The organism is Pseudomonas sp. HD6515 (assembly GCF_024971855.1).
Taxonomy (GTDB): domain Bacteria; phylum Pseudomonadota; class Gammaproteobacteria; order Pseudomonadales; family Pseudomonadaceae; genus Aquipseudomonas; species Aquipseudomonas alloputida.
Map to the genome: position 1 here is coordinate 772439 of NZ_CP079827.1, position 110035 is coordinate 882473.

Annotated in this window: 111 protein-coding genes, 2 tRNA genes and 2 pseudogenes (2 of these 115 cut by a window edge); 36 read left to right on the forward strand and 79 right to left on the reverse strand. The window is 63.5% G+C overall.

Annotation, left to right across the window (positions count from 1 at the left end; genetic code table 11):
* The 3 genes from cgtA to KW568_RS03650 all read left to right on the forward strand — a co-directional run.
* On the forward strand, positions 1 to 489 hold the end of the coding sequence (gene cgtA, locus KW568_RS03640) for an Obg family GTPase CgtA (RefSeq protein ID WP_003247460.1). 738 nt of this gene lie to the left of the window's left edge; 489 of the gene's 1227 nt are visible here — the last part of the coding sequence; its start codon lies off the left edge, out of view; its stop codon occupies positions 487 to 489.
* A gap of 85 nt (positions 490 to 574) precedes the next feature.
* Complete coding sequence (gene proB, locus KW568_RS03645; RefSeq protein ID WP_003247458.1) at positions 575 to 1693, forward strand: glutamate 5-kinase; 1119 nt, start codon at positions 575 to 577, stop codon at positions 1691 to 1693.
* On the forward strand, positions 1690 to 2151 hold the full coding sequence (locus KW568_RS03650) for a CreA family protein (RefSeq protein WP_003247456.1): 462 nt from the start codon (positions 1690 to 1692) through the stop codon (positions 2149 to 2151). Before proB ends, KW568_RS03650 begins: the two co-directional genes overlap by 4 nt.
* A 92-nt stretch (positions 2152 to 2243) precedes the next feature.
* Here KW568_RS03650 and mksF read toward each other — a convergent pair whose 3' ends face one another.
* The 3 genes from mksF to mksB are packed head-to-tail and all read right to left on the reverse strand — an operon-like array spanning position 2244 to position 7058.
* The gene (gene mksF, locus KW568_RS03655; RefSeq protein ID WP_003247454.1) at positions 2244 to 5075 is read right to left on the reverse strand and encodes an Mks condensin complex protein MksF; all 2832 of its coding nucleotides are present in this window, start codon (positions 5073 to 5075) and stop codon (positions 2244 to 2246) included.
* A complete protein-coding gene (gene mksE, locus KW568_RS03660; protein WP_003247452.1) occupies positions 5072 to 5779 on the reverse strand; it encodes an Mks condensin complex protein MksE in 708 nt (235 codons plus the stop codon). Before mksE ends, mksF begins: the two co-directional genes overlap by 4 nt.
* Positions 5769 to 7058, reverse strand: a complete 1290-nt coding sequence (gene mksB, locus KW568_RS03665) for an Mks condensin complex protein MksB (RefSeq protein WP_003247449.1) — start codon at positions 7056 to 7058, stop codon at positions 5769 to 5771. The genes mksE and mksB overlap by 11 nt, the downstream gene beginning before the upstream one ends.
* Positions 7059 to 7296: 238 nt before the next feature.
* Here mksB and KW568_RS03670 point away from each other — a divergent pair, with 238 nt between their 5' ends.
* The 3 genes from KW568_RS03670 to KW568_RS03680 all read left to right on the forward strand — a co-directional run bounded on the left by KW568_RS03670 (position 7297) and on the right by KW568_RS03680 (position 9248).
* On the forward strand, positions 7297 to 8082 hold the full coding sequence (locus KW568_RS03670; protein ID WP_004575709.1) for a hypothetical protein: 786 nt from the start codon (positions 7297 to 7299) through the stop codon (positions 8080 to 8082).
* Positions 8079 to 8534, forward strand: coding sequence for a ribosomal protein S18-alanine N-acetyltransferase (gene rimI, locus KW568_RS03675; RefSeq protein WP_004575708.1), 456 nt, complete (start codon positions 8079 to 8081; stop codon positions 8532 to 8534). The genes KW568_RS03670 and rimI overlap by 4 nt, the downstream gene beginning before the upstream one ends.
* 138 nt (positions 8535 to 8672) lie before the next feature.
* On the forward strand, positions 8673 to 9248 hold the full coding sequence (locus tag KW568_RS03680) for a D-Ala-D-Ala carboxypeptidase family metallohydrolase (RefSeq protein ID WP_033725220.1): 576 nt from the start codon (positions 8673 to 8675) through the stop codon (positions 9246 to 9248).
* Here the strand turns inward: KW568_RS03680 and KW568_RS03685 are convergent.
* Positions 9188 to 10105, reverse strand: a complete 918-nt coding sequence (locus KW568_RS03685; protein ID WP_004575707.1) for a LysR substrate-binding domain-containing protein — start codon at positions 10103 to 10105, stop codon at positions 9188 to 9190. The genes KW568_RS03680 and KW568_RS03685 overlap by 61 nt on opposite strands.
* 227 nt (positions 10106 to 10332) lie before the next feature.
* Here KW568_RS03685 and KW568_RS03690 point away from each other — a divergent pair, with 227 nt between their 5' ends.
* Positions 10333 to 10947, forward strand: coding sequence for a LysE family translocator (locus KW568_RS03690; RefSeq protein WP_004575706.1), 615 nt, complete (start codon positions 10333 to 10335; stop codon positions 10945 to 10947).
* A gap of 130 nt (positions 10948 to 11077) precedes the next feature.
* Here the strand turns inward: KW568_RS03690 and KW568_RS03695 are convergent.
* Positions 11078 to 11154 (reverse strand) — tRNA-Met (locus tag KW568_RS03695).
* A gap of 95 nt (positions 11155 to 11249) precedes the next feature.
* Positions 11250 to 12173, reverse strand: coding sequence for a FecR domain-containing protein (locus tag KW568_RS03700; protein ID WP_033726482.1), 924 nt, complete (start codon positions 12171 to 12173; stop codon positions 11250 to 11252).
* A 193-nt stretch (positions 12174 to 12366) separates the two neighbouring features.
* On the opposite strand from KW568_RS03700, the gene KW568_RS03705 reads away from it, so the two are divergent.
* The 3 genes from KW568_RS03705 (at position 12367) to KW568_RS03715 (ending at position 15063) form a co-directional block, all read left to right on the forward strand.
* Positions 12367 to 13581, forward strand: a complete 1215-nt coding sequence (locus tag KW568_RS03705; RefSeq protein ID WP_003247436.1) for an MFS transporter — start codon at positions 12367 to 12369, stop codon at positions 13579 to 13581.
* 103 nt (positions 13582 to 13684) lie between these two features.
* Positions 13685 to 13822, forward strand: coding sequence for a hypothetical protein (locus KW568_RS03710; protein WP_003247435.1), 138 nt, complete (start codon positions 13685 to 13687; stop codon positions 13820 to 13822).
* Between the two features lie 83 nt (positions 13823 to 13905).
* The gene (locus tag KW568_RS03715; RefSeq protein WP_004575704.1) at positions 13906 to 15063 is read left to right on the forward strand and encodes an MFS transporter; all 1158 of its coding nucleotides are present in this window, start codon (positions 13906 to 13908) and stop codon (positions 15061 to 15063) included.
* A 7-nt stretch (positions 15064 to 15070) separates the two neighbouring features.
* On the opposite strand, the gene KW568_RS03720 is transcribed toward KW568_RS03715, so the two are convergent.
* Both KW568_RS03720 and KW568_RS03725 read right to left on the reverse strand, forming a co-directional pair.
* The gene (locus KW568_RS03720; RefSeq protein ID WP_004575703.1) at positions 15071 to 16021 is read right to left on the reverse strand and encodes a FecR domain-containing protein; all 951 of its coding nucleotides are present in this window, start codon (positions 16019 to 16021) and stop codon (positions 15071 to 15073) included.
* Entirely contained in the window at positions 16014 to 16529 is a 516-nt protein-coding gene (locus KW568_RS03725; RefSeq protein WP_004575702.1) for a sigma-70 family RNA polymerase sigma factor, read from the reverse strand. Before KW568_RS03725 ends, KW568_RS03720 begins: the two co-directional genes overlap by 8 nt.
* Positions 16530 to 16700: 171 nt before the next feature.
* On the opposite strand from KW568_RS03725, the gene KW568_RS03730 reads away from it, so the two are divergent.
* From KW568_RS03730 to KW568_RS03740, 3 genes are read left to right on the forward strand one after another with little or no spacing between them, the layout of a single operon-like run.
* Complete coding sequence (locus tag KW568_RS03730) at positions 16701 to 17327, forward strand: DNA-3-methyladenine glycosylase (RefSeq protein ID WP_004575701.1); 627 nt, start codon at positions 16701 to 16703, stop codon at positions 17325 to 17327.
* A 47-nt stretch (positions 17328 to 17374) separates the two neighbouring features.
* Entirely contained in the window at positions 17375 to 18427 is a 1053-nt protein-coding gene (gene ada / locus KW568_RS03735; protein ID WP_004575700.1) for a bifunctional DNA-binding transcriptional regulator/O6-methylguanine-DNA methyltransferase Ada, read from the forward strand.
* A gap of 56 nt (positions 18428 to 18483) precedes the next feature.
* Positions 18484 to 20895: a DUF3772 domain-containing protein gene (locus tag KW568_RS03740; RefSeq protein WP_003247429.1), complete on the forward strand. Its 2412-nt coding sequence runs from the start codon at positions 18484 to 18486 to the stop codon at positions 20893 to 20895.
* A 25-nt stretch (positions 20896 to 20920) separates the two neighbouring features.
* Here KW568_RS03740 and KW568_RS03745 read toward each other — a convergent pair whose 3' ends face one another.
* The 5 genes from KW568_RS03745 to KW568_RS03765 all read right to left on the reverse strand — a co-directional run bounded on the left by KW568_RS03745 (position 20921) and on the right by KW568_RS03765 (position 26140).
* Positions 20921 to 22138: a DUF3422 domain-containing protein gene (locus KW568_RS03745; RefSeq protein WP_003247428.1), complete on the reverse strand. Its 1218-nt coding sequence runs from the start codon at positions 22136 to 22138 to the stop codon at positions 20921 to 20923.
* 397 nt (positions 22139 to 22535) lie between these two features.
* The gene (locus KW568_RS03750; protein WP_156336270.1) at positions 22536 to 22697 is read right to left on the reverse strand and encodes a hypothetical protein; all 162 of its coding nucleotides are present in this window, start codon (positions 22695 to 22697) and stop codon (positions 22536 to 22538) included.
* Between the two features lie 17 nt (positions 22698 to 22714).
* Positions 22715 to 24145 (reverse strand): aldehyde dehydrogenase family protein, encoded by a 1431-nt coding sequence (locus tag KW568_RS03755; RefSeq protein ID WP_004575699.1) that lies wholly within the window; start codon positions 24143 to 24145, stop codon positions 22715 to 22717.
* Between the two features lie 13 nt (positions 24146 to 24158).
* On the reverse strand, positions 24159 to 25658 hold the full coding sequence (locus KW568_RS03760; protein ID WP_004575698.1) for a cytosine permease: 1500 nt from the start codon (positions 25656 to 25658) through the stop codon (positions 24159 to 24161).
* A 92-nt stretch (positions 25659 to 25750) separates the two neighbouring features.
* The gene (locus tag KW568_RS03765) at positions 25751 to 26140 is read right to left on the reverse strand and encodes a nuclear transport factor 2 family protein (RefSeq protein ID WP_004575697.1); all 390 of its coding nucleotides are present in this window, start codon (positions 26138 to 26140) and stop codon (positions 25751 to 25753) included.
* 207 nt (positions 26141 to 26347) lie between these two features.
* Here KW568_RS03765 and ycaC point away from each other — a divergent pair, with 207 nt between their 5' ends.
* The 7 genes from ycaC (at position 26348) to KW568_RS03800 (ending at position 33884) form a co-directional block, all read left to right on the forward strand.
* Positions 26348 to 26968, forward strand: coding sequence for an isochorismate family cysteine hydrolase YcaC (gene ycaC / locus KW568_RS03770; RefSeq protein ID WP_003247424.1), 621 nt, complete (start codon positions 26348 to 26350; stop codon positions 26966 to 26968).
* A 107-nt stretch (positions 26969 to 27075) separates the two neighbouring features.
* Positions 27076 to 27891 carry a polyphosphate kinase 2 gene (gene ppk2, locus KW568_RS03775; protein WP_004575696.1) on the forward strand — a complete coding sequence of 272 codons (816 nt, stop codon included), beginning with the start codon at positions 27076 to 27078 and terminating at the stop codon, positions 27889 to 27891.
* A 34-nt stretch (positions 27892 to 27925) separates the two neighbouring features.
* The gene (locus KW568_RS03780; RefSeq protein WP_004575695.1) at positions 27926 to 29122 is read left to right on the forward strand and encodes a monovalent cation:proton antiporter-2 (CPA2) family protein; all 1197 of its coding nucleotides are present in this window, start codon (positions 27926 to 27928) and stop codon (positions 29120 to 29122) included.
* A 40-nt stretch (positions 29123 to 29162) separates the two neighbouring features.
* A complete protein-coding gene (locus KW568_RS03785; protein ID WP_004575694.1) occupies positions 29163 to 30260 on the forward strand; it encodes an AI-2E family transporter in 1098 nt (365 codons plus the stop codon).
* Positions 30261 to 30263: 3 nt separating this feature from the next.
* Positions 30264 to 31778 carry an efflux transporter outer membrane subunit gene (locus KW568_RS03790; RefSeq protein ID WP_004575693.1) on the forward strand — a complete coding sequence of 505 codons (1515 nt, stop codon included), beginning with the start codon at positions 30264 to 30266 and terminating at the stop codon, positions 31776 to 31778.
* Positions 31775 to 32872, forward strand: a complete 1098-nt coding sequence (locus KW568_RS03795) for an HlyD family secretion protein (RefSeq protein WP_003247419.1) — start codon at positions 31775 to 31777, stop codon at positions 32870 to 32872. Before KW568_RS03790 ends, KW568_RS03795 begins: the two co-directional genes overlap by 4 nt.
* Positions 32862 to 33884, forward strand: a complete 1023-nt coding sequence (locus KW568_RS03800) for a DUF2955 domain-containing protein (RefSeq protein ID WP_004575692.1) — start codon at positions 32862 to 32864, stop codon at positions 33882 to 33884. The genes KW568_RS03795 and KW568_RS03800 overlap by 11 nt, the downstream gene beginning before the upstream one ends.
* A gap of 20 nt (positions 33885 to 33904) precedes the next feature.
* On the opposite strand, the gene KW568_RS03805 is transcribed toward KW568_RS03800, so the two are convergent.
* Positions 33905 to 35617 carry a SulP family inorganic anion transporter gene (locus KW568_RS03805; protein ID WP_004575691.1) on the reverse strand — a complete coding sequence of 571 codons (1713 nt, stop codon included), beginning with the start codon at positions 35615 to 35617 and terminating at the stop codon, positions 33905 to 33907.
* Positions 35618 to 35655: 38 nt separating this feature from the next.
* A complete protein-coding gene (locus KW568_RS03810) occupies positions 35656 to 36579 on the reverse strand; it encodes a LysR family transcriptional regulator (protein WP_004575690.1) in 924 nt (307 codons plus the stop codon).
* A gap of 116 nt (positions 36580 to 36695) precedes the next feature.
* Here KW568_RS03810 and KW568_RS03815 point away from each other — a divergent pair, with 116 nt between their 5' ends.
* Both KW568_RS03815 and KW568_RS03820 read left to right on the forward strand, forming a co-directional pair.
* The gene (locus KW568_RS03815; protein WP_004575689.1) at positions 36696 to 37544 is read left to right on the forward strand and encodes a type 1 glutamine amidotransferase domain-containing protein; all 849 of its coding nucleotides are present in this window, start codon (positions 36696 to 36698) and stop codon (positions 37542 to 37544) included.
* Positions 37545 to 37559: 15 nt separating this feature from the next.
* Positions 37560 to 38282, forward strand: coding sequence for an SDR family oxidoreductase (locus KW568_RS03820; RefSeq protein WP_004575688.1), 723 nt, complete (start codon positions 37560 to 37562; stop codon positions 38280 to 38282).
* Between the two features lie 123 nt (positions 38283 to 38405).
* Here KW568_RS03820 and ychF read toward each other — a convergent pair whose 3' ends face one another.
* From ychF to KW568_RS03875, 11 genes and pseudogenes are all read right to left on the reverse strand, one after another.
* Positions 38406 to 39506, reverse strand: coding sequence for a redox-regulated ATPase YchF (gene ychF / locus KW568_RS03825; RefSeq protein WP_259537699.1), 1101 nt, complete (start codon positions 39504 to 39506; stop codon positions 38406 to 38408).
* A gap of 24 nt (positions 39507 to 39530) precedes the next feature.
* Entirely contained in the window at positions 39531 to 40115 is a 585-nt protein-coding gene (pth, locus tag KW568_RS03830) for an aminoacyl-tRNA hydrolase (RefSeq protein WP_003247413.1), read from the reverse strand.
* 79 nt (positions 40116 to 40194) lie between these two features.
* The gene (locus tag KW568_RS03835) at positions 40195 to 40788 is read right to left on the reverse strand and encodes a 50S ribosomal protein L25/general stress protein Ctc (RefSeq protein ID WP_003247411.1); all 594 of its coding nucleotides are present in this window, start codon (positions 40786 to 40788) and stop codon (positions 40195 to 40197) included.
* 118 nt (positions 40789 to 40906) lie between these two features.
* Positions 40907 to 41848 carry a ribose-phosphate pyrophosphokinase gene (locus KW568_RS03840; RefSeq protein ID WP_003247410.1) on the reverse strand — a complete coding sequence of 314 codons (942 nt, stop codon included), beginning with the start codon at positions 41846 to 41848 and terminating at the stop codon, positions 40907 to 40909.
* 48 nt (positions 41849 to 41896) lie between these two features.
* Positions 41897 to 41971 (reverse strand) — tRNA-Gln (locus tag KW568_RS03845).
* 20 nt (positions 41972 to 41991) lie between these two features.
* Positions 41992 to 42852 carry a 4-(cytidine 5'-diphospho)-2-C-methyl-D-erythritol kinase gene (gene ispE, locus KW568_RS03850; protein ID WP_004575687.1) on the reverse strand — a complete coding sequence of 287 codons (861 nt, stop codon included), beginning with the start codon at positions 42850 to 42852 and terminating at the stop codon, positions 41992 to 41994.
* Positions 42853 to 42856: 4 nt separating this feature from the next.
* Positions 42857 to 43474: a lipoprotein insertase outer membrane protein LolB gene (gene lolB, locus KW568_RS03855; protein ID WP_003247402.1), complete on the reverse strand. Its 618-nt coding sequence runs from the start codon at positions 43472 to 43474 to the stop codon at positions 42857 to 42859.
* 4 nt (positions 43475 to 43478) lie between these two features.
* Entirely contained in the window at positions 43479 to 45200 is a 1722-nt protein-coding gene (locus KW568_RS03860) for a tetratricopeptide repeat protein (RefSeq protein WP_003247399.1), read from the reverse strand.
* 681 nt (positions 45201 to 45881) lie between these two features.
* Complete coding sequence (locus KW568_RS03865) at positions 45882 to 46745, reverse strand: IS3 family transposase (protein ID WP_004577668.1); 864 nt, start codon at positions 46743 to 46745, stop codon at positions 45882 to 45884.
* Positions 46723 to 47034, reverse strand: coding sequence for a transposase (locus KW568_RS03870; protein WP_259537709.1), 312 nt, complete (start codon positions 47032 to 47034; stop codon positions 46723 to 46725). The genes KW568_RS03865 and KW568_RS03870 overlap by 23 nt, the downstream gene beginning before the upstream one ends.
* 298 nt (positions 47035 to 47332) lie before the next feature.
* Positions 47333 to 47440 (reverse strand): annotated as a pseudogene (locus tag KW568_RS03875) (3-deoxy-7-phosphoheptulonate synthase); the annotation flags it as partial.
* A gap of 704 nt (positions 47441 to 48144) precedes the next feature.
* Here KW568_RS03875 and hemA point away from each other — a divergent pair.
* From hemA to KW568_RS03905, 6 genes are all read left to right on the forward strand, one after another.
* A complete protein-coding gene (hemA, locus tag KW568_RS03880) occupies positions 48145 to 49422 on the forward strand; it encodes a glutamyl-tRNA reductase (protein ID WP_003247394.1) in 1278 nt (425 codons plus the stop codon).
* Positions 49419 to 50501, forward strand: a complete 1083-nt coding sequence (prfA, locus tag KW568_RS03885) for a peptide chain release factor 1 (protein ID WP_003247392.1) — start codon at positions 49419 to 49421, stop codon at positions 50499 to 50501. Before hemA ends, prfA begins: the two co-directional genes overlap by 4 nt.
* On the forward strand, positions 50501 to 51331 hold the full coding sequence (gene prmC, locus KW568_RS03890; RefSeq protein WP_004575885.1) for a peptide chain release factor N(5)-glutamine methyltransferase: 831 nt from the start codon (positions 50501 to 50503) through the stop codon (positions 51329 to 51331). Before prfA ends, prmC begins: the two co-directional genes overlap by 1 nt.
* Positions 51325 to 52080, forward strand: coding sequence for a molybdopterin-synthase adenylyltransferase MoeB (locus KW568_RS03895; protein ID WP_003247388.1), 756 nt, complete (start codon positions 51325 to 51327; stop codon positions 52078 to 52080). Before prmC ends, KW568_RS03895 begins: the two co-directional genes overlap by 7 nt.
* Positions 52073 to 52870 (forward strand): glutamate racemase, encoded by a 798-nt coding sequence (gene murI, locus KW568_RS03900; RefSeq protein ID WP_003247387.1) that lies wholly within the window; start codon positions 52073 to 52075, stop codon positions 52868 to 52870. Before KW568_RS03895 ends, murI begins: the two co-directional genes overlap by 8 nt.
* Positions 52871 to 52976: 106 nt before the next feature.
* Complete coding sequence (locus tag KW568_RS03905; RefSeq protein ID WP_004575884.1) at positions 52977 to 53495, forward strand: acyloxyacyl hydrolase; 519 nt, start codon at positions 52977 to 52979, stop codon at positions 53493 to 53495.
* Between the two features lie 123 nt (positions 53496 to 53618).
* Here the strand turns inward: KW568_RS03905 and KW568_RS03910 are convergent, their stop codons facing one another.
* From KW568_RS03910 to KW568_RS03930, 5 genes are all read right to left on the reverse strand, one after another.
* On the reverse strand, positions 53619 to 54317 hold the full coding sequence (locus KW568_RS03910) for an SDR family oxidoreductase (protein ID WP_033725213.1): 699 nt from the start codon (positions 54315 to 54317) through the stop codon (positions 53619 to 53621).
* A gap of 11 nt (positions 54318 to 54328) precedes the next feature.
* On the reverse strand, positions 54329 to 55756 hold the full coding sequence (gene phrB, locus KW568_RS03915) for a deoxyribodipyrimidine photo-lyase (protein WP_004575883.1): 1428 nt from the start codon (positions 55754 to 55756) through the stop codon (positions 54329 to 54331).
* The gene (locus KW568_RS03920; RefSeq protein ID WP_003247379.1) at positions 55747 to 56646 is read right to left on the reverse strand and encodes a MerR family transcriptional regulator; all 900 of its coding nucleotides are present in this window, start codon (positions 56644 to 56646) and stop codon (positions 55747 to 55749) included. Before KW568_RS03920 ends, phrB begins: the two co-directional genes overlap by 10 nt.
* On the reverse strand, positions 56636 to 57604 hold the full coding sequence (locus KW568_RS03925) for a DUF523 and DUF1722 domain-containing protein (protein ID WP_003247377.1): 969 nt from the start codon (positions 57602 to 57604) through the stop codon (positions 56636 to 56638). The genes KW568_RS03920 and KW568_RS03925 overlap by 11 nt, the downstream gene beginning before the upstream one ends.
* Before the next feature lie 103 nt (positions 57605 to 57707).
* A complete protein-coding gene (locus KW568_RS03930; protein WP_003247375.1) occupies positions 57708 to 58694 on the reverse strand; it encodes an NAD(P)/FAD-dependent oxidoreductase in 987 nt (328 codons plus the stop codon).
* A gap of 187 nt (positions 58695 to 58881) precedes the next feature.
* Between KW568_RS03930 and KW568_RS03935 the strand changes: the two genes are divergently transcribed.
* Both KW568_RS03935 and hemH read left to right on the forward strand, forming a co-directional pair.
* Positions 58882 to 59787 carry a TIGR01777 family oxidoreductase gene (locus tag KW568_RS03935; RefSeq protein ID WP_004575882.1) on the forward strand — a complete coding sequence of 302 codons (906 nt, stop codon included), beginning with the start codon at positions 58882 to 58884 and terminating at the stop codon, positions 59785 to 59787.
* A gap of 13 nt (positions 59788 to 59800) precedes the next feature.
* Complete coding sequence (hemH, locus tag KW568_RS03940) at positions 59801 to 60817, forward strand: ferrochelatase (protein ID WP_003247370.1); 1017 nt, start codon at positions 59801 to 59803, stop codon at positions 60815 to 60817.
* Between the two features lie 35 nt (positions 60818 to 60852).
* On the opposite strand, the gene KW568_RS03945 is transcribed toward hemH, so the two are convergent.
* The 34 genes from KW568_RS03945 to KW568_RS04110 form a co-directional block, all read right to left on the reverse strand.
* Entirely contained in the window at positions 60853 to 62118 is a 1266-nt protein-coding gene (locus KW568_RS03945; RefSeq protein ID WP_003247369.1) for a uracil-xanthine permease family protein, read from the reverse strand.
* 2 nt (positions 62119 to 62120) lie between these two features.
* A complete protein-coding gene (gene upp, locus KW568_RS03950) occupies positions 62121 to 62759 on the reverse strand; it encodes a uracil phosphoribosyltransferase (RefSeq protein ID WP_003247366.1) in 639 nt (212 codons plus the stop codon).
* A 315-nt stretch (positions 62760 to 63074) separates the two neighbouring features.
* Complete coding sequence (locus KW568_RS03955; RefSeq protein WP_031636880.1) at positions 63075 to 63320, reverse strand: DUF2274 domain-containing protein; 246 nt, start codon at positions 63318 to 63320, stop codon at positions 63075 to 63077.
* Positions 63317 to 64591, reverse strand: coding sequence for a TrbI/VirB10 family protein (locus tag KW568_RS03960; RefSeq protein WP_034023500.1), 1275 nt, complete (start codon positions 64589 to 64591; stop codon positions 63317 to 63319). Before KW568_RS03960 ends, KW568_RS03955 begins: the two co-directional genes overlap by 4 nt.
* 2 nt (positions 64592 to 64593) lie before the next feature.
* Positions 64594 to 65589, reverse strand: a complete 996-nt coding sequence (gene trbG / locus KW568_RS03965) for a P-type conjugative transfer protein TrbG (protein WP_034023498.1) — start codon at positions 65587 to 65589, stop codon at positions 64594 to 64596.
* Positions 65586 to 66290, reverse strand: a complete 705-nt coding sequence (trbF, locus tag KW568_RS03970; protein ID WP_005304512.1) for a conjugal transfer protein TrbF — start codon at positions 66288 to 66290, stop codon at positions 65586 to 65588. The genes trbG and trbF overlap by 4 nt, the downstream gene beginning before the upstream one ends.
* Before the next feature lie 12 nt (positions 66291 to 66302).
* Positions 66303 to 67688: a P-type conjugative transfer protein TrbL gene (gene trbL / locus KW568_RS03975; RefSeq protein WP_034023495.1), complete on the reverse strand. Its 1386-nt coding sequence runs from the start codon at positions 67686 to 67688 to the stop codon at positions 66303 to 66305.
* Positions 67685 to 68005 (reverse strand): hypothetical protein, encoded by a 321-nt coding sequence (locus KW568_RS03980; protein ID WP_031636888.1) that lies wholly within the window; start codon positions 68003 to 68005, stop codon positions 67685 to 67687. Before KW568_RS03980 ends, trbL begins: the two co-directional genes overlap by 4 nt.
* A gap of 12 nt (positions 68006 to 68017) precedes the next feature.
* Positions 68018 to 68743: a P-type conjugative transfer protein TrbJ gene (gene trbJ, locus KW568_RS03985; protein WP_017677040.1), complete on the reverse strand. Its 726-nt coding sequence runs from the start codon at positions 68741 to 68743 to the stop codon at positions 68018 to 68020.
* Entirely contained in the window at positions 68740 to 71193 is a 2454-nt protein-coding gene (gene trbE, locus KW568_RS03990) for a conjugal transfer protein TrbE (protein ID WP_034023493.1), read from the reverse strand. Before trbE ends, trbJ begins: the two co-directional genes overlap by 4 nt.
* Before the next feature lie 15 nt (positions 71194 to 71208).
* Complete coding sequence (locus KW568_RS03995; RefSeq protein ID WP_003103993.1) at positions 71209 to 71481, reverse strand: VirB3 family type IV secretion system protein; 273 nt, start codon at positions 71479 to 71481, stop codon at positions 71209 to 71211.
* Entirely contained in the window at positions 71478 to 71861 is a 384-nt protein-coding gene (locus KW568_RS04000) for a TrbC/VirB2 family protein (protein WP_031636907.1), read from the reverse strand. Before KW568_RS04000 ends, KW568_RS03995 begins: the two co-directional genes overlap by 4 nt.
* Positions 71858 to 72910 (reverse strand): P-type conjugative transfer ATPase TrbB, encoded by a 1053-nt coding sequence (gene trbB / locus KW568_RS04005; protein WP_031636909.1) that lies wholly within the window; start codon positions 72908 to 72910, stop codon positions 71858 to 71860. The genes KW568_RS04000 and trbB overlap by 4 nt, the downstream gene beginning before the upstream one ends.
* Positions 72907 to 73371: a ribbon-helix-helix protein, CopG family gene (locus tag KW568_RS04010; RefSeq protein ID WP_003111089.1), complete on the reverse strand. Its 465-nt coding sequence runs from the start codon at positions 73369 to 73371 to the stop codon at positions 72907 to 72909. Before KW568_RS04010 ends, trbB begins: the two co-directional genes overlap by 4 nt.
* Positions 73368 to 75377: a conjugal transfer protein TraG gene (locus tag KW568_RS04015; protein ID WP_031636910.1), complete on the reverse strand. Its 2010-nt coding sequence runs from the start codon at positions 75375 to 75377 to the stop codon at positions 73368 to 73370. Before KW568_RS04015 ends, KW568_RS04010 begins: the two co-directional genes overlap by 4 nt.
* A gap of 236 nt (positions 75378 to 75613) precedes the next feature.
* Positions 75614 to 75892 carry a lipoprotein gene (locus KW568_RS04020; protein ID WP_031636913.1) on the reverse strand — a complete coding sequence of 93 codons (279 nt, stop codon included), beginning with the start codon at positions 75890 to 75892 and terminating at the stop codon, positions 75614 to 75616.
* A complete protein-coding gene (locus tag KW568_RS04025) occupies positions 75889 to 76833 on the reverse strand; it encodes a LysR family transcriptional regulator (protein WP_023114186.1) in 945 nt (314 codons plus the stop codon). The genes KW568_RS04020 and KW568_RS04025 overlap by 4 nt, the downstream gene beginning before the upstream one ends.
* A gap of 74 nt (positions 76834 to 76907) precedes the next feature.
* Positions 76908 to 77171, reverse strand: a complete 264-nt coding sequence (locus tag KW568_RS04030; protein ID WP_023114185.1) for a hypothetical protein — start codon at positions 77169 to 77171, stop codon at positions 76908 to 76910.
* Between the two features lie 129 nt (positions 77172 to 77300).
* Positions 77301 to 77933: a hypothetical protein gene (locus KW568_RS04035; RefSeq protein WP_023114184.1), complete on the reverse strand. Its 633-nt coding sequence runs from the start codon at positions 77931 to 77933 to the stop codon at positions 77301 to 77303.
* Between the two features lie 21 nt (positions 77934 to 77954).
* Complete coding sequence (locus KW568_RS04040) at positions 77955 to 78620, reverse strand: HupE/UreJ family protein (protein ID WP_049879081.1); 666 nt, start codon at positions 78618 to 78620, stop codon at positions 77955 to 77957.
* Between the two features lie 177 nt (positions 78621 to 78797).
* Complete coding sequence (locus KW568_RS04045; protein ID WP_033880256.1) at positions 78798 to 81938, reverse strand: efflux RND transporter permease subunit; 3141 nt, start codon at positions 81936 to 81938, stop codon at positions 78798 to 78800.
* Between the two features lie 10 nt (positions 81939 to 81948).
* The gene (locus tag KW568_RS04050; protein WP_031636927.1) at positions 81949 to 83178 is read right to left on the reverse strand and encodes an efflux RND transporter periplasmic adaptor subunit; all 1230 of its coding nucleotides are present in this window, start codon (positions 83176 to 83178) and stop codon (positions 81949 to 81951) included.
* Positions 83175 to 84422, reverse strand: a complete 1248-nt coding sequence (locus tag KW568_RS04055; protein ID WP_031636928.1) for a TolC family protein — start codon at positions 84420 to 84422, stop codon at positions 83175 to 83177. The genes KW568_RS04050 and KW568_RS04055 overlap by 4 nt, the downstream gene beginning before the upstream one ends.
* Before the next feature lie 140 nt (positions 84423 to 84562).
* Positions 84563 to 85558, reverse strand: coding sequence for a M56 family metallopeptidase (locus tag KW568_RS04060; protein ID WP_031636929.1), 996 nt, complete (start codon positions 85556 to 85558; stop codon positions 84563 to 84565).
* On the reverse strand, positions 85558 to 85956 hold the full coding sequence (locus KW568_RS04065; protein WP_023114178.1) for a BlaI/MecI/CopY family transcriptional regulator: 399 nt from the start codon (positions 85954 to 85956) through the stop codon (positions 85558 to 85560). Before KW568_RS04065 ends, KW568_RS04060 begins: the two co-directional genes overlap by 1 nt.
* Positions 85957 to 86065: 109 nt before the next feature.
* Positions 86066 to 88051: a relaxase/mobilization nuclease and DUF3363 domain-containing protein gene (locus tag KW568_RS04070; protein ID WP_034023490.1), complete on the reverse strand. Its 1986-nt coding sequence runs from the start codon at positions 88049 to 88051 to the stop codon at positions 86066 to 86068.
* 447 nt (positions 88052 to 88498) lie between these two features.
* Positions 88499 to 89098: a S26 family signal peptidase gene (locus KW568_RS04075; protein WP_023114176.1), complete on the reverse strand. Its 600-nt coding sequence runs from the start codon at positions 89096 to 89098 to the stop codon at positions 88499 to 88501.
* Positions 89095 to 89619: a DUF2840 domain-containing protein gene (locus tag KW568_RS04080; protein WP_023103957.1), complete on the reverse strand. Its 525-nt coding sequence runs from the start codon at positions 89617 to 89619 to the stop codon at positions 89095 to 89097. Before KW568_RS04080 ends, KW568_RS04075 begins: the two co-directional genes overlap by 4 nt.
* Positions 89616 to 89900: a hypothetical protein gene (locus KW568_RS04085; protein ID WP_023114175.1), complete on the reverse strand. Its 285-nt coding sequence runs from the start codon at positions 89898 to 89900 to the stop codon at positions 89616 to 89618. The genes KW568_RS04080 and KW568_RS04085 overlap by 4 nt, the downstream gene beginning before the upstream one ends.
* Positions 89897 to 90535, reverse strand: a complete 639-nt coding sequence (gene parA, locus KW568_RS04090) for a ParA family partition ATPase (protein ID WP_031636931.1) — start codon at positions 90533 to 90535, stop codon at positions 89897 to 89899. Before parA ends, KW568_RS04085 begins: the two co-directional genes overlap by 4 nt.
* Positions 90536 to 90788: 253 nt before the next feature.
* Positions 90789 to 91646: a replication initiator protein A gene (locus KW568_RS04095; protein ID WP_023103960.1), complete on the reverse strand. Its 858-nt coding sequence runs from the start codon at positions 91644 to 91646 to the stop codon at positions 90789 to 90791.
* A gap of 26 nt (positions 91647 to 91672) precedes the next feature.
* Positions 91673 to 91954: an AlpA family transcriptional regulator gene (locus KW568_RS04100; protein WP_003107109.1), complete on the reverse strand. Its 282-nt coding sequence runs from the start codon at positions 91952 to 91954 to the stop codon at positions 91673 to 91675.
* Between the two features lie 83 nt (positions 91955 to 92037).
* Positions 92038 to 92808 (reverse strand): DUF2285 domain-containing protein, encoded by a 771-nt coding sequence (locus KW568_RS04105; protein ID WP_033878703.1) that lies wholly within the window; start codon positions 92806 to 92808, stop codon positions 92038 to 92040.
* A 309-nt stretch (positions 92809 to 93117) separates the two neighbouring features.
* On the reverse strand, positions 93118 to 93468 hold the full coding sequence (locus tag KW568_RS04110; RefSeq protein WP_023103962.1) for a DUF2958 domain-containing protein: 351 nt from the start codon (positions 93466 to 93468) through the stop codon (positions 93118 to 93120).
* 240 nt (positions 93469 to 93708) lie between these two features.
* Between KW568_RS04110 and KW568_RS04115 the strand changes: the two genes are divergently transcribed.
* On the forward strand, positions 93709 to 94014 hold the full coding sequence (locus KW568_RS04115) for a helix-turn-helix domain-containing protein (protein WP_023103963.1): 306 nt from the start codon (positions 93709 to 93711) through the stop codon (positions 94012 to 94014).
* A gap of 63 nt (positions 94015 to 94077) precedes the next feature.
* Here the strand turns inward: KW568_RS04115 and KW568_RS04120 are convergent, their stop codons facing one another.
* The 11 genes and pseudogenes from KW568_RS04120 to KW568_RS04170 form a co-directional block, all read right to left on the reverse strand.
* A complete protein-coding gene (locus tag KW568_RS04120; RefSeq protein WP_023103964.1) occupies positions 94078 to 94392 on the reverse strand; it encodes a DUF736 domain-containing protein in 315 nt (104 codons plus the stop codon).
* 1069 nt (positions 94393 to 95461) lie between these two features.
* Positions 95462 to 95671 (reverse strand): hypothetical protein, encoded by a 210-nt coding sequence (locus KW568_RS04125; protein ID WP_031636935.1) that lies wholly within the window; start codon positions 95669 to 95671, stop codon positions 95462 to 95464.
* A 197-nt stretch (positions 95672 to 95868) separates the two neighbouring features.
* A pseudogene (locus KW568_RS04130) lies at positions 95869 to 97203 on the reverse strand (ParB/RepB/Spo0J family partition protein); the annotation flags it as partial.
* A gap of 79 nt (positions 97204 to 97282) precedes the next feature.
* Positions 97283 to 98107, reverse strand: coding sequence for a DUF932 domain-containing protein (locus tag KW568_RS04135; RefSeq protein WP_019396530.1), 825 nt, complete (start codon positions 98105 to 98107; stop codon positions 97283 to 97285).
* Between the two features lie 708 nt (positions 98108 to 98815).
* Positions 98816 to 99094, reverse strand: coding sequence for a hypothetical protein (locus KW568_RS04140; RefSeq protein ID WP_031637040.1), 279 nt, complete (start codon positions 99092 to 99094; stop codon positions 98816 to 98818).
* A 38-nt stretch (positions 99095 to 99132) separates the two neighbouring features.
* Positions 99133 to 99483 carry a DUF2958 domain-containing protein gene (locus tag KW568_RS04145; protein WP_031637043.1) on the reverse strand — a complete coding sequence of 117 codons (351 nt, stop codon included), beginning with the start codon at positions 99481 to 99483 and terminating at the stop codon, positions 99133 to 99135.
* A gap of 268 nt (positions 99484 to 99751) precedes the next feature.
* Entirely contained in the window at positions 99752 to 101062 is a 1311-nt protein-coding gene (locus tag KW568_RS04150) for an MFS transporter (RefSeq protein WP_031637045.1), read from the reverse strand.
* Positions 101063 to 101071: 9 nt separating this feature from the next.
* The gene (locus KW568_RS04155) at positions 101072 to 101329 is read right to left on the reverse strand and encodes a metal-sensing transcriptional repressor (protein ID WP_003111693.1); all 258 of its coding nucleotides are present in this window, start codon (positions 101327 to 101329) and stop codon (positions 101072 to 101074) included.
* An 83-nt stretch (positions 101330 to 101412) separates the two neighbouring features.
* Positions 101413 to 101805 (reverse strand): hypothetical protein, encoded by a 393-nt coding sequence (locus tag KW568_RS04160; RefSeq protein WP_031637048.1) that lies wholly within the window; start codon positions 101803 to 101805, stop codon positions 101413 to 101415.
* 352 nt (positions 101806 to 102157) lie between these two features.
* Complete coding sequence (locus KW568_RS04165) at positions 102158 to 103222, reverse strand: YhcG family protein (RefSeq protein WP_031637050.1); 1065 nt, start codon at positions 103220 to 103222, stop codon at positions 102158 to 102160.
* Positions 103219 to 104418: a site-specific integrase gene (locus KW568_RS04170; protein ID WP_259537733.1), complete on the reverse strand. Its 1200-nt coding sequence runs from the start codon at positions 104416 to 104418 to the stop codon at positions 103219 to 103221. Before KW568_RS04170 ends, KW568_RS04165 begins: the two co-directional genes overlap by 4 nt.
* A gap of 316 nt (positions 104419 to 104734) precedes the next feature.
* Here KW568_RS04170 and KW568_RS04175 point away from each other — a divergent pair, with 316 nt between their 5' ends.
* The 4 genes from KW568_RS04175 to KW568_RS04190 all read left to right on the forward strand — a co-directional run bounded on the left by KW568_RS04175 (position 104735) and on the right by KW568_RS04190 (position 106649).
* Entirely contained in the window at positions 104735 to 105292 is a 558-nt protein-coding gene (locus KW568_RS04175) for a hypoxanthine-guanine phosphoribosyltransferase (RefSeq protein ID WP_003247364.1), read from the forward strand.
* A gap of 2 nt (positions 105293 to 105294) precedes the next feature.
* A complete protein-coding gene (locus tag KW568_RS04180; RefSeq protein ID WP_004575881.1) occupies positions 105295 to 105768 on the forward strand; it encodes a WbuC family cupin fold metalloprotein in 474 nt (157 codons plus the stop codon).
* A 51-nt stretch (positions 105769 to 105819) separates the two neighbouring features.
* Positions 105820 to 106290: a hypothetical protein gene (locus KW568_RS04185; protein ID WP_003247361.1), complete on the forward strand. Its 471-nt coding sequence runs from the start codon at positions 105820 to 105822 to the stop codon at positions 106288 to 106290.
* Between the two features lie 68 nt (positions 106291 to 106358).
* Positions 106359 to 106649, forward strand: a complete 291-nt coding sequence (locus KW568_RS04190) for a PA4642 family protein (RefSeq protein ID WP_003247360.1) — start codon at positions 106359 to 106361, stop codon at positions 106647 to 106649.
* 178 nt (positions 106650 to 106827) lie between these two features.
* On the opposite strand, the gene mqo is transcribed toward KW568_RS04190, so the two are convergent.
* Both mqo and KW568_RS04200 read right to left on the reverse strand, forming a co-directional pair.
* Positions 106828 to 108336 carry a malate dehydrogenase (quinone) gene (mqo, locus tag KW568_RS04195; protein WP_003247357.1) on the reverse strand — a complete coding sequence of 503 codons (1509 nt, stop codon included), beginning with the start codon at positions 108334 to 108336 and terminating at the stop codon, positions 106828 to 106830.
* Positions 108337 to 108937: 601 nt separating this feature from the next.
* Positions 108938 to 109171 carry a hypothetical protein gene (locus tag KW568_RS04200; protein WP_003247356.1) on the reverse strand — a complete coding sequence of 78 codons (234 nt, stop codon included), beginning with the start codon at positions 109169 to 109171 and terminating at the stop codon, positions 108938 to 108940.
* A 145-nt stretch (positions 109172 to 109316) separates the two neighbouring features.
* Between KW568_RS04200 and KW568_RS04205 the strand changes: the two genes are divergently transcribed.
* Positions 109317 to 109901 carry a YajG family lipoprotein gene (locus tag KW568_RS04205; RefSeq protein WP_003247354.1) on the forward strand — a complete coding sequence of 195 codons (585 nt, stop codon included), beginning with the start codon at positions 109317 to 109319 and terminating at the stop codon, positions 109899 to 109901.
* 74 nt (positions 109902 to 109975) lie between these two features.
* Here KW568_RS04205 and KW568_RS04210 read toward each other — a convergent pair whose 3' ends face one another.
* Positions 109976 to 110035, reverse strand: the 3' end of a protein-coding gene (locus tag KW568_RS04210; protein WP_003247353.1) for a hypothetical protein. It continues 147 nt past the right edge of the window; 60 of the gene's 207 nt are visible here — the last part of the coding sequence; the start codon falls outside the window, past its right edge; it ends in the stop codon at positions 109976 to 109978.

Genomic DNA, 110035 nt, shown 5'->3' on the forward strand with positions numbered 1-110035 from the left:
ATCGCGCCGCTGGACGAAAGCAGCCCGGCCGATGCCGCCGAAGTCATCGTCAACGAGCTGACCCGCTTCAGCCCGTCGCTGGCCGAGCGTGAGCGCTGGCTGGTGCTGAACAAGGCCGATATGGTCATGGACGACGAGCGTGACGAGCGTGTGCAGGAAGTGATCGATCGTCTGGAGTGGGAAGGCCCGGTCTACGTGATCTCGGCTATTTCCAAGCAGGGCACCGACAAGCTCAGCCACGACCTGATGCGCTACCTCGAAGACCGCGCCGACCGCCTGGCCAACGACCCGGCCTACGCCGAAGAGCTGGCCGACCTCGACCAGCGCATTGAAGACGAAGCCCGTGCCCAGTTGCAGGCCCTGGACGACGCCCGTACCTTGCGCCGTACCGGCGTCAAGAGCGTGCACGACATTGGCGACGATGACGGTTGGGACGATGATTTCGAGGACGACGAAGACGGTCCGGAAATCATTTACGTGCGCGACTGATCGGTTGCAGTACACTAAACGCCGCTCTCTGGAGCGGCGTTTTTGTATCCACGGTATCTACAGATTCGACATAGGTTGGAAGAAGATGCGAAGCAAGGTGACGGGCGCCAAGCGCTGGGTCGTTAAGATTGGCAGTGCTCTGCTGACCGCCGATGGCAAGGGCCTCGACCGCGGTGCAATGGCCGTTTGGGTCGAGCAGATGGTCGCGCTGCGTGAGGCAGGCGTGGAGTTGGTACTGGTCTCCTCCGGGGCCGTGGCTGCCGGCATGAGCCAGCTGGGCTGGACCAAGCGACCGAGTGCGATGAACGAGCTGCAGGCGGCTGCCTCGCTCGGCCAGATGCGCCTGGTGCAGGCCTGGGAGTCGAGCTTCGGGGAGCACGGGAAGCACACCGCGCAGATCCTGCTGACCCATGACGACCTGTCCGACCGCAAGCGTTACCTGAATGCCCGCAGCACCCTGCGCACCTTGGTCGATCTGGGTGTGGTGCCGGTGATCAACGAAAACGACACCGTGGTCACCGACGAGATCCGCTTTGGCGACAACGACACCCTGGCGGCGCTGGTGGCCAACCTGGTCGAGGCCGACCTGCTGGTGATCCTCACCGACCGCGATGGTATGTTCGATGCCGACCCGCGCAACAACCCCGAGGCGCAGTTGATCTACGAAGCCCGTGCCGACGACCCCTCGCTGGATGCCGTGGCCGGTGGTACCGGTGGTGCCCTGGGCCGTGGCGGCATGCAGACCAAGCTGCGTGCGGCGCGCCTGGCTGCCCGTTCCGGTGCCCACACCATCATTATCGGTGGCCGCATCGAGCGCGTGCTGGACCGTCTGAAGGCGGGCGAGCGCCTGGGCACCTTGCTGTCCCCTGAGCGTGGCATGCTCGCTGCGCGCAAGCAGTGGTTGGCCGGTCACCTGCAAACCCGTGGCACCCTGGTGCTGGATGCCGGTGCCGTGCAAGCGCTGCGTCAGGCCAACAAGAGCTTGCTGCCGGTTGGCGTGAAGACAGTGCAGGGCAGCTTCCGTCGTGGCGAGATGGTGGTGTGCGTCGGCCCGGACGGTGTTGAAGTGGCTCGCGGCCTGGCCAACTACAGCGCCCTGGAGGCGCAGAAGATCATTGGTCAGTCGTCCGAAGCCATCGAGTCGATCCTTGGCTATAGCGCCGAGCCGGAACTTGTACACCGCGACAACCTGGTGCTGGTATGAGCCTGCTGAAGAGCGTAATCGCGGTGGCAGCGTGCGTGCTGCCGATGTTGGCTGGCGCCGAAGAGATCGGCCAGGTGTCCACCGTGTTCAAGTTCCTCGGGCCGAACGATCGCATTGTGGTCGAGGCGTTCGATGACCCTAAGGTTGAGGGCGTGACGTGCTACCTGTCACGTGCCAAGACTGGCGGAGTGAAGGGGGGCTTGGGGCTGGCCGAGGACCGGGCGGAGGCATCGATTGCCTGTCGTCAGGTCGGGCCGATCAACTTCAAGGGTGAGCTCAAGGATGGCGAGGAAGTGTTCAAGGAGCGCACCTCGCTGGTGTTCAAGACCATGCAGGTGGTGCGTTTTCTCGACAAGAAGCGCAATACGCTGGTGTACCTGGTGTACAGCGACCGCATGATCGAAGGCAGCCCGCAGAATGCGGTGACTGCCATTCCGATCCTGCCTTGGGCTCATTGATAGCCCGCGCCTACATACGCTCGGTGGTTGGACGCAGGCCGGCGTAGGAGCGGGTTCACCCGCGAAAGGGCCGCAACGCGGCCCCGGCTATCTCAGGCCAGCTCCTCGGCCTGATCCTCACGCACAACCGCCTTCACTTCATCCAGCCGGCTGATGAACTTCCAGTCCGCCTCGTCGATGTAGATGCCGTTCGGCCCGCTGCCACCTTCCAGGTCGATCGCAACGTGCGCCGAGACCTGTGGTTTCACACTCGCCAGGATCGGTACGAAGCCCAGTTGCTGGCTGGTTTCCAGCAGTGCCGCCTGGTTGCGTTCGTCGATGTCTGCCGCTTCGTCCAGGTAGTACGGCAGGCGAATGCGCCCGGCCAGATCACGGTCCATCAGGTGCAGCAACAGGTACATGTTGGTCAGCGCCTTGATGGTCATGGTGGTGCCGTTGGACGCCGCACCGTCGATGTCGGCGTGGATGATCGGCTGGCCATTGACCTTGGTGATCTCGAACGCCAGCTCGAACAGGTCCTTCAGGCCCAGCTGGTTGTGGTTGGCCGCCACCAGCCGTGCCAGGTACTCCTTGGCCTCTTCGTTCTTGTTGTCCTGATCGGCACTCTGGGTCAGATCGAAGACCGACAGGGTTTCGCCTTCTTCGTACTGGCCGGCACTGTGGATAATCTGGTCGATGTGCTTGAGCGCTTCCTTGTTCGGCGCCAGTACCACGCGGAAGCTTTCCAGGTTGGACACCTGGCGCTTGTTGATCTCGCGGTTGAACAGGGCCAGCTGGTGCTCAAGGCTGTCGTAGTCGCTGCGGATGTTGCGCAGGGTTCGGGCGATGTCGGTGACCGCAGCGCGGCGTGCCTTGGCCAAGGTCAGGGCTTCGTCGGTACGGTGCGCGTAGGCGTTCACCAGCAGTTGCAGGCGGCGTTCCATGTCGTCTTCGCTGTCGAACTTGGCCACGCCTTTGAGGCGCACCTGGGCGTACAGCGCCTCGATCTGGTTGTCCACCCGCTGCAGGCCTTGCCAGCTGTCCTGGTAGTCATTGAGCAGCGGCAGCAGGTTGTCCATCGAGTCGTCGATGGCTTCCATGTATGGCGTGCCGTAGGGCAGGTCGGCCGGCAGCAGCTGGCGACGGCGCAGGGCATCTTCCAGGGTGCGCTGCTTGGACTCGAGGTCGCCGAGCTGACGGCCGACCAGTTGCAACTTGGCTGACAGCTGCTGGACGCGCTCGGTGAAGGCGTCGCTGGAGCGCTTGAGTTCGTCCTGGGCCGCTTCCAGCTGCGAGAGCTGTTCCAGCTTCTCGGGCTCTTCGGCGGTGAGGGTTTGGCTACGGCGGAAGTCTTCCAGCGCCTTCTGCGCGTCCAGCACTTCCTGGTACAGGGTTTCAGTCTGCGCTTTGGACGCGGAGCGGTCGGCGGCCACGGCCTGCTGGGTCTTGAGCTGCTTGAGTTCTTTTTCCAGGCGCTCTTTCTGGTCGCGCAGGGCGGCGCGGTCGGCCAGGGCCTGCAGGGCCGGTGGGTCGATGTGGGTCAGGTCGATGGCCAGGCCTGGGGCCTCGAAGCGCTCGCCCTTGAAGCCGTCCAGCACCGCTTCCAGCGATTTTACCCACAGGTCGCTGTCGTCCAGCTCGATGCCGCGGTCGCCCAGCGGCAGGCTGAACAGCGCACCGTTGAACAGGCGCATCAGGCGGTCGACGTCCTGCTGCGAGAACTCCTCGCGCAGGCGGGCATAGCTGTTGTTGTCAGCGTGATCCAGCTGCTGCTTGACCTGCTTCAGGCGTTTTTCCAGGTCGCGTACGCGCTCGTCGAGGTCTTCGGCACTGAACTGCCGTGACTGGGCCAGGGCGCCGGCCAGCTCGTCGTGGGCGTCTTTGGCTGCCAGCAGTTGCTGCTCCAGCACCTTGACGTCATCGACCAGCGCAAAGCGGTGCTTGAGCACCGACAGCTCGCCTAGCCAGCGCTGGATACCGGTAATTTCACGCTCTAGGCGCATCAGCTCCTGGGTGCCGCCGCGCTGGTCGTTCTGCAGGCGGTCCTGCTCGCCACGGTAGTGCTCGGACTGGATGACCAGCTCTTCCTTGCGCGCCATGGCGTATTCCTGCCAGGTGCCCAGCAGGGTGTCGAGCACAGGCGAAATGCGGTGCAGCTTGCCACGCAGGATGTCGCGCTGGGCCACGCCACCGGCCAGGGCCTCGACCAACGGGCCGGCAGCCACCAGGGCGTTGTAGTCCTGCTCCATGCGGCGTACGTCGCGGAAGGCTTCCTCGCACGCAGCGATGTAGTCGACGCTGCCCGAGCGCAGGCTGTGCTCGAAGGCGTCGAGGAACAGCTGCTTGAGCTTGGCGGCGGTGATCTCACGCATGTGCAGCAGGTTGATGAACAGCGCGCGGAAGGTTTTCAGGCTTTGCTCGCTGGTGGAGCGCAGCGGGATCATGGTCAGGTCCAGCGGCACCGAAGTGTGTCCGCCCACCAGCAGCCGGCGCAGTTCGTCCGGCTTCAGTTCGTAAGCCTTGATCCCCAGGCGTTCAAGGTTGGTGAACAGCTCTTTCTGACGCAGGCAGGTGTCGTTCTTCTGGTAGTGGGCCAGGTCCAGTTCGCCCTTGTAGGCGAAGAACTGGTGGCCGAAACCGCCACCCGGGCCGCGCCCGACCACACCAATCACGTGCGTGCCGTGGGGCAGGCTCAGTTCGCAAAGAATGTACGACGTGTCGCTGGCGAAGTAGAAGCGGCGCGATTGCTCAAGGCTGTACTTGCCGAAACTCATGTCCGACATACGTGCCAGGATCGGGAACTGCAGGGCATTGATCGAAGCCGATTTACCCAGGTTGTTGGCGCCGTATACCGACAGCGGGTGCTCCAGCGGGAACAGGCCAAGGCTGTAGCCGGCGGTGTTGAGCAATGCGAAGCGGCGGATGCCGTAGCGTTCCTGGCTCATGCGTCAATCTCCTGTTGCTCTTCGCGGATGGCCCGGGCCAGGGCGTCCTCTTCGCTTTCCTCGCCCTGGAAAGGCGTGAGGTCGAGCGGGTCGTCGGTACGGTTGAGTTCTTCGGCGCTTTCTTCCTCGACCAGTACCGGGGTCGGCAGCGGCAGGGCGCTGTGCAGGGTGGCGGCCAGGTCGCGGTCCTGCTGCACCGAAAGGCACACATCGAGGAAGCGGTGCATGGGCGGCAGGAAGCGGTAGATGCCGCCTTCCTCATGGGCGAAGCCGAGCTGGGTCATGCGCCGCAGGATTTTTTCTTCCAGCTCGTCCACGGTCTGCACTTCGGCCTGCAGGAACAGGTCGCGGTACTTGTCCAGCAGCGAGGGCAGTTCGTCGCGACCGATGCTGCCGCCATCGAGCACGGCCATCGGGTCGCGGCCCTGGTCAGCAAGGTGCTCGACCAGGATGAAGGTGAACAGCGACAGGCGCTGCGCGGTCTTGTTGACCTGCGCGGCGGTCATGTCGGGCACGAAGTAATAGAAGCCACGGGTATCGCACACCAGCTCGAAGCCCAGGGCCTTGAACAGGGTGCGGTACTGGTCCTGGAAGTTCGACAGCTGGGCGTACAGCTCAGGGTCGCGCCGGCTGACGTGGAAGCCTTTGAACAGCTCGCGGAAGATCGGCGCGAGCTGGGACAGTTCGGAAAGATCAAGATGCATGGGCTGGGCTCGCGTTGGGTTCGGTAGGCGCGCTAGGGGCGTCTTCGCGGCTGGAGGTCAGGGCGAACGAATGCAGGCTGACCAAATGTTCCTGAGTGGTGTATTCGCGGCGGTCGAGGCGTTCGCGCTTGAAGCGCTTTTCCCGCGACAGGCGCGAGAACCAGTACAGCAGCTCGTCGGTGGCGCCTTCGGGCTCCTGCTCCAGCAGCCAGACCATCAAGTCGGGCAGTGGCAGGGCCTGTTCGCAGCGTTCGGCCATTTCCTTGACCGTGCGCGGGGCACGGGGCAGGGCGCCGGACTGGGTCTTGTGGGCTTTGGGGAAGCGCGCCGGTTTGGGCTCGAAGCGGGCCAGTGCGTAAACGTAGGCCTCGACCTGGCTGGCACTGCCAAGGAAGGTGCTTTGCGGGCGGGTGAACATCGGCATGGCCGCCTGCGGCACGGCATCGATGCCCTTGCGCCGGATCACCGACAGGGCCAGTGCAGCGCCGCGGGTCACGGCGTTGTGGCGGCGGGCTTCTTCGCGCAGCGGCAGCAGCAGTTCGCGGGCGTGGCGCAGGGTCAACTGGGCGCTGGTCTGCATTTCCAGAATGCGCGCGTGGGTGCGCAGCAGCATGTCGTCGTCGACCAAGTGGCCCAGGCGCGCCTGTTCGCCCAGCAGTTTCAGCAGCACGGTCTCGACCTTGCGTACACCCTGTTCGAAGGCGCCGTCGGCGTTGACCAGCTGGATCATCGGCTCGACGTATTCGTCCCAGGTGGCCAGCACTTCGGCATAACGCTGGCGCAGCGGAATCTGGCGGTTGCTAGTCTTGGCCCGTTCGGCCACGGCCACCAGTGCCTGCTCGTCGTTGTCGAGCTTTTTCAGCACATCGCGCACACGCATGTCGAGCAGGCGCAACTGGCGTGCCAGGTCGTCGCTGTCGCGGTTGTCGAAGGCATCCTGGATGTGCCCGGCCAGGCGCTCCAGGTGGCGCAAGTAGGCTTCGATCTCCAGACACAGGCCCAGCCGGTGTTCGCGGCGCAGGTAGGCGAGGAAGTCGTGGATCTGCGCGTTGAGCTCGAAACGGTTCGGGCTCTTGGCCACTGGGACCAGGATATCCAGGCGGATCCACACGTCGAGTAGCTGGGTGATGTCCTGCGGGGTGCTTTCGAGCTGCTGGCGGGCCACATGCTGGCGCAGTTCGACCAGGCTCAGGGTGCCCTGGTCGAAACGCTCGCACAGCGGCTCGATCAGGGCCCAGTGTTCGGCTAGGGCGCGCAGGACGCGCTTGGGTTCGATCATTGGCTTCGACTCGTTGCCAAGAAAAAGGGGGCGATTGTACTGCATTCGCGGGGGTGGTTTTTACCCCTTGGTCTGTAATGAGAGATAACCTTTAGGTTTGTGGGTATATGTCGTTGTTCTAGTGGCACTCGTGAGATCGAGCGCCGCCCGCGCGGCGCTCGATCTGATAGGCGCTGCAAAAACCACGGCGTACACGTTAGAATGCCCAATTGCCTTCACCCCCTCGGATATCCGCCCCTTGCTGACCGAACCCCGTCGCCGCGCCTACCTTTCCGCCATGCAAGTGGTGCACTGGCTGCCGCGCGCCGAGCTGCCGTTCGCCGCACCGTCGCGGCCCGAGCTGCTGCTGCCGGTTGTGCCAGTCGAGGACATCGATTTCGAGGTCAGGCCGGCATCGGTAACCAACGAAGCGCCTGTCACCCCCCAGGCCCGCTCCGGCGAGCGGCCGAAAATCGAGATCCCACGCCCGGGCAGTGTGGCAAAACCCGCCGTCAAGCCTGCCGAGGCACAAGAGCAGCCCGCTGCTCCGCGCCCGGCACCGGTGCCGCCACCGCGCTTCTCGCTGCAGTTGTTGCGCGCCGGCAGTTGCCTGCTGCTGGTTGAACTGGCCACCGGTCAGCCCTTCCAGAGCCGCGATCCCTCCTATCTGCTGCTCAAGGACATGCTGCGCGCCGCCGGCCTGCCCGACGCCCCGCAGATCATCGGCGAGCCGGTACGCTGGCCACTGTTGGTGCGCGGCAACATGGACCAGGGGCCGGAGGCTGCGCGCGATTTCGTCCAGGGCTTCGTTCAGGCGCGCCTGGAAGACGCCCCGTCTACCTGTCTGTGGCTGGTCGGCCTGCCGGCACTGCGTTTTGCCGCCAATGTCGACGCCGACGCCTATTACCAAACCCTGACGCTCGACAGCCTGGGCGACGCCTGGGCATTGCCGGGCCTTGAACTGTTGATGGACGAGCCGCAACGCAAGGCGGACGTCTGGAAAGCCATGCGCCAGCTGATGGCGCGCTGGAAGAGCGTTGAATGAGTGACTCGATCAGCTTCCGCCCGATGACCGAGGCGGATCTGGATGCCGTACTTAAGATCGAATATGCCGCATTCAGTCATCCCTGGACCCGTGGAATCTTTCAGGATGCGCTCAAGTCGTACGAAGTCTGGCTGATGTTCGATGGCCAGCAGCAAGTGGGCCATGGTGTGATCAATGTGATCATCGATGAAGCGCACCTGCTCAACATCACCGTAAAACCGGAAAACCAAGGCTGCGGCCTGGGCCTGCGCCTGCTCGAACACCTGATGGCCCGGGCCTATCAGCTCAATGGCCGCGAATGCTTCCTGGAAGTACGCGCCAGCAACCAGTCGGCCTATCGTTTATACGAACGTTACGGCTTCAACGAAATTGGCCGCCGCCGCGACTATTATCCGATCGCCGGCGGCCGTGAAGACGCCCTGGTGATGGCCTGTACCCTGTTCGAAGACTGACTTTCCAGCGGCTTACCCCGTCACGCAGGCACCCCTCTGCTTCGGCCACCCGCTGACGCTGCAGTAACGGTTGCACGTTGAACTAGTATGAGTTCCGGTGGGAGTGCAGGCTTTGTTCTCAGCAGGGACGGATAAAGAATGAGAAAACTGCTTTTGGCAGCGGGCCTGTGTTTAGCGAGCGTTGCCCACGCTGACGAGCGCGACGTGTGGATGTTCGCCCAGTGGGCGGGTGATCATCAAACCCGCCCTTTCCGCGAAATGCTGGTAGATGCCCGGCTTTACGGTGTAGTGCCAATTCACCAGTTGCTGCGCTCGGCTTCGGACTGGAAACTGTGCCACGCATCGCCTTTCGCTGTACCGCCCCCCGGCAATTGGGCGGCTGTACGCTCGACCCTCGCGTTGATCAGGGCACTCGACGATCAAGGCATCCTGCGCCAGTTCGAGGTGGTTTCGGCTTACCGTGAGCCGCGCCTGAACGCCTGTGCGGGCGGGGCAGCCAACAGTGCGCATACCCGCGCGTTCGCCGTCGATATACTGCTGCCGGCCTGGGCCGACCCCAATCCGCTGTGCCGTTTCTGGCAGCAGCACGGCCAAGCCTGGAACATGGGCCTGGGCCGCTACCCATCAGGCCGCATTCATGTGGATACCGCCGGCTATCGCACCTGGGGCGGCGATGGCAGTGCGGGGTCGTCGTTCTGCGTCAAACCCAAATGAGCCAGGCAACCCCGGCATTCGTCCATTAGCCACTCTGCGAAGCGCTGGCACTTGCTGCTGTCGGCCAGAGGCTGTGGGCTAAGCAGGTGGTAGGCCGAGCCATCGCGCACAAAACCGTACGGCGCCTGCAACTGCCCGCTGTCGAGTTCGTCGCACACCATCAGGGCTGAGGCCATGGCCAGGCCCAGGCCGGCGTTGGCGGCCTGGATCGACAGGTAGAAATGCTCGTAGTCGCTGCGTTCGCAGTGCCGCGCCTGTTGGCCGCTCAGGCGCAGCCAGGTGGGCCAGGCAGCAGGGCGTGTGGTGCTGTGCAGCAGCCGTTGGCCATCGAGTCTGGCGCTGGCGGCGGGGTGGCACACCGGGCCGATCCATTCATCGCAGACCTTCTGGTTGAACAGCTGGTTATTCCAGTGGAAGTCGTCACGGCGGATGGCCATGTCGACCCCACTGCGGGCGAAGTCCAGCGGCCCGCCGGCAGCCACCAGGTGTAACTGCAGGTCGGGATGGGTGGCATGGAAGCGCAGCAGGCGCGGGATCAGCCAGCGCATGGCGATGGTCGGTTCGCAGGACAGCACAAGCACATTGTCGCGGACCTGGTGCTGCAAACGCTGCACGGCGCCTTCCAGCTGCTCGAAGATCGCCTGGGTGGTGCCATGCAGGGCGCGCCCGGCAGGGGTGAGGAAAATGGCCCTGTTGCGCCGTTCGAACAGTTCCACGCCAAGGCTTTCTTCCAGCAGGCGTATTTGGCGGCTGACCGCGCCGTGAGTGACGTGCAAGTGCTCGGCGGCGCGCACGAAGCTCTCGGTCTGGGCGGCAATGTCGAAGTAGCGGAAGGCGTTGAGTGGCGGCAGTTTCATGATTTCCCTGCTCAGCTGTGCCGGCCTCTTCGCGGGTAAACCCGCTGCTACATGGCCACATAGTTCCCTGTAGGAGCGGGTTTAGCCGCGAAGAGGCCAAGGCAGGTTGTACGTATCTGTGAGCAAAACTATCAGATTCATCTCAGCATAAATCGATTTTTCCGCATCTGTAAGCGCTCGATAATCGGCGGTCTGTGCATTTCCATCGCCTATCGAGAGCCATCAGCATGACCGAACTCATCGCCGTCGCCCTGTTTACCCTGCTCGCCGTCATCAGCCCTGGCGCCGATTTCGCCATGGTCACCCGCAGCAGTTATGCGCAGGGCCGCAAGGCCGGGCTGGCGGCCGCCATAGGTATCGCACTGGGGGTGCAGGTGCATGTGTTGTACACAGTGTTGGGCATTGCCGTGATCATCAGCCAGAGCCCGGCGCTGTTCCTCGTCATGAAAGTGCTGGGTGCGGGCTACCTGATCTACCTCGGGTACAAGTCATTGACCAACACCCGACGCATCAGCCTGGACGGGGTTGGCCAGTCTGCTGCCAGCGTACTGCAAGCGCTGCGCACCGGCTTTTTGACCAACGCCCTCAACCCCAAGACCCTCTTGTTTGTCATCAGTGCCTTCACCCAGGTGGTACAGCCTGGCAGCCCGCTGACGCTGAACTTCGCCTACGGTGCGTTCATGTCCGTTGCCCATTGGCTATGGTTCAGCCTGGTGGCGGTATTTTTTTCCAGCACGGCATTGCGCAAGGCGATGATCGAACGGCAAGTGCTGGTGGACCGGGCCATTGGTTTGGCATTGATCGGGCTTGGCCTGGCTGTGGCGGTGACCGGAATACGTTGAGGCGACGATAGCAGCGCCGAACCCTGTGGTTCGGCGCCCGGCTGCTGCTGGATGGGTTCGCGCGGGCACCAGCAACTTTTTCGCAGGCAAAGAAAAAGGGCTTACCTTGCGGTAAGCCCTTCGTCTTGTTTGGTGGCTACACAGGGACTTGAACCCCGGACCCCAGCATTATGAATGCTATGCTCTAACCAACTGAGCTATGTAGCCGATGGCGCGCATTATTCTCTTGAACGCCCCCTCTGTCAACACTCATTTCAAAAAAAATTTGCACGCTTTCAAAAACTTAGCGGCCAGCCCCGGTTTCAGCGCACCACAAGCCAGTGCCCGAGCACACCCAGCAACTGCAGCTGCTGGGCTGTAGCCAGGGATTGCAGGCTTTGGCCAGGCCGGTCGAGGTTGAAATCGCCGCTCACACGGCGATGAGCCACGTGTTCATCCATCATCCACAGACGCTGCCCTTGGTAACCGGCAAGGCGCTCCAGCACCTGCCTCAATGGCATGTCTGTGGCTTTAAGGCGGCCGTTGCGCCAACTGTCAGCGTTTTTCAGATCAGCCTTCCGCACCGGATCGATGCGTGTGTCATCGAAGGTTACCCGCTCACCTGCCGAGACCATTCGCTGCTCACCCCCCTGGGTGACCATGGCCTTGCCACTGAATACCACGAGTTCGTGACGCCCTGCATGGCGGGCTATCTGCAAGCGAGTGCCGTATACCTGGATGCGTGCGTTGCCCACTTCCACGTCCATGGCCCGCCCGTCGAGCACGACTTCCATATGCACCTGGCCCTGCACCAGGTGCAGTTGGCGGGTGCGGCCGCGCAGGTCGACGTTCATCGCGCTGGCGCTGTCCAGGTTCAATGTCGTGCCATCCGCCAAGCGTATGCTGCGGCGCTCTCCCACATCGGTGTGCAGCTCGCTGGCCAGACGCTGTATCAGCGGCCAGTACAGGTAAGCAGCAGCGCCTAACCCTAGCAAGAACACAAGCGCCAACCCTTTACCCAGGTGACTGCGACGGACAGTGACATGCCGTGGGTGAGGGCGGGCAGGTGCGGGTTGCAGCTGTTGCCAGAACGTCTCCAGCTCGGCGTAGGCGTGGGCGTTCTCTTGTACCTGGCACCAGGCTGCAAATGCCTGGCGCTGGGTTTCGTCGCAACCGGGCTGGCGCAGCAACGAAAACCACGCCAACGCTTCCTGTTGTGGGTCGGGCTGCAGCTGCTTGGCGGACATCGGGCTCATGGGGGCGGTCTGCTCACGATAGGGGCCGTTTGGCCTAACGATGACAGGAGTCATTGGCAGAGGATGCTAATTATATTGAGAACCATTTTCAAGTGCGTGGCGACAGGGGGATAAAAAAGGTAGCTATGTATCTATTTGATTCCTGATAATCGGATCCCAAACCAGAGGACGGAGATTCAGGCAAATGGCCACCAGTAGTGCCTCCACCGCATCCACCCCGGCAGCGGCAAGCCAAGCCTCGCCGATGGTGATGCGCATCATCGGTTTCTGCGCCTTGGCGCATTTGATCAACGACCTGATCCAGTCGGTGCTGCCGGCGATCTACCCGATGCTCAAGGCCAACTACGACCTGAGCTTCGCCCAGATCGGCATGATCACGCTCACGTTCCAGATCACCGCCTCGCTGTTGCAGCCTTGGGTCGGCTTCTTCACCGACCGCCGGCCCACGCCAAATCTGTTGCCGCTAGGCACCCTGTGCACGTTGGTGGGGATCGTGATGCTGGCCTTCGTTGGCAGTTTCCCGATGATCCTGCTGGCGTCGGCGCTGGTGGGCATTGGCTCGTCGACCTTCCACCCGGAAACCTCGCGTATTGCACGGCTGGCCTCGGGCGGGCGCTTCGGCCTGGCCCAGTCGACCTTCCAGGTCGGTGGCAACACCGGCTCCGCTCTGGGCCCGCTGCTGGCAGCGGCCATCGTCATTCCGTTCGGCCAGACCCATGTGGCCTGGTTCGGCCTGGCCGGGCTGTTCTTCCTCGGCGTTACCCTGATGCTGCGCGGCTGGTACAAGGAGCACCTCAATCAGGCCAAGGCGCGCAAGACGGTTCAGGCCACCCACGGCATTTCGCGCAATCGGGTAATTGCGGCGCTGATCGTGCTGGGCTTGCTGGTGTTCTCCAAGTACTTCTACATGGCCAGCTTCACCAGCTACTTCACCTTTTACCTGATCGAGAAGTTCGGTGTGTCGGTGGCCAGCTCGCAGCTGCATCTGTTCCTGTTCCTCGGCGCGGTGGCGGCGGGCACCTTCTTCGGCGGGCCGATCGGTGACCGTATCGGGCGCAAGGCAGTCATCTGGTTTTCAATATTGGGCGTGGCGCCGTTCACGCTGGCGCTGCCGTATGCCGACTTGTTCTGGACCACGGTGCTGAGCGTGGTGATCGGCTTTATCCTGGCTTCGGCGTTTTCCGCGATCGTGGTGTATGCGCAGGAACTGGTGCCGGGCAGCGTGGGCATGATTGCCGGGATCTTCTTTGGCCTGATGTTCGGTTTTGGCGGCATTGGTGCTGCGCTGTTGGGGTACGTAGCGGACCTGCGTGGTATCGAATACGTGTATGGGTTGTGCTCGTTCCTGCCATTGTTCGGGTTGTTGGCGGTGTTTCTGCCAAGTACAGGTAAACGCTGAACGCGCCGGGGGCCTGGCAGAGGCCCCTGGGCAATTGACGAGCCCCCCGGAGGTGGCTAGAGTGCCGCCTCTTTTTTCAATCACCTGCGTAGTAGCCAAAGCAATGCGCCGTACCCAGTCCCTCCCACACGCCCGCCAGCCTGCCTTCCAGGCACTGCGTCGTGCATGGCCGAGTGACACGGTGCTCAAGCGCCGCCGCAGCGTGCTGTTTGCCTTCACCTTCTCGCCACACCTCGCCTGAACTGATCTGCGCTTTCGCGTCGCTCGCCGTTCCGGCGTGCGCGCCTGTTTCTGCACGTCTTTTCGGTTTGCCAGGAGTGGTACATGAACATGCGTTTATTGGCGGGCTTGTTGTTCGCCGTTTCTGTCGTGGGTTTCAGTTTGGGGGCCAGTTTGCCGCTGGTGTCGTTGCGCCTGCATGAAGCGGGGGCGAGCACCCTGGAAATCGGCATCATCTCGGCCATCCCTGCCGCCGGCATGATGCTCTCGGCTTTTCTGGTCGACATCTGCTGCCGCCATCTCACCCGGCGCACTATCTATCTGCTGTGTTTCAGCCTGTGCACGGTCAGCATCGCCTTGCTCGAGTCCGCGTTCGGCTCGTTGTGGCTGCTGGCGTTGCTGCGCCTGGGCCTGGGGCTTGGCATGGGGATCGCCATCATCCTCGGCGAGTCGTGGGTCAACGAACTGTGCCCCGAACATAACCGCGGCAAGATCATGGCCCTGTACGCCACCAGCTTTACGGGCTTTCAGGTGCTGGGCCCGGCCATGCTGGCAGTGTTGGGCGCCGATAGCCCGTGGATCACGGGTGTCGTCACGGCCTGTTATGGGCTGGCGTTGCTGTGCATTGTGCTGACGGTGCCCAACGACCATGTCGAGCACGAAGAGGGCGAAAAAAGCTTCGGCCTGGCCGGGTTCTTCCGTGTGGCACCGGCGTTGTGCATGGCGGTGCTGTTCTTCTCGTTCTTCGATGCCGTGGTGCTGTCGCTGCTGCCGGTGTACGCCACCAGCCATGGCTTTGCCGTTGGCGTGGCAGCGTTGATGGTGACGGTGGTGTTTGCCGGCGACATGCTGTTCCAGCTGCCGCTGGGCTGGCTGGCCGATCGGGTTGAGCGCACGGGGCTGCACCTGGCGTGCGGGCTGGTGGCGATGGTGATCGGCATCGGTTTGCCTTGGCTGCTGAATCTGACCTGGCTGCTGTGGCCGCTGCTGGTGGTGCTGGGCGCGGTGGCGGGGGGCATCTATACCTTGGCGCTGGTGCTGATCGGGCAGCGCTTCAAGGGCCAGGACCTGGTCACTGCCAACGCCAGTGTGGGCTTGCTCTGGGGCGTAGGCAGCCTGGTCGGGCCGCTGGTCAGTGGGGCGGCCATGAATGTCGCGCCCCACGGTTTGCCCATGGCGCTGGCCCTGATGGCCGGGCTGTTCGTGTGCTTTGCCAGGCAGTCATACCGGCGCCGTGGGCGGATGCGGGCTGTGGCGCAGTGATACCCCTTTACGCCGCGCCGATGCTGACCCAATAGCGCGTTCGGTACTCGACCCGCACGGGCAGGCTGCGGGTGAGCAGTTGCAGGATTTGCCCGGTGTCAGCCAACTGATAGGTGCCGGAAACCTTCAAGCCCGCCACTTCTGGAGCGCAGCGCAACAGGCCCGGTCGGTAGCGGCCGAGTTCGCTGGCAAACTCGGCAAGCGGCATCTGCTGCACGCTGAGTACACCTTCGGTCCAACCCCAGGGGTCGTTGTGCAGTGTTCTGGCCTGAATGCTGCCGTTGGCGCTGACTTGCAAGGTTTCACCGGGCAGCACCTGCCTCGCTGAGGCCGAGGCAGGGAACAGCGTGACTTCACCACGCCGCACCGACAGCAGCAGGCCCTGGCTGTTTTCGCGCAGCAACAGCTGGCCATCGAAGGTGGTCAGCGGGCCGACAGGGGTGGCGACGTGGAATGGGCGGTTGTCGTTGGGGTTGCTGTCCAGGCTGACCTCGCCATGGATCAGTTTCAGCTGGCGTTGGTCTGCACTGTAGTGCAAGTCGATGGCACTGGCAGTGTTGAGCTGGATGCGGCTGCCGTCACTGCCTTGCCATTGGCGCCGTTCACCGGTGGCGGTGCTGGTGTCGGCCAGCAGCTGTGGCAGGCCTAGCGGTTCGCGCGCGGCCCAGCCCAGGCTGCCGCCCACGGCCAACAGCCCCAGTAACTTCAGGTGGTCCCTGCGGCTGGCTTTGGGGTGCTGGCTAGCGTCCAGGGTGCGCCGGCTCAGGTCCTTGGGCAGCCCGGCCAGTTCATCGCCCAGATGACTGACCCGCTGCCAGGCCAGGCGGTTGTGTGGGTGGCTGGCCAGCCAGTGTTGAAACTGCTGCTCGGTGCGCGGGCTGGGGGTGTCGAAACGCAGCTTTACCAGCCAGTCGATGGCCTGATCGACTTGCGTTTGAGCGGGCGTACCATCAGGCATCGGTATAGCGCAACCGGTAGCAGACGCCCAGGGCCTTGGCCAGATCGCGCTCAACGGTGGCCCTGGACACCTCCAGACGTTGGGCAACCTGCACGATGCTCAAACCGTCTAGCTGGGCCAGCAGGAACGCTTGGCGGACGCGCGGTTTCAACTGGTGCAAGGCGCGGTCGAGGCGTTCCAGGCTATCGAGGATGACAAGCTTATCCTCTTCGCTGGGCACTTCTGCTTCGGGCAGGTGAGCCAGGCTCTCCTGGTAGGCCCGCTCCAGCGCGCGGCGGCGGAACTGGTCGATCATCAAACCACGGGCGATGCTGCTGAGGTAGGCGCGCGGTTCTTTGAGCGGCGACACGTGGCGGGCGCGCAACAACCGCACGAAGGTATCCTGGGCCAGGTCTGCGGCATGTTCACTGCAACCGACCCGGCTGCGTAACCAGCCACGCAACCAGGCATGGTGAGACTGGTAGAGCAGAGCGACCTCGGTGGGCTTGAGCGTGTCGTTGATCTGCATCGTAGAGAAGGCCCAGTCCAGTGATGTGTGCGATTGTGAATAGTTCTCAATTCTATGCGGGGAAGATGGCGCCGAGCAATGGCATGCCAAAGATTAGCTGCGCAAGAACCGGCGTTTGCCCGATGAACGGCTGCGCTAAGCTGGACCTGCAATCGACTTGATGGAGGTGCCATGATGCTGGCCGACCTTTCGCCTGAGGCCTATCACGAGGCCACGCAACACCTGGCGGCACTTGACCCGGACTGGTCGCGGCATATCGCAGCGATCGGGCCCTGCCTGCACCAGGCTACGCCGGGACGTGAGCCTTATGAGGCATTGGTGCGGGCGATTGCCTACCAGCAACTGCACGCCCGCGCCGCCGAGGCGATCCTGGGGCGTTTGCTGGCGCTGTTCCCGGCAGATGATTTTCCGCAGCCAGAGCAGTTGCTGGCGGTATCCCCGGAAACCCTGCGTGCCTGCGGCTTTTCGGCGAGCAAGCTGGTGACGGTCCAGGGCATTGCTCAAGCCACCCTGGAGGGCTTGGTACCGACGCGGGAGCAGGCGTTAACCATGGCTGACGAGGCGTTGATCGAACGCCTGGTGGCGCTGCGTGGGGTAGGGCGGTGGACGGTGGAGATGCTGCTGATCTATAGCCTGGGCCGTTCTGACATTTTGCCGGTGGACGATTTTGGCGTGCGCGAGGGGTATCGGCGGCTCAAAGGGCTGGAGACGGCGCCGACACCGGCGCAAATGCGTTCGCTGGGCGGCGCCTGGCGGCCGTTTCGTACCGTGGCGGCCTGGTACCTGTGGCGGGCCTGAGTTTTTTGCATCGCCCGTACAGGCAACAACATATCCGGGAAACAAAGATGAACCCCTACACCACCCCCGACCAACGCTGGCAAGCCGTAGAGAGCCGCGACACTGCCGCCACAGGCCACTTTGTCTACGCCGTACGTACCACTGGCGTCTACTGCCACCCCGGCTGCAAATCACGCCAGGCCAAGCGCGTGAACGTCGAGTTCTACGACACTGCCGCGGCTGCCGAGGCTGCCGGCTACCGTGCTTGCAAACGCTGTATCAGCAAGGCCAGCGCCACCCGCCATAGCCAGCTGGTTACCCACGCCTGCCGCTTGATCGAAACCAGCGACCCCGCGCCAAGCCTCGACCAACTCAGTGCACAGCTGGCCGTCAGCCCCTTCCACCTGCATCGGCTGTTCAAGGCCGAAACTGGGGTCACCCCCAAGGCCTACGCCACAGCCTTCCGGGCCCGGCGCCTGCGTGCGCATCTGGAAGACGGCCAGCACTCTGTCACCGATGCTATTTACAACGCCGGCTACAACTCCAACAGCCGCTTCTACGAAAGCGCCGACCAGCGCCTGGGCATGCGCCCCCGGCAATACCGCGCCGGCGGTGCCGGGGCAACCATTCACTTCGCCCTTGGGCAGTGCTCGCTGGGTGCAATATTGGTCGCCCAGAGCGACAAGGGTATCTGCGCGATTCTGCTGGGCGACGACCCCGAGGGCTTGTTGCACGAGTTGCAGGATCAGTTCCCCAAGGCCCACCTGATTGGCGGCGACAGCGCCTACGAACAGAGGGTGGCCGAAGTGATCGGTTTCGTCGAAGCGCCCGCCTTGGGCCTGGCCCTGCCGCTGGATGTACAAGGCACCGCGTTTCAGGAGCGGGTGTGGCAGGCGCTGCGTGAGGTGCCGGCCGGCAGCCGGGTCAGCTACACCGACATCGCCGAGCGCATTGGCGCCCCCAAGGCCGTGCGGGCGGTAGCCATGGCCTGCGCGGCCAACCGTATTGCCGTGGCCATCCCTTGCCACCGCGTAGTGCGCCGGGATGGCGACATCAGCGGTTACCGCTGGGGCGTGGAGCGCAAACAGCAATTGCTGAAGCGAGAAACGGCACTCTCCTGACGGCCCGAAGCCGCGTAGAATCCCCCGCCAAATCGAATTGCAAAGAGGAATATTCGATGAGGCGTGTCAGCCTTGCCCGTTATTGCCCAGGTCTGATTGCCCTGCTGGCCCTGATGCTGTTGCTTGTCAGCCCGGCCTGGTCGGCCCCGGCCACGCCATTGTCCAACTTGGCGGCTGCCGAAGCGCCCGCACTGGACGAAAACGCCAGCCTCGAACAGCTGAGTGACCGCTTGGACCTGATCCGCCAAGGCGTCACCAGCGAGGCCAACGACGACGTGCTGTCGCAACTGCGCCTGGGCGCGATGCAGGTTCAGCGTCAAGCTGATGCACTGAGTACACAGCGCACTGCCGATGTGGGAAAACTCGACGACCAGCTGAAGGTCATCGGCCCGGCCCAGCCGGACGAGGCTGCTACCCTGACACAGCAGCGCAAAGCGCTGGAGGCCGAGAAAAAGGCGCTGGTAGCCCAGCAGGATCAGGCCACCAAGCTGACCCAGTCGGCCCGTGACCTGTCCACGCAAATCGTCAACCTGCGCCGCAGCCAGTTCAACTCGCAAATCACCAGCCGTGCAGCCTCGCCGCTGAGCCCAGCCTTCTGGCAGAGCATCATCCGCCCCACCCAGGACGACGTGGCGCGCCTGCGTGACCTGCGCAGCGAGGCGGCCGATGCCATCAGCAGCGCCTTCAGCGCCGAAAACCGCTGGCTGTTCGTTGCCAGCCTGGTGGCGGCGATTCTGGTGTGGACGTTGGTGCGGCGCGTGCTTGAACGCTTGCTGGCCAGTGCCATGGTTCACTGGCTGCCGGAGGGCCGCCTGCGCCGCAGCGCCTTGGCTCTGGGCGTTAGCCTGGCAACCCTGGGCACCATCGCCGGCTCGGTGTCGTTGCTACGCTGGGGGCTGGAAAGCAATGCACGCTTGGGTTCGGATATCGCCAGCCTGACCAATCACATTCTCACCCTGGTGGTGTTCAGTGCCTTCATCACAGGCCTGGGCCGCGCCATGCTGATGCTGCAGCGTCCGTCCTGGCGGTTGCCGGCGATTCACGACGAAGTCGCCAGTGCGCTGGGCTGGTTCCCGAAGGTGCTGGCACTGGCACTGATGGTCATGATGACCATGGAGCGCATGAACAGCGTGATCGGCGCCAGCCTGGCGCTGACGGTGGCCGTCAACGGGCTGACCGCGCTGGTGGTGGCGCTCACCTTTGCAGGCGCGCTGCTGTGTTACCGCCGCACCCTGCGCAAGCATGGCCTGGAGCGCCCGACGGGCCTGGCCGGGCTGATCCCGTTCGTGATGGTCATCTGGCTGACGTTGATCCTGCTGGCACTGCTCACCGGCTACCTGACACTCGCCTATTTCCTCACCGCCAAGCTGTTGTGGGTCAGCCTGGTGATCACCTGTGCCTACTTGCTGACCACCTTCTTCGGCGACCTGTGCGAAACCCTGCTGTCACCCCGCCAGCCCGGTGGCCTGGCACTGGCGTCGACCCTGGGCCTGGCGCCTCGCCACCAGGCCCAGGCCAGTACCATACTGGCCGGCATTGGCCGCACGGTCGTGCTGTTCCTGGCACTGTTGCTGGTGTTGATGCCGTCGGGCACCAGCCCTAGCGAATTGCTGTTGAGTCTGGGCGACTGGGATGGGACCGGCGGCAAGCTGCTCGGTAACCTGAACATCGTGCCGCAGGACATCCTGCTGGCCTTGGCCATCTTCCTCGGCGGCCTGTTCGCCATCCGTGTGGTCAAGCGCTGGCTGAGCGACCGCCTGCTGCCGGAAACCGAGATGGACGCCGGCATGCGGGCCTCGCTGGTAACCCTGGTGGGTTACCTGGGTTTCCTGTTCCTGGCCATGCTGGTGATGTCGACCTTGCGTATCAACCTCACCAGCCTGACCTGGGTGGTCAGTGCCCTGTCGGTCGGTATCGGTTTCGGTTTGCAGCAGATCGTGCAGAACTTCATTTCCGGCCTGATCCTGCTGACCGAGCGCCCGGTGAAGGTCGGCGACTGGGTCAGCCTGGCGGGTGTCGAGGGGGATATCCGCCGCATCAATGTCCGCGCCACCGAGATCCAGATGTCTGACCGTTCCACGGTGATCGTGCCCAACTCGCAGTTCATCTCGCAGAACGTGCGCAACGTGACCATGGGCAACGCGCTGGGCGTGGTCAGCATTACCCTGACACTGCCGCTGGAGACCGATGCCAACCGTGTGCGTGAGCTGCTGCTGGCGGCTTACCATGAGCATGAGGCGATTCTGGATGCGCCAGCTACCTCGGTGTCGTTCAAGGACCTGACGGCCAGCGGTATGGTGATCGGTGTGAGTGGCTATGTGGCTGGGCCGCGGCAGGTATCGGGCACCCGCAGCGACCTGCTGTTCACCATTCTTGGCCGTTTGCGTGATGAAGGCATTCCACTGTCTTCGCCGCAGAGCATGGTGCTGGTGCAGGAAGGTACGCGGCCGGCTGACGAGTCGGTGTAGGCATCGGGGGGCAAGGCCCCCCAACTCAATGCTGTTTGGCCTGCCTGATACGCAGCAGTATCACCAGCAGCACCAGCAGGACTGGCGGCGCCATGGCCATCAAGCCATCGCGCGCCGTCAGTCCCAACCCCAGTACATTCAGCCCGCCATACAAAAGCTTGAACAGATTCAGCAGGTAATAGGTGATGGCGATGATCGACAGCCCCTCCACCGCTCGCTGGATTTTCACCTGGGCATCTGCCCGGGCATTGAGGCTGCGCAAGATCTCGGCGTTCTGCTCCTCCATCTCAACTTGCACCCGCGCCTGCAGCAAGTCGCCCAGGTTGGCCACGTTCTTCGCCAACTGCTCCAGCCGTTGCTCGGTGGCTGCGCAGTAGCGCACGGTCGGCTTGAACCGGCGCTCGATGAATACCCCAAGGCGCTGGCAGTCACCCACATGGCTTTCCCGCAACTCCCCCAGGCGTTCGAACACCAGCTGTGCGTAGGCCTGGGTGGCGCCAAAGCGGTGACGGGTTTTTACTGTGCGGCTTACAACCTGACGTGACAGGTGGGCAATGGCTTCCAAGAGCCCCTTGGAATCATGGCCATCGACCCCGGCACTGCGCTCGGAGAGGCAGACCAGGGTCTTGTCGAAGGCATCCAGTTCCTGGCTCAGTTGCTTGGCCGTGCTCAGGGTCAGCGAAGCCATCATGCGGTACGTCTCGATTTCCAGCAGGCGGCGGATCATGCGGCCCTGGCGGTAGGCATTGAGGCGCCTGTTGATGAACAGGAAGCGGTTGGTGCCATCCTCGGTCAGGCGGAAGTCGCTCCACACCACCGCATCGCCACCACCCACGCACGAGCCGCACGGGTCTTTGAAACCGTAGTGGGCCAGGTTCAGGTCCTGTTCGTGACGTACCAGCACCTGCACTGCATTGATCACCTGCGCCGCCTGCGGCGCAATCGCCTCGGCCAGCACCGGCGGTAGGGTTTGCCATGTGGTATCGGCTGTGGTGCATGGCACAACCAGCGTCAACGTGAAGAACTCGGTGTGCCGCTCCCATTTGAACGGGTGGCCATCCATGTCAGTGATGCCTTGTGCGGCACCGGTGTCCGAAACATCAGGGCAGCAGCGTTGTAGCAATGCTGTACAGGCAGCATCGCCGCCGAGCAAGGCCAGGTGGAAGACATGCGCCGGGCCGTCGAAATAGAGTGACGGACGGGCGTGCAGTTCATTGTGCAAGGCGGTGCGTTGAGGGTGCATGGGTGGTCCGGCCTGGTGTTGTGATTATGGGGGTACCAGGAAGTGGGACTTTGCGGGCACTGGAGAAAGTCACGCGGGGGGAATGTTTGTATGGCCTGTACCGGCCTCTTCGCGGGTGAACTGCTCGTGGGCGCTCAACAGTTGAAAAGCCTTTGCGGTCGCCTGTAGGCGCGGGTTTACCCGCGAAAGGGCCGGCCCTGCTGGCCAATTTCCACCGGCCGCTCACCGTCGCAGCCGCCACCGTATTCGGGGGTAAACCCGCTCCTACACACGCACAGGTCGTTGTAGGCGCGGGTTTACCCCCGAACACCGGCAGAGCCGGTGCCATCCACCGCGTTGGTTTCTTCGCGGGCATGCCCGCTCCCACAAGATGACCACAGGCCTGAGGTGTTGTGGATTACCTGTGGGGGTTTACCCGCGAGGAGGCCGGAAAACCATAGATTTCGCCTTGCCCCACGGTTTGATGATTAATCACCTCTATTTCAAAGCCTTTCCAGGCATTGCCGCCGTTGAAGCTGCAGGTTGCTGCCTGTCGACTGACACCGGTGAGAAGTTTCAAGGCGGCCCCTTGCGATATCAGCCCAGACAGCGGGTTACATGCTTGACCGACTGATAGGCTGACAACCCCCAAGGCCCCAGCTCACGCCCGATCCCGCTGCCCTTGGTGCCCCCCCAGGACGTTTCGACGAACACCGCCTGCACCGAGTTGATCCACACATGGCCAACCTCCAGCGCATCGGCCACGCGCTCGGCGCGTTCCAGGTCGGCGGAGCACACCGTGGCGACCAGCCCGAAGCGGCTGTCATTGGCTTCGGCAATGGCCTGTTCCTCGGTGGCAAAGCGCCGTGCGCAGAGCACCGGGCCAAAGATTTCCTCGGTCCACAGGCGGCTGTCTTTCGGCACATCGGTATACAGCGTCGGGCTGACGAACCAGCCTTCACGGTCCAGTGCATGGCCGCCAGCCAGGCACTGCAAACCTTCTCCCCGCGCCGTGGCAAAGTAGCTGGCCACCTTCAGCCATTGCGCCTGGCTGGTCAGCGGCCCCATGTCGACCTCTTCGGTCAAAGGATTACCCACCCGCAGGTTTTCCAGTGCCGCCTGCAAGCGCGGCAGTAGTGCATCGGCAATGCCGTCCTGCACCAGCAGCCGCGATGTGGCTGAACACATCTGGCCGGCGTTCCAGCTGATGCCGGCAACAATCCATTCCACCGCCTGGTCGACATCGCAATCATCGAACACCACGATGGCCGACTTGCCGCCCAGTTCCAGCGTCACCGGCCGGCACTGCGCCGACGCGCTGCGCATCACCTGGCTGCCGACGCTGTTGCTACCCGTGAAGGACAACTTGTCCAGGCCGTTGTGGTTGCTCAGTGCGGCGCCGGTCTCGGCCTTGCCGTTGACGATGTTCAGCACCCCGGCGGGCAGGCCCAGGGCGTCGGCGATCTGGCCGTAGGCCTGCTCGATCAGCGGGGTGACCTCTGAAGGCTTGAGCACCACGGTGCAACCGGCGGCCAAGGCCGGAGCAAGTTTCCAGGCGCTGGTCACCAACGGGAAGTTCCACGGCACGATCAGGCCGACCACGCCCACCGGTTCAAGGCGGGTGCGGGCGGTGAAACCCGGCGCAGCCAGGGGCACAGTGCGGTTTTTCGATGGCAGTTGCTCGGCCAGCTCGGCGTAATAGCCAAAGGTGGCGATGGCGTCATCCAGGTCGATTTCCGCTTCGTGACGCGGTTTGCCGTTATTGCGCATCTGCAGGGCGACAAGCGCTTCACGGCGTTGCCCGAGCTGTTCGGCAAAACCACGCAGGAAGGCGGCACGTTCACTGGCGCAGGTGCTTTTCCAGGCGGGCAGGGCGCTGCGGGCAGCGGCGACGGCCTGGTCGACCTGGCTCACGCTGGCGGCCATCAGCTCGGCGAACGGTTGCCCCAGTGCAGGGTCGTTGACACTGATGCAGTCGCTGCCTTGGCCTTCGACCCAATGGCCGGCGATATAGTGGGAAGTGGTCATGGTCGGTTTCCAGTCAGGCCATTTCGGCAGTGGTCACAGGCGTATGCGCGGTGCTTTTGCAACGCACCCATCGCGGGCCCAAGGGGCCATACACGCCAGCAGGTTCAGGGAACAGGTTGAGCAACAGCAGGTACAGCACGCCAGCCAGCCCCAGCGTGACCGGCAGGCTCAGGTCGATGCCGCCAGCCAGGTCACCCAGTGGGCCGACGAACTGCCCCGGCAGGTTGACGAAGCACAGGCCAACCGCCGCGCTGGGGATCCACGCCCCCATGCCGCGCCAGTTCCAACCGTGCAGGAACCAGTAGTGGCCACCACGCTGGCCGCGGGTGAATACCTGCAGGTCGTCGGCGTGGTAGAAGCCGCGGCGGGTAATCAGGCCAAGGATCATGATCACCATCCACGGGCTGGTGCAGGTAATGATCAGCACGGCAAAGGTCGATACGCTCTGCACGAGGTTGAAGGTGAAGCGGCCAATGAAGATGAAGCCGATCGCCAGCACGCCGATCAGCAGGGTGGCGCCGGCTCGGCTGAGCAAGCGTGGGAACACGCTGGACATGTCCAGGCCGGTGCCATACAGCGCGGTGGTGCCGGTGGACATGCCGCCGATCACCGCAATCAGGCACACCGGCAGGAAGAACCAGCTTGGCGCTACCGCCAGCAGTCCGCCCACATAATTGTTGGCGGCGATGTAGTCTGGAGCCTGGGTGGCGACCAGGGTGGCCGTACACAGGCCGAACAGGAACGGAATCAGCGTCGCCCCCTGTGCCGCGATCACTGCCAGCATGATGCGTGCCTTGGGGGTTTCGCGTGGAATGTAGCGCGACCAGTCACCCAGGAAGGCGCCAAACGACACCGGGTTGCTCATGGCCAGGATCGCCGCGCCGACGAACGCAGCCCAGAAGCCTGCCTGGCCAAGGTTGACGCTGCCTGCGTAGCCGGCATCGAAGGGCCCGGCAAAGGCGACGATGCCCAGCAGGAACAGCAGGCTCGAGGCCCAAACGGCAATCTTGTTGACCCACAGCATGAAGCGGAAGCCAAAGATGCAGACCACCAGGACCAGCACCGCGAACACACCGTAGGCCAGCCCCAGGGTCAGGTCGGTCTCTGGCAGACCGGCCAGGCGCTTGGCACCACCGACCAATGCATCGCCCGAGCTCCACACCGAGAGGGAGAAAAACGCCACCGCCGTGAGCAGCGACAGGAACGAGCCGACGATACGCCCGTGTACGCCAAAGTGCGCGCCCGATGAAACGGCGTTGTTGGTGCCGTTAAGCGCGCCGAACAGCCCCATCGGTGCAAGGATCAGCGCGCCGATGCCAACGCCAAGCAGAATCGCCCACACACCCGCCTGGAATGACAACCCGAAAAGCACCGGGAAGCTGCCCAGTACGGCGGTAGCGAAGGTATTGGCACCGCCGAAGATCAGGCGGAACAGGTCCAGCGGGGAGGCGTCGCGTTGATCGGCGGGGATCTGTTCGACGCCGTTGGTCTCGATACCGGTCGAGTGGCTCATGGTGGTGCTCCAGCGCGGTTGTTGTAGCCAGCGCAGTGCGCGGGCCTTTTTGTGGGTGCGATGGCAGGGCGGCAGCGCCGCGTAAAGGGTGATCAGGCCGGTGTTACGACCGACAGGTGCTCGTGGCAGGCCAGCCACTGGTCACCATGGCGGCGGAAGACAATGGTCTCGCGCTCGCTCAACGGGTGCTCTTCACCGCCGATGCGGATACGCGTGGCCACATCGTGCATGAAAACAGCCACGTCGCCTTGCAGGCTTACATGGGCGTTGCCCGATTCGCAGGCAAGCACGGTAAAGCCCTCGGCCTGCCACTGGGCCCAGAGCTCTTCATAGGCGCGACGCGACAGCAGCGGATACGGCAAGGTGTGGAACAGAAAGGTGGCGTCTTCGCTGAAGCAAGCGAAATAGCGTGCGGTGTCGTTGCTGGCGAACGCCGCGACGAGGTCGGCGGCAGCTTGCCGCACTTGGAGTGTCTGGTCCACGGGAGTGGCCTCACGGTTTTTTGTGATTGTGGTGAAGCGATTCTGGTGGCGGTTGGCGAGGGGAAAAATCGCTGGCGGCAAATAATCAGTTCAGGAATTTGTGAAGTGATGGGGCACATGGCAGTACAGGCAAGCCGACTGACGGTCTCTCCCACCCTCCATCCTTGCCTACGCTGATACTCCCAACCCGAAGCAAGGAGATCCACTGTGACCTTCCAATACAAGCGACTGGACAAGAACAACGCAGCCGTACTGCTGGTCGACCACCAGACCGGCTTGCTCTCGCTGGTAAGGGACATCGACCCCGACCGCTTCAAGAACAACGTCTTGGCCCTGTCTGACCTGGCCAAATACTTCAAGCTGCCGACCATCCTCACCACCAGTTTCGAGACGGGGCCCAACGGCCCGCTGGTGCCAGAGCTGAAAGAGCAGTTCCCTGATGCCCCCTACATTGCACGCCCGGGCAACATCAACGCCTGGGACAACGAAGATTTCGTCAAAGCGGTAAAAGCCACCGGCAAGAAGCAGCTGCTGATTGCTGGTGTGGTTACTGAAGTATGCGTGGCCTTCCCGGCCCTGTCGGCATTGGAGGAGGGCTTCGAGGTATTCGTCGTCACCGACGCCTCTGGCACGTTCAACGAACTGACCCGTGATTCGGCCTGGCGACGCATGGAGGCTGCCGGGGCGCAGCTGATGACCTGGTTCGGCGTGGCCTGCGAACTGCACCGTGACTGGCGCAACGACATCGAAGGGCTGGGTACTCTGTTCTCCAACCATATCCCGGACTACCGCAACCTGATGACCAGTTACAACAAGCTGGCCAAATAGTGCCTCCCGGGGGCTGCACGACAGCCCCCCACATCAATCTGCAAGCGAAGCGGCAAACTGGCATTAATCGACCATACTCACTCTTCATTCGCCTTCAGGAGCGTGTCATGTCGAAGCCGTCCAGGAAGCCCCCCAAAAAACAGCCAGAAAAGCTGGGCGGCAAGGCCTACGAAAAAGCGCTCAAGAACCTGCATGTAGAGTTGGTCAAGCTACAGGAGTGGGTGGTCGCCAAGGGCCTGAAGGTATGCATTGTCTTCGAAGGCCGCGATGGCGCCGGCAAGGGCGGCACCATCAAGGCCATTACCGAGCGTGTCAGCCCGCGGGTGTTTCGTGTAGTGGCGCTGCCCGCACCGACCGAGCGGGAAAAGACCCAGATGTACCTGCAGCGTTACCTGGGCCATCTGCCTGCGGCGGGTGAAGTGGTGATCTTCGATCGCAGCTGGTACAACCGTGCGGGCGTTGAGCGGGTAATGGGCTTTTGCTCTGGCGAGCAAGCGGACAAGTTTCTGACCGGAGTACCCGGGTTCGAAAGGGTCATAGTCGATTCAGGGATCATCCTCATCAAGTACTGGCTTGAAGTCAGCGCCGATGAGCAGACTCGGCGCCTGCAGGATCGCATCAACGACGGCCGCAAGCTGTGGAAGTTATCGCCAATGGACGTCAAGTCGTATAGCCGCTGGGATGAATACACCCAAGCGCGTGATGACATGTTCCAGGCGTCGGATACCGCTTGGGCGCCGTGGTTCATGGCCAACTCCAACGACAAACGTCGCGCCCGGCTGAATATCATCAGCCATCTGCTCAGCCGTATTCCCTACAAGGATATAACCCGCGACCAGCACGTGAAGCTGCCCAAACGCGGCAAGATCGGCAAGTACAAGGCTGTCGCCTACCCGTTCAAGTTCGTCGAAGAACGTTTCTGAACCCCTCCCTGCAGGGAGCTGAAGGTACGAGCTCATGCCACATGACGGCAGCCTGTTGCAGGCGACGGTGGTATTCCTTTTGGCTGTGGTGCTTCTGGTACCGCTGGCGCAGCGTCTGAAAATGGGCGCAGTACCGGGATACCTCTTGGCGGGTATCTTGATTGGTCCGTCGGTGTTTGGCCTGCTCGGCAACCCGGACAACGTGGCGCGGCTGTCGGAAATGGGCGTGGTCATGCTGCTGTTCGTGATTGGCCTGGAGTTGTCCCCAAGGCGCCTGTGGACCATGCGCCGGGCGCTATTTGGCGTCGGCAGTTTGCAAGTGGGGCTGACCGCCGTGCTGCTTGGGCTACTGGCATTCTGGTTGTTCGACCAATCGAAACCCGCCGCCATCGTGCTGGGGCTGGGCCTGGCGCTGTCGTCCACCGCCTTTGGCTTGCAGGTACTGGCCGAGCGCAAGGACCTGGGCAAACCTCATGGCCGCCTGGCCGTGGCCATCCTGCTGTTCCAGGACATTGCCGCCATTCCCTTGATTGCCGTGGTGCCGCTGCTCGGTGGCGATGTCAGCACTGCTGACGAAGGTGCCTGGCCTTTGTTGGCTGTAGTTGTCGGCATTGGTGTGCTGATTGTTTTTGGCCGTTATCTGCTGACCCCGATATTCAAGTGGACGGTGGGTTCGGGCCTGCCTGAGCTGTCGACCGCCACGGCCTTGCTGGTCGTGCTGGGCACCGCTTGGTTGATGGAGCATGTGGGTGTGTCGATGGCGCTGGGGGCGTTTCTGGCCGGTGTGCTGATGGCCGAGTCGCCGTTCCGCCACGAACTGGAAACCCAGATCGAGCCGATCAAAGGCCTGCTGCTTGGATTGTTCTTCGTTGGCGTAGGTATGAGCGCCGACCTGCGTCTGCTGTTCGGCATGCCGCTGATGGTGCTGGGCCTGACCGTGCTGCTGGTGGCCATCAAGCTGCCCTTGCTGTATGGCCTGGGGCATACGGCCGGAGGGCTCAACCAGGCCCAGGCGTTATGCCTGGGCGTGGTGTTGGCTTCGGGTGGCGAGTTTGCCTTCGTGGTGTTCAAGCTGGCGCTGGAGCACCAGGTACTCACCCAGCAGGTACACGACCTGCTGGTGCTGGCCATCACCTTGTCGATGGCGGTGGTGCCCTTGGTCATGATGGCCCTGGCGCGGCAGCTACGCGATGACAGCCCTTTACAGGCATCCCCTGAAACGGGCCAGTGAATTGCGCCTTGCTGGCGCATTGGGTATCGGGAGGTGAGTCATGCAGTCGAGTTTCAAGCTGGACAGCGCCCTTTCGCGGGGCTTGCTCGATGTGCTCATCAAGGCCGGTCTGGTGGCAGCCTTGGTGATCTTCGCCTTCCAGGTGTTTCAGCCGTTCCTGGAGTTGATGATGTGGGCGGTGATCCTGGCGGTTACGTTGTACCCATTGCATTGCCGTATCCAGCGCCGCACCGGGCTCAAGCAAGGCTATGTGGCGACGCTGGTGGTGCTATTGGTTCTGGTGCTGCTGTTGGTGCCTATCTACCTGGTGATGATGTCGATTGGCGAATCGGTAAACAGCCTGGTGACGCTGCTCAAGAGCGGCGCCTGGAGCGTGCCGGTCCCGCCTGATTCCGTGGCGACCTGGCCACTGATCGGGCCGAAGGTGCATGCGCTGTGGTTGGCGGCCTCCGAAAACATGGCCAGTGTGTTGAATCAGTGGATGCCCCAGATGAAGGGGGCCGGGCTAACGGTGCTGGGCGCTGCGGCCAGCGCCGGTGGGGCCTTTCTTCTGTTCATCGGCGCAATCATCATTTCCGGGGTCATCATGGCCTTCGGTGAACGCGGTGAAATCGCTGCCCAGCGCATCGCCATGCGGGTTTCAGGCGCAGAGCGCGGTAAACCCCTGGCCACGCTGTGTACGGCTACCATTCGCGCGGTGGCACAAGGGGTGATCGGCATTGCCTTCATCCAGATGCTGCTGATCGGTGTTGGTTTTATCGTCAAAGGGGTTCCCGGTGCCGGGATGCTGGCCATCGTCATCCTCATGCTGGGCATTGCACAGGCCCCGGCGACGCTGGTGACCTTGCCGGTGATCATCTATGTGTTCAACGCCGAAGGCTTCACGGTGGCAACCATCATTTTTGCCGTCTACACCTTTGTCGCCGGCCTTGCCGACAACGTGCTCAAGCCGCTGCTGCTGGGACGCGGGGTCGATGTACCAATGCCGGTGGTACTGATCGGCGCATTGGGCGGGATGGTGGTCAAAGGCATCATCGGCTTGTTCATCGGCCCGGTAATCCTTGGCGTGGCCTACGTATTGTTCTGGCAATGGGTTGCGCTGCAGGTGCCGGAGCAACCGGCGCCACCTGCCGCCTGAGCCATGCCCAACCGCTGCTGTGGCCTGGGGCTGCTGATCGTGCTGGCCGGTTGCACCCAAGTCGGCCCGGATTATGAAAAGCCCCAAACGCCGTGGTTGGGCGGCTGGAGCACGCCAATGCTGGAGCAGGCCGAGCGCAGCGCGGCGGCGCCCGACCTGCGCCAGTGGTGGGCGGTGTTTGCCGACCCGACGCTGGATACGCTGATAGCTGAGGCCGATGCCAACAACACCAACCTGCGCGTGGCTGGCCTGCGTATCGCTGAAGCCCGTGCCCAGTTGGCCATCGTGCAAACCGGGCGTTATCCACAGCTGCAGCAACTGAGCGCGCAGAGCCTGTACCTGAAGCAGCACCAGTCCGGTACGCCCTCCGCCCGTGATTCGGTGTTCTGGCAATCCAGCGTGGGCTTCGGCATCGGCTGGGAAATTGACTTCTGGGGCCGCTTCAGTCGCGCCATCGAAAGCGCCGATGCCGTCTATTTCGCCTCCCAGGCCAACTACGCCGATGCCATGCTGCTGCTACGTGCGCAGGTGGCCGACACCTACTTTGCCCTGCGCACTGCCGAAGCGCGGCTGGCTATTGCACAAGAGAACGCCAAGCGCCAGGCGCGTAGCCTGGAGATCACCGAGCGGTTGTTCCGCCACGGTGAAAATGACGAACTCGACTGGCAGCAGGCGCGTACTCAATACCTGGCGACCCAGGCCACCATTCCCGAGTTCGAGAACCAGCTCAATGCCCTGCGCAATGTGCTGTGTTCGCTGCTCGGCCGCCCGCCAGGGCCGCTGCCGCAGCTGGCGGCCGGCCATGGCCAACTGCCCTTGCCAGACCGGGCAGTGTTGCAGGATGTACCGGCCAGCCTGCTGCAGCGCCGCCCGGACATCCGTGCCGCCGAGCAGGCAGTGGCGGCGCAGTCGGCGCTGGTCGGGGTGGCCGAGGCCGATCTTTATCCACAGCTGAGCTTGCTTGGCAGTATCGGCTGGACCTTTTTATCGGCCAATCATCTGCCCGACACCTTCGGCCTGGCGGCTGGCCCAAGCCTGATCTGGAACCCGTTCGACTATGGCCGGCGCAAGAACACCGTACGCGTGGAATATGCCCGCTTGCAGCAACTGATCGAGTTGTACCAGCAGGGCGTGCGCGAAGCCGCCCGTGAGGCCGACGATGCTGCCAGCGGGCTGGTGCGCTCGCTGCAGAGTGCAACCATTCGCGACCAGGCCTCTCAGGCTGCGCAGCGCTCGCTGAATCTGGCCAGCTCGCAATACCGCGAAGGCTTCGCTGATTTTCAACGGGTGCTCGATGCTCAGCAACTGCTGTTGCAGCAACAGGACGGTTACCTGGTCAGCCGTGGCAACGCGGTCAGCAGCCTGGTGACGTTGTACAAGGCCCTGGGTGGTGGTTGGGACGCCAGCCGCGCGCCGATCGACCCGGCGACCCGCCAGCAAATGCAGCAACGCACCGACTGGGGCGAATTGCTCGACGAGCCAGCCCCCTCCGCACATGCACAAGGTGAAACCGAATGAGCGACGCCACGCCCACGCCGCCCCCGTCAGCCCCGGATCGCGGCATGCGCTGGGTGCTGCTGCTGATTGCCGTCAGCCTGCTCTGGTACTTGCTGGCTGACCGCTATACGCCGTACACCCAGCAAGCTCGCCTGCAGGCTTACGTGGTCCCGGTGGCCGCCGAAGTGGCCGGGCAGATCAAGCGTGTGGCCGTAGGCAACAACCAGGAGGTGCGCCAGGGCGATGTGCTGTTCGAACTCGATCAGGAGCAGTACCGCATTGCCTTGGCCCGTGCCGAAGCCGACCTCGATACCGTGCGCCGGCAGATCGGCGCCAGTACCGCCGGCATCGATTCGGCGCAGGCAGCGCTGGTGGCCGCCCAGGCCAACGAACGTAAGGCGCGGCAGGACGCCGAGCGCCTCAAACGGCTGATTGACGAGGACCCCGGTACGGTGTCGGTGCGCCGCCTGGAAGGCGCCCAGGCCACCCGCGACCAGGCCATCAGCCAAGTGGCGGCAGCCCGCGCAGAGGTAGAGCGCGCCCGTGAGCAGCAGGGCGGGGCACAGGAAGACAACGCCCAGCTGCGCAGTGCTGCGGCCAATGTGGAAAAGGCCCGCCTGGACCTTGCCCGTACCGTCGTGCGTGCCGACGCGAACGGGTTGATCACCGACCTGCGCACAGACGTTGGCCACTATGTCGGGGCAGGCAGCCCGATGATGACCCTGATCAGTATCCATGATGTGTGGATAAGTGCCGACATGACCGAGAACAACCTCGGTCGCTTGCGCCCTGAAACCCCGGTGCTGGTGGTGCTCGATGCGCTGCCGGGCACCGTGTTGAAAGGGCGTATACGCAGCATTGGCTATGGCGTGAGCGTGGGCCAGAGCACGCCGCCGGGTACGCTGCCGACCGTGCAGAATAGCCGCGAGTGGCTGCGTTCGGCGCAGCGCTTTCCGGTGATTGTCCAGCTGGAGCGCGACCAGCTTCAGGACAAGACCGTGCTGCGGGTCGGTGGTCAGGCCGAGGTCATGGCCCTGCCCAGCGAAGGCAACCCACTGAACCTGCTGGGCCGGTTGTTCATGTGGCTGATGAGCTGGCTGTCGTATGCCTATTGAATGGCGCCGCTTGCGGGCGCTGCGCCTGGCCTGGGGTGTGGCGTTGTGCCTGGCGGTGAGCTTTGGTATCGGCTTGCCGGTGCCGATCCTGGCGCCGGTGTTTGCGGTGCTGTTACTGGCCATGCGCAGTCAGCCATTGCCCCTGCGTGCGGCACCGGCCCTGGCGTTACTGGTGCTGCTCGCTTGCGGCAGCGGGTTGCTGCTGATTCCGCTGTTGCGCCATGCTCCGTTGGCCGGGGTGTTACTGGTCGGGGTGGGTGTTTTCCTGACCTTGCGCTATGCACTGAAGGGCGGCAACGGCCTGCTGGCCAACCTCCTGGTGGTCGGCCTGACCATGATCGCCGCTGCCGGCACCAGTGACTTCACCCTGGCATTGTCGGTGGTCGAAGCGCTGGCCAAAGGCATGCTGCTGGCAGTGCTGGGCACGTCAGTGGCGCACAGGTTGTTCCCCGAACCTGCCAATGCGCCAGCACCGCCGGTGCCGCCGCTGCTGGGCAGCGAGCATGTCAGCTGGGTGGCGCTGCGTGCCACGTTGATCGTGATGCCGGCTTTTCTGCTGGCATTGATCGCCCCTGACCAGTACATGCCGTTGATCATGAAGGCCGTGAGCGTGGGGCAACAAGCCGGTGAAACGCGCGCGCGGCACGCCAGCCGGGAGCTGATCGGTTCAACCTTGCTTGCCGGGGTGTTGGCGATAGCGCTGTGGGTAGCGCTGAGCCTGTTCGTTCACCTGTGGATGTTCTTTTTGTGGGTACTGCTGTTCGCCCTCTGGCAGGCTCGGCGCCTGTACCAGGCGGTGCCGAGCCGGCAGAGCCCGGCGTACTGGGTCAGTTGCCTGACGACCATGTTGATCTTGCTGGGGCAGTCGGTGCAGGACAGTGCAGGTGGGCAAGATGTGTACAAGGCATTTGCGGTGCGTATGGCGCTGTTTCTGGCGGTGTCGGTGTATGCCAGCGCCATGTTGATCTGGATTGACCGGCTTCGGAGTCGGCGCGGGCTTCTTCGCAGTTAAGCCCGCTCCCCCCAGGCCATTCAGGGCTGCCAATCAACCCCACTCTCCTCCAGATAGGCATCCACCGCGGCGCCCACCGTCGGATGAAAAGCCTTCTCCCCCATATGCTCGAACAACTCGAACTGCCGCATCTTGTCCTTCACCGGGTCCTTCATTTCGGCAAACTGCAACTCCACCCCCCGCGCCTCCAATGCCCGGTCCAGTTCGGCCAGCATGTCCGCCGAAGTGATATCGATACTGGTCACAGGCTCAGCGGCAATTACCACCCGCTGCACCGGCGTTGGCGACGCGTCTACCGCCGCCATCACTGTGTTCTGGAACTGCTCGGCGTTGGCAAAGAACAACGGCGCGTCCCAGCGCAGCAGCACCAGCCCTGGAATACGCCGGGCCTGTGGATAACGCTGCATGTCATGGTAACCGCGCAGCCCATCCGCCCGGCCAAGCACCGCGTGGTGCGGCCGCCAGCCGTCCCACAGGAACTCGATCACCGACACCACCACGGCAATGCAGATACCGGGAATGGCGCCGAACACTGCCACGCCGACAAAGCAGGTGAACGACAGCCAGAACTCCCACTGCTGCATGCGGAAGATACGCTTGAGGTCGGCAAACTCGAACAGCCCCAGTGCAGCGGCAATCACCACCGCAGCCAAAGCGCTGTTGGGCAGGTGCTGCATCAGATTGGGCGCTACCAGCAGCAACAGGGTTACCGCCAGGGCGCCGATGATGCCGGTGAGCTGGGTCTGCGAGCCGGCAGCTTCGGCCACTGGGGTGCGCGACGAACTGCTGCTGATCGGTATGCCCTGGAACAGCCCCGAGGCCAGGTTGGCCACGCCCAGGCCGAACATTTCCTGGTTGGGGTTTACCCGCATCTTGAGGCGCGCGGCATAGGAGCGTGACAGTACACTGGTGTCGGCGAACGACACCAGCGCCACTGCGATCCCGCCCAGTAGCACCTCGACCAGGTCAATGCCGCTGACCCAGGGGAAGACGAAGCCGGGCAGGCCCTGGGGCAATTGCCCGAGTACCTTGACGCCCATCTGATCGAGGTTGAACACGCTCACTGCCAGCGTCGCCAGTACCACGGCGATCAGGATGCCCGGCAGGCGCTTGAACGGTTTGAGCAGCAGAATCAGCGCCAGGCTACCGGCACCCACGACAAAGCTTGGCCAGTGCCCTTGGCCGGCGTATAGCGCCTGGCCCAAGGACCAAAGGTCGCGCAAGGGCCCTTCGCTGTCGACTTTGATGCCGAACAGCTTGGGCAACTGGCTGATCAATACGGTCAGGGCGATGCCGTTCATGTACCCATAGCGGATGGGCTTGGACAGCAACTCGGTGATAAAGCCCAGGCGCAGCAGCCCGGCAATCACACAGAACGCCCCGGCGACCAAGGCCATCATGCTGGCGATGGCGATCGCCCGCTGCGGGTCGCTGGCCGCGTATTGCACCACCACCGCCAGGATAGGCGCGGCCAGCGCCGAGTCCGGGCCCAGCACCAGAATACGGCTGGGACCGAACAGGGCATAGGCCAGCAGAGGGATGATGGTGGCGTACAGGCCATAGATGCCGGGGACGCCGGAAGCCTCGGCGTAGGCGATGCCCACAGGCACCAGCATGGTGGTGAGTACCAGGCCGGCGGCGATGTCCTTGGGTAGCCAGGCTGCCTTGTAGTGGAGCAGGGTGACCAGGCCGGGTAACCAGCGTTGCCAGTCGAAACGAGTGGGGTGGGGCATGGTGTCGGCTCTGGGCGAGAAGGGCGCTGAACCTCAGCTTAGATGCTGGGATCGAGTGCCGCTTTGCGGCCCGTTGTCATCAAAGAATCGATCAATGCCCTGCTGGCCCCCGACAGCTGGCGATGTGGCGGATAGATGACCGAGAAGGGCCGTCGGGCCCCCTCGTAATCCTCCAGCAAGCGCACCAACCGGCCCCGCTGCAGGCGTTCTGCGACTATGAACTCGTAGGTCTGGCAGATCCCGACACCTTGCTCGGCCAGTGAGATGCACCCCAGCACATCGTCCGCCACCACCGGATTTCCCTGCGGAACGAAGAGCAGTTCCTCCTCTCCTTGACGGAACTGCCAAACGCCTGGCCTGCCATTGCTGGGCATGATGAAAGGCAGGCAGTTGTGTCCGGCCAGTTCCGCCAGTGATTGCGGCCTGCCGGCACGCGCGAGGTAAGCTGGCGCGGCGACCAGGCATAGTCGAGCCTCCTCTAGCCGACGCGCCACCAGGCTACTGTCCGGCAGGTCGCCAAGGCGAATAGCCAGGTCATACCCTTCGGCCACCAGGTCGACATTACGATTGGTGATGTTCAACTCGACCTGCACTTTCGGATAGCGCAGGGCGAAGGCTGCCAGCATGGCCGGCAACCGGTGATGCCCATAAGTGGTTGGTGCGCTCAGGCGCACACGGCCCTGTACTTCGCCATGGCCGCTCAGGGCTTGCTCTGCGCTGGCGATCTGCTGGAACGCAGCGCGCGCCTGCTCGACGTATTCCAGGCCACTGTCGGTGAGGCTCAAGCGACGCGTGGTACGGCGTAGTAACTGCACCCCCAGGTGCAACTCAAGCCGCGAAATGGCCCGACTAACCACCGACGGGGTGGTCGCCAAGGCCACCGCTGCCGCACTGAGCGAGCCACGTTCGACCACTTCCAGCAGCGCCTCGACATCCCCCAGGTGACCAAACCGTCGCGCCATTTTGTTCTCCAAAGCAAAAATGCTTTTCTACAGGCCCAATTTATCGCTTGTCTGATCGCCAATAAAGTGTCGGTCAGTGCACGGCATCCCGCCTGTGCCTGAATGGAGGGAATGCTATGCGCACTTACCAACGACTGGCCCTGGCTGCTGTCATAGGCAGCGCGAGTCTGGGCGCTCATGCGGCGAACGTCCTTGTGGTACTGTCTGACGAGAGCCACCTGGAGCTTCGCGACGGCAAGGCATTTGCAACCGGTTTCTACCTCAACGAACTGCTGGAGCCGACCAAAACGCTGCTGGACGCAGGCCATCAAGTTACCTTCGCTACTCCCCTCGGTCGCGCGCCGACGTTGGACCGCAGCTCGGCCGCGGCCCAGTACTTCGGCAACGATCCGAAGCAACTGGAGCAATATCAGGCGCTGCTGGATCAGCTGCAGCTTACTTCTGCGAAGCATTCGCCAGTGATCAGCCTGTCCCGCGTGGAGCAGATTGGTTATGGCAACTTCGATGCAGTCTATGTGCCTGGCGGCCACGCCCCGATGCAAGACCTGCTCGCCGACCCGGCGCTGGGGCGTCTGCTTCGCGCTTTCCACGCCGAGGGTAAAACCACCGCGCTGGTTTGCCACGGTCCCATTGCTCTGCTCTCGGCGCTGGAACGGCCGCAGAAGCTGATCCAGGCACTGGAGAGCAGGAACCGGACAGCAACGCCCGAAGACTGGATTTATGCCGGCTATCGCATGACAGTCATCAGCAATCAGGAAGAAGAACAGGCCAAGGGCCTGCTCGGCGGAGGGCAGATGAAGTTCTATCCGCAGACCGCCCTGGAGCGCGCCGGCGGGCAGTATCAGAGCAACCCATCGCCGTGGGCGCCTAATGTTGTCATCGACCGCGAATTGATCACTGGGCAGAACCCGGCGTCAGCGGCCCAGGTGGGCCAAGCCATATTGCATCGTCTGCAGAAACACTAACGGTAGAGACATACCATGACGCAACGTACTTTTCTTGTTACAGGAGCCAGCAAAGGCATCGGCCGGGCAATCTCCGAGCAACTGGTGGAGGAGGGCCATCAAGTCGTTGGTATCGCCCGCCAGGCTGCGGATGCCAGCTTCCCCGGCGAACTGATCGCCACCGACTTGAGCGACTCAGAGCGTTTGATTGCGACACTGGCCGACTTGACCAACCGCTATGCATTCGACGGCCTGGTAAACAATGTGGGCCTGGTCCGTCCCCAGCCACTGGGCGAAATTGACCTGGCAAGCTTCGATGAAGTAATGCGGGTTAACTTGCACCCCGCGCTGCAGGCGACCCAAGCGCTGCTGCCAGGGATGCGCGAGCGCTGCTGGGGCCGTGTGGTGAATATCTCCAGCCTGACCGTGCTCGGCATTCGCCAGCGCACTTCTTACGCCGCTGCAAAGGCAGCGCTGGTCAGTTTCACTCGCAGTTGGGCGCTGGAACTGGCCCAGACAGGAATCACGGTTAATGCAGTTGCTCCAGGGCCGATCGAGACCGAACTGTTCCGCAGTGGTAACCCGGTAGGCAGTGCTGGCGAAGCCGCCTATATCGACGGCGTGCCGATGGGGCGGCTCGGGCAGCCACACGAGGTCGCTTCGGCAGTCACCTTCCTGCTCGGGGATCGCAGTGCTTTCATTACCGGGCAGACAATCTACGTAGATGGTGGCGCCTCTATCGGTCGCAGCGGTCTTTGATGACTGGGGGCAGGCGGCTACCCATGGGAATACGGTAGAACGAATGTTCCCACCCTGCATCCCAGAAAAACAAAACCCCTGAGGTGCAGACCTCAAGGGTTTGTAGTTACAGCAGGCTAACGCTTAGACGTTGAAGCGGAAGTGCATCACGTCGCCGTCTTTGACGATGTAATCCTTGCCTTCCAGACGCCACTTACCGGCTTCCTTGGCACCGGCTTCACCCTTGAACTGGATGAAGTCGTCATAGGCCACCACTTCAGCGCGGATGAAGCCTTTTTCGAAGTCGGTGTGGATAACGCCGGCTGCCTGCGGGGCAGTGGCTCCGACGCGAACGGTCCAGGCGCGTACTTCCTGCACGCCGGCAGTGAAGTAGGTCTGCAGGTTCAGCAGCTCGTAACCGGCGCGGATCACGCGGTTCAGGCCAGGCTCTTCCAGGCCCAGGGCCTCGAGGAACATGTCCTTCTCTTCACCGTCTTCCAGCTCGGCGATTTCCGCTTCGATCTTGTTGCACACCGGCACCACGACCGCGCCTTCTTCCTCGGCAATGGCCTTGACCACGTCCAGGTGCGGGTTGTTGTCGAAGCCGTCTTCGACCACGTTGGCGATGTACATCACCGGTTTGCTGGTCAGCAAGTGGAAGCCACGGATGACGGCCTTTTCGTCGTCAGCCATGTGCTTCATCAGGCTGCGCGCAGGCTTGCCTTCGGTAAAGTGCGGGATCAGCTTTTCCAGAATGGCCTTTTGCGCCAAGGCATCCTTGTCGCCGCCCTTGGCGTTGCGGGCTACCTTCTGCAGTTGCTTTTCGCAGCTGTCGAGGTCGGCGAAGATCAGTTCGAGGTCGATGATCTCGATGTCACGCTTGGGGTCGACGCTGTTGGAAACGTGGATCACGTTCTCGTCTTCGAAGCAGCGCACCACGTGGGCAATGGCGTCGGTCTCGCGGATGTTGGCGAGGAACTTGTTGCCCAGGCCTTCGCCTTTCGAGGCACCGGCAACCAGGCCGGCGATGTCGACGAATTCCATGGTGGTCGGCAGGATGCGGTTTGGCTTGACGATTTCAGCCAGCGCAGCCAGGCGAGCGTCGGGCATAGGCACGATGCCGCTGTTCGGCTCGATGGTGCAGAAAGGGAAATTCTCCGCCGCGATGCCAGACTTGGTCAGGGCGTTGAACAGGGTGGACTTGCCGACGTTGGGCAGGCCGACGATGCCGCAATTGAAACCCATGGGTATTCCCCTCTCTAAAGGAAATCAGGCCTTCTGGCTGTGCAGCTCGCGCATCGCCTTGGCGAAATCGCCGGCAAGCACGTCCGGCAGCACGCCGAGGGCAAAATCGATGCTGGCGTCGAGCTTCTCCTGCTCGGCGCGCGGCGCGCGGCCCAGGACGAAGTTGGATACCAGTTTGGCGTCACCCGGGTGGCCGATGCCAAGCCGCAGGCGGTGGAAGTCGTTCTGGTTACCGAGCTGCGCGATGATGTCGCGCAGGCCGTTGTGCCCACCATGGCCGCCGCCGCGCTTGAGCTTGGCAACGCCCGGGGGCAGATCGAGTTCGTCGTGTGCCACCAGTATCGCTTCCGGCTTGATGCGGAAGAAATTGGCCAAGGCCGCTACGGACTGGCCGCTGCGGTTCATGTAGGTGGTGGGGATCAACAAACGAACGTCGTTGCCCTGATGGCTGAATTTAGCCGTCAGGCCGAAATACTTTTTGTCAGCGGTCAGCGAAACACGCTGGGCGCTGGCAAGGCGTTCAACGAAAAGAGCCCCTGCGTTATGCCGGGTCTGTTCGTATTCGGGGCCGGGGTTACCCAGGCCAACGATCAACTGGATGGCGGTCACGTCAGGGGCTCTTCCTTGGAGTTGGTGGGTTACAGTGCGCGCGGCACTGTAACCCGATCAACGCCGGCGTGCGAGTGGATTACTCGGCAGCGCCTTCTGCTTCTGGAGCAACGCGTGGAGCGTGAACGTTGGCAACAGCTTTGTCATCACCGTGGGCCAGAGCGACGAACTCTACGCCTTTCGGAGCTTTCAGGTCCGACAGGTGGATGATGGTGCCGATTTCGGCGTTGCCCAGGTCAACTTCGATGAACTCAGGCAGGTCTTTGGCTTCGCAGGAAACTTCGATCTCGGACTCAACGTGGGAGATCTCGCCGCCTTTCTTGACCGGGGCTTCTTCGTTGATGAAGTGAACCGGAACCTTGGCGGTCAGCTTCTGGCCAGCAACGACGCGAACGAAGTCAGCGTGCATGATGAACTGCTTGGCTGGGTGGCGCTGCATGGCCTTGATGATGACGTTCTGCTTAACACCGTCAACGTTCAGTTCGATAACGTGGCTGAAGGCAGCTTCGTTTTCGAACAGCTTGGTGATTTCCTTGGCCAGGATGGTCAGGGATTGAGCTTCTTTATCACCACCGTAGACAACGGCTGGGATGCTCAGCGAGTGACGCAGGCGGCGGCTCGCACCTTTCCCCAGGTCAGTACGCGCTTGGGCGTTCAGAATAAAATCAGTCATTTTGTTTCTCCAAAATAGCCCCCCGAGGGCGTTTGCGACCAGCGCCAACGGGGATGGCAAAAAAGCCCCGCCCCAACACAGGTTGGGGCGGGGCGCTTCACATCAACACGTGTCCCGCTTAGCGGAACATCGCGCTGATCGATTCTTCGTTGCTGATGCGGCGTACCGCTTCAGCGACAACCGGTGCGATATCCAGCTGGCGGATACGATCACAGGCTTGAGCAGCGGCGGACAGCGGAACGGTGTTGGTCACCACCAGCTCGTCCAGTACCGACTTCTCGATGTTCTCGATGGCGCGGCCCGACAGGACAGGGTGCGTGCAATAGGCGTAAACCTTGGCAGCGCCGTGCTCTTTCAGGGCTTTGGCCGCGTGGCACAGGGTGCCGGCGGTGTCGACCATGTCGTCTACCAGGATGCAGGTGCGCCCTTCGACGTCGCCGATGATGTGCATAACCTCGGAGTGGTTAGCCTTTTCGCGGCGTTTGTCGATGATACCCAGATCGACGCCCAGGGACTTGGCGACAGCGCGTGCGCGCACGACACCACCGATGTCCGGGGAGACGATCATCAGGTTCTCGAAACGCTGGTCTTCGATGTCGTCAACCAGTACGGGCGAGCCGTAGATGTTGTCGACGGGGATATCGAAGAAGCCTTGGATCTGGTCAGCGTGCAGGTCGACGGTGAGTACACGGTCGATACCTACGACAGTGAGCATGTCAGCAACAACTTTGGCGCTGATGGCTACACGTGCCGAACGCGGACGGCGGTCCTGGCGGGCATATCCGAAGTAGGGAATCACGGCGGTGATTCGGGATGCTGAGGAGCGGCGGAAGGCGTCGGCCATCACTACCAGTTCCATCAGGTTATCGTTGGTCGGGGCACAGGTCGGCTGAATAATGAAAACGTCTTTACCGCGAACATTTTCATTGATCTCAGTACTGATCTCGCCGTCGGAGAATTTACCGACAGAGACGTCACCGAGAGGGATATGCAGCTGACGTACGACACGCCGAGCCAGATCGGGGTTAGCGTTCCCCGTAAAGACCATCATCTTGGACACGCGCAGTACCTGAAGGCTGAGGGTATACCTGGATGAGTATAAGGAAAATGGCAGGGGCGGCTGGATTCGAACCAACGCATGGCAGGATCAAAACCTGCTGCCTTACCGCTTGGCGACGCCCCTGTATCTGTTGCTGCGAACGCTCATGCGCTCGACTTCTTGACCAGACTTTGCAGCTTGCGATGCAACATCGAAATATTGCTTCCTTTCGCCACAAACCCTGTTTGGGTCGCTGAAAGAAGGGCCAGAACTTTATCAGCTTCGGCTTTGCTTGGGAAGGCCCCAAACACACAACTCCCAGTGCCGGTTAGTCGAGCCTCAGTGAATTTTCCCAGTGAATTCAACGCATTGCGAACTTCTGGGTAATTCTGCTCTACCACCGGTTGGCAGTCATTTCGACTGTTTCCCTCGGGAACGGGGCGCATCTTAAGGGGGAGAGAATCACGTGTCAACTGTGGATGTGAAAAAATTTCTACTGTGCTGATAGACACTTGCGGCACCAGCACGACATACCAGGGTTCGATCGGGTCGACCGGGGTCAGTTGTTCGCCTACGCCCTGCGCGAATGCTGCGTGGCCGCGTACGAACACCGGCACATCGGCGCCCAGGCTAAGCCCCAGTGCGGCCAGGCGGTCTTCGTCCCAGTCCAGTTGCCACAGGTGGGCCAGGGCGAGCAGGGTGGTCGCGGCGTCCGAGCTGCCACCGCCGATACCTCCGCCCATGGGCAGTACCTTGGTCAGCCAGATGTCGGCGCCAAGCGTGGTGCCCGATTGTGCTTGCAACATGCGCGCGGCCCGTACGATCAGGTTGCTGTCGTGGGGGACGGCCTCGATCTCGGTGTGCAAGCGGATCACGCCATCGTCACGCAGGGCAAAACTCAGTTCGTCGCCATGGTCTAGAAACTGAAACACCGTTTCCAGTTCGTGGTAACCGTCTGCGCGGCGGCCGATGATGTGCAGCCACAGGTTGAGCTTGGCCGGGGCGGGCAGGGTGAGCTTTTGCATGCGATCAATGCCCCAGCTGGCGCGGCTGCCAGTCCTTGACCACCAGGGTCACGTCCAGGTCTTTGCCGTGCAGCTTCAGGCGCTCGGGCAACCAGTAGCCGTTCTGTTCGGTGTAGCTCAGGTACTGCACCTGCCAGCCATCCTGGTCGAGGCTGGCCAGGCGGCTGTCGCCATCCAGGGTCAGCTTGCTCTTGCTGTCGGGGGCGGGCAGGCCGCGCACCCACCAGACCAGGTGCGAAACCGGCAGTTGCCAGCCCAGTTGCTCTTCCAGCAGCGCTTCTGGGCTGGTGGCTTCGTAGCGGCCCTGGTTGGCCACTTCCAGCACCACGCCACCCGGGCGGCCGGTAAGGCGTGCGGCGCCACGGCCCAGCGGGCCGGCCAGGCGAATGTCGTAATAGTCCTGACGTTGCAGCCAGAACAGCGTGCCGCTGCCGGAATCGCGCGGGGCACGGATACCGACCTTGCCGTTGATCTGCCAGCCATCGAGGCTGCTCAGCTGCGCTTTGTGGGCGCGCCACTGCTGCGGGTCGCCGTGGCCCTGCAGGGCCTCGCGGCTACCGAAGCCGGCACAGCCGGCCAGCAGGGCGATCATGGTAAAGGTGATGCAATGGCGCAGGAACATGGCGTTAAAGAGTCTCGGATCCGGTCAGGCGCAAAAGGGTCTTGCGCAGGATAGGGCTGTCGGCCTGGGCCTCGAAGCCCTTGGCCCATACATGGCGAGCTTCGCGGCGCTTGCCGTTGGCCCACAGTACTTCGCCCAGGTGGGCGGCCACTTCGTGGTCGGGGAAGTTGGCAAAGGCCTGGCGCAGGTAGGTTTCAGCGACGTCGAGGTTGCCCAGGCGATAGTTGACCCAACCCAGGCTGTCGAGCACTGCCGGGTCATCGGGGGTCAATTGGTGGGCCTTGTCGATCAGTGCCTTGGCTTCGGCATAGCGGGTGGTGCGGTCGGCCAGGGTGTAGCCCAGGGCGTTCAGGGCCATGGCGTTTTCTGGCTCGCGGGCGATGATGGCGCGCAGGTCTTTTTCCATCTGCGTCAAATCGTTGCGCTTCTCGGCCAGCATGGCGCGGGTGTAAAGCAGGTTGAGGTCGTCCGGGTAGCGCTGGATGGCTTGCTGCAGCACCTGATTGGCCTGGGCGTCCTTGTTGTTGTTGCTGTAGCTTTCCGATTCGATCAGGAATAGCTGGATGGCGTAGTCTGGCTGGGCTTCGCGTGCTTCGGCCAGCAGGCGCGAGGCATCGCTGCCGCGACCGTTGGCGATCAGGATGTCGGCCTGACGCAGCTGTGCCGGCAGGTAGTCTGGGCCTGGGCCGACCAGGGCGTATTCATCCAGAGCGCCAGCAGGGTCGTGGCGCTCCTCGTGGATGCGGCCCAGGTTCAGGTGCGCGGCGTCAACGTAGCTGTCGCGCTCGATCAGCTCCTGCAAGTAGCCTTCGGCTTCATCCCAGTCTTTGTTCTCCAGGCACACCAGCGCCAGCGAGTAGCGCAATTCGTCATCATCGGGGTATTGCTGGACCAGGCTGATGAACTCGCCTTTGGCATCGGCGATACGGTCCTGTTCGACCAGGGTGCGAGCGTAGGTGAGGCGCAGGCGTTTGTCGTCCGGGTTGTCGCGAATCGCCCCGCGCAGCAGTGGCAGGGCCTCTGGACCACGGTCCAGGGCCTGTAGCAGACGGGCGCGCAGCAGGATCGGGGCGACTTCGCCGTTTTGTGCCGGGTGCGACTCAAGCAGTTCCAGGGCTTCTTCGGTCTTGCCGTCCTGGTTCAGCAGCAGGGCCTTGCCGAATATCAGCTGGCCGTTGTCGGGGTATTTCACCAGCAGGCGTTCGAAACTTTGCAGCAGGCCGTCGCGGGTGCTCTGGTCGGTTTCGGCTGCGGACAGGGCGAGGAAGTCGAAGTGGGTGTCGCCCTGGCCCTGCAGTACCTTTTCCATGTAGGCCATGGACTCGTCATAGCGGCCGGCGCGGGCCAGCTGGATGGCGGCGGCGCGCTGGGCGTCGAGGTTCTGCGGGTCGTTGCGCGCCCAGACCAGTGCATTCTCCAGTGACGGCTCGTCGGCGCCGAGGTACTCGGCAATGCGGTAGGCGCGCTCGGAAACTGCTGGGTCCTGGGTTTTTGCCGCCTGATCGGTGTAGTTGGCCAGGGCGATGTCGAAACGGTTGCGCTGGCCGGCCAGCTCTGCCACCAACAGGCTATAGAGTGTGTCCTGCTTGAACGAACCATACACCACGGGCTTTTCCGCCTCTGCCTTGCCAGCTTCGGCGACGGGAGGCTCGGCCTTTTGCGGGGCCAGGCTCTGGCAGCCCTGGAGCAGGGCGAAGGCAAGCAGCAATGCGTATGGTTTGTTCATAGAAAGGCTTATTAGGAGGACTCACCGGCGGTCGGAGCATGATGACACAAGCGCGTAGGCAAACCCACCTGCGAAGGTATGAAGCTACGCTTAGCCTATGCAGACCGCACTGCGCGCGCAGGGTTCGCCCCAGGCTGGCCACGATGCCCAGCGTTCGTGCTGTTGTTCTGCTTCTGCTTCTGCTTCTGCTTCTAAGCGCGCGGTAGTTCAGGCGACGCAGATTGCGACTTCAGGAGGCCGAGCGCAGGGCTTGCGGAGGGAGGTGACGGGCATGGATGCCCTTCAAGCGCTGGGCCCCAGGATGGGGCCTGCAGCGCGGTCCTCCCGGGAGCAAGCCCGGAGCGAGGGGACCCCGGAGCGTAGCGTAGGGGCCGGATGATGGGAGCCGACGGTTTTGGTTACTTTGGCCACGACCAAAGTAACCCGCCGGAAGGGCGGAAAGGTGAATAGGCGCCTACATCGTGAATGAATGTCTACTTGATGTGAAAGCGCACAACCCAAAGGCCCAAAAGCTCAAAAGCTCAAAAGCTCAAAAGCTTAAGCGCTGGTTCTGATCGGGCGTACAGTCCGTTTGCGATGGCGACGCCGACTCACCTTTCCGCCCTTACGGCGGGTCCCTTTTTGTCGTGGCAAAAAGGGACCAATGGGCCTGCCCCGTGACAGCGGACGCCAAGAAGCTGGCTACAAAGCCAACTGCCTTAAGCCTTTTGCGTATTCGTTCGGTGAACGGTAACCCAGTGCTGAATGCAGTCGACAGCTGTTGTAAAACCCATGGATGTAGCTGGCAATTGCCAGGTGAGCCTGTTTCTTTGTGGGGTAGACCGCGCAGGCTTCCTCTCTCTTCAATGTAGCGAAGAAACTTTCAGCTACGGCGTTATCCCAGCAGTTTCCTCTCCGACTCATGCTTTGCGCGAAGCCCTTCTTGGCCAAAGCGAGACGAAACCTGCTGCTCGCGTACTGGCGCCCTTGATCGGAATGGAAAATCACTCCGTAGACGCCCAAACATGCGTTCCAGGCGTTCATAAAAGCGCGCTCGACCAAGTCGTCAGGCATCCTGTCCGCCAGGCTGTAACCTAGCACCTGGCGGGTTTGGATGCTCAGTACCACTGCCAGATAAAGCCAGCCCTCTTTCGTAGCGATGTAAGTGATATCACTGACCCAGGCTGGGGTGGAGCTTTGAACGGAGAACTGACGACCCAATAAATTGCTCGCCACTGGCAGCGCATGGTGACTGTCGGTGGTGCACGGCCTGAAACCGCCCTTGGATCGGCCTTGTATGTGCTCTTCATGCATCAGCCGGTCAACGCGCTTATGACCTACCGCATAGGCCTGCTGCCTTAGCGCCTCGACTAGCCGTGGTCGGCCATAGGTCTTGCGGCTAGCCGCGTAAACCTTGTGTAGATCGATGCGTATTTGTGCATCCGGATCTGGACGGCCTTGGCGATGCTGATAGTCGTAAAACCCTGAAACCGAGACACCCATTACCCGGCACAACAGACGCACCGGGAACTGAGCCCGTTCTTCAGCGACGAAGGCGTATCTCACCTGGACTCTTTGGCAAAGAATACCGCCGCCTTTTTAGGATTTCACGCTCCAGTTTCAGCTCGGCGTTCTCGGCTCGCAATCGTGCTAACTCGCTGTCCTCTCGGGTGATTGCGCGACGGTCAGGAGAGCTCAACGGCTGGCCGTTGCGGGAAGCGTTGACCCAGTTGTCCAACGTCTTCACAGACATCTCCAGCTGGCGAGCAGCTTCCGTCCTGCCAAGCGTTTCAGCCAGCGCAACGGCCTGAATCTTGAACTCATCGGTGTAATTGCGGCGAGTGGTTGGGTACATGACAACCTCCAAGATAGCGATGTAAGTATCGCTTCTTGGCGTCCGTTGTCACGGGGCAGGCCCACAAAAACCGTCGGCTCCCATCATCCGGCCCCTACGCTGCGCTCCGGGGTCCCCTCGCTCCGGCCTTGCTCCCGGGAGCACGCGCTGCAGGCCCCATCCATGGGGCCTCAGCGCTTGACGGGCATCCATGCCCGCCATCTCCCTCCGCAAGCCCTGCGCTCGGCCTCCTGAAGTCGCAATCTGCGTTGCCTGGACTACCGCGCACTTAGAAGCAAAATCAAAAGCGAGAAGCGAATTCGGTGATCGGCCGGGCATCGCCGATGCATTCGGTGACGTTTTGCCCGGTCATCTGGATAAGGATATCGCCGGCATGGCTGCCCTCGGCCTGGTGTACCTGGAAGAACGTCGTTGCTCTTGCTCTTGCTTTGGCTTTTGCTTCTAAGCGCGCGGTAGTCCAGGCGACGCAGATTGCGACTTCAGGAGGCCGAGCGCAGGGCTTGCGGAGGGAGGTGACGGGCATGGATGCCCGTCAAGCGCTGGGCCCCAGGATGGGGCCTGCAGCGCGGTCCTCCCGGGAGCAAGCCCGGAGCGAGGGGACCCCGGAGCGTAGCGTAGGGGCCGGATGATGGGAGCCGACGGCTTTGGTTACTTTGGCCACGACCAAAGTAACCCGCCGGAAGGGCGGAAAGGTGACTACGCGCCACCTTCGCGAATGAATACCTATTTAATGTGGATGCTCACATCCAAGAAGCAAGAAGCAAGAAGCAAGAAGCAAGAAGCAAACTCGTCTGTTTTGACTCGGCGAACCGTCCATTTGCGATGGCGACGCTGACTCACCTTTTCGCCGGTATGGCTCACCCACATGGGTTACAAATCAGTTCACGCACATAGGTAACAGTCTTTAACTGGCAAGGACTGCGTTCGGCCCCCTGAAGTCGCGAAGATCAGAAGCAGATCAAAAGCGGGAGTGAATCCTGAAATCAACGTTGATGCTGGCCCGCGAGCGGCGATAGCCGCAGGACTATCAGCACAATAGCGAACGGTGGTTGTCCTGAAACCTGCGAAAGAGGACAATTATCGGCTTCCCGTCACAACCAGCGACCTTGCATGGCCTTTCTTGCACTTGGTATCAACCATAAGACTGCCTCGGTAGACGTACGCGAGCGCGTGGCGTTTACCCCAGAGCAGCTGGTAGACGCCCTGCAGCAGCTCTGCAGACTGACGTCCAGCCGCGAGGCGGCGATCCTGTCGACCTGCAACCGCAGTGAGCTCTATATAGAGCAGGACCACCTGTCCGCCGACGCCGTGCTGCAGTGGCTGGCCGACTATCACCGCCTCAGCCTCGACGAGCTGCGCGCCAGCGCCTACGTGCATGAAGAGCACGAAGCCGTGAAGCACATGATGCGCGTGGCCTCGGGCCTGGACTCGCTGGTTCTCGGCGAGCCTCAGATCCTGGGCCAGATGAAGTCCGCCTACGCCGTGGCCCGCGAAGCCGGTACTGTCGGGCCGTTGCTTGGGCGCCTGTTCCAGGCCACCTTCAGCGCCGCCAAGCAGGTGCGTACCGATACGGCCATCGGTGAAAACCCGGTTTCGGTTGCGTTCGCCGCGGTCAGCCTGGCCAAGCAGATTTTCGCCGACCTGGGCCGCAGCCAGGCCCTGCTGATCGGTGCCGGCGAAACCATCACCCTGGTCGCCCGCCACCTGCACGAGCAGGGCGTACGCCGTATCGTGGTGGCCAACCGCACCCTGGAGCGCGCCAGCATCCTGGCCGAGCAGTTCGGTGCGCATGCCGTGCTGCTGGCAGACATCCCCCAGGAATTGGCCAACAGTGACATCGTGATCAGTTCCACCGCCAGCCAGTTGCCGATCCTGGGCAAGGGCGCGGTCGAGAGCGCACTGAAACAGCGCCGACACAAGCCGATCTTCATGGTCGACATCGCTGTACCTCGCGATATCGAAACCGAAGTAGGCGAGCTGGACGATGTCTACCTGTACACCGTCGACGACCTGCACGATGTAGTGGCAGAAAACCTCAAGAGCCGCCAGGGGGCGGCTCAGGCGGCCGAAGAGCTGGTATCCGTGGGCGCCGAAGACTTCATGCTGCGCCTGCGCGAACTGGCGGCAGTGGACGTGCTCAGGGCCTATCGCCAGCAAAGTGAGCGCCTTCGCGACGAAGAACTGCAAAAGGCCCTGCGCCTGCTGGCCAATGGCGGCAACCCCGAAGACGTGCTGGCCCAGCTGGCCCGGGGCCTGACCAACAAACTCCTGCATGCGCCCAGCGTGCAGCTGAAAAAGCTCTCGGCCGAGGGCCGCCTCGATGCGCTGGCCATGGCCCAGGAACTCTTTGCCCTCAACGAGGGCTCCACGGACAAATCCCCGCAATGAAAGCGTCGCTGCTGAACAAACTGGAAATCCTCCAGGACCGTTTCGAAGAACTCACCGCCCTGCTCGGTGACGCCGAGGTTATTTCCGACCAGACGCGTTTTCGCGCCTACTCCCGCGAGTATGCCGAGGTAGAGCCGGTCTACGCTGCTTATAAAGAGTGGCGCAAAGTCCAGGACGACCTCGAAGGTGCCCAGGCGCTGCTCAAGGACAGTGACCCGGACCTGCGTGAAATGGCCGTGGAAGAGGTGCGTGAAGCCAAGGAGCAACTGCTGACGCTGGAGGCGCAGCTGCAGCGCATGCTGCTGCCCAAAGACCCCAACGACGGTCGCAACGTGTTTCTGGAAATCCGCGCCGGTACGGGTGGCGACGAGGCAGCCATCTTCTCTGGTGACCTGTTCCGCATGTATTCGCGCTACGCCGAAAAGCGCGGCTGGCGCCTGGAAATCTTGTCCGAGAACGAAGGCGAGCACGGCGGCTACAAGGAAATCATTGCCCGCGTCGAGGGCGAGAATGTCTACGGCAAGCTCAAGTTCGAGTCCGGTGCACACCGGGTTCAGCGTGTGCCCGAGACCGAGTCCCAAGGCCGTGTCCACACTTCCGCGTGCACGGTGGCGGTGCTCCCCGAGCCGGACGAGCAGGCCGCCATCGAAATCAACCCGGCCGACTTGCGCGTGGACACCTACCGTGCCTCCGGTGCCGGCGGCCAGCACGTCAACAAGACCGATTCGGCGATCCGTATCACCCACTTGCCCACCGGTATCGTGGTCGAATGCCAGGAGGAGCGCTCGCAGCACAAGAACCGTGCTCGCGCCATGTCCTGGCTGTCGGCCAAGCTGAACGATATGCAGACCAGTGCCGCGCAGAACGCCATTGCCAGTGAGCGCAAGCTGCTGGTGGGGTCCGGTGACCGCTCCGAGCGCATCCGCACCTACAATTATCCACAGGGGCGGGTGACCGATCACCGCATCAACCTGACCTTGTATTCGCTGGACGACATCCTCAGCGGTGGCGTAGACGCGGTGATCGAACCGCTGCTGGCCGAGTACCAGGCCGATCAACTGGCCGCCTTGGGGGACTGATGACTGTCATCGCCAGCCTGTTGCGCAACGCGCAGTTGCCTGAATCGCCCACTGAGCGCCTGGATGCCGAACTGCTGCTGGCTGCGGCCATCGGTAAATCGCGCAGCTACTTGCATACCTGGCCCGAGCGTATCGTCAGCAGCGAAGATGCCGAGACCTATGCCGGCTACCTGCAGCGCCGCCGTGGCGGCGAGCCAGTGGCCTATATCCTTGGGCTGCAGGGCTTCTGGAAGATCGACCTGGAGGTTGCGCCGCATACCCTGATCCCGCGGCCGGATACCGAACTGCTGGTCGAGACGGCGCTTGAACTGCAACCCGCTTCGCCAGCCAAGGTTCTCGACCTGGGTACGGGTACGGGGGCCATCGCTCTGGCGCTGGCCAGCGAACGCCCGGCCTGGCAGGTGACAGCGGTTGACCGGGTGGAGGAGGCTGCTGCCCTCGCCGAGCGCAACCGCCAGCGGTTAGGCCTGGCCAACGCTCGGGTACGGCTAAGCCACTGGTTCGACAGCCTGGCCGGGGAGCGTTTCGACCTCATTGTCAGCAACCCGCCCTACATCGCCGCTGAAGACCCGCACCTGGTGGCCGGCGACGTGCGCTTTGAGCCCAGCAGTGCCCTGGTGGCCGGTGCCGATGGCCTGGACGACCTTCGCGTGATCGCCGCCCAGGCCCCCGCGCACTTGTTGCCAGGTGGTTGGCTGCTGCTGGAACATGGCTACGATCAGGCGGCAGCGGTACGCGCTCTGCTGGCTGAACATGGCTTTATCGAGGTGGCCAGCCGCACGGACCTGGGCGGCCATGAACGCATTACCCTGGGGCGACTGCCATGCTGAGTGATCAGGAACTGCTGCGTTACAGCCGCCAGGTGCTGCTGTCCCAGATCGACATCGATGGCCAGCTGCGGCTCAAGCAGAGCAAAGCGCTGATCATCGGGCTGGGTGGCCTGGGCTCGCCAGTCGCCCTGTACCTGGCCGCCGCTGGCGTGGGTGAGCTGCACCTGGCCGACTTCGACACCGTCGACCTGACCAACCTGCAACGCCAGGTTATCCACGACAGTGCCAGCGTCGGCATGAGCAAGGTCGACTCGGCCTTGCAGCGCTTGCAGGCAATCAACCCGGAAGTCAGCCTGGTTGCTCACCGCCAGGCACTGGACGAGGACTCGCTGGCGGCTGCGGTGTCGGCAGTCGACCTGGTACTGGACTGCTCCGACAATTTCTCTACCCGCGAGGCGGTCAACGCTGCCTGTGTCGCCGCCGGCAAGCCGCTGGTCAGCGGAGCGGCAATCCGTCTGGAAGGCCAACTGTCGGTGTTCGACCCGCGGCGCGACTACAGCCCGTGCTACCACTGCCTGTACGGGCATGGTAGCGAAGCCGAACTGACCTGCAGCGAAGCTGGCGTCATTGGCCCACTGGTGGGGCTGGTGGGTAGCCTGCAGGCGCTGGAGGCAATGAAGTTGCTGGCTGGCTTCGGTGAGCCGTTGGTCGGCCGCTTGCTGTTGATCGATGCCCTCGGCACCCGTATCCGCGAGCTTCGTGTCAAGCGCGACCCGGCTTGCACGGTCTGTGGTAAGCGCGATGGCTGAGCGCTCGGCGCCGATCGGCGTCATGGACTCGGGGGTTGGCGGTTTGTCGGTGCTGGCCGAGATCCAGCGCCTGCTGCCCAACGAAACGTTGCTGTATGTGGGCGATTGCGGGCATATACCCTACGGTGAGAAGTCGCCGGACTATATCCGCGAGCGCTGCCGGCACATTGCCGGGTTCTTCCATGAACAAGGCGCAAAGGCCATGGTGTTGGCCTGCAACACTGCCACGGTGGCGGCAGTGGCTGACCTGCGTGAGTTGTATCCGACCTGGCCGTTGGTGGGCATGGAACCGGCCGTCAAGCCTGCAGCGGCAGCCACCCGCTCGGGCGTGGTCGGTGTGCTGGCCACCACCGGTACCCTGCAGAGTGCCAAGTTCGCAGCCTTGCTCGACCGCTTCGCCAACAACGTACAGGTTATTACCCAGCCTTGCCCGGGGCTGGTCGAGCTGATCGAAGCCGGTGACCTTGTAAGCCCAGCGGTGCGCCAGCTGCTGCAAGGTTATGTGCAGCCGCTACTGGCTGCAGGTTGCGATACGCTGATCCTCGGCTGCACCCATTACCCTTTCCTTCGCCCATTGCTGGCCGGCATGGTCCCGGATGACGTGGCCATCATCGACACCGGCGCGGCCGTGGCGCGTCAGTTGCGACGGCTGCTGGGTGCCAATGATCTATTGGCCGAAGGCCCGGCCGGCGCTGCACGCTTCTGGACAAGCGCTGACCCAGAAGCCTTAAGAAAAATCCTACCTGTGCTGTGGCATAAGTCTGACGATGTGCAAAGCTTTGCGTTGTGAAAAAAACGTGAAAAAAGGCTGAACTATCGTTCCACTTCTGCTTTCTACCGCTTTGCCTGAGATGAGGCGGACACTAACAACAGCATCAGAAAGAAGGATGTTTCTTATGAGGAAACTGCTCGGCTTGGCAGCGGCTGCTGCCTTTGTTTTGGGGCAAACGATGTCGGCACAAGCTGCCGATGTTTCGTTTTCGGTGGGGCAGACCGGCGATTCGACAATGGTTTACCGGCTAGGGCTGCAATCGAATTGGGATGCGAGTTGGTGGCAGACCAGCGTTGGTCGGCTGACCGGCTATTGGGATGGGGCCTACACCTACTGGGATGGCGACGAGACCGCAAGCAATCACAGCCTGTCCTTCGCGCCCGTGTTCGTCTATGAATTTGCCGGGGAGTCGGTGAAGCCTTACATCGAAGCCGGGATAGGGGTAGCGGCGTTCTCCAGCACCGAGCTGGAAAGCAACGAGCTGGGTTCGGCTTTCCAGTTTGAGGACCGCATCGGCTTTGGTTTGCGCTTTGCCGGCGGGCATGAGATTGGGGTGCGGGCGATTCACTATTCCAACGCGGGCATCAAAGAGCCCAATGATGGTGTAGAAAGCTACAGCCTGCATTACAGAATGGCGCTCTGAGTTCGCCTGCATTCGCCACTTCGCGGGCAATGCCCGCTCCTGCCGGCATACCACAGTACTCAAGGTCTGGGTAATTTGCAGGAGCGGGCTTGCCCGCGAAGACGGTAATGCTGATTTCAGGTGTTAACGCGCCAGCGGCCACAGGCTACTGAGGTCCAGCGTCTCCAGGATCAGTTCGGGTTCTCTCTGAGGCCAACGCCGCAGCAACTCCTCTGCGGCACTGCCGGGCGTCCACTCCTCCGGTATCGCCTGTGCCGACGTTAGCGTAACCTTCAACGATTGTGGCCCTACAATGGTCAGTGCTACCCCTTGGTCCTCAAGGGCCTTGCGTTGCTCACGCATCCATTGCGGCAAATTGTTCCAGCCCGCAGTCACCTGTGTCGGTGCAAACAGCTGCAACGCCGAATAGCGGTTGAAAAGCGCCATCACCTGCGGCGACCGACCCTTTTCCAGCAACGGCAGCGCTTTGCTCAGGCAATGCTCTGCGGCCAGCTGGTTGGTAGTGACGATCGCTTCGATCAGCTCACTGTCACTGGCATTGTCTGGCAGGTAATCGGTGGTGCCGGTGTTGAGGATCAGCCCGTCCAGCGAACACCAGGCATGGCAAATTTGTTGGCACGCATGGCTGACGTGTTGTTCTTCATGCAACTGCCACGGCAACCGCAACAATTGGCTGCCGTAGCGTGCCCCCAAAGCATCCAGTGCATCGCTATCCTTGCCACTCGCGGCAACGCGATGTCCTTCATCGAGCATCCGCTCCACCAAAGCCAAACCAAGTCCGTTGCTTGCGCCCGTAACCCAGAAACTGCGTGAGTTAATCAACACGTTATCCCCTAATTCTGCCGGCGTGGCAGCCCTTTGAACGCTTCCAGGGCCCGCTGGCGACTGCTGCTGAGATCTACGATTGGACTAAGGTAAGAAGTATTACCGAAAAGGTCCGTCGATTTAATGGGCTGATGGATGGCTTTTTCATCGAGTGCTTGTAGTTCTGGTACCCAGTGGCGAATGAAATGCCCCTGAGGATCGAAGCGCTGCGACTGCGAAACCGGGTTGAAGATACGGAAATAGGGCACCGCATCGGTGCCGGTGGACGCACTCCACTGCCAACCCCCGTTGTTGGCGGCCAGATCGCCGTCTATCAGGTTTCGCATGAAGTGTCGCTCGCCCTTGCGCCAGTCAATCAGCAGGTTCTTGCTGAGGAACATGGCCACGATCATGCGCAAGCGGTTGTGCATCCACCCGGTGTGCAGCAACTGGCGCATGGCGGCATCGATGATCGGGAAACCGGTGCGGCCCTGCTCCCAGGCCTCCAGGTCTGCCGGGGCGTCACGCCAGGGCAAGGCTTCGGTCTGGGCGCGGAAGGCGCGGTGGCGCGAGACCTGTGGATAACCGCTCAGGATGTGCTTGTAGAACTCCCGCCAGAGTAGCTCGTTTATCCAGGTCTGCACGCCCATGCTGCCACTGTCGAACTCGCCCCGGTTGCTGGCCAGTGCACCGTGCAAGCATTGGCGGGGCGAAATCACGCCGGCGGCCAGGTAGGGGGAAAGCTGGCTGGTACCAGGCTTGGCAGGTAAGTCGCGCAAGTGGTGGTAGTCGTCGATGGTTTCGTCCAGGAAGCGTGACAGGCGGGACTGTGCCTCAGCTTCACCGGCTGGCCAGTGGTCGCGCAGTGCGGGCGTGGTTTTTCCGAACCCCTCTACATGTTGCGGGATTGGGTCGCTGCCGATGTTCAGCGGGGCCTGGCGCTTCACCCGCCGTGCCAGGGCCGGCAGGCTGCGGTGCAGATGCTCCAGGCAGGTTTTCTTGAACTGGCTGAACACCTGGAAGTAATCGCCACTGCGAGTCAGTACGGTGCCCGGACGGAAGAACAGCTGGTCGAGGTAGCTGTGCGCCTGGATGGCCGACTTTTCCAGCAGTGCCCGGGTGGCATCATCCCGGCGCTGCTCATTGATGCCGTACTCCTCGTTCCAGTGCACGCTTTGCACCTGGTGTTGGCGACAGACATCGAGCACCGCCTGTGGCGCCTGGTCCCAGGTATCGATTGTGCGGATCAGCAGGGGTATGTTCAGCTTTTCCAGTGATTGGCGCAGGTCATGCAGGTTACGCAGCCAGAAGTCGACTTTGCAGGCGGCATCGTCATGGGCTTGCCATTGTCCGGGGCTGACCAGCCACAGGGCGATGGTCGGGCCGCGCTCGGTGGAGGCGCTGAGTGCAGTGTTGTCATCGATACGCAGGTCGCTGCGCAGCCAGGTCAGGTGCATGGGGCATTTATCTCTACAGGCTGTCGATCATGGGCTTGAAGCACGCGCAATGCCGCCTGCGGGGTGTCGAACAGGAAAAGGTCGGGTAGCTCAAAAGCCTTCAAGCGGGCTTCATGCAGCGCCAGCGTGGCACCACCCAACAGCTTGGGGATTGGTAAGCCTTGCAGGGTGCGCAGCAACGCCTTGTCGTCGATGCGTGGGCCCAAGTGCAGGAGTAAGGCGCGTGGTTTGAGCGCGTTGACGGCGCTTAGCAATTGCGGGCCTGCGACGGGCTGCTCGAGCACCTCGACCGGGAAGCCATTGCTGGTGAGCAGCCAGGCGCACAACCATAAGTCTGGGCTGAAGGTGCGTTCGCTGTCTTCGGCCAGCAACACGGCGGGCCCTTGCAGCAGCTGGTTGTCGTGGTACACGCGGGCACCGAGCTTGCTGCGCAGCCAGCTGTGGAAAAACACCTGCTCCAGCCGAGCGTTGAAGTAATTGCGCCAGCGCTGGTCGAGCATGTCGAGCAGCGGCAGCAGCAGTTGTTCGCACAGGGTGACTGCCGGGTACAGCGCCATGGCCTGGTTAAGTTGCTGGTCGAGGGCGCGCTGTGAAAGGCCGGCGATGGCTTCGATCAGCTGGAATTGCCTGGCTTGCCAGTCCCCCTTCGGTGGGGTGCTGGCGGGTTTGTCGAGCAACTCGCGGACTTGGCCGACCGACGCGCCACGCTGCAGCCAGGCCAGGACCGCCTCGACGCGTTCGACCTGCTCAAGTGGGTACAGGCGATGCCCCTTGGCGGTGCGCTGTGGCTTGAGCAACCCATACCGGCGCTCCCAGGCGCGCAGGGTGACCGGGTTTACGCCGGTGCGACGGGCAAGTTCGCCGATGGGCAGCAAGTCCTCAGACCGCATTGCGCAAACCCAGGCTCTCGGGGTGCGGCTGCAGGTAGGCTTGTTGCTGCAGGTAGGGGTCTGGGTGCTTGCGCAAATGGTGTTTGAGCAAGGTCAGTGGCACTACCAGTGGTACCACGCCTTGTTGGTATTGGCCGATGACTGCCTGCAACTCGGCCTTGTCCTGCTGCGTCAGGGCATCCTTGAAGTAACCGCTCAGGTGCTGCAGCACGTTACTGTGGGTGCCGCGGCTCGCACAGCGGCGCAGGGCTTGCATCAGCTGGCTGAAATAGCGCGGGCCGATGCTCTGTGGTTCATCAGCCTTGCTCATGCTGCCAAGCAGGCGGCCGAGGGTGCGATAGGCCTGGGGGTTATTGGCCATCAGCAAATACTTGTAGCGCGAATGAAAGCGTACCAGCGCGCCACGGTTCAGGCCCTCGGCCAGCAGGCGCTGCCAGTCGGCGTAGGCGTAAACGCGGCTTATGAAGTTCTCGCGCAGCACGGGGTCATGCAGGCGGCCTTCTTCCTCTACTGGCAGGTCCGGGCGCAATGCACAGAAAGCCTGGGCATAGACGCCGCGCCCACCATGCACGGCCGGGTGGCCATTGTCCTGATAAACCTTTACCCGTTCCAGGCCGCAAGAAGGTGACTTCTGCATGAAGATGTAGCCGCAGATGTCGTCAAGTTCGTTGGCCATCTGCTCGCCATAGGTGCGCAGCGGGTCGGTCAGGTCCTTGCCGGGGTCGCGGGTGCCGACCACTTCGGGTTGCTCGGGGTTGCCGACCAGGCGAATCGGGTCGCGCGGAACACCCAGGCCGATTGCCACTTCCGGACACACAGGTAGCCAGTCGAAGTGCTGTTCCAGCTGTTTACGGCACAGGTCGGAGGCCTTGTGGCCGCCGTTGTAGCGCACGCTGTGCCCGGTCAGGCAGGCGCTGATGGCGATACGCGGCTTGCGGTGGGCGGAAGGGTCGTGCATGGCTGCCTCCGAAAATAAACCTGTACGTGACTCGAAACTTGTACAGGTTTATTTCAGCACAGCGCTGAAGTTATGCAAACTAGTATTTTTGTATAGTTCGGCATCACTCAAGGTGTTCGAGCAAGCGCCGCGCCGCTTCCTGGCCACTGAGCCATGCGCCCTCGACGCGGCCGGACAGGCACCAGTCCCCACAGGCGTACAAGCCCTGGTCGGCATCGGCCAGTGCGCCCCACTCATGGTTGCTACTGGGGCGGGCATAGAGCCAGCGGTGGGCCAGGGCGAAGGTGGGCGGCGGTACCACGCAGCCGACCAGTTCGGCGAATTCACCCCACAACTGTTCGATCACTTCCTCCTTGGGCAGGTCGATGTGTTGCCGGCTCCAGTCTGAGGTCGCGTGCAGTACCCAGGTGTCCAGGTGCTCGTCGCGGCCGGGCTTGCTGCGATTGCGGGCCAGCCAGTCCAGCGGGTTGTCCTGCACGAAGCAGCCTTGCATTGGCGTATCCAGCGGTGCCTGGAAGGCGAGGGCGACGGCCCAGGTAGGTTCCATTTGCACGCCAGCGGCAACGGCAGCCAGCTTCGGTGTGGCGGCCAGAAGTGGCGTGGCCTGCGGAGCCGGGACGGCGATGACCACACGGCTGTAGGGGCCGTGGCTGCAACCTTCGGTGTCTTGCAGGTGCCAGTACTGCTTGCCGCGAAACACTTCCGCTATGCGGCAGCCGAAGTTGACGGTGGCGTCCTTGAGCAAGCCGCGGGTAATGGCGCTCATGCGTGGCACGCCTACCCAGCGCGTCTGCTCGTCAGGGGAGGGGGTGAGTTCGCCGTCACGGTAGTTATACAGTTGAGGCTTCCATTGTTCGGCCCAGCCGGCGGCCACCCATTGCTGCACCTGATCGACAAAGCGTCGGTCACGGGCAGTGAAGTACTGTGCGCCCAGGTCGAGCGCGCCGGCTTCGCTGCGCTTGCTGGCCATGCGCCCGCCACTGCCGTGGCCTTTGTCGAACAAGTGCACGGATTGCCCGGCCTTTTGCAAAGCCTGGGCGGCTGACAAACCGGCGATGCCGGCCCCGATGATGGCGATAGGTATTGTCATGATGGCCTCTTCAAACCTTGCTGTGAGCAGACTACGCTGTCAGGCAAACCTGTACAATGCAAAAATTCTGTATAAGGTTATTCCGTGTTGGCGGGCAGGTTGGCCTATGTTTATCCGAGAGCGTCGGGTCAAAAAAGTGCCTTGCTGTTAAAAATAGACCACCGATGCATTCTGCGAGGACACAGCCATGCATATATTGCTGACAGGTGGCACCGGTTTGATTGGCAAGCATCTGTGCCAGTACTGGCTGGGCCAAGGGCATCGGCTTACGGTTTGGAGCAGGCGTCCTGAACAGGTGGCAAAAATCTGTGGTAGCGGGGTGCGTGGTATCGCGCGCCTGGAGCAGCTGGAGGCCGACGATCATCTTGATGCGGTGGTCAACTTTGCTGGTGCGCCGATTGCCGACAGGCCCTGGACGGCCGCCCGGCGCAACGTGCTGTGGGCCAGCCGTGTCACCCTTACCGAGCAATTGCTGGCGTGGTTGGGCACCCGTGAGCAGCGCCCGGAGGTGCTGATCTCCGGCTCTGCGGTAGGTTGGTACGGAGACGGTGGCGAACGCGAACTGACCGAGGCTTCACCCCCGGTGCGTGAAGATTTCGCCAGCCAGTTGTGCATTGCCTGGGAAGAGACCGCCCAGCGTTCGCAAGCCCAGGGGATCCGCGTGGTACTGGTCCGTACTGGCCTGGTGCTGGCCAGCGATGGCGGCTTTTTGTCGCGCCTGCGCATGCCCTTCAAACTGGGGCTGGGCGGGCCTTTGGGCGACGGGCGGCAGTGGATGCCCTGGGTTCATATAGACGACCAGGTCGCCCTGATTGATTTTCTCTTGCAGCGCAAGGATGCCAGCGGTCCTTATAATGCCTGCGCGCCGGAGCCTGTACGCAACCGTGAGTTTGCCAGGCGACTGGGCCGAGCCCTGCATCGGCCGGCGCTGTTGCCAGTGCCGGCATTGCTGCTCAAGGCCGGGCTTGGCGAGATGTCGACCTTGCTGCTGGGAGGCCAGCGGGCGCGCCCGGTACGCTTGCTGGAAGCAGGCTTCACCTTCCGTTTCAACGATCTGCAATCGGCGCTGGACAACCTGTCCAGTGGCCTCTGACATAGGACGCTGCATGACCGATCACGCCCTGCTGCTGGTCAACCTGGGTTCCCCGGCCTCCACCTCGGTGGCCGATGTGCGCCGTTACCTCAACCAGTTCCTCATGGACCCGTACGTGGTCGACCTGCCGTGGCCGGTGCGGCGCTTGCTGGTGTCGCTGATCCTGATCAAGCGCCCTGAGCAGTCGGCACACGCCTACGCTTCGATCTGGTGGGAGGAGGGCTCGCCTCTGGTTGTGCTGACCCGTCGCCTGCAGGCAGCGATGGTCGAGCACTGGCCCCATGGCCCAGTGGAAATTGCCATGCGCTACGGCCAGCCAGCGTTGCCTGATGTGTTGGAGCGGCTGGCCGCCCAAGGTGTGCGCAAGGTGACTTTGGCGCCGCTTTATCCACAGTTCGCCGACAGCACGGTGACCACGGTGGTCGAGCTGGCAAAACAGACCGTCAGCGAGCGCCAGTTGCCGTTGCAGATGCGTGTGCTGCAGCCGTTCTACGAGCATCCGGCGTACATCGAGGCACTGGCTGCCAGTGCCCGGCCGTACCTTGAGACGGGTTACGACCACCTGCTGTTGAGCTTCCATGGTTTGCCGGAACGGCACCTGAAAAAGCTGTTTCCGAAAGGGGTCAAGCACGACCTGCGTGCTGCCGATTGCTGCCACGGTGCAACCGCCGAAGTACGTTCGGTTTGCTATCGCGGGCAATGCCTGGCCACGGCCAAAGCCTTTGCGCAGAAAATGGGCATACCTGATGGCAAGTGGTCGGTATCGTTCCAGTCGCGGCTGGGCCGGGACAAGTGGATCGAACCCTACACCGAGACGCGGTTGGATGAACTGGCCAAGGCCGGTGTGAAGAAGCTGCTGGTGATGTGCCCGGCATTTGTGGCGGATTGCATCGAGACGCTGGAAGAGATAGGCATGCGTGGCAGCGAGCAGTTTGTCGAGGCGGGTGGCCGGGAGCTGGTGCTGGTGCCGTGCCTGAATGATCACCCGGAGTGGGTGAGGGTGTTGGCTGATATGAGTGAAAAGGCCTGAATCGAAGGGGCCGCCTTGCGGCCCCTACCGACCGTTTATACATCCAGCTTCTTGTGCTTCCAGCTGTCATTACCCGGCAGAATCAGGTTCAGCGCAATAGCCACAATGGCGCACAGGGCAATACCCTTCAGGCCCCAGTCATCCGGGCCGTCACCGCTGCCGATCAGCACGCCGCCGATACCGAACACCAGTGTCACCGAGACGATCACCAGGTTGCGTGCTTCGCCCAGGTCAATCTTGTGGCGGATCATGGTGTTCATGCCCACCGCTGCAATCGAGCCGAACAGCAGGCACAGAATGCCGCCCATCACCGGCACCGGGATGCTCTGCAGCAGCGCGCCGAACTTGCCGATGAACGCCAGGGTAATGGCGAAGACCGCCGCCCAGGTCATGATCTTCGGGTTGTAGTTCTTGGTCAGCATCACCGCGCCGGTCACTTCGGCATAGGTGGTGTTGGGCGGGCCGCCGAACAGGCCGGCTGCAGTAGTCGCCAGGCCGTCGCCCAGCAACGTCCGGTGCAGGCCAGGCTTCTTCAGGTAGTCACGGCCGGTCACGCTGCCCACTGCAATCACCCCGCCGATATGCTCGATCGCCGGCGCCAGCGCAACCGGGACGATGAACAGAATGGCCTGCCAGTTGAACGCAGGGGCGGTGAAATTGGGGATTTCCAGCCACGGTGCGGCAGCGATCCTGGCGGTGTCGACCACGCCAAAGGCGAACGACAGGGCAAAGCCCACCAGCACGCCGGAGATGATGGGCACCAGGCGGAAAATGCCCTTGCCGAATACGGCAACGATCAAGGTTGTCAGCAGCGCTGGCATCGAGATCAGCATGGCCGTCTTGTATGGCATCAGCGCTGTACCGTCCCCACCTTTGCCCATCGCCATGTTGGCGGCGATCGGTGCCATGGCCAGGCCGATGGAGATGATCACCGGGCCGATCACCACCGGCGGTAGCATGCGGTCGATGAAACCGGTGCCTTTGATTTTTACCATCAGGCCCATGAAGGTGTACACGAAGCCAGCAGCCATTACGCCGCCCATGGTCTCGGCCAGGCCGAACTGGCCTTTGGCGAGGATGATCGGCGTGATGAAGGCAAAGCTCGAGGCCAGGAACACCGGTACCTGACGTCCGGTGACCAGCTGGAATAGCAGGGTGCCGATGCCGGCGGTGAACAGCGCGACGTTCGGGTCGAGGCCGGTGATCAGGGGCATCAGCACCAGCGCGCCGAATGCCACGAAGAGCATCTGCGCGCCCGAAACGACCTGGCGCCAGAGCGGGTCGTTGAAGCCGTCCTGCATGGTCAGGCGTCCTTTTGCTTGGTGCCGAAGATCTTGTCACCGGCATCACCCAGGCCTGGCACGATGTAGCCGTGCTCGTTCAGGCGCTGGTCGATCGAGGCGGTGTAGATCTTCACGTCCGGGTGGGCTTTTTCTACCACCTCGATGCCTTCTGGCGCGGCGACCAGCACCATGGCGCGAATCTCTTTGCAGCCGGCCTTTTTCAGCAGGTCGATGGTGGCAACCATCGAGCCGCCGGTGGCCAGCATCGGGTCGATGATCAGGGCCAGGCGCTGGTTGATGTCCGGCGCGAGCTTTTCCAGGTAGGTGTGGGCTTCGAGGGTTTCTTCGTTTCGGGCAACGCCGACGGCGCTGACCTTGGCACCCGGGATCAGGCTGAGCACGCCGTCGAGCATGCCGATGCCGGCGCGCAGGATCGGTACTACGGTGATCTTCTTGCCGGCGATTTTTTCAACCGAGACCTTGCCACACCAGCCGTCGATCTCGTAGGTTTCGAGGGGCAGGTCCTGGGTGGCTTCATACGTCAGGAGCGCGCCGACTTCCTGGGCGAGTTCGCGAAAATTCTTGGTGCTGATATCGGCACGGCGCATCAGGCCAAGCTTGTGGCGGATCAGCGGATGGCGGATCTCACGAGTGGGCATAGGGGAGGGCTCCGAAAGGCGGGCAAAAAAGTGCCGGTGTCAAGTCTTTCGCGCAAATCACGCAGGGCTTGAAACCGTATATGGGACAGTAGGTTAGCTCTTTTCGGGGCCGCTTTGCAGAACCGCGGCTTCGTCGGCTAGGAGCCACATAAGAGCGTCGGGAGAGAAAGCCGCATCGCACCGTGTCGTGCTGGATTGCCGAGGAACGGCGGGCCTGTCGCGTCATCATAGCCCAAGAGGCTTGGCGGCATCCAGAATGAAGAACGCGCAGCCGGTGGCTGCGCGTTCGATGGATGCCGTTGGTATGTGACGCCATCATGTCGGCTTCGATGGCGCGCTCCGGGTCGCCGTGCCCTTCCTGAATCCCCGATCCCCCGCCATGAACGCCTCCAGCATGTGCGGGATCAATTTCTCTGCATCGACCACCTCGCCATACGCCTGCGCGTGCAGCGAGGCGTAGCGGTCGAGGTCGGCTTTCAGGCTTGCCGGGCAGGCGAAGGTCAGCTTGACACTCTCGGTCTTGGGCAGAGGCCCGAGCCGCAGCTTCTTGGTCGTGGTCATTGCGAAGCTCCCCGGTTAAAGAACAGGGGCTGGTACGGCCGCAGCACCAGATCCCGGTTGACGATGATCCGCACCGGCAGGCCGGGCCGCGTGGTCAGCGTCGGCTGGATGTTCATGTTGCGCCGGGTGATCTCCTGTCCGACTTGATTGATGCTGTCCTGGGCGCTATCACGCCCGGCGATGACGATGCGGTTGCCGTCCTGGCGGTTCTCCGGCGCGGCCAGTTCGGCGCCCACGCCCAGCAGCGTCGTCAGCACCGCGCCCGAGACGATGCGCTTCCAATGCCAGTCCACGTCGTCCTCCAGGCCGGCGTAGCCCGCTGGATCGGTGCCCACAAGGTTGTCGAGCGTCAGCGATGAGGTATCCGGCAGGATGACCCGGTTCCACACCACCTGCACGCGGCTCTGCCCATAGCTGACCTGGCTGTTGTACTTGCCCAGGATGCGCGACCCCTGCGGGATCAGCAGGAACTTGCCCGTGGCCGTGTCATAGACCGGCTCCGTGACAGTGGCGATCACGTCGCCCGGCAAGTCTGACTTGATGCCAGTCACCAGCGCGGCCGCGATCACGGTTCCGGCCATCACCTGATAGGGCGACGCCGGCAGCGCCAGATTGCCGGAATTGCGGGTTTCCGTAGAGCCGGCTTTCAGGAACGCCTCTTTCTGGTCTTGCCGGTTCTGCACGGCAGTCGGGTCGGCGGGCTGGGCCGCCGTCGAGGCCGGCCCGGCAGCGAGCGGGTCGAAGGCCGCGAGTGCGCTTGCACCGCCGGGCGCACCCGGCGCCGCCTGCGCTATCGTGGCGGCCGCCTGCCCTTGGCCGCCCGAGCGGAAGAACACCGACGAAGCCGCAGCGGCTTCCGCCTCCTTGCGCAAGGCGTCGTTGGGATCGTGGCCAGGGGCCGCGTAAGCGGCCACGGCCGGCTGCTGCGAGTTCACGATGGCCGGGCCGAGGTCGCCCGGTAGCGGCCGCCCCAGCTCGGGCACTTTCGGCGTCAGCTTCGAGTAGTCCGCCGGCAGGCCGTCCAACCCTTCGGACTTCGAGACACGATCGACGTTGTAAAGCTCGGTCTGCTCGCCCGCGCCGCGCCGCTGCGGTTGCAGCGACCAGATCGTGGCCCCGAGCACGGCGACGGACAGGCCGCCGACGAGGATGGCCAGCGTGCGCCGATTCAGGCGAGTGACTGGGCGCGGCTGGGCGCGCAGCGCCACCGCCTCCGGCGCGACCTTGCCCGCCTGTGGCGTGGCGAGGTCGGGGGTGTCGTCCTGGCTCATGGTCAGTTCCTCCGCGCAACGCCGTCCGTGCGCTCAATTCGCACCACGTCACCCTTGTCCCCGCCCAGGCGCAGTTCGGCGGCGCCGAACAGCCGATCCACGATGTAGTACGGCGAGCGGAAGCGGTAGTTGACCAGTTGCCCGTCGCCTTCCGGCCCGATCACGAACAGCGGCGGCAACTCGCCTTGCGCGATACCGGGCGGGAACTGGATATAGACCTTCGCGCCGTCGTCGAACGCGCGCAGCGGCTTCCACGGCGGGGTGCTGCCGCTGACCGCGTAGCGAAAGCGCAGGTTCTCCAGCGACAAGCCGGAGTCCACCGGCGCGGCGGCGCTGGCCGCCTGCGCTTGGCGCTGCAAGGCCAGCATCCGGTCACGCGGATACTCCCAAGAAGCCGACGCCATCCACGTCTTTTCCGTCGAAGCCAACTCCAGCAGGTACGTCCTGCGGTTGGTGGTGATGACGAGATTGGTCTTGAGGCCCGAGCGGATCGGCTTGACCAGCACATTGACGCGCAGGTCAGCACCGCTGCCGCTCGACGTATCGCCCACGATCCAGCGCACGGTATCACCAGCGGCCACCGTCACCAGCTCCTCGCCCGGCTGGAGCGAAATCACGGTCACGCGGCCTACGGCTGCATAGACTTGGTAGAGCGCGCCATCGGTGAACGGCCACACCTGAATCGCGTTGACGTATCCCTCGCGCGTGGGTGCGACGCGCGCCTCGGCATTGGCCCGTGAGACGCGCACCTTCTCGTCGGCTGGCTCCGGCGTGGGCTTGGCGTCCTCGGCTTCGGGCAATGGCTTCAACTGCGCCGGCATCGGCAGCACCTCGGGCACGGCCACCACCTCCACCGGCGCGGGTGGCTCGGGTAGCGGCTGGGCCTGCACCGGCTGCTCATCGAGCGAGATGGTCGGCGGTGGCTTGCCCTGCGTGGCGCAGCCCGCCAGGGCAAGCAAGATCACCGGCAAGGCGGATTTACGGAAAAGATCATTCATGGCTTGGCTCCTTCGGAAGAATCCAGTTCGCGGCTCCACGACAGGCCGTTGACGTAGATGCCCAGGGGGTTCTTGCGCAGGCGTTCTTCGGTGCGCGGCGGCTGGAGCACGATGGACACCACGGCCGTCCACCGCTCCAAGCCCGCCGCGGCTCCGTTGACGTAGCGGCGTTCCGTCCAGCGCACGTTGAAAGACGTGTCGCTGGCGCGCACGACGCTGGTGATCTGCACCGTCACCGACTCCTTGCCGATGCGCGCGAACGGGTCGTTGACCCGTGCGTAGTCGTTGAGCACGGCCGCGCCCTTGTCGGTCGTGTAGTCGTAGGCGTCCAGCCAGTTCTGGCGGACGACGATGGGGTCGATGGACAGCGAGCGCACCAGCGTCACGAAGCGCGCGATGTGGTGCGCGGTCTGCGCATCGTTGGGCCGGTATGGCGTGGCGGCTTCGCCCACGGCGCGTACCTGGCCCGCGTTGTCCACCTCCACGACGTAGGGCGTCACGATGGATTGCGCCGAGCGCCACACCAGGCCGCCGGCCATCAGCAGCGCAAGCGTCAGGCAGCCGAAGGCCATCAGGCGCCAGTTCTTCGCCTGGACGCGCGGCGAGCCGATGCGCTCGTCCCACACCTGGCCGGCAGCTTGGTACGGCGTGGCAGGCTGCGGCGTGTCGGCGTAGCGCACCTGCGGTTTCTTGAATCGCATGGTCAGTTCTCCTTATGAATCGGAATCGCGCAGGCTCGGCCCTTGGCCGGAGCCGCCGCCATCGCCACCGCGCAGCGTGTGGGCGGCGGTGGTCGCGGCATGGGTGAGTTGCTGGCGGCGATGCAGCCGCTTGGCCCAGGCGGGCTGTTTCTGTGTCTGCGCCGTAGCGGCGCCGGATGCGGCCTCGCCTGCGGCACCCTGACCGGATGCCGCGCCCGCGCCGCCATCGGCAGCAGCGCCATTCCAGCCAGCGCGGAAGGGAGCGGCTATGCGTTGCCCGGCAGCGGAAGCGCGGGATGCAGCACCTCGCCCGGCTGCCTGCGCGCCGGTCTTGGCGACGTTGCCCAGGCCCGCCATTGCGCCTTTCGCACCACCACCTGCGGCGGCGGAGCCGGCCTGGAACGCCGATTTCGCACTACCAGCCGCCGACGTGGCGGCACGCGCACCAGCGCCGGCCAGCTTGGCGGCAGCCGGGGCCATGCGCGCGCCAGCGGCCACGGCACCGCCTACGCCCGTCGCAGCGGCGCCAATGGCGACGGCCGTGCCGGCAGCGCCGACAGCAGCACCGGCCATTGCGCCCGCGCCGAGTTGCGGCGCACCGGACACGAGGCCCGTGGCAATGCCGGGGCCGAAGATCCCCAGCGCCAGCAGCGTGAGTGAGGCCAGCATGATGACCAGCGCGTGGTCGATGGACGGCTCGGCGGGATGGACTTGGAACTGAGCGAACAAGCCCGAGCCGATACCGACGATCACGGCCAGCACCAGAACCTTGACGCCGGAGGCCACCACGTTGCCTAAGACCTTTTCGGCGAGGAACGCGGTCTTGTTCCAGAGCGCGAATGGCACCAGCACGAATCCGGCGAGCGTGGTCAGCTTGAACTCGATCAGCGTGATGAACAGTTGGATCGCCAGCACGAAGAAGCACAAGACCACGATCAGCCACGCGAGGAACATCACCACGATGGGGTCGAGGTTCACGAACACTTCGGGAAAGCCCGCCATCTCGCCGATCTGCTCCAGAATCGGCGCCCCGGCGTCGATGCCGGTTTTCGCCAGCCGGCCCGGCTGCAAGAAGTTCTCCATCGTGATGGCCCAGCCGGTGGCGGTGATGCCCAATCCCGCAAACGAGCGGAACACGATGCTGGCCAGCCAGTTGAAGTTATTGATGATGTAGGCGAAGGCACCGACGTAGAGCACCTTGCGCAGCAGCTTGGCGATCACGTCCTCGCCCTGGCCGGTGGCATGGCTCATGGCCCAGTACAGGCCGGCGATCGTCATGTCGATGACGATCAGCGTGGCCGTGAGGAACGCCACTTCGCCCCGCAGCAGCCCGAAACCCGAGTCGATATAAGCGGCAAAGGTGTTGAGGAACTGGTCGATGATGGTCACGTCATTCATGGCGTGTCCTCCGGTTCGGCGGGATCGGCCGGCGCCACGCCATCGGCCGGCTCCTCGAAGCTCGGCGGGATCGGCGGCAGGTCGGCCAGCGTCTGGTACTCATCCGGCCCGGCCTGGCCGGAGAAGAAGCGCCGCCGGAAGGCTTCGGCGGCGGCACGGCAAGCGTCCTCGCCCGTGGCCTGCCGGTCGGCCGCGCATTGCGCGCGCAATGCCTTGAGCCGCACGGGATCGGCGGCCAAGGCATCGGCAAGGTGGTCGGCCGGCTGCTCGCCGCAAGCGGCCAGCAGCACGACACCAAGGGCGAGGACGCATCGCATGGCGGCCTCCCGTCAGTTGCCGTAGAAGTTCACGGACTGCGGCGTGTACGGCGTGCCGTCGCCGAGGAAGCGCCGCCGCACCTCGCGGGCGCGCTCCGTGGCTGCCGCCTGCCGCGCCAGCTCCAGCGATGCCGCCCGGTCTTGCGTGATCTGGAGCCGCTGCGACTGGATCGACTGCTTGGCCTGCAAGGCCAGCAATTGATTCATGGCCTGCATCGCCTGCAACGCACCTTCGGCCGACTGGCTCTTGCCCACAAGATCGGCCAGCACGCTTTCGTCTTCGCCCAGGTTCTGCGACACCTGCGCCTGCATCTGCATGGTGGTCTGCAAGCCGTTGAGCGTGTTCCGCCAACGTTCCTGCGCGTCGCGGTACATCTGGTCGCCGCTGACGGTGGCGGCGTACTGCTCGGGATACAGGCGCGCGAACTCCCGATCCAGATTCGTCACGTCGTAGGCCAAGCCCCTGGCCTGGGCGATCAGCCGCTCGGTGGTCGCCAGATTGGCGCGCAACTGGTTCACCACGCTGGACGGCAGGCTGGCGAGGTTGCGCGCCTGGTTCATCAGCATCTGCGCTTCGTTCTGAAGCTGCTGGATTTGGTTGTTGATCTGCTCCAGCGTGCGGATCGCGGTCAGCGTGTTCTGCACGAGGTTCGTGGGATCGACCACGACCCATTGCGCATGGGCGGTGGCGGTGCAAAGCATGGCCGCGATGGCGGCGGCAATAAGACGCTTCTTCATGGCAGGTTCTCCAAGGGTTGGTCAGCGAGGGAACCCGGCGCGAGGCCGGGGAACGAGGGCAGCAGGTCGGCCGCCCAATCGAGGCCGCGATGGCGCAGCCAGGCGCCCGCGAAGCCGGGCACGCCGGCGTCCAGCAGCACGCGGTCTATGTCGCGCTGGTCTTGCGGCGTGGAAGCGCCCGCAAACGCCAGCGCCGCCGGCCCCAGGTCGAGGTCGAACAGGCGGTTGCCGAGGCGGGATTGGTAGTAGTAGTCGCGCTTGGGCTGCGCGGTGGCGACGATTTCGATCTGCCGCCTGTTGAGGCCGAAGCCCTCGTAGATCGTGCGAATCTGCGGCTCGGTCGCCTGCGGGTTGGGCAAGAAAATCCGACTCGCGCAGCTTTCGATGATCGCGGGTGCGATGCTCGAATCCTTGATGTCGGCAAGGCTCTGCGTGGCGAATATGACGCTGACGTTCTTCTTGCGCAGTGTCTTGAGCCACTGGCGGATACGCGCGGCAAACACCGGGTCATCGAGGAACAGCCATGCTTCGTCGAGGATCAGCAGCGTGGGCGCCCCGTCGAAGCGTTCATCAAAACGCGCAAAGAGGTAATGCAGCACGGCCATGACGGCGGCCTTGCTGTGCATCAGCTCCTCCATCTCGAAGCACTGCACGTCGGCCATGCCGAGGCGGTCATGGTCGGCGTCCAGCAGCTTGCCGTGCGCGCCACCGAGCACATAGGGCGACAGCGCCTGCCGCAGCGTGTTTGATTGCAGCAACACGGAAAGTCCCGTCATCGTGCGCTGCTCCACCGGCGCACCGGCGAGACTTCCCAGCGCCGACCAGATAGCCGCCTTCTCGTCGGGGCCGACCGCCACGCCTTCGTGCAGCAAGCGGCCTTCGATCCATTCGGCGGCCCAGGTGCGGTAGCCCTCACGGTCGATGCGCGCGAGTGGCTGGAAGGCGATTTCGCCATCCGTGCCCAAGTCGTAGTGTTCGCCGCCCAGGCCCAGGATCGTGGCCCGCATGGAACGGCCCATGTCGAAGGCGAAGATGCGCGAGCCGCGATAGCGGCGAAATTGCATCGCCAGCGTGGCGAGCAAGACCGACTTGCCCATGCCAGTCGGCCCCGCGACCAGCGTGTGGCCCACGTCGCCGATGTGCGTCACCAGCCGGAACGGCGTCGCGCCATCGGTGCGCGTGACGATCAGCGGCGGGCCGTCGAGGTGGTCGTTCTTCTCCGGCCCGGCCCATACCGCCGACACCGGCATCATGTGCGCCAAGTTCAGCGTCGAGACGATGGGCTGGCGCACGTTGGCGTAGGCGTTGCCGGGGAGCGAGGACAGCCAGGCATCCACGGCATTGAGCGTTTCAGGGATGGTGACGAAGCCCCGACCCTGGATGACGCGCTCCACCATGCGCAGCTTCTCGTCGGCGACGGCGGCGTCCGTGTCCATGACGGTGACGGTCGCCGTCAGATAGCCGAAGGCGACTTGATCGCTACCCAACTCCTGCAAGGCAGCGTCGGCGTCGGCGGCCTTGTTGTTGGCGTCGGTATCGACCAGCGGGCTTTCCTGCTGGAAGATCGTTTCACGCAGCAGCGCGATGACATTCTTGCGCTTGGCGAACCACTGGCGGCGCAGGCGCCCCAACTCCCGTTCCGCCTCGGATTTGTCGAGACACAGAAAGCGCGTGCTCCAGCGGTACGCAAAGCCGAGGCGGTTGAGGTCGTCCAGAATCCCCGGCCAGGTCGAGGTCGGGAAGCCGCGCACCGACACCACGCGCAGGTGCTGGTCGCCCAGCATGGGCGCCAGGCCGCCGACCAGCGCGGAATCGGTCAGCAGCGCGTCGATGTGGAACGGCACTTCGGGCACGCTCACGCGATAGCGCCGCGTCGAGATGGTCGCGTGCAGGTAGGTCAGCGTCTGGCTGTCATCGAGCCAGTCAATTTCCGGCATCACGCCGTCGAGCAGGTCGAAGACGCGATCCGTTTCCGCGACGAAGGCTTGCAGCCGCTCGCGCCAGTCCACGCCATTCGTCGGCGTGTTCTCGTAGAGCATCTTGGCTGCACGGGCGCGGGATTCTTCCGGCGGCAGGTAAAGCAGCGTCAGGTGATAGCCGCTCTCGAAGTGATTGCCCGATTCCTCAAAGGCGGCACGGCGTTCTTCCTCCACCACCCACGAAAGCGGCTCGGGAAACTCCGAGTGCGGATAATCGGCCGCCGGCCGGCGCTCGGCTTCGATGAATAGCGCCCAGCCCGATCCCATGCGGCGCAGCGCGTTGTTCAACCGCGCCGACGTGGCGACCAGTTCGCCTTGCGTCGCGCTGTCGAGGTCAGGCCCGCGAAACCGGGCCGTGCGCTGGAAACTGCCGTCCTTGTTCAAGACGACGCCCGGTGCGACCAGCCCGGCCCAGGGCAGCCAGTCGGCAAGTAAGGCCGGGCGCTGGCGGTATTCGGCGAGGTTCAGCATCGCGGCGTCCTCCCCTCACACGTCCAGCAGCGGGCGGTGCTTGATGTGCCGGGCGAAGACCTGCATGAACTGCGGATCGACGCGCGCACCCCACACCGCCAGCGAATGGCCGACGATCCAGAGCACCACGCCGGGAATCCACAGTTGCAGGCCCAGGCCGACAGCGGCGGCCAGCGTGCCGTTGGCGATCGCCACGGTGCGCGGCGCACCGCCCAGCAGAATCGGCTCGGTCAGCGAGCGATGCAGCGGCACCTCGAAGCCGTCCGCGAAGGTGTCCGGGGCACTCATACGACGGCCCCGCCGGAGAAGCTGAAGAACGACAGGAAGAAGCTCGACGCCGCGAAGGCGATGGACAGACCGAACACGATCTGGATCAGCTTGCGGAATCCGCCGGACGTGTCACCGAACGCGAGCGCGAGGCCCGTGGCGATGATGATGATGACCGCGACGATGCGCGCCACCGGCCCCTGGATGGATTCGAGGATGGATTGCAGCGGGCCTTCCCACGGCATCGAGGAACCGGCGGCCTGCGCGGTTCCGGCCAGGAACAGCAGCAGCGCGGCCAGCAACAGCCCTTGCCCCGCAGGGCGGGCCAGGCAGCGCAGCTGCGCAAGACGCAAAGCCGGATTTGCAGAAAAACGGAAAGCAGGAATGGTCATCTGCGTCATGGCAGTTCTCCAAGTGAGTCAGGGGATGGGGATGTCGCCGCAGCGGGTGCGGCATCGGGACGTGGCGGCAGCTCGGGAAACGGCGTTTCCAGCGCGTCCGCCAGTTGGTAGCCCACGCCGTCGAAGCCGACGACGCGGGCGATGCTCTCGATGCGGCGCTTGCGCCCGCGTCCGGCGATGTGGATCACCACGTTGACCGCCTCGGCGATCAGCGCACGGGGCGGATTCACCGCCACTTCGAGAATCAGTTGCTCCAGGCGCAGCAGCGCGCCGAGCGCGGAGCCGGCGTGGATCGTGGCGATGCCGCCGGGGTGGCCCGTGCCCCACACCTTGATGAGATCCAGCGCCTCGGCACCGCGCACCTCGCCGACGACGACGCGATCAGGGCGCAAGCGCATGGACGAGCGCACCAGTTCGGTCATCGACACCACGCCCGCGCGGGTGCGCAGCGGAACGTGGTCGCGGGCCGCGCATTGCAGTTCCACCGTGTCTTCGAGCACCAGCACGCGGTCGCCGGTGGCGGCGATTTCGGCGAGCAAAGCATTGGCGAGCGTGGTCTTGCCGCTGCTGGTGGCGCCGGCAATCAACACGTTCTGCCGCTCGCGCACGGCACGAACGAGAAAGCCCGCCTGCGCGCTGGTCATCATCCCGTCGATGACGTACCGCTCCAGCGGAATCACACCGATGGCGCGCTTGCGCAGCGCGAAGGCCGGCCCTGGCGCTGCCGGCGGCAAGATGCCCTCGAAGCGTTCGCCCGTCTCGGGCAACTCGGCGGACAGCAGCGGCTGGCCGCGATGGACTTCCGCGCCGACGTGGGCCGCGACCAGGCGGATGATTCGCTCGCCATCCGCCTCGGGCAGTTCCACGCCCATCGGCGCACGCCCACTGGAAAGCCGATCCACCCAAAGGGTGCGATCGGGATTCAGCATCACCTCCACCACGTCCGGGTCTTCGAGCGCAGCGGCGATTAGTGGCCCCATCGCCGTGCGCAGCATCTGGATGCGGCGGTCGAGCGACGTGGCACTCATGGACTGCGGAATGGCGCTCATGACGCACGCTCCTGCGCTTGCGCGGCTGCCGCCGCGTCTTCCATCCGCATCGGGTCGGGATGCAGTTCCTCCACCACGTCGCGCACCAGGCTGCGGCCCCGCAGCAGGTGGCGACCAAGCTGCTCGGTGAACTGCTCGAAGCGCGCCTTGCCCTGGGCGCGCGCCGCGTCTTGGTGCGCCTCGGGAACTGGCGTGCTGACGGTCAAGTAGTAGCGGATGAACAGCGCCAGCGTTTCGATGGCGATGTTCTGGTCGCGCTCCATGCGCTCGGCTTGGCGCGACAGGCGATCAAGCCGCTTGGCAATGGCCGCCTCGCGCTGGTCGGCAGCATCGGGCGAAAGCCACGATGCGAGCGCCGCCGCGACGATGGACGACTTGGACACGCCTTTCTTGGCGGCCAGCTCATCGAGCCGCTTGGCGTGCTCCGGCTGGATGAACAGGTTGAGGCGGTAGTGGCTCATAGCTCGATTCCGTCGTTGGGGTCGAGGGAAGCCAGCCGGGCCGTGCGCTGCATGGCTGGATCGAGCTGGCGAGGAAGGGGAAGCGGCAGGTCGTCGTCGTCATCGAGCAGCCCAAGGTCGGCCGCGGGAGCGGCCAGCTCGGGGTCGTAGGCGACGGTTTCGGAGAGTTCGGGCTGACGGCGCGGGCCGCCGTCGTCGGTCGAACCCAAGTTCTCCAGGCCATCGGCGGATGCGGCGGCCAGTGCAGCGGGCACGGCAGGAATCGCCAGCCCGCTCCAGTCGTCGGGCCGCGACGGCGGCGCGTCGGCGTACTGCCCGTCCGCCAGCGCGGGCGGCGGCAGCACGCGACGCTTGAAATTGGCGTCCGCGTAGTAGCGCAGCTTCTTGGCCTTGATCGGCGCCACGCTGGACACCATCACCACGGCCTCGTCGGGCGGAAGCTGCATGACTTCGCCCGGCGTCAGCAGCGGGCGCGCGGTTTCCTGGCGCGACACCATCAGGTGGCCCAGCCACGGCGCGAGCCGGTGGCCCGCGTAGTTGCGCTGGGCGCGCAGTTCGGTGGCCGTGCCCAGCGTCTCGGAAATGCGCTTGGCCGTGCGCTCGTCGTTCGTGGCGAACGTCACGCGCACATGGCAGTTGTCGAGAATCGAATGGTTCTGGCCGTAGGCTTTGTCGATCTGGTTGAGCGACTGCGCGATGAGGAAGCTGCGGATGCCGTAGCCCGCCATGAAGGCCAAGGCCGTCTCAAAGAAGTCGAGTCGTCCCAGCGCGGGGAACTCATCGAGCATCAGTAGCAGCTTGTGGCGGCGCTCGATGCCATCGGAGCCATCGAGCGATTCGGTGAGGCGCCGGCCGATCTGGTTGAGGATCAGGCGGATGAGCGGCTTCGTCCGCGAGATGTCCGAGGGCGGCACCACCAAATACAGCGACACCGGATGCTCTGCCGCGATCAGGTCGGCAATGCGCCAGTCGCAGCGCGATGTGACTTCGGCCACCGTGGGGTCGCGGTACAGGCCGAGGAACGACATGGCGGTGCTCAACACGCCGGAACGCTCGTTGTCCGACTTGTTGAGCACTTCGCGCGCCGCCGAAGCGACGACAGGATGCGGCCCATCGCCGAGGTGCGGCGTGGTCATCATCCGGTGCAAGGTCAGCTCGAAGGGGCTGGCCGGGTCGGACAGGAAGTTGGCGACGCCGCGCAGCGTCTTGTCTTCGCCCGCGTAGAGCACATGCAGGATGGCGCCGACCAACAGCGCATGGCTGGTCTTTTCCCAATGGTTGCGCTTCTCCAGCGCACCTTCGGGATCGACCAGAATGTCCGCGATGTTCTGCACGTCGCGCACCTCATGCGCGCCGCGCCGCACCTCCAGCAGTGGGTTGTAGGTCGCCGACTTTGCATCGGTGGGGTTGAACAGCAGGCAGTGGCTGAAGCGGCTACGCCAGCCGGCAGTGATCTGCCAGTTCTCGCCTTTGATGTCGTGGATGACGGCGGACGCAGGCCAGGAAAGCAGCGTCGGCACCACCAGGCCGACACCTTTGCCCGAGCGTGTGGGAGCGAAGGTCAGGACGTGTTCCGGGCCTTCATGCCGCAGGTACTGGCGGTCGTGCTGGCCGAGGAATACGCCGGCCGGCTGCGTCAGACCCGCCTTGCGAATGTCATCCGCGTTCGCCCAGCGCGCCGAGCCGTAGGTCGTGACCAGGCGCGATTGCCGTGAGCGCCAGATCGACATGCCGATGGCGACCACCACCGCCAGCAGGCCGCTGCCACCCGCGATGGCGCCGCCGGTATCGAACACGCGCGGCGCGTAGGCATCGAAGAAGAACCACCACTCAAACAGCTTCCACGGGTGGTAGATCGGTGTGCCAAGAAGATCGAACCAGGGCGAGCCAAGGCGTAGCTGATAACCAAGGGCGGCTGCTGTCCATTGTGTGGCGCCCCACACGCCGGCGATCACGATGCCGAATACCACGGCGATCTGACCGAACAGCACGTTCGTCCCTTGCATTACCTGGCCTCCGATTTCCCCTGCGCTTCTTCCTCATGGAAAGCGCGGCACAAGGACGTGCCGCTAGCGTCAGGATCGGTGCCAGGTCAGTGCCGGTCAAAGACCGTTTCGAGCAGAAAGGTCGAGCAAAAAGACAGAATTCGCGCGGCGTCGAATCAAAGAAAAACGCCGCAAGCGATAGCGCATTGCGGCGTGTCGAACAGAAAATTGAAGCCGATGCGGCGAACTGCCAACGATCAGAACTTGGGCGATTCCTTCGGCGGCGTGTAGGGCGTTTCGCCGTCGCCATAGAACCGTTTGCGCGTGGCCCCGGCCACCCGATTGCAGAGCACGTCACCCCGCTTGGGCCGATCCGTCTTGCACTGTTGGCGTAGTTCCTTCAACCGTTCGGGATTGGCTGCCAGTTCCTCCACCGTTGGGATATTCGCTTCCGATGTGTTGGCCTTCTGAGGCGTTTCGGATTGGCCGCAGGCGGTCAACACCGGCACCAGCAAGAAATGGATGATCTTCGTCATGGCGCAGGTTCCTCCGGGGGATCAAGATTGCGGCCCAGCATGGGCCTGGGAGATTCCAGAGATTCGATGGCCTGTACGCGCTCAATGAATCGAGCCAGAACCTCCGATGGTTCGCCTATAGGGTGCAGCAGATAGGTTGTCAGGGGTGGGACACGTGATGCCAAGGGGCGGGCCACCACGCCCGGTTGTCTGCTAGCTGTAATGTGTGCTGCACCCGTAAGCCCAAGCGCGAAGCCGGCCGATACAAGCGCCATCATCAAATCGCAGGAGGCCACGCGCTCCGCGATCAGGGGTTCCATGTCCGCACGGCGCAGTACCCGATCAACGTGTTTCGCGTGGCTTTCGCAAACCTGTGGATCGCACAGAACCAGAGGGTAGCGGAGCAGTTCCTCCAACGGAATGCGCTTATGCACCAGCAGAGGATGTCGAGCAGGTACAGCCACCATGAGCGCATCGCTCCAGACGGGTATAGCGACGATGCCTTCGCCCACTTCGTCTGATTGCGCGAATCCTACGTCATAAAGATCGTCGTGTAGCCCCTTGATTTGTTGCGACAACGGCACTTCGGAGAAGCGAATCTCGACTTCAGGTTCTTCCTGTCGGCACAAAGCGAGCACCGCCGGAAGGCGCGACGGTGTAATGCCGTCCGATAAGGCCACCCGCAACTGACCGTGAAATCCATTGGCCGCTGCTTTTACGCTGTCGCGCGCTTGTTGCAGAACAGCAAATACCCGGCGGACATGCTCCAGAAACAACTTACCTGCACGTGTTAGGCGAGTGCTGCGTGTGGTACGGGCAAACAGTACAACACCTAGCTCCTCCTCTAGCTCCTTAATGGCGCGAGAAAGTGGAGATTGTTCAATGTGCAGCTTCTCCGAAGCTCTAGCGAAGTGAAGCTCCTCCGCCACGGCGAGAAAGTATTTTAGATGTCTCAACTCCATAGACGAATAGCTCCCACGAGTGCGCATCGCAGGCGGTAGCCGCGACCTGTGAGTCGCGGCTACGCCCTAAACAATCAGTTGCCGCCGTTGGACGGGCGGCGTTCCGCAGAAGATTGCGCCGCGTTTGGCTTCTTCTTCGCGGCGTCGCATTGCTCTTTCAGCTTCTTTACTTCGGGATAAGCCACGTCACTGATATACCGCTTCGTATCTGCCAATTGCTCGCATGTCTTCGGTATCGCCTTCGCATCGTCGTCATGCCCGCCGGTATGGGCCATCACGAATGGCGAAGCGAGCGAGGCGCTGGCTAGAGCTGCAATCAAAACCGGACGAATGTTCATTTTTCAATATCTCCTGGGATGAGGCCCGGCCTATGTGGCAGGGCGGGAAACTTCGGCTTCCTGCCATGCAATTGGCATGGGGGGGGGAAGCCGGAGTGCATGGGCATGTGCCCGTAACCAATTTGCCAATCACAAGACGCGCTTCATTTCCATGTATTGACCGCGAGTGCGAACAATCACCGTCACGTCAGCGTCGCCACGGTTCCGCCAGAACCAACCGTGATTTCCACTAAAGGCAGCCTGGATCACGCCATTGCTAGCGGGCACCGCGCGACCCTTTTCATAACTGATGGACTGGCCGCCACCATCGCCGTGGGTATCGAAGTTCACAACGCCCCCTTCGGCAACCCAACTGAACTCGACCTGCTCGCCGGCCTTCATACTCAACTTCACCTCCGCCCCTTGGCCGGGCTTGAGTGCGACGCGCATTTCATCGCGCCAGGCGGCGCCGTTCTCCGCCTGCGCGGCGTTCTGTGCTTGTGCAGGCGCGGCGGTGCCTGCATTCCCTGTCGTCGCGGCAGCGGGCATGGCTGCATCCTTCGCGGCATCCGCAGCGGCTTCTTCGGCCAATTGCGTCTTGATCTCCCCCATTTCCGTCAGGCCGAGGACGCGACCAATCCCTGTTGGGTCGATCGCGTACTCGGAGGGAAGGACGATGCCGACCAAAATTGCGATGGCGGCGACGAGTGCAATGAGCGTCGAGCGCAGCAGTTGTTTCGACGATGGAAGGTCGTCGAGGGTTGGCTTGGATACGTTGTACATGGAATTTTCTCCGTGTTTGATTCAGGAAACGAAATAGCCGGTGAGCTGATAGCCGATCAGGATGAAACCGGCACACATCATCGCTACGTTGGCGGTGTACGCATGGCGCCAGAAACTAGCTGTTCGGCGCCAGTAGCTCATTGCGATCAGAATAGTGCCGAGCGCGATCAACTGCCCGATTTCAACGCCGACATTGAATGCCAAAAGATTTGGAATCAGGCCATCGGGCGAGATGTTGTATTCGATGATCTTGGTTGACAGGCCGAATCCGTGAAAGAGTCCGAATACGACTGTTGCGACTTTCGTGTTGGGCTGGAAGCCGAGCCAACGCTGAAATGCGCCGATGTTGTCGAGCGCCTTGTAAACCACCGAAAGACCGATGATCGCGTCGATGATGTAGCTGTTTATCCCGACGTTGAAATACACGCCAAGCAGCATCGTGGTTGAGTGGCCGATGGCAAATAGCGTCACATACAGGGCGATATGCTTCATCCGGTACAGGAAGAAGATTACGCCAAGCAGGAACAGGATATGGTCGTATCCCGTCGCCATATGTTTCGCCCCTAGATACATAAAAGGGATGAGGTTGACGCCGGATATTTCCTGGATGTAGCCCTTATCGCCCTCGGCAACGGCATGGGCGAGTGCCTGATTCGCGCACGCGAACAGCAGGATAGTCGTCGCCATAAGAAACAGGGAAGTCCGTTGCCAGGTCGGTCGATGGCGATCCGGCATTACTTCAAGTGATCTTTCACGCATGAATTTCATACCTCAATTACTCACCTAAGAATCCATGTGGTTCGGGTGCGGCAAGCGTCTTTCTCGTTCGCCGCGCCATGCGAACCGTTGAAATTGGCGTCTTGCTTACGCCGGCGCGGTGTCCTGGCTATCGGTGCGCCGATGGATGAGGCGATACAGGGCCGGCAGCACCAGTAACGTCAACAGCGTCGAGGAAACAATGCCGCCAATGACGACGGTTGCAAGGGGTCGTTGCACTTCCGCACCCGTTCCGACGTTGACGGCCATCGGGACGAAACCAAGGCTTGCAACCAGCGCAGTCATCAGTACCGGGCGTAGCCGCGTCATCGCGCCGTTCACGATGGCATCGTGAATCGGCGTGCCTTCGTGGTGCAGCTTGCGAATGAAGCTCACCATCACCAGGCCGTTGAGCACCGCCACACCGGATAGGGCGATGAATCCAACCCCTGCCGAAATCGAAAGCGGAATATCGCGTAGCCACAATGCGGCAACGCCGCCTGTCAGTGCCAATGGCACGCCGCTAAAGACGACTGTGGCGTCCCGGCCCGAGCCGAAGGCCATGAACAGAAGGCCGAAGATCAGAACCAGTACAGCCGGCACGACGACGGACAGCCGTTGGCTCGCCGAAATGAGTTGCTCGAACGTGCCTCCGTAATTGACCCAATAGCCCTCTGGCAGTGTGATTTCGCGGCTTACGCGCTCACGCAGTTCTTCCACGAACGACCCTAAATCGCGTCCGCGCACATTGCTGGTAATGACGATCCGGCGTTTACCGTTCTCGCGGCTGATCTGATTGGGGCCGGGTGCCACTTCGATTGACGCAAGCTGGCCAAGCGGTACGTAACCGGCTTGGCCCGGTGCGGCAGCAGTGCCGCTCGGGACGGGAATGGGTAGTGTCGCCAGTGCTTTAGGGTCTTGGCGCTGCGCTTCGGGCAACCGAACCACAATATCGAAGCGGCGATCGCCCTCAAACACCTGACCAGCGACGGCACCACCAAGAGCGATTGCCACCGTCTGCTGTATGTCAGCGATCGCCAGACCGTATCGAGACAGTGCATCCACGTTCGGCGTGATCGTCATCAGCGGCAGGCCCGTAATCTGTTCGAGCGCCACGTCAGCAGATCCCTCGATACTCTCGGCCACGGCTTCAAGCTTGGAGCCTAGTTGGGCCAGTTGCTCCATGTCATCGCCATACACCTTGATCGCCACCTCGGCTCGAACACCCGCGATCAACTCATTCATGCGCATCTGCACGGGCTGAGTGAACTCGTAGTTGTTGCCGGGAATGGTGTTCACCGCCTTTTCCAGCTCGGCAAGCAATACGGCTCTCGGTTTGCGCGGATCGGGCCATTCGCTGCGATCCTTGAGCATGATGAAAGTGTCAGCTACCGAAGGCGGCATGGGATCAGTCGCAACCTCGGCAGTACCGATCTTGGCAAAGACTTCCTCAACCTCTGGAAACTCCTTGATCCGCGCTTCCAACTGGCGCTGCATGCCAATCGCCTGGGTCAGACTCGTTCCGGGAATCCGCATCGCGTGCAAGGCGATGTCGCCTTCATCCAGATTAGGGATGAACTCGGTGCCAAGGCGCGTTGCAAGCAAACCAGACAGCACTACCAACACCGCTGCCGCCGCGACGACGGCGACTCTCAGCCTGATTGCCTTCTGGAGAAGTGGCGCATAGAAGCGGCTGATGCCCCGCATCACCTTGGTTTCCTTCTCGGAAACCTTGCCGGTGACAAACAACGCGACCGCAGCGGGCACGAAAGTCAGGGACAACACCATCGCACCAGTCAATGCGATCACGACGGTAAGAGCCATCGGATGGAACATCTTTCCTTCCACACCCGATAGCGCGAATATTGGAAGGTAAACCGCCGTGATGATGAACAATCCGAACAGGGCAGGCTTGATGACCTCTGCACTGGCGCTCGAAACCAGCGAGAAACGCTCATCGCGGGTCAACAGCCGACCGAGCTGGTGCTGTCGTTCGCTGAACCTGCGTAAGCAGTTCTCCACGATGATGACCGCGCCATCGACAATCAGGCCGAAATCCAGTGCGCCCAAGCTCATCAGGTTGGCCGAGATTCGGTTTTGCACCATGCCGGTGATCGTCAGCAGCATGGCGAGCGGAATGACCGCTGCGGTTATCAGGGCTGCGCGCAGGTTGCCTAGCAACATGAACAGCACGGCAATCACCAGCAACGCGCCTTCCAGAAGATTCTTCTGCACGGTTGCGATGGTGCGATCAACGAGTTGAGTGCGGTCATAAACCGCGTGCGCTCGGACTCCCTCGGGAAGTGTCGCGTCGATTTCAGCGAGCTTTTCTACCGTGCGCTGTGCAACCGCTCGGCTGTTCTCGCCAATCAGCATGAATGCTGTTCCCAGCACGACCTCCTTGCCGTCTTTTGTGGCCGCGCCGGTTCGCAGTTCGCTACCTTCCAGAACTTCCGCCACGTCGGACATTCGGAGTGGCAGCCCATCGCGCGTTGCCACGACAATCTTCCGCAGTCGCTCGATGTCGCCTACCTGTCCGGGGATGCGGATCAGGTACTGCTCGCCGTGACGTTCGATGTAGCCGGCACCGACGTTGGCGTTGTTCCGCGCAACGGCGTTCAGCACGTCGTTCATCGTCAACTCGTAGGCCAGTAGCTTGACCGGATCGGGTGTGATGTGGAACTGACGCACGTAACCGCCGATGGTGTTGACCTCGGTGACGCCTTTCAGATTGCGGAGCTGCGGACGCACCGACCAGTCTTGCAATGTGCGCAGCGCCGTCGGTGTCCATATTTCCTCGTAGCCCTTTTCGGGTTCCAAGGTATACATGAATATCTCGCCCAGGCCGGTTGCCACCGGCCCGAGAGAAGGATTCAGGCCCGCCGGAAGTTGCGAAGATGCCTGCTGCAAGCGTTCGGCGACCTGCTGGCGGGCAAAGTAAATATCAGTACCGTCCTCAAAGACCGCAGTGACTTGCGACAGGCCGTAGCGGGAAATCGAGCGGGTGTATTCCAACCGGGCGAGGCCAGCTAGCGCCGTCTCAACCGGAAAAGTGACGCGCTGCTCAGCCTCCATTGGCGAGTAGCCCGGCGCCTCAGTATTGATCTGTACCTGGACGTTGGTAATGTCCGGTATCGCGTCGATCGGTAAGCGGCTGTAGTTCCAGATGCCCAGCCCGGACAGGGCCAGCACCAATAGAAGCACGAGCCAGCGATGCGCGATGGACGCGCGAATGATACGTTCGAGCATATCCGCGCCCTCAGTGATCGTGGCTTGCGCCAGACTTTTCGATGTCTTGGCGTATCAGGAAACTTTGCTCGGCCACGTAGTTTGTGCCGGGCTTGAGTCCGTTAGTCACTTCGGCGTATTCACCATCGCGCTCGCCAAGTTCGAGCATTCGGACTTCGTATGTCTCGCCAACCTGTGCGAAAACCACGGTGAAGTCTCGGAATCTCTGCAACCCGGACTCCTTTACCGCCAGTGATACCTTGCGCGTGCCTACTGTGACCTCGGCCGCCACGGTCATGCCAGGGCGCCAGCGCCCCTCCGGGTTCGGGATGCTGACGCGGGCAATGACGCTTTGGCCGCTGCCAGCCACCGGCAACAATCGCTGGATCTTTCCGCTGGCTTCGGTCTTCCCGGTGGCTGACCGGATTCGTACCGGCTGCCCTGGCTGTAGGGCTTCGGCATCGGTGCCGATGGCGCGCAGGTCGATCCATACGTAGGACGGGTCAGCCAACTCGAACAGCGCACCTGCTTCAGCCACATCACCGACGTTCGTGTTGCGTGCGAGCACCACGCCGTCGAACGGTGCGGTAATCGGGTAGGTGCGCATGCTGTCGTTGCCCTCCACGATGGCCAGCGTCTGGCCGCGGCGGACTCGCTCGCCCTGTTGCACGTTCACTGACCGCACGATGCCAGGGAAGCGTGCGCGAACCGCTGCGTGTCTGTCGGCATCCAGAACAACGGTTCCCATCAGCCGCACAACGTCTCGGATGACTGCCGGCCCCGCTGATTCGGTCTTGATGCCAGCATCCTTGGCGATACCAGCCGGAATGCTTACGCGACCCTCATAGGATTCATAAGACCAAGTGGACTTCTTTCCGGCGTGTTCGGCGGTCACGGCGACATCGAAAGAATGCGGCTCGGTCACTTCACCGCTGCCGACCAGATAGTTGCCTTCTGGCCTGAACGTGAATTGGTTGACCTCGCCATCCAAACGGGAGAGCTTGATCGTTGCGGCAACATCAGCGGGGGCAACTGGCTTGCCGTCACGATAGGCGTAGAGCCTGTAATGCGGGGGGGCGTTGGTTTCGTAGATGGTGACCTCCAAAGCGAAGTCACCGTCGCGGAGTAGCCGCCCATTGTTTGGGCCGCGCTCATAGCTTCCGCTGGCTTGGGCACTGGCCGCCTCTTTGGGCTTGTCGCCGCCAGGGCTGCATGCGGCGGCAAGTACACAAAGGAGCAGCAGGGAAAGAATGCGAATCATGGTGCGGTGTCCTCAACGGTGGCGGTGAGGCGTTCCACCTCGACCAGCAGAAGGTGATAGCGGGTGGCGGCTTCCACAGCTCGCGCACGCAGGTCGAATAGCGTTCGCTGCGCTTGAGCCAACGACAAATAGGAGAATCGGCCTTGCTCGAAGCCGCGACGAGTCGTTGCCAGGGCGCTTTCAGCCATAGGCAGCATTCGTGCGCGTAGCGACTCAGCCTCTGTCCGTGCGCGCGTGAGTTCTTGATACTTGTCGAACAGCGCCTGATGGCGCTCAAAACGTTCGGCGTCACGCCTCGCTTCAAGCGCAGCAAGCTCCGCATTGGCCTGGGATACCGCGTATCCAGAGCGCGTCGGGCTGCCCAGCGGCACCGAGATCGACATCACTACGCCGTGATCCTTGTAGGCTTCCAAACGCCGAATGCCCAAGCTGACGTCGATGTTGGGTTTGGCTTCGGCCTCCGCGAGCCGGCGGCGGGCGCCGATGGTGTCGGCCCGCAAACGCGAAGCCCACAGTTCCGGCGTCATGGGCAAACGGGCGGCCAGCGTCTCGAATGGCGCCACGGTCGGCAAGGTTTGGAGGTCGCCGACGACCTCGCCGAAGTCGGGGATCGTTGCCCCCCAGCTTGCGGCCAAAGTCATCTTGGCGCTTGCCAGTTCGTGTTCAGCACTCTCCCGATTCAGTTGGGCCTCAGCGACTGCAATATCGGCAGCCTGCAAATCTGAATCAGGATTGCGTGCGGCTTTTACCCACGCAGCAACCTCTTGCCGCGTGCGTTCCGCTTGCTTGATGCGTTCCTCGGCATAGGTCAATCGCTGTTGCCTGGCGAGCACTTCAATGAAGCGGGCCGTCGTTGAACTAGCCAGGTCTATCCGCGTTTTGGTGGCCTGGTGCTCTTGTTCTCTCAGCTCGGCTTGTCCTAGCGTTTGGCGAGCCTCACGCTTGCCGCCGAGTTCTATGACCCGACCGATGCGCAATGTCGTTTCAGCCGAGCGGATACCTCGCAGGTTGCCGTTCCCAGCGACGTTCTCAACCTCGCCGCCAATGGTGTAAGGCGGTGGCAGGGCTTCGCGCTGTGTGCGCGCTCGGACGGCCTGGAGCTGCGCCGTTTCGGCGGCGATGGATGGGTGGGCGGCCAGTGCTCGGGAGACTGCCTCCTCCAATCGCAGGGGTTCGGCGGCCAGGGCTGCGGATGTACCGCAGGCTCCGACAAACACCAAGGCTACTAAGCGGATCAAATTCATGAAAATCCTCACGACGACGACAGGTGGCGAGCAAACGATTCCGCGTCATGGCTGCTCGCACACGCCTGAGTGGAGTCGTCATAAAACCGATCATCCATCGGTTTTTCAGGCAAAAAAACACAGCACGCGCGCATATGGACTTACCTCGTCATCACAGTGATGAGAGATTCGGTCACGGAATGCAGCCAGCCGGTAGATAGGCTGCAAAACGCCAGAACAAGAATGCCCAGCATCGGCCCCAGGTATGAGACAGACGAGTGCTTGGACGACAGCAACGCCTCGACACGCTCAGGGACGAAATCGGAAAAGAACGCCATAGCCAAAGGCATCTGTTTCTTGGCGTGTTGCCGAAATATCTTTTCTACTGCAACGATGGTTTCGGCTACGGCGACAGGGCATCCCACTTCGTTTGCAGCAGCGAAATCACAACGCTGTTCCAAGGCGAGTTCCAGATCGCGCAACAGCCGGCGACGAGTGCCCGGCAACTGGATGCTCGACAAGACGACAGCGATCAGGCGATGCAGCACATCTCGATTGGCGATATGAGCCTGTTCGTGCGCCAGCACCACGCGCAATTGCGTTGGGTCGAGTCGCCGCATCAACGAGGTTGAAAGCAGGATGTGGCCATTCCCGACGCCACAAGCCAGCGCCATAGGCTGATCGACATCAAGCACGCGAAGTTTGTCTGGATGCCCCGGACGCCAGCTCAGGCGCACCATCGAGGCAAGGGTTCGACGAGCACGCCAAAGGCCAACTGCGGCCCGTAAAGCCAGCCAAACCGCGTATCCCGCCAACAATGCCAATGCTCCCCATAGCCAGGCACTTTGCCCATTGCCGCTCGGGTGCCAAACGCACAGGTGCAGCAGCGTGTCAGCGTGCGCAGAGCAGGCAGCGGCAAATCTGGCCGAATCATCAAACATCGACGGCATGGCGATGGTCATGGCCGTATAGGCAATACCCGCCAATGCGGGTGTTACCAGCATCCACCAAGACACTCTTGCTCGCTGATAGGGGGTCTTTCCCGACAGCGCACGGCGTAATGGGCGCTCGCAGGCTCCAATCAGCAGGGTAAGCGTTACTGCCAGCACGAAGCCGGATAGCAATGCGAACTGAAGTAGTGGGCCATAACTCGTCATCACGGCTGATCCAATTCAGCGCGACGACGGGCAATCAACTCCTCCAGCCTCTTGAGCTGGTCATCATCCGCCCTTGCAGCAAGATCGACAAAGGCGCTCAACAACGCATCCGGCTGCGGGCCTGCGACACGACGCACCGTGGACTCGACCAGCTTCTGGATCAGTTCCCGGCGAGATACTCGTGCCGAGTATTCGTAGGCATGGCTGATCTTTTCGCGCTGGAGCATGGCCTTGCGAAACAGACGTTCTAGCGTGGATTGCACGGTGTTCAAGGAAATCGAGCGAGACTGCCCAATGCGCGCGTACACCGCCTTGGTGTCGGACGGGCCGAAGCGCCAGATGTCTTCGAGCACGGCGATTTCCAGATCGCCAAGTGTTGGTACGCTGTGGTTGGTCAATGTTGTCGGCTCCGAGCTTTGACTCGAACTCAAGAGTATCCACCACAAAAAACCGACCGTCAATCGGTTTATTGTGCGACCCCGTGCCGGACACTGCTATCGTAGGAAGTTAACCAACGGCAGGCCCACGCTGCCGTCCTATCTCCCAGGACACGCCGCCGCCGCGCACCGTAGCGGCAAGCTGCTGGCCCAGCCGCTGCTCGACCACCGGCCGCCACGGCACCAGACTGAACCCCTTGCCGTCATCGAGCATGGCGTAGCGCCCACTGGCGAGCATGACGCTGCGCCGGTAGATACCGGCCACGCGCTGACCGTCACCCGCAGGCCGATGTTCCAAGCCGGTTTCGGCCGCAATGTCCTTGGCGGCCTGCGCCAGCTCCCGATTGCGCAGCGTGCCCAGCAGGTTGCGCGCGAGGATCACGCGCTGCCCACGCCGCTCGGCCAGCCCCTGTTCGGCCAGGAAGTCGGCGCGCTGCTGCATTGCCTGCTTGGCCTCGCCGCCAAAGCCCAGGTCGCCCAGGCCCGAGCCGCCGCCGATCAACTGCTGGTCAAGCCAGGTGGCCCCGATAACGCGGGCCTGCCGCTCGATGGGCAGGTGCGATTTCAGTTCCACGGCCACGCCGCCCAGGCGCTGCGCGTCGTAGCGGCGGCCCTGTTCGGCCAAGTCGTCCGGCACCTTCCATAGTCCCTCGGCCACGCGCTCCACGATGCCAGCGCGGCGCAGGGCTTCCAGCCGGCGGACGTGGGCCGCGACGACTTCCTGCGGATCGCGGCCCGGTACGGCCTGACCCTGCGCGATGGCGAGGTGATGATCGGTGCGGTACAGGCCACCGCTCGCCAGTGCGGCGATGTTCTTGTCGGCGGCGCGCACGTCGGCCGATCCCTTCACCTCCACCACGGCACCGGCTGGGTAGTTCGCCAGCTCGTCGCGGGCGTTGAGCGCGACGTAGTGGGCCCTGCCATCCACCCCGTCGATGACCAGATAGCCCCGGTCGCGCAGTTCGTCGGCCAGCCCCTTCGCGGCCACGCGGCCGAGGATGGTTCGGCCATCCTCGCCCGGCTCGAACACCGCCAGCTCGCGCGGCTGGCCGCTCATGGCCCGCTGCATGGTGCGGATGATGTCGCCACGCTCGCCCAGGGCGCGCAGGGTCTTTTCGGCGTCGGTATGGACCGCCCAGGTGCCCGGCTGCGTTTCGTCGGCCAGGCCCAGACGCTGCAAGCGTTGCAGCCGGCCGATCAGCAGCAGGCGCTGGCGTTGCAACCTCGGCTCGTTGAGCCGTTCGACATGCACCAGGCCATCGTCGCCCAGCTCGCGCTTGAGCGTGCGATCCAGGCTCGTCCACCGCTCCTGTTCCACCTCGCGCTGCAAGGTCTGCTGGATCTCCAGCTCGGTGCGTGGCCCCAGCCACTCGGTCGCCAGTTCGGCCGCACGATGGCGGAAGCCATCGGCGATGTAGTCGCCCGCGATGATGAGGTCTTTGCCGGTGTCATCGCGCCCGCGCACGACGATGTGCGTGTGCGGGTTGTCGGTATTCCAGTGGTTGACCGCCACCCAATCGAGGCCCGTGCCCAGGTCGGCCTCCATGCGGCCCATGAGGTGCCGCGTGTAGGTGCGCAGGTCTTCGAGTTCCGGGCCATCCTCGGGTGAGAGGATGAAGCGGAAATGGTGTCGGTCGTCGGCGCAGCGTTCCTTGAAAGCGTCGAGGTCGGCGGCATCGGTCTGCGGCCCGTAGGCTTGGCCCGGCTCGCCATCGCGGCCCACGCCGTCGCGCTCGATGTAGCGCAGGTGCTTGGCGAGCGACTGCGGGCTGGCCTGGCGCTGGTTGACCAGCAGCGTCTTGATGGTCACGCGCCGCGACATGGGCGTCAGCTTCGCTCCGGCGAAGCGCGCGGCCGTGTGGCCGCGCCCCAGGCGCGAGCCGGGCCGCTGGCCGTTGCCCCTCCCGGAGCCGCTGGCAGCGCCAGGACGGCGCACCGACGACTTGCCGCTACTGGCCTTGCCTGCCTGCTTGAGCACCTTGGAAACGAAGCTCTGGCCCCGGTTCTTCGGTGCGCTGGGGCGGATGCGGAAATCATCGTCGCGGCGGTCGGTCATGGCTGCGCTCCCTGCAAGCTCTGGCGTGTCCGGTCGTGTGAAGCACGCGGACAGCCCTGCATTGGCGCGGGCCTCGCGCCCCAAGCGGCACGGCGGCGAAGCCGCTCCGTGCCGCGCCACCCCATGTGCAGACTGGCTTTCGACGCGGCCCGGTGCCGCGTCCTTTTGTCTTGCCTTCCGCCTTTGCCCCTCGCTGGCGCTCCGGGCAGCGGCGGCCCGGCGGTGCTGCTGCGCGAGCAGCCAGCGCGCCGGCGAACGCGGCGACGGCCATAGGCCGGGCGCGTTCGAGGCAAGACGCCTGCACGTTGGACGGCTGCGCCGAAGGCAGCGCGAAGTGCGGTGCGAATGCACCCGCACTGCACGCGCGACGACACGGCGACGGCCAGCAGAGCGACACGCCCGATGGCACGACAAGATGCACGGCAACGTGCAGCGAGTCGGCGGCCATCATGGGCGGGATTCCAGCCAGACTGGATGCGCGACCCCGATCACGGCGGATGCGCTGACCGGCCCGAAATACCGGCTGTCGAACGACGCCGGGTTGGTCACACTCAAGAGGAACAGTTCGCCGGATTCGAGGCGGCGGCATTGCTGCCAGGATGGCAGCGGCCGGCCCCAGCGGTCGGCAGGCAGCACGGCGGCCGAAGGCACGCCGTCGATGCGGACGACGCGGCCAGTGCTGCACACCTCCTGCGGCGCGACGGCGCCCACGCGCTTGAGCAGCGGCACGCGCGCCGGCAGGTAGCCGCGCTGCGCGGCCAGCGCGGCGGCGTCTGGCGGCAGCGTGGTCAGGACGATGCTGCCCACGGACAAGGGACGTGGCGGCGAGTCGGTGCCGTGGCCTTGCGGATCGACGCGATACCAGCCGACCGCCACGCTGTCGGACGGGTTGTAGATCAGGCGCGGCAGCGGATGCACGAAGGACGCCCAGGCGAGCGCAGCGAGGCCGCAGGCGGACAGGCCCGCCAACACGAGGCGAGCGCGCAGGCGCGAGCGAGGATGCGGCGGGATGCCGGTTGCGCTGGCAACGGCGGATGGAAGCGTCATGGCAGCGTCCTCCCGGTTAGCCAGGCAGCGTGCCGCTCGGCGGTGTATTCGGGCAGCGGCAGGCGTGCAGCGAGCCGGTTGGCGAGCGTGCGCCAGTACGCGGGCGAGACAGCGGCGGGCGCGATGCCCAGCGCCTCGATGGCGTCGATGCACTCCAGCACCGCGCGCACCTGGTTCTCCCCTTCGGCGTGGAGCAGCAAGCGCGCCCCCGGCTGCACGCCGGGGATGCGCTGCGCGGCATCCAGCGGCGTGCAAGCCTGCATCACCATGAGCTGCCAACGCACAGTGCCGTAGTCGTTGGCCTGCCAGCGGATACGGCACAACATGGCGCCCGGCAGGAACACCGCGCAACGGCGCCAGCGGTCGAGCTGGTGCGTGCGCGCAGGTTCGCCGAAGCGCAGGTAGAGCTTGAAGCGTGGTTCGATGTAGGCCAGCGCCACGCGCGTCAGCGGCGCGCTGGCAGGCTGGCCGGCAAGTGCAGCCGTAGCCGCGCCAGCGGCAGGCGAAGCGGATGCAGTCATGGTGCGTTCTCCCTGCGGTGCTCTGGAAACTCCCGCTCCAACAGGCCACGCAGCAGGTCGGCCACGGTCACGCCTTGCGTGAAGGCCGACACCTTGATGCGTGCCCGCATCGCGGGCGTGATGTCGAGAGTCAGACGGGCGGTGTAGAGGTCGCCCTTGCCCAGCGCATCGGCGTCGCCCTGGCGAATCCACGCCTCGGCGTGCGGATTCGCGGGCGGACGCGCGCCGATGCCGACGCGCTTTGCCGTGCGCTTGCTGTTCGATGGCGGCTTCGCGGTCATGTCGGCCACCGCAGCAATTCGTCCACCAGCGCAGTGATTTCGCGTGCGGCGGCGCTGTCGGGTGCCGTCTCGCGTGCAAGCCGGCCAGCGGCCACGCTATCGGCGAACACGATGCGCTGATGCACTTCCGCGCGCAGCGCAGGAAGCGGCTGGTCGGCGAGTGCCTGGCGTGCTTCGCGCCCGATCACGGTGGTACTGACGCGCCGATTGATGACGAAGGCCGCGCGCAGCGCAGGCCGAAATACCTGCGCCTCGCGGATCACCGCCACCATCTCGGCGCTGGCCCACAAGTCGTAGGGGCTGGGCTGCACCGGGATCAGCACGCGCTCGGCCGCCAGCAGCGCGGAGCGCGCCAAGGCGGCGATGCGCGGCGGGCCGTCGATGATGACGTGATCGGCCCGCCTGGCGAGTTCCGGCGCCTCTTGGTGCAGCGTTTCGCGTGCGAGGCCCACGGCGCTGAACAGCCGTGGCAAGCCTTGCTGGCTTCTGCGCTGCGTCCAGTCCAGCGATGAGCCCTGCGGGTCAGCGTCCAGCAGGACGACGTGCTGGCCGCGCATCGCCAACTCGCCGGCGATGTGCGTGGCGAGCGTGGTCTTGCCGACGCCGCCTTTCTGGTTGAGCAGTGCGACGATCATGGCCTGGCCCTCCATGCTGGAAAGCCGGGCTTTTGCTGCTGCGTTTGTGGCCGCGGGGTGGTTGTCCACCGCAGCGGCGTTTCCCTACTAAAAGTTAGAGAAACTAAGTTAGGGAAGTTAGAGGACGCGCAAGCCCAGTGCTGGCGCGGGTTTGCGGCCGATCGGCACGCCTGATAGCACGATAGTCCCACGCCTGATAGCACGATACCCCGCACGCCTGATAGCACGACACCATTCACAGGCTTTCCCGGAGTTATCCCCGTGCCGTCTGCGGCACGGGCCGGAACGTCAGCAGTTCCATGCCGTTGTCGGGCATCCGCTCGATGCCCAGGACGTAACCGGGCAGCGACTGCCGCGCGACGAGCGCGCGCAGATCGCAGGCGAAGTCGTAGGGCTTCGCGGTGCTGCCGGACTTCTGGTGCAGATAGCGAAAGTCGAACTGCCAGCCGTATGCCTGCTTGCCGCCGTGCTTGCGCACCAGGCGGTACAGCCACCGCTCGATGCCGCCGGTGAGCCGGAAATACGCCGGGTCGATGGTCAGCACCAGCGCAGCGTCGAGCACGCCGGCAAAGAACCAGTCCGGCAGGATCAGCTCGATGCCCAGCGGCGTGCCGCTGGCATCGGCCAGTTCCTTCCATTCGTTGATCCACGAAAAGCGGTGCAGGCGCCGGCCTGTTGTCTCGCGGATGGACGTGGCCACCGTGGTCGATTGCAGGCGATCCAGCGCGGCCTTGAGGCGCTGGTAGTCGCGCAGCGACTTGCCGCGTCCGATGAAGCGCAGGATCTCGTAGGGCGTCGCGCGCATCAGCCGCGACGGGCGCAGGCCCGCGTCCTTCGCTTCCACGATCTGCGAGGCCGCCCATATCAGCACGTCCGCATCCCAAATCGTGGCGATGCCGTGCTCCTGCGTGCCCTCTACGCGGATCGTCACGTTGCCCGCGCGGAAGTCGATGGGTTTGACCCGCTTGGACTTGCCGAGCGAGAAGAACGGATAGGCCATCAAGTCCTGGCTGTCGCGCGGCGCCATGTCGCCGGGCAAGGCGCGGAACAGGTCGAGCTGTTCGCGCTCCTGCAACGACCGCTGCCGGAACGGCAGCGCGGAGCTGGACATGGTGATGGCCTGCCGCGCGCCGCCGATCAGCGCGCACGGCTGTCGGCCGAGTGGTGCTCGGCGTACTCGGGATCGGAAGTCGTCTCGAAGCTGCGGTCGGCGGCCCAGGCATCGAGGTCGGCCACGGCGTACATGACGCGCCGGCCGAACTTGCGAAAGCGCGGACCACCACCGATCACGCGCTGCTTTTCCAGCGTGCGCGGCGACAGCCGCAGGTACTCGGCGGCTTCGTCGTTGGTGAGATAGCGTTGGGGCTGCGCGGCAGCGGTCGAGACAGTGGCGGCAGGCCGCAAAGGAGCGGGACGCATGGTGTGAACCTCCATAGCTTTCAAAGCTCCGGCCACACAGCGCAACCGGATGGAGGCAGTCTCAGAAAACCAAGCTGTCCTGCTCAGGGCCGTTTTGCGTCGTCCTCAAAACGACCCTTCTCAAGCGGCGGAAGCTGTGCTAGGCGGCGATAGCCGCCGCGCATCAGCGCATCGCCGCGCCGTACCAAGCGGCGTACCTTGGAGCGCAGGCCGCCGTCGCTGTACCAATCGGCTGCGGCATCGCCGCCGAACAAGCCTTCGGCCACCTCGCGCAAGGACGCACCCGCTAGGGTTGCGTCGAGCGCCTGCAAGGTGTGTAGCTCAAGCAGCGCGGCGGGTGCCGGCCTGGGCTTCGCAGAAGCCAGGGCCGCGCCGAGCGCACGGTTGCGCGCAGGTGCGGCGGCGCCGCCGCGGCGGGCATAGGCGACAGCCATCCCGTCTTCCAGGCCGGGCGCCAGCGCGAAGCGCAGGCAATGACCTGGGCTGTGCGCCATCAGCGCCAGCCCTTTGCCGTCATGGAGCAGTTGCTTGTGCCCGGCAATGCGCCAAAACGTGAACGCGGGAGCATACTGCGGCGGATCGGCGTCGGGATAGAGCTGCACCACGGCCACATGGCCGGGCAACCAGGCTGGATGAGCGTCGCGCGCATCCAACGCCGGATCTTCCAGCAGGCGCAAGCCCCAGCGATGCGCCGCCTGCTGCGCGGCTTTCGGCCGGCGATGATGGCGCAGCCAGTCGAGCCGGTAATCGGGGTTTCTGCGCAGATATTCCCAGGCCGTCCCAAGGTCGTCCAAGTGCAGCACGTACAGATACGCGGCAGTCGGATACCAGTGCTCGGCGCTGCGATCGACCATGACGCAACCTCCCTGCGAACAGGACTGGCCGCGACAGAAGAACTACGTGCTACATCGGTGTCATCAGAACGAAATGGGTTAAGGGAATAGTTGGGCTGTCAAGTCCGACTGGCTCCGATGCGTTGCGGTATTCGTCTCAATGCTGCGGCGGCAGCGTCCCTCCCGTGGGACGCCGTACAGGCCAGCCTGCCGCAGTCCGCGTCAGGCATCATGTCCGTTTGGATCAGACTGGCGCGGCTACGCCGCAAGAATCTCGATTGAGACCTGCCCGGTATGACACCAGACTGAAAAAGTCACAGTAGGCTGTGTTCAGTCCGGGATAGCCCCGTCGCGCTCGGCCAGCCGGGTGTATTCCGACAGCGTGCGCGTGGGCCGGAAGTAGCGGTCGCGCATCACGGGCTGCTGATGCGGCCCGACGATGCCAGCCAGCTCGGACAGCTTGACGGTTCCTTGCGCCGGCATTCCGATTCCCAGGTCGATGAGGCCCCAGGCGGTGTCGCCATCGGCGGGATCGAGTGCGGCCAGCAGCCAGGTCACATGCGCGTCCGGCGTGAACAGCCGCACCACGGGCACCGGGTCGATGGCCTGGCCAGCGGCACGAGCCTCGCCGTTGGCGAGCAGTTGCGCGCGCTCCGGGACGGTGGCGAGTGGCTGGGGCATGGTTGGCAATCCCACAAATCCAATGATGCACGGATGCGGTTTCACGCCCAAGCGCAGAACCGCCAAACCGGATTTACGCCTTCGTGTGCAAGCACGGATGCGCTTGCGTGGCTTTGCTGGAACCAGCAAATGCGGATTTCCGTAAAGGCACGAAAACGTAGAACACCAAATGAACACTATAGATTGTAGCCCTATAGGGCGCAATGGGCTGTCATCTTGGTTTTTCGAGGGAAACCATAGGTGGCGGCTGGGAACTCATTGGCGAAGGCGTTGAAGACAGTCAGGAAGGCGCGTGGCTTGAGCCAGGAAGCCTTCTCTGACGTGTCCAGCCGCACCTATATGAGCACCCTCGAACGCGACCTGAAAAGCCCGACCCTGCATAAGCTGGCCGAGCTGTGCGAGGTGATGGAGATCCACCCGCTCACGCTGCTGACGCTGGCCTACGCGGGCGACAGCCCGCACAAGGCCGACGAGCTGCTGGCGCAGGTGCGCCGGGAGCTGGAGGCGGTGCTGAAGGAGCGCGGCGCGGCGAAGCCGCGCGCGTGACGTGGTGATGTGCTGCGAACAGCAGCACAGCGCCCCGCCGCGATGGGCGGGGCGCTGCGGCGGTCACGCCGCCTGGGGCTTGCTGCGCGACCAGATCAGGTCGTGCGTACCGTCCTCGCCTTCGATCAGGCGGGCATAGACCGGAGCCGGGAACGAAGGATCGTCGAGGGTCACGGACTTGTATTCCCGCCCGGCCTCGCTGGTCTTGTTCCACGCCGCGCCGATGTCGTGGCCGGCGGCCTGGAGGCGGAAGTCGGGGGCGTTCTCGCTGCTGCCCTTGTCGTTGGGAACCAGCTTGACCTTGACGTTGAGCGTCAGGGTGCGCAGCGTGCCGGTGAAGCCGTCTTTGTCTGCGGTGAAGGTGCCGATGTTGGCCATGATGATTTCTCCTTTCGGTTGAACAAGGTTCGCGCCCATCGCGTCCTTGTTGTGATCCGGCCGGCGGGGGACGGGCTGGCTGCACCGCTTGCGGTCGAAACGCAGTGGAGAGCCGGGAGGCGAAAAGAATTTGCTGCGCGAGGAAGCCGCGCAGCGGCGGGGAAATTGTTTTCGCCGGACGGTTGCAGCCATGAAGCCCGAGGCGCAGCCGCGCCCCCGCCAGGATTCACAACGAGACAAGGACGCCTTGGGCCGAACCGCTCCGAAAGGAGATGGGGCCGACTCGGCATCCCCGCCCGAAGGCTTCTCCGGCTCGCCCGCTGACGCGGGCCAGGTCAACCCCGCAACGACAGGCGAGAACGCCCCCGCCATACCTTGCGGCGCCGGTCTTGAGGCGTGGCGTGGAAGCTCCATAGCGATACCGGGCGGGTTGTCCGTGAACCGTCCTTCGTGACGTGATGGGCAGGAACCGCCAGCGTTGAGGACGGCACGCACCTGCACAACCTGCCGCAGCAAGCGCCAGCGTGTTCGCCAGCGTCCCGTCCATCGCGGCGGGACGTTGGGCGGGCCGATCCGGCGCAGCCGGTTCGGCAGCATCGAGGGGCGCCAAGCATCGCGCGGCGGGGATAGCTCGCAGGGCTTTCCCCTGGAGGCAAGCGAAGCGCGCAGCGCCGCAGGCGCGAAGGCGTGAGGGATTGAAGCCGAATGGCCGTGACGGCAAAGACGGCACGGGGCGTAGCCCGAAAGCCCGGCGGCGCTATGCGCCGACACGCCCAGGCCGTTCCAGATTTCTAAGCAGGAAACGCGGACATGCCTCTGATGAAATGGGCGCGGCCCTACGCTGCGAGGTATGCACGCGGCAAGCCGAAAACCGCTGGTGATTCCCGCGCACGGCGGGCGCTACGGCTTGCAGACCCATACGGGCCTGCCATTACCGGGCGGGAAGCCCGGTCACGTCAACGCCGCCGTCTGAGCTGCCGCGAGGGCGGCGGCGTGCCGATTCGGCTGGTGGCCTTGAACACCGGGCGCGGCCACTGCCGCGCCCGGATTTTTGCGGTGCTGATCGCGGTTATTCCTTCGTCTCGATGAGCCACCACACGGCAGGCGGCAAGGCGCGGCCCGTGATGGGGTGAATGTCGGTGAGGTCGGCGCAGGCCGTCCAGCCCGAGGGCGGGCGGTAGCCGCGCACGTCGCCATCGCCGTTCCAACGGCGGGCGCGTACCGTGCCAGCGGCGTAGATCGCCGCCATGCGCGGGCGGCTAATGGTGGTGCGGGTCATGGGGGCTTCTCCTTCCAGCGAAGCGCCCCGGTCGAGGCCGGGGCGCTTGCCTTCGGCGCGGGTCAAGCGGCCAGCGCCTCGGCGGGTTCATCCGCCATTGCCTCGGCATCCTCCGTGGCGTCCTGCTCCGAGCCTTCTTCCTGCGCGGCATCCTGCGGGCCAGCGGCCTTGAAGATGGCGGGCATCCAGCCCGAGCCATCGGCCAGGCTTGCGGCCTTGGGCGCGTCGGCGTCCTCGTGCTCGTCGTTGGCGGATTCGCCTTCGGTGCTGTCGAAACCGCGCCGCAGCTTTTCCAGCGTGCGCAGCGCCTTGGCCTCGGCTTCGCGCAGCAGGCCGCGATGAATGGCGGCTTCGCCGTTGCGGTCGATGGTGACGATGGCACCGGCCACCTCGCGCACTTCGGGGGTGTAGCCCTGTAAGGCGTCCTCCGCGTCTTGCAGTTCCCCGACCACCTGATCGCGCCGCTGTTCCAGCTTCTCGGCTTTGGCTTCGTCCTCGGCGTCGCAGGCTTCTTCCAGTTCGCCGTCGATCTTTTCGAGGCGGGTTTCCAGCGAGGCGATGCGGCGGGCCTCACGGGTGGTCGGCTCGCGACGATGGCGCGGGGCGTTCTGGAACGCCTGCCGTTCCTCGTAGGCCAGATGCGGCACGGCCTCCACCCATGCCCACCCCTCGGCGCGCACGTCCTCGGCCAGCGTTGCCAGCTTGTCGCGCACCAGCGTTTCCAGCACTGCGGTATCGGTGAGGTAGGTTCCGGCATCGCCTTCCGCGAACAGGTCACGGCGGATGCCGCCGCCTGCCTGCCGGTAGGTGTCCAGCCCGACGAAGCGCACCAGCGCGTGCGTGGCGTCGATTTCGCGCTCGGTCAGGCGCTCGCGCAGCTTGGACGGGCTGCGCTGCCATTCCGGCGCACCATAGAACGCGGCTTCCTGCGCGGCGTGGTCGTCGGTGATGGTCAAGGCCATCAACTGTTCCAGCGTGACGGTTCCGGCGCGATAGTCGGCCATCAGGCGCGGCGCGATGTGGGCCAGCTTCAAGCGGCGCTGCACCACCAGCGGGGACACGCCGAAGTCGGCGGCAATGTCCTCGATGGGCCGGCCTTCCTTGACCAGCGCGGCGAACGCCTCGAACTGGTCGGCGGGGTGCATCTGCTCGCGCATCAGGTTTTCCGCGAGGCTGACGGTGCGGGCCGAAGCATCGGGCACCAGCAGGCACGGCACTTCGTAGTCGGCGGGGATGCGCTTCTTCTTCGCCAGCAGCTTCAAGGCGGTCAGGCGGCGATCACCGGCCACCACTTCGTAAGCCTCGCCATCGGCGGAAAGGATGACGATCAGGTTTTGCAGCAGGCCGATGCGGGCAATGCTCGCGGCCAGTTCGGGGATGGACAGGCGCGGCATCTTGCGGGCGTTGCGCTTGGAGCGGCGCGGCAGCAACTGCGACAGCGGAACCAGAATCAGGTTCTTGGACGGGTCGGCCATTTCCAGCGGTGCGGCGGTTTCGATGGCGGCGATTTCGGTTTTGAGTACGGCGTTCATGGTGATAACTCCTTGCGGTTAGGGATGCAGCAGCGAGAGAAGCGGCAAGGGCTGCTGCCTGCCCCTGCCGCGTGGGGATTCAGGCTTTCAACTGGCGCAGGCCATCGGCCAGCAGCCACAGGGCGCGATTCAGGCGCACGCTTTGGTCGATGCCCTGCACGGGCCGGGTGGTCTGGCGGCGGCCATTCGCGGCGCGGGCGGACAAGCCGCCTTTGGTCAAGTTCTCCTGCGTGCGGTTGAACACGCTCCACAGGTCGCGGCGGTCATCGTCGTGGCGGCGCGGCATCAGGATTTGCGATTCCGTGATGGGCGCGGGCTTGTCCTCGTCGTACTTCAACGCCAGCGCAGCGCGGGCGAACACTTCCGATTCCCCGGCGTCGAGCGTGATGGCGCGCATGGCATCGCGGGATTCCTGCGCCCGGTCGAAGCCGTGCAGGACTTCGTAAGCGCCTTCGATGACGTGCCCGGCTACGTCGCCCTTGTGCGGCACGCGCACGTCGGCCACGGTGTCGCCGCAGACAAGGCCATTGCTGCAAACGAAGCGGAACATCCCGGCCAGCATCTGATAGCTACTGGTGCCGTCATGGGAGTTCAGCAGGATGATTTCGTTGGCCTCGCGGCCGTTGATCTGGCTGGCGTGGCGCAGCCGGATCATGTGCTTGGTGTAGTCGCGGCGGTCGTCGTGGCGCACGCGGGTTTGCGTCACCATGAAAGGCTCGAAGCCTTCCCCGCGCAGTTCTTGCAGCACGGTCGCGGTGGGGATGTAGCTGTACCGCTCGGAGCGGCTTTCGTGTGGTGCCTCCGCGAAGATGGACGGGGCCACTGCCCGGATTTGGTCATCGGACAAGGGACGTTCCGAACGCAGCACCGGGGAACGGGAAGCGAAGCGGGATGCGAGTTGCATGGCATTTCTCCTGACAAAGAAAAAAGGGTTTGCTGTTCACCGCACACCGGATTCCTAGATTCGGAGCCCAGCCTTTCGGCTGTTTGGTGCGGTCGGCACGAGGAACCCGGTTGGCCCTGTTGCCACCGTCTTTCCTGAGTTCATCGCCCGCGACGGTCAGGAGCGCGCGGACGGGGGCCGTCAAGGAGGCAAGCGCAGGGTTGGTGCGGCCCGCAGCGAAGCGAGGACACGGCCCTGCGCGCCTTGACGGCGCACGGGCGCGGGCTACAGTCGCGGACAAGGTGATGAAGTCAGGGGAGACGGCTGGACATGGCAACGGCCCCTCAACACGCCGATCGCACGGCAAGCGAAGCGCGCAGGCCCGGATCTAGGAATCCGGGCCGGAGGCGTCAGCCGAGCGGAGCGAGGGAACGATGGAAGCCCGAATGGGGCGAGACGCCGCAGGCGGCTCGATGCGCTACGCGCACGACAGCGCGACCGGCCATGTTTCTTGGCCGGGGACGTCCGGACTTCAAGGCTCGATGCACAAGCTCATGCGCCAGTCATCGGGAAACAGGTTCGACAGCGACTGCCGTGGTCTGGCCGATCCGGCGCAGCCGGTTCGGCGGTCTTTGAGGGGCGCCAAGCATTGCGCGGCGGGGATAGCCCGCAGGGCTTTCCCCTGGAGGCAAGCGAAGCGCGCAGCGCCCCGGAAGGCGCGCGAAGGCATCACGCCGAGTCGTCAGGGCGCAGGCTGGATTCCGCAGCCGGCATCCACGGCGATGACGAGTCCAGCAGGTAGCGCGCACCGCGCGCGTACAGACCCGACAGCCCGGTGGGCCGGTAGAACCCGGTGACGCGGTGCCGGAACTGTGCGCCGTATTCGTTGGTGTAGATCACCGCGTCGCCGATCTTGAAGCGCAAGGGTTGTCCGTTCTCCGGTGCGAACGGCTTGAGCGCATCGTGCTGCGCCGTGATTTCGATGATGTAGTCGTGGTGGCTGCTCATGGCATTGAGGAGCGCCTTGCGGCGCTCCCAGGGCCGGGTCAGACAACGATTCGTCCGGCCAGCCGCGCATCGCGCGCGTAGGCGCTCAATCGCTTCTCGGCCCGGAAAGACAGGTCGCGCTCGATCGGCAGGCCCAGCCCGCCGCGCACCGTCGCCAGCTCGCCCAGGCTGACCCAGCCGATTTCCGGTGCCCCCAGGCCCAGGTCGCATAGACCAAAGGCGTGGTCGTGGTCGTCGGGATCAATCTCGGTCAGCAGCCAGGTCGCGCCGGCGTCCGGCGTGAACAGCTTGACCACGGGCGCCGGATCGAAGTCCGCGTTTTCCAAGGATTCGCGGCCGTTGGCCAGCAGCACGATGCGCTGCTCGTCAGTGATGAGTGCGTTGTTCATGGTGAACTCCTGAAAGGTTGCCGGGCGGAATTGCCCGACCCTTCCGGGGCACGGCGCAGCGCAAGCAGTCAGGGGTCAACGACGGCCGCCAGGACGCAAGCGCCATCGGCGCGCAGCCCTTGACGGCGAGAACGCCGTGGCACGATGAAGGGGACAGCAAGACGGCCTCCCTCGCACCTCCACGCACGGGGTTTTTGGCAAGCGAAGCGCGCAGGCCCGAATAGCAATCCGGGCCGGAGGCATCAGCGATGTGAAAGGCGGGCAGTTCTTAAATGCGCGCCCAGTCCCGGTGCAGATCGTCAACGATCATGGGATGACGATGCCCGCCTCGGTCTGCATGTTCGCGCAAGTGAGGATGATCTGGCGGTAGATCAGGGTGATCGTGGGCGATGTCGGAAGAATCACTAGCGGGCCAGAGCCACAGCGCCAGTCCCACTCCGACAAGACCAATCAGCGACATGATGATGAAGGTCGATTGCAGCCCAAAGGCAGCGCCGAAGCGACCGGCCAAGGGATAGCAAATGAGCCAACACGCATGGGACAGGGCGAATTGCGCGGCAAAGACCGCGGGGCGATCCTCGGGATGAGCGGAGCGGCGCAACAGCCGGCCGGAAGGTGTTTGCGCCACGCTGTAGCCGAAGCCGACCACCAACCAGATCACCACCAGAATGGCATAGGTCGGAATCATTGCCCCGGCTGCCGTTCCCACAACCAGCATCGCCGCTCCCGCAATCATGACAGGTCGATCAGCAATCTTGTCGAGCAGGCGAGGCAGCGCGAAGGCCGCAACCATCGACCCGCCTCCGAAGGCCGCCAGCGCCCACGCTACCTCGGATTCGCCCAGCCCGAAGCGTGCCTTCACGATGACCACCGTGTTCACGATCACCATTGACCCCGCTGCTGCCACAGCGAGGCTGATCGCCAGCAGACCCCGAAGGCGCGGCGTGGCGAGGTAAATGCGCGTGCCCCGCGTAGTGCGATCCCATATGCCACGACGCGGGCCGGGAACGGTTGTGGGAAGCCTCACGCTGACCACAAGCGCGGCTGACACGAGGAAGCCGAGAACCGTTCCGGCAAACAGGTTGTGGAAGCTGATGACCGTCAGTAGCGCGGCGGCCAGCATCGGGGAGATCAGGCTTTCCAAATCGTAGGCCAGCCGGGAAAGCGACAGTGCTTTCGTGTACTCGTCTTCGTCGGGAAGGATGTCCGGGATAGTGGCTTGAAAGGTCGGCGTGAAGCCTGCGGACGCCGCCTGCAAGACGAAGATCAGCAGATAGATTTGCCAGATTTCGCTGACAAAGGGCAAGCAGAGCGCAACGGATGCTCGTACTAGGTCAAGGGCAACGAGCAACGACCGTCGCGGCAGCCGGTCGGCGAACGCCTGCGCGACCGGGGCGACTCCGACATAGGCCAGCATCTTGATTGCGAGTGCCGTCCCGAGTACCGCGCCGGCATTCGCCCCGGCCAGATCGTAGGCAAGCAGGCCAAGGGCCACCGTCATCAGGCCGGTGCCGACAAGCGCAATCACCTGAGCGGCGAACAGGTGACGATAGGTACGGTTCTTCAGGACGGAGAGCATCGGCGGGCCTCAGAGCAGTTTGGTCAGTGCCTTCATTTCGGTCAAAACGGAGTCTTCGTCATGGGCCAGGCAATGGTCGATGTGGTCGTGGATCAGGACGCGCTTTGCGGCCGTCACCGCGCTTTCCACCGCCGCGAGCTGGCGGGCGATGTCGAGACAGGATTCGCCACTTTCGATCATCCCTATGACGTGCCGAAGATGACCATCGGCGCGTTTCAGCCGCTTCACGAGATCGGGATGGGTTGAGTGCTTGTGTGTCGCGTTCATGTGGCAATTGTATCCCCCCTGGGGGGATATGAAAAAGTGCGCCGCCCGCGAAGAAGCGACGCACCGAAGGCCGCACGACGCAATCAGCCCGCCGCCGGCGCTGTCATCGACTGCAACTGCTCGATCACGCCAGGCTCAACGAACACGCAAGCCTGCTCGTCCGCGATCGGCACGTTGAACACCTGCGCGAACACCGTGCGCCGCAGATGGGCCAGCCGGCCCGTCCGGTATGCCTGCTCGGGCTTCATGCGCCCGCCAGCCTGCGAGCCGCTGCGCTGCGGATCGCATTCGATCAGCGCGACAAAGCCATCGTCGGCCAGCTTCTGATGCTCGGGGCACAGGCCCCAGCCGGTCGCCGTGTGGCGCTCCATGCTCGCGCGCAGGCGCTTGTCCAGCAGGATCGCGCCGGTGTCGAACGCCGTGCCGCAGACCAGGCAAACGTGCTGTTCGAGGGAAACGTGTGATTTGTCGTTCATGACGGTTCTCCGGTTGCAAGGGCGGAATTGCCCGGAACCGTCGCCCTCACGGCGCAGCGCAGCAGTCAGGGGTCGCAGACGGCCGCCAGGACGCAAGCGCGCAAGGCGCGCGCAGCCCTTGCACGGCGAGAACGCCGTGATACGGTGAAGGGACACAGCAAGACCGCCCCCTCACACCACCCCACGCACGCGGGTTTTTGGCAAGCGAAGCGCGCAGGCGCGGATCAGCGAGCCGGGCCGGAGGCGTCAGTGATGGAAGCCCGACAGGGGCGAGACTCGCGCAGCGAGGCTCGATGCGCAGCACGACAGCGCGACGGCGGCACGCCGGGACGCCCGACTGCTTGAGACAGGACTACTCGTTGTCGGTCTTGCGCTGCTCGATCTGCAACTGCGCCCGTTGCGTTGCTTGTTGCAGCCGCTCCACTAGCACGCCCCTCGGCGGCAAGGCGGTCAGGTACTCGGCGACGTGGATGCCCGACTTGTCCAACTCCAGCAATTCGATCTGCTCGCGCTTCTTGCCGGTGCAAAGGATGATCCCCAGAGGCGAGGCTTCCTCCGGCTCCCGTTCGTGCTTGTCCAGCCAGCGAAGATAAAGCTCCATCTGTCCCTTGAAAGCTGCCTTGAACTCGCCGACCTTCAACTCCACTGCCACCAGCCGCCGCAGCTTGCGGTTGTAAAACAGCAGGTCGAGGTGGAAATCCTCGCCGTCGATCTGGATGCGCTTCTGCCGGGCCACGAAGCTGAAACCCGCGCCCAGCTCCAACAAGAACGACTCCATTTCGCGGATGATCGCCGCCTCCAAGTCGCCTTCTTGCCAAGTGTCCCGCAGCCCCAGGAAGTCGAGGATGTAGGGGTCGCGCATGATCAGGGCGGGCGACATGCGCTGCGCATCGCGCATCTTCGCCAACTCCTGTGCGATCGTCTCGCCCGGCTTTTGAGACAGCGCCGTGCGCTCGTACAACATCGAGTCGATGCGCTCGCGCAGCGTCCGCACGCTCCAGCGTTCGGCGCTCGCCATCTGTGCGTAGTAGTCCCGCTGGAGCGGGTCTTTCAGCGGGATCAGGGCGATGAAGTGCGTCCAGCTCAATTCTCGTATCAGTGATACGAGAATCTGCTCGTCGGGGAAGGTGGCCGCGAACTGCACCATGCGGCGCAGGTTCTGCTCGGCAAAGCTGCCGCCGTACTCCTTCACCAACTGCGCCGCCAGGGTGGGCAGGACTTCCTTGCCATAAGCGCCCCGGCGCCCGTCCAAGACCTGCGTGCGGATGCGCTGGCCGATGCGCCAATAGAGCATCGTCAGCTCGCTATTCACCGTCGAGGCGGCGCGCTTGCGCGCCGCCTCGATCAGTGCCCGAATGTCGCCCAGCAGCGCCGAAGGCGCTGCGGACGATGCTGCGGATGACCGGCGCGTGTTCATGCCGCCGCCTCCGCAAGCTGGCGCGCGCCCGTGATGGCCTGGCGCCGGCTGGCCACCAGTTCGGCCGCATCGCGCACCGGCTTGTCCTCGGTGTGGACGTAGTGCATGAACATCGCTACGGTCTTGTGGCCCGTCAGCTTCATGCCCACTTTGGTCGGCACGCCCGAATTGGCAATGTCGGTCGTCGAGCGATGGCGGATGCCGTGCGTGCCGACGTGCGGGACGCCGGCGGCCTTGAGCACCCGGCACCAGCCGCCATAGTGCTCGCCAAAGGTCAGGTGCTTGGCCGGGTCGTTCGGCGATGGCAGGACGTAGGGGCAGCCCTCCCGGCGCGGCGCCGTCGAAAGCAGCCGATAGGCTTCCTCGCTCATGGGCTTGGAAATGCCGCCGACCTTGCTGTCGGGCCACACCACGCGCCGGTTCTCGAAGTCCAGCCAGCTCCATTCGAGCGGGCAGATTTCGGAGCGCCGGGCGGCGAACTCGAATTGCAGCCGGATCGCCAGCGGGATGACGTAGTTCTCCAGCCCCTCCGCCTCCAGCTTCTCCAACTGGCGGAAGATCCGCACCATTTCCTCGTCCACGATGAGCCGGGTTTCCTTGCCCGGCGGGTACATGGGGACGTGGCGGCACGGGTTCGTGCCGTCCGGGCGGTAGCCCCACACTTCGGCCAGGTTGAACATCTTGCGCAGCACGCCGAAGGTCTTGTTCGCCTCGGTCGGCTTGTAGGCCAGTTTCTCCATCAGCCCGGCAATGTCGGGCCGCTTCACGTCATACACCTTCTTGCGGCCCAGCAGCGGGATGATGTTGCGGTCTATGACGCCCTGATAGCCGTCCTGCGTGCTGGGCTTGTTGCGCTTCTTGGAGTAGTCCTCCATGAACTTCTTGCACAACTCGGCCATCGTGGGCGCCTTGCGCGCCTCGGCCTTGGCGCCGCCGGGGTCGCCGCCCCGGCGAACCTCGGCCAGCCAGTCCTGTGCCTTGACTCGTGCCTGTTCGACGGTCAGCTCCCCGTACAGCCCCAGCGAGGGCTTGCGGGGCTGGCCGGAGTTCGTGCGGTACTGGAGCATGAACACCCGGCGGCCGGTCGGGGTAATCTTGCACAGGAAGCCGGGCACCACGGTATCCCGCAGTTCAACATCCTTGGCCTGGGGTTGGGCCGACTCCACGGCGGTCTTAGTGAGTTTGATCTTTGCCATGATGACTCCTCGGAACAACCCGGATTCCAGGAGCCAGATAGGAGCGGCGCGAGGGAAAACCGGGTCAAGTTTCAGAAAGCACCGGCATATGATGGACGCGCGTAAGTTATTGATAAACCTGCTGTATCTAGCTACGGCGCAGTCCAGCGAACTACCGGGCTGGAGTCATCGTGAAACAAAAAAACCGCGCTAGATTAATCTATTCAGCCTGTGCTGTCGTCTGGTCATTCTGGACGTTAGTCCATAAATGCTTGATCTGTGACGAGCGGATGCGTACCTTTGCCCGCTTTTCCAAAATGCCCCCCCGGAGAGCGCCATGTCCGCCGATCTCGAGCATATCCGTCAAGTCATGCGTGAAGCTGACTGCCTGTACACCGAAGCCGAAGTCGAAGCGGCCATCGCCAAAGTCGGCGAGCAGATCTGCAAGGACCTGCACGACAAGAACCCGGTTGTGTTCTGCGTGATGAACGGCGGCCTGATCTTCTCCGGCAAACTGCTGACCCACCTGCAGTTCCCGCTGGAAGCCTCCTACCTGCACGCTACCCGCTACCGCAACCAGACCAGCGGCGGCGAGCTTTTCTGGAAGGCCAAGCCGGAAGTGTCGTTCATCGACCGTGACGTGTTGATCGTTGACGATATCCTCGACGAAGGCCACACCCTCAGCGCCATCATCGAGTTTTGCAAGCATGCCGGCGCCCGCTCGGTGTACACCGCTGTGCTGATCGACAAGGATCACGACCGCAAGGCAAGCCCTGACCTCAAGGCCAACTATGTGGGCCTGCCTTGTGTCGATCGCTATATCTTCGGTTACGGCATGGACTACAAAGGGTACTGGCGCAACGCTAACGGCATCTTCGCCGTAAAGGGGCTGTAACCGTGCGCCAGCCTGCGTTCATCGACCAATCGCTGTTCGCCGGGCTGGCCGAAAAAGCCGCTGCCAACGCGCGCGGGCGGCAGCACCATAACTTTCACGCTATGGAAGAGCCCTGCCACCGCATGGCGGTCGGGCTGCAACCGAGCACCTACATTCCGCCGCATCGCCATGTGAGCGCCGACAAGGCTGAAACGTTGATAGCGCTCAAGGGGTGCTTTGGCCTGCTGATCTTCGATGAGCAAGGCGCGGTGACTGACAAGCGGGTGCTGCAGGCCGGTGGCGACTGTCTGGGTGTGGATCTGGCGCCTGGTACCTACCATGGCTTGGTGGTGCTTGAGCCCGACAGCATCCTGTTCGAGTGCAAGGCTGGGCCATACCGACCAGTGGGCGAGGGCGAGCACGCACACTGGGCGCCGCGCGAGGGTGAAGCCGGCGTGGCCGATTACCAGGCCTGGATGCGCGCGCAGTTCGATTGATATCGGCTGTACCCGGCATGCTAGAGTGCTCCTTCATACAAGGAGCCTCACATGCGTGCGATTCTTCCCCTCCTGCTGGCGGTCAGCCTGCCGCTCGCTGCCGCACCGCTGCACAGTCAGTTCCTGCCACCGGATGACCAGTCCCTGCGCCAGGAAGCGCCGACCAGCCAGCAATTGCTGCAAGTGACTGACTATTCGGTGGTCGTAGGGGCCCAGCGCCAGTCCGATCAGCAGCCGATCCCGATCACATCGTCGTTGCAGGTGCGCCTGAAGGGCAAGCCGCTGAGCAAGGGCGCGACCATTGCCCAGGTGCTGCTGACGTTCGATGGTGAAGCGGCCAAAAGCCTGAAAAAGCCTGTGTATGACGCTAAAACCCGCACCTTGAGCCTGAATTACCCGGTCAGCAACTACCGGGTGGTCATGGACCTGCTGCGTAACGAAACCCTGTACGTGCAGTTTCTGACTTACGGCAACGGCCATATCTGGGCCGACCTGCACACCGGGACGGTACGTACGCGTTGAGGCGCGAAGCCTGCGGGGGGTAAACTGCCGGCCTTCGAAATTCCGTGATGGTCCAGTTGGAGTCGGCAATGCGTAAAGACAAGAAACAGGTAATCGGTGACGAAATCAGCGACGACTACATCAAGTCGTTCCTTCAGTTCGAGCCGGCCGATGGTGTGACTTCGCCGTCGCTGCACAAGCTGGTCAAGGCCTACCGCGGCCTGCGCGTGGACGACTTTGAGCGCTTTGTAGGCTTCTTCGTCGAAGCTGGCCTGGACCTGGATGGCAAGGACGAGCACGGCAAGACCTTCGTCGAGCAGATTGCCGACCAGCGCAATGCCCCTGAGTACATCGAGATCATCGATAAAGCCCGTGGCTGATCTGTAGCCAGTGCCGGCCTCTTCGCGGGCGCGCCCGCTCCCACAGGAGTCGCGCCGCACCTGCGGGCATTACCGAACCTGTGGGAGCGGGCATGCCCGCGAAGAGGCCGGTACAGGCTGATCAAGCGCCAGGCACAAAAAAAACGCCCCGAGGGGCGTTTTTGCGTTTCAGGCCGGCTTAGGCGTAATGCTTGGCCGCCGGGCTGCTTTCTGCCAGGTCCAGGGCCGCGTCGTTATCGGCACTGATCTTGTGGTACAGCGCAGCATCGGTTGCCAGGGTCTTCTCGCGAGCCGGGAAGATTTCCTTGAGCTTGGCAGCCCAGGCACCCTTGGCCTGCTCGGGGAAGCAACGCTCGATCAGTTCCAGCATGATCGACACGGTCACCGAGGCACCCGGCGATGCGCCCAGCAGTGCTGCCAGGCTGCCGTCCTGGGCCGAGACCAACTCGGTACCGAACTGCAGCACGCCGCCTTTTTTCGGGTCTTTCTTGATGATTTGCACGCGCTGACCCGCCACTTCCAGGCGCCAGTCCTCGGCCTTGGCCTGCGGATAGAAACGACGCAGGGCTTCCAGACGCTGCTCCATCGACTGCATCACTTCGCTGACCAGGTACTTGGTCAGGTCCATGTTGTCGCGGGCCACGGCCAGCATCGGGCCAATGTTGCCCATGCGCACCGACAGCGGCAGGTCCATCAGCGAGCCGTGCTTGAGGAACTTGGTGGTGAAACCGGCATACGGGCCGAACAGCAGCGAGGTCTTGCCGTCCACGACGCGGGTGTCCAGGTGCGGTACCGACATCGGCGGGGCGCCGACAGCGGCCTGGCTGTAGACCTTGGCCTGGTGCTGCTTGACGATTTCCGGGTTGTCGCAACGCAGCCACTGGCCGCTGACAGGGAAGCCGCCGAAACCTTTGCTTTCCGGGATGCCGGACAACTGCAGCAGCGGCAGGGCCGCGCCGCCGGCGCCGAGGAAGACGAAGCGGGCGTCGACTTCACGGCTGCCGCCGCTGTTGACGTCCTTGATGCTCACGGTCCAGCCGCTGCCGTTACGGCGCAGGCCGACAACCTTCTTGCTGTACTTGACCTGCGCGTCCGGCGAGTCGCCCAGCAGCTTGAGCAGCTTGTTGGTCAGTGCGCCGAAGTTGACGTCGGTGCCTTTGGCCACGCGGGTAGCGGCGATGTGCTGGTCGGCCGGGCGGCCAGGCATCATCAGCGGCATCCAGTCGTTCATCACGGCCTTGTCTTCGGTGTATTCCATCTCGGCGAAGGCGTGGTGCTGCTTGAGCAGCTCGAAGCGCTTCTTGAGGAAGGAAACACCCTTGTCACCCTCGACATAGCTCAGGTGCGGGACAGGGTTGATGAAGGCACGCGCCGAGCCGAAGTTGCCCTTCTTGCTCAGGTAGGCCCAGAACTGGCGCGAAACCTCGAACTGGGTGTTGATGTGCACGGCCTTCTTGATGTCGATGCTGCCATCGGCGGCCTGCGGCGTGTAGTTCAGCTCGCACAGGCCGGCGTGGCCGGTGCCTGCGTTGTTCCAGGGGTTGGAGCTTTCCGCGGCCCCGGAGTCCATCGCCTCGACGACCTCAAGCTTCAGGGTCGGGTCAAGCTCCTTGAGCAGTACGGCCAGGGTGGCACTCATGATGCCCGCGCCTACCAGTACCACATCAACCGATTCGTTCTGCGCCATTTAACGCGTCTCCACAATCTACAGCTACCTAATTGACAGCATAGGACCTGGGTTTGCCAGGGTCGCCATGTCCGACTTTTCGCAGTTCTTGCAACTTCCGCGGACACCGCCAATCAGTCTTCGGGTTCGTGTATTGAACGCCGTTTGCCACAGGTGCGGCAATTCGACTTATGGTCAAGGTGTCGTGCGTGCGTTATGGAACGGTTCAGACACTCATACGGGATGAGCGCATTTGCCGCCTGTTCAGGGCTGTTCGGGACACATCTGCCGCTTTTGCACATGCCAGACTGTTCATTTGCTCGCCACACTCTTGTGAAGTTGTGAAAACCGTTTTTTCACGCTCTTTTGGAGACGTGAACCTCAAAAGGGGACTGCGCGATGGCAACCCGCAGGTTCATGCAGTGTGAAGGGCCGGAAAAAGCAGGCACGACAGCCGATGCAAGACCTGAGTGGAAGGCTCTCTGTGGGCGAGGCGGTGAAGTTGCCGGGGTCAATCGGCGAATGCGGGGCCCGATCAGGAGACGTCCTTATAATCGGGGGGAGATTATAGCGATGTCGCGGGCAGAAATGTCGCCATTCGTGGTTTTTATTGCAGCGTTTGTCAGGCAGCGAGGAGGCGTTGGTGCCAACGGCGCTTTGCACGGGCGCAAACCCGGGCTTCGGCGGGCAGTTCGCGCCCCAGCCAGGCCAGCTGAATTTCGCTGATCTGCACCCAGTCGATGCCCCGTGGTGCCTGGCTGCATTGCTTGAAGGCCAGGCATTTGCCATCAGCGTCAAGGCGGGCATAAGCGTTGTGACGCGGCCGTTTGAAGAGCTGAGTCCAGAGCGAGGTCATGGCGGCGAGTCCTTTGCGTTAGGGCTTGGCGCAAGAATAAGGGTGTGGCGATGAAACGATTGTGACAAGCGGATCGGGCCGATGACTGGTCTGTGCCTGGCTAGGTATACTGTGGGCCTTTGCCGCATTTTCTGGAGAAACGCGCATGTTGCAACGTCTGTTGTTCGGTTTGATCGCCGTGGCCAGCCTTAGCCTGGTCGGTTGTGCCCACAGCCCGCAACAACTCAACCCGCAACCCACGCTCAAGGCCCAGCTGGCCCCGGTCGGCCATGGCCAGCCGGTGGTGGTCCGGGTAGTTGATGGCCGGCCTTCGCCGTCCCTGGGTACCCGCGGTGGCATGTACCCCGAGACCAGCACCATCAGCGTCAGCGGTAACGACGTGGTGCCCAAGCTGCAGGCTCAGGCTGAAGCTGCTGTGCGCCTGCTCGGCTTCACCCCGACCCCGAACGCCTACAATGCGCCGCAGCTGACCGTCACCCTGGCCGAGCTGAAGTACCAGTCGCCGAAAGACAACCTTTACGTGACCGAGGCCACCATCGGCGCCACCTTCCGCGCTGATGTGACCAATGGCGGCCGCCGTTACAGCGGCCGTTATGGCGCTTCGCTGGACCAGCGTTTCGGCATGGCGCCAAATCAGGACACCAACACCCAGCTGGTGGGCGATGTGCTGAGCGATGCCCTGACCCGCCTGTTCAAGGACCCGAGCATCGGGCAGGTGCTGGGTCAGTAAGCTTCAGGTTGTGTCAGAAAACCCGCTGCCTGAGTGACAGGCAGCGGGTTTTTTGTTGTCTGGACGGCACAGATTTACGCCGCTTCTATGTGGAAATCCAGCAAGCTGAACCCTGTGCCTGCATCCACTTCGGG

Excerpts from the sequence above, each read along its gene's own strand:
- KW568_RS04050 (WP_031636927.1), bottom strand. The coding sequence starts at position 83,178 with ATGATTCGCATTCTTTCCCTGCTGCTCCTTTGTGTACTTGCCGCCGCA.
- trbJ (WP_017677040.1), bottom strand. The coding sequence starts at position 68,743 with ATGAAGAAGCGTCTTATTGCCGCCGCCATCGCGGCCATGCTTTGCACC.
- KW568_RS03755 (WP_004575699.1), bottom strand. The coding sequence starts at position 24,145 with ATGACCACTTCCCACTATATCGCCGGCCATTGGGTCGAAGGCCAAGGC.
- KW568_RS03955 (WP_031636880.1), bottom strand. The coding sequence starts at position 63,320 with ATGACCACGACCAAGAAGCTGCGGCTCGGGCCTCTGCCCAAGACCGAG.
- KW568_RS03895 (WP_003247388.1), top strand. The coding sequence starts at position 51,325 with ATGCTGAGTGATCAGGAACTGCTGCGTTACAGCCGCCAGGTGCTGCTG.
- hemH (WP_003247370.1), top strand. The coding sequence starts at position 59,801 with ATGACCGATCACGCCCTGCTGCTGGTCAACCTGGGTTCCCCGGCCTCC.
- KW568_RS03650 (WP_003247456.1), top strand. The coding sequence starts at position 1,690 with ATGAGCCTGCTGAAGAGCGTAATCGCGGTGGCAGCGTGCGTGCTGCCG.
- ispE (WP_004575687.1), bottom strand. The coding sequence starts at position 42,852 with ATGCAAAAGCTCACCCTGCCCGCCCCGGCCAAGCTCAACCTGTGGCTG.
- KW568_RS03730 (WP_004575701.1), top strand. The coding sequence starts at position 16,701 with ATGATGCTGGCCGACCTTTCGCCTGAGGCCTATCACGAGGCCACGCAA.
- KW568_RS04140 (WP_031637040.1), bottom strand. The coding sequence starts at position 99,094 with ATGAGCAGCCACCACGACTACATCATCGAAATCACGGCGCAGCACGAT.
- KW568_RS04200 (WP_003247356.1), bottom strand. The coding sequence starts at position 109,171 with ATGACCTCGCTCTGGACTCAGCTCTTCAAACGGCCGCGTCACAACGCT.
- KW568_RS04030 (WP_023114185.1), bottom strand. The coding sequence starts at position 77,171 with ATGAACATTCGTCCGGTTTTGATTGCAGCTCTAGCCAGCGCCTCGCTC.
- KW568_RS03715 (WP_004575704.1), top strand. The coding sequence starts at position 13,906 with ATGAACATGCGTTTATTGGCGGGCTTGTTGTTCGCCGTTTCTGTCGTG.
- mksB (WP_003247449.1), bottom strand. The coding sequence starts at position 7,058 with ATGATCGAACCCAAGCGCGTCCTGCGCGCCCTAGCCGAACACTGGGCC.
- trbE (WP_034023493.1), bottom strand. The coding sequence starts at position 71,193 with ATGCTGAACCTCGCCGAATACCGCCAGCGCCCGGCCTTACTTGCCGAC.
- KW568_RS04120 (WP_023103964.1), bottom strand. The coding sequence starts at position 94,392 with ATGGCCAACATCGGCACCTTCACCGCAGACAAAGACGGCTTCACCGGC.
- KW568_RS03815 (WP_004575689.1), top strand. The coding sequence starts at position 36,696 with ATGCGCACTTACCAACGACTGGCCCTGGCTGCTGTCATAGGCAGCGCG.
- ychF (WP_259537699.1), bottom strand. The coding sequence starts at position 39,506 with ATGGGTTTCAATTGCGGCATCGTCGGCCTGCCCAACGTCGGCAAGTCC.
- KW568_RS04150 (WP_031637045.1), bottom strand. The coding sequence starts at position 101,062 with ATGCTCTCCGTCCTGAAGAACCGTACCTATCGTCACCTGTTCGCCGCT.
- proB (WP_003247458.1), top strand. The coding sequence starts at position 575 with ATGCGAAGCAAGGTGACGGGCGCCAAGCGCTGGGTCGTTAAGATTGGC.
- KW568_RS04015 (WP_031636910.1), bottom strand. The coding sequence starts at position 75,377 with ATGCAAGGGACGAACGTGCTGTTCGGTCAGATCGCCGTGGTATTCGGC.
- KW568_RS04185 (WP_003247361.1), top strand. The coding sequence starts at position 105,820 with ATGCGTGCGATTCTTCCCCTCCTGCTGGCGGTCAGCCTGCCGCTCGCT.
- KW568_RS03740 (WP_003247429.1), top strand. The coding sequence starts at position 18,484 with ATGAGGCGTGTCAGCCTTGCCCGTTATTGCCCAGGTCTGATTGCCCTG.
- KW568_RS03795 (WP_003247419.1), top strand. The coding sequence starts at position 31,775 with ATGAGCGACGCCACGCCCACGCCGCCCCCGTCAGCCCCGGATCGCGGC.
- KW568_RS04060 (WP_031636929.1), bottom strand. The coding sequence starts at position 85,558 with ATGACGAGTTATGGCCCACTACTTCAGTTCGCATTGCTATCCGGCTTC.
- KW568_RS04085 (WP_023114175.1), bottom strand. The coding sequence starts at position 89,900 with ATGACCGCGAAGCCGCCATCGAACAGCAAGCGCACGGCAAAGCGCGTC.
- mqo (WP_003247357.1), bottom strand. The coding sequence starts at position 108,336 with ATGGCGCAGAACGAATCGGTTGATGTGGTACTGGTAGGCGCGGGCATC.
- KW568_RS04205 (WP_003247354.1), top strand. The coding sequence starts at position 109,317 with ATGTTGCAACGTCTGTTGTTCGGTTTGATCGCCGTGGCCAGCCTTAGC.
- KW568_RS04165 (WP_031637050.1), bottom strand. The coding sequence starts at position 103,222 with ATGAACACGCGCCGGTCATCCGCAGCATCGTCCGCAGCGCCTTCGGCG.
- KW568_RS04160 (WP_031637048.1), bottom strand. The coding sequence starts at position 101,805 with ATGAACGACAAATCACACGTTTCCCTCGAACAGCACGTTTGCCTGGTC.
- trbF (WP_005304512.1), bottom strand. The coding sequence starts at position 66,290 with ATGCGATTCAAGAAACCGCAGGTGCGCTACGCCGACACGCCGCAGCCT.
- KW568_RS03790 (WP_004575693.1), top strand. The coding sequence starts at position 30,264 with ATGCCCAACCGCTGCTGTGGCCTGGGGCTGCTGATCGTGCTGGCCGGT.
- KW568_RS04105 (WP_033878703.1), bottom strand. The coding sequence starts at position 92,808 with ATGGTCGATCGCAGCGCCGAGCACTGGTATCCGACTGCCGCGTATCTG.
- KW568_RS03745 (WP_003247428.1), bottom strand. The coding sequence starts at position 22,138 with ATGCACCCTCAACGCACCGCCTTGCACAATGAACTGCACGCCCGTCCG.
- KW568_RS03980 (WP_031636888.1), bottom strand. The coding sequence starts at position 68,005 with ATGCGATGCGTCCTCGCCCTTGGTGTCGTGCTGCTGGCCGCTTGCGGC.
- KW568_RS04175 (WP_003247364.1), top strand. The coding sequence starts at position 104,735 with ATGTCCGCCGATCTCGAGCATATCCGTCAAGTCATGCGTGAAGCTGAC.
- ada (WP_004575700.1), top strand. The coding sequence starts at position 17,375 with ATGAACCCCTACACCACCCCCGACCAACGCTGGCAAGCCGTAGAGAGC.
- KW568_RS04035 (WP_023114184.1), bottom strand. The coding sequence starts at position 77,933 with ATGTACAACGTATCCAAGCCAACCCTCGACGACCTTCCATCGTCGAAA.
- KW568_RS03780 (WP_004575695.1), top strand. The coding sequence starts at position 27,926 with ATGCCACATGACGGCAGCCTGTTGCAGGCGACGGTGGTATTCCTTTTG.
- KW568_RS03725 (WP_004575702.1), bottom strand. The coding sequence starts at position 16,529 with ATGCAGATCAACGACACGCTCAAGCCCACCGAGGTCGCTCTGCTCTAC.
- KW568_RS03960 (WP_034023500.1), bottom strand. The coding sequence starts at position 64,591 with ATGAGCCAGGACGACACCCCCGACCTCGCCACGCCACAGGCGGGCAAG.
- KW568_RS04055 (WP_031636928.1), bottom strand. The coding sequence starts at position 84,422 with ATGAATTTGATCCGCTTAGTAGCCTTGGTGTTTGTCGGAGCCTGCGGT.
- KW568_RS04000 (WP_031636907.1), bottom strand. The coding sequence starts at position 71,861 with ATGACGCAGATGACCATTCCTGCTTTCCGTTTTTCTGCAAATCCGGCT.
- KW568_RS03700 (WP_033726482.1), bottom strand. The coding sequence starts at position 12,173 with ATGTCCGCCAAGCAGCTGCAGCCCGACCCACAACAGGAAGCGTTGGCG.
- KW568_RS04025 (WP_023114186.1), bottom strand. The coding sequence starts at position 76,833 with ATGGAGTTGAGACATCTAAAATACTTTCTCGCCGTGGCGGAGGAGCTT.
- KW568_RS03785 (WP_004575694.1), top strand. The coding sequence starts at position 29,163 with ATGCAGTCGAGTTTCAAGCTGGACAGCGCCCTTTCGCGGGGCTTGCTC.
- KW568_RS03905 (WP_004575884.1), top strand. The coding sequence starts at position 52,977 with ATGAGGAAACTGCTCGGCTTGGCAGCGGCTGCTGCCTTTGTTTTGGGG.
- KW568_RS03720 (WP_004575703.1), bottom strand. The coding sequence starts at position 16,021 with ATGCCTGATGGTACGCCCGCTCAAACGCAAGTCGATCAGGCCATCGAC.
- KW568_RS03930 (WP_003247375.1), bottom strand. The coding sequence starts at position 58,694 with ATGACAATACCTATCGCCATCATCGGGGCCGGCATCGCCGGTTTGTCA.
- trbL (WP_034023495.1), bottom strand. The coding sequence starts at position 67,688 with ATGAATGACGTGACCATCATCGACCAGTTCCTCAACACCTTTGCCGCT.
- KW568_RS03680 (WP_033725220.1), top strand. The coding sequence starts at position 8,673 with ATGAGAAAACTGCTTTTGGCAGCGGGCCTGTGTTTAGCGAGCGTTGCC.
- KW568_RS04080 (WP_023103957.1), bottom strand. The coding sequence starts at position 89,619 with ATGACTGCATCCGCTTCGCCTGCCGCTGGCGCGGCTACGGCTGCACTT.
- KW568_RS04125 (WP_031636935.1), bottom strand. The coding sequence starts at position 95,671 with ATGACCCGCACCACCATTAGCCGCCCGCGCATGGCGGCGATCTACGCC.
- KW568_RS03935 (WP_004575882.1), top strand. The coding sequence starts at position 58,882 with ATGCATATATTGCTGACAGGTGGCACCGGTTTGATTGGCAAGCATCTG.
- prmC (WP_004575885.1), top strand. The coding sequence starts at position 50,501 with ATGACTGTCATCGCCAGCCTGTTGCGCAACGCGCAGTTGCCTGAATCG.
- KW568_RS03860 (WP_003247399.1), bottom strand. The coding sequence starts at position 45,200 with ATGAACAAACCATACGCATTGCTGCTTGCCTTCGCCCTGCTCCAGGGC.
- prfA (WP_003247392.1), top strand. The coding sequence starts at position 49,419 with ATGAAAGCGTCGCTGCTGAACAAACTGGAAATCCTCCAGGACCGTTTC.
- KW568_RS04155 (WP_003111693.1), bottom strand. The coding sequence starts at position 101,329 with ATGAACGCGACACACAAGCACTCAACCCATCCCGATCTCGTGAAGCGG.
- KW568_RS04020 (WP_031636913.1), bottom strand. The coding sequence starts at position 75,892 with ATGACGAAGATCATCCATTTCTTGCTGGTGCCGGTGTTGACCGCCTGC.
- murI (WP_003247387.1), top strand. The coding sequence starts at position 52,073 with ATGGCTGAGCGCTCGGCGCCGATCGGCGTCATGGACTCGGGGGTTGGC.
- KW568_RS04075 (WP_023114176.1), bottom strand. The coding sequence starts at position 89,098 with ATGACGCTTCCATCCGCCGTTGCCAGCGCAACCGGCATCCCGCCGCAT.
- KW568_RS03705 (WP_003247436.1), top strand. The coding sequence starts at position 12,367 with ATGGCCACCAGTAGTGCCTCCACCGCATCCACCCCGGCAGCGGCAAGC.
- KW568_RS03870 (WP_259537709.1), bottom strand. The coding sequence starts at position 47,034 with ATGTACCCAACCACTCGCCGCAATTACACCGATGAGTTCAAGATTCAG.
- KW568_RS03805 (WP_004575691.1), bottom strand. The coding sequence starts at position 35,617 with ATGCCCCACCCCACTCGTTTCGACTGGCAACGCTGGTTACCCGGCCTG.
- KW568_RS03820 (WP_004575688.1), top strand. The coding sequence starts at position 37,560 with ATGACGCAACGTACTTTTCTTGTTACAGGAGCCAGCAAAGGCATCGGC.
- KW568_RS04170 (WP_259537733.1), bottom strand. The coding sequence starts at position 104,418 with ATGGCAAAGATCAAACTCACTAAGACCGCCGTGGAGTCGGCCCAACCC.
- KW568_RS04135 (WP_019396530.1), bottom strand. The coding sequence starts at position 98,107 with ATGCAACTCGCATCCCGCTTCGCTTCCCGTTCCCCGGTGCTGCGTTCG.
- lolB (WP_003247402.1), bottom strand. The coding sequence starts at position 43,474 with ATGTTCCTGCGCCATTGCATCACCTTTACCATGATCGCCCTGCTGGCC.
- trbB (WP_031636909.1), bottom strand. The coding sequence starts at position 72,910 with ATGAGCGCCATTCCGCAGTCCATGAGTGCCACGTCGCTCGACCGCCGC.
- phrB (WP_004575883.1), bottom strand. The coding sequence starts at position 55,756 with ATGCACCTGACCTGGCTGCGCAGCGACCTGCGTATCGATGACAACACT.
- KW568_RS04040 (WP_049879081.1), bottom strand. The coding sequence starts at position 78,620 with ATGGCGACGACTATCCTGCTGTTCGCGTGCGCGAATCAGGCACTCGCC.
- KW568_RS04070 (WP_034023490.1), bottom strand. The coding sequence starts at position 88,051 with ATGACCGACCGCCGCGACGATGATTTCCGCATCCGCCCCAGCGCACCG.
- KW568_RS04110 (WP_023103962.1), bottom strand. The coding sequence starts at position 93,468 with ATGCCCCAGCCACTCGCCACCGTCCCGGAGCGCGCGCAACTGCTCGCC.
- KW568_RS04010 (WP_003111089.1), bottom strand. The coding sequence starts at position 73,371 with ATGAGCCACTACCGCCTCAACCTGTTCATCCAGCCGGAGCACGCCAAG.
- mksE (WP_003247452.1), bottom strand. The coding sequence starts at position 5,779 with ATGCATCTTGATCTTTCCGAACTGTCCCAGCTCGCGCCGATCTTCCGC.
- KW568_RS03710 (WP_003247435.1), top strand. The coding sequence starts at position 13,685 with ATGCGCCGTACCCAGTCCCTCCCACACGCCCGCCAGCCTGCCTTCCAG.
- KW568_RS03685 (WP_004575707.1), bottom strand. The coding sequence starts at position 10,105 with ATGAAACTGCCGCCACTCAACGCCTTCCGCTACTTCGACATTGCCGCC.
- rimI (WP_004575708.1), top strand. The coding sequence starts at position 8,079 with ATGAGTGACTCGATCAGCTTCCGCCCGATGACCGAGGCGGATCTGGAT.
- parA (WP_031636931.1), bottom strand. The coding sequence starts at position 90,535 with ATGATCGTCGCACTGCTCAACCAGAAAGGCGGCGTCGGCAAGACCACG.
- KW568_RS04190 (WP_003247360.1), top strand. The coding sequence starts at position 106,359 with ATGCGTAAAGACAAGAAACAGGTAATCGGTGACGAAATCAGCGACGAC.
- KW568_RS03760 (WP_004575698.1), bottom strand. The coding sequence starts at position 25,658 with ATGAGCCACTCGACCGGTATCGAGACCAACGGCGTCGAACAGATCCCC.
- KW568_RS03945 (WP_003247369.1), bottom strand. The coding sequence starts at position 62,118 with ATGCAGGACGGCTTCAACGACCCGCTCTGGCGCCAGGTCGTTTCGGGC.
- mksF (WP_003247454.1), bottom strand. The coding sequence starts at position 5,075 with ATGAGCCAGGAACGCTACGGCATCCGCCGCTTCGCATTGCTCAACACC.
- hemA (WP_003247394.1), top strand. The coding sequence starts at position 48,145 with ATGGCCTTTCTTGCACTTGGTATCAACCATAAGACTGCCTCGGTAGAC.
- KW568_RS03690 (WP_004575706.1), top strand. The coding sequence starts at position 10,333 with ATGACCGAACTCATCGCCGTCGCCCTGTTTACCCTGCTCGCCGTCATC.
- trbG (WP_034023498.1), bottom strand. The coding sequence starts at position 65,589 with ATGAATGATCTTTTCCGTAAATCCGCCTTGCCGGTGATCTTGCTTGCC.
- KW568_RS04145 (WP_031637043.1), bottom strand. The coding sequence starts at position 99,483 with ATGAACAACGCACTCATCACTGACGAGCAGCGCATCGTGCTGCTGGCC.
- KW568_RS03920 (WP_003247379.1), bottom strand. The coding sequence starts at position 56,646 with ATGCGGTCTGAGGACTTGCTGCCCATCGGCGAACTTGCCCGTCGCACC.
- KW568_RS04095 (WP_023103960.1), bottom strand. The coding sequence starts at position 91,646 with ATGTCCAGCTCCGCGCTGCCGTTCCGGCAGCGGTCGTTGCAGGAGCGC.
- KW568_RS04045 (WP_033880256.1), bottom strand. The coding sequence starts at position 81,938 with ATGCTCGAACGTATCATTCGCGCGTCCATCGCGCATCGCTGGCTCGTG.
- upp (WP_003247366.1), bottom strand. The coding sequence starts at position 62,759 with ATGCCCACTCGTGAGATCCGCCATCCGCTGATCCGCCACAAGCTTGGC.
- KW568_RS03925 (WP_003247377.1), bottom strand. The coding sequence starts at position 57,604 with ATGCACGACCCTTCCGCCCACCGCAAGCCGCGTATCGCCATCAGCGCC.
- KW568_RS03800 (WP_004575692.1), top strand. The coding sequence starts at position 32,862 with ATGCCTATTGAATGGCGCCGCTTGCGGGCGCTGCGCCTGGCCTGGGGT.
- KW568_RS03835 (WP_003247411.1), bottom strand. The coding sequence starts at position 40,788 with ATGACTGATTTTATTCTGAACGCCCAAGCGCGTACTGACCTGGGGAAA.
- ppk2 (WP_004575696.1), top strand. The coding sequence starts at position 27,076 with ATGTCGAAGCCGTCCAGGAAGCCCCCCAAAAAACAGCCAGAAAAGCTG.
- KW568_RS03810 (WP_004575690.1), bottom strand. The coding sequence starts at position 36,579 with ATGGCGCGACGGTTTGGTCACCTGGGGGATGTCGAGGCGCTGCTGGAA.
- KW568_RS04100 (WP_003107109.1), bottom strand. The coding sequence starts at position 91,954 with ATGCGTCCCGCTCCTTTGCGGCCTGCCGCCACTGTCTCGACCGCTGCC.
- KW568_RS03995 (WP_003103993.1), bottom strand. The coding sequence starts at position 71,481 with ATGAGTGCCCCGGACACCTTCGCGGACGGCTTCGAGGTGCCGCTGCAT.